Source organism: Xanthobacter aminoxidans (assembly GCF_023571765.1).
Taxonomy (GTDB): Bacteria; Pseudomonadota; Alphaproteobacteria; order Rhizobiales; family Xanthobacteraceae; genus Xanthobacter; species Xanthobacter aminoxidans.
Genome location: NZ_JAMJXC010000003.1, coordinates 283,075 through 393,967, shown reverse-complemented (window position 1 = coordinate 393,967; position 110,893 = coordinate 283,075). Strand labels below are relative to the sequence as shown.

Annotated in this window: 110 protein-coding genes; 50 read left to right on the top strand and 60 right to left on the bottom strand. The window is 68.4% G+C overall.

The window, feature by feature from the left end:
- Positions 1–98: 98 nt before the first annotated feature.
- Positions 99–1,130, bottom strand: a complete 1,032-nt coding sequence (gene fni / locus EJ105_RS07290; protein ID WP_250165784.1) for a type 2 isopentenyl-diphosphate Delta-isomerase — start codon at positions 1,128–1,130, stop codon at positions 99–101.
- Between the two features lie 225 nt (positions 1,131–1,355).
- Between fni and EJ105_RS07285 the strand changes: the two genes are divergently transcribed.
- From EJ105_RS07285 to EJ105_RS07250, 8 genes are all read left to right on the top strand, one after another.
- Entirely contained in the window at positions 1,356–2,405 is a 1,050-nt protein-coding gene (locus EJ105_RS07285) for a polyprenyl synthetase family protein (RefSeq protein WP_250165783.1), read from the top strand.
- The gene (locus EJ105_RS07280; protein ID WP_250165782.1) at positions 2,402–3,376 is read left to right on the top strand and encodes an ABC transporter ATP-binding protein; all 975 of its coding nucleotides are present in this window, start codon (positions 2,402–2,404) and stop codon (positions 3,374–3,376) included. The genes EJ105_RS07285 and EJ105_RS07280 overlap by 4 nt, the downstream gene beginning before the upstream one ends.
- A complete protein-coding gene (locus tag EJ105_RS07275) occupies positions 3,373–4,563 on the top strand; it encodes an ABC transporter permease (protein WP_250165781.1) in 1,191 nt (396 codons plus the stop codon). Before EJ105_RS07280 ends, EJ105_RS07275 begins: the two co-directional genes overlap by 4 nt.
- Before the next feature lie 94 nt (positions 4,564–4,657).
- On the top strand, positions 4,658–5,389 hold the full coding sequence (locus EJ105_RS07270; protein ID WP_250165780.1) for a heme ABC transporter permease: 732 nt from the start codon (positions 4,658–4,660) through the stop codon (positions 5,387–5,389).
- Between the two features lie 10 nt (positions 5,390–5,399).
- Positions 5,400–5,570 carry a heme exporter protein CcmD gene (gene ccmD, locus EJ105_RS07265; RefSeq protein ID WP_024278895.1) on the top strand — a complete coding sequence of 57 codons (171 nt, stop codon included), beginning with the start codon at positions 5,400–5,402 and terminating at the stop codon, positions 5,568–5,570.
- Complete coding sequence (locus EJ105_RS07260) at positions 5,567–6,163, top strand: DsbE family thiol:disulfide interchange protein (protein WP_250165779.1); 597 nt, start codon at positions 5,567–5,569, stop codon at positions 6,161–6,163. The genes ccmD and EJ105_RS07260 overlap by 4 nt, the downstream gene beginning before the upstream one ends.
- A gap of 33 nt (positions 6,164–6,196) precedes the next feature.
- Positions 6,197–7,015 carry a HesA/MoeB/ThiF family protein gene (locus tag EJ105_RS07255; protein ID WP_250165778.1) on the top strand — a complete coding sequence of 273 codons (819 nt, stop codon included), beginning with the start codon at positions 6,197–6,199 and terminating at the stop codon, positions 7,013–7,015.
- Positions 7,016–7,018: 3 nt separating this feature from the next.
- Positions 7,019–7,966 (top strand): glycosyltransferase domain-containing protein, encoded by a 948-nt coding sequence (locus tag EJ105_RS07250; RefSeq protein WP_250165777.1) that lies wholly within the window; start codon positions 7,019–7,021, stop codon positions 7,964–7,966.
- Positions 7,967–7,978: 12 nt separating this feature from the next.
- Here EJ105_RS07250 and EJ105_RS07245 read toward each other — a convergent pair whose 3' ends face one another.
- The gene (locus tag EJ105_RS07245; protein WP_024278891.1) at positions 7,979–8,980 is read right to left on the bottom strand and encodes a 2-hydroxyacid dehydrogenase; all 1,002 of its coding nucleotides are present in this window, start codon (positions 8,978–8,980) and stop codon (positions 7,979–7,981) included.
- A gap of 156 nt (positions 8,981–9,136) precedes the next feature.
- On the opposite strand from EJ105_RS07245, the gene EJ105_RS07240 reads away from it, so the two are divergent.
- On the top strand, positions 9,137–9,685 hold the full coding sequence (locus tag EJ105_RS07240) for an SH3 domain-containing protein (protein WP_024278890.1): 549 nt from the start codon (positions 9,137–9,139) through the stop codon (positions 9,683–9,685).
- A 31-nt stretch (positions 9,686–9,716) separates the two neighbouring features.
- On the opposite strand, the gene EJ105_RS07235 is transcribed toward EJ105_RS07240, so the two are convergent.
- Positions 9,717–10,037, bottom strand: a complete 321-nt coding sequence (locus EJ105_RS07235) for a 2Fe-2S iron-sulfur cluster-binding protein (RefSeq protein ID WP_024278889.1) — start codon at positions 10,035–10,037, stop codon at positions 9,717–9,719.
- Positions 10,038–10,420: 383 nt separating this feature from the next.
- On the opposite strand from EJ105_RS07235, the gene EJ105_RS07230 reads away from it, so the two are divergent.
- The 3 genes from EJ105_RS07230 to EJ105_RS07220 all read left to right on the top strand — a co-directional run bounded on the left by EJ105_RS07230 (position 10,421) and on the right by EJ105_RS07220 (position 16,509).
- Positions 10,421–14,776, top strand: a complete 4,356-nt coding sequence (locus EJ105_RS07230; protein WP_250165776.1) for an apolipoprotein A-IV repeat region-like domain-containing protein — start codon at positions 10,421–10,423, stop codon at positions 14,774–14,776.
- Positions 14,777–14,907: 131 nt separating this feature from the next.
- Positions 14,908–15,900 (top strand): P1 family peptidase, encoded by a 993-nt coding sequence (locus EJ105_RS07225; RefSeq protein WP_250165775.1) that lies wholly within the window; start codon positions 14,908–14,910, stop codon positions 15,898–15,900.
- Between the two features lie 84 nt (positions 15,901–15,984).
- A complete protein-coding gene (locus tag EJ105_RS07220; RefSeq protein WP_250165774.1) occupies positions 15,985–16,509 on the top strand; it encodes a hypothetical protein in 525 nt (174 codons plus the stop codon).
- Here the strand turns inward: EJ105_RS07220 and EJ105_RS07215 are convergent.
- Positions 16,497–18,017, bottom strand: a complete 1,521-nt coding sequence (locus tag EJ105_RS07215; RefSeq protein ID WP_250165773.1) for an FAD-dependent oxidoreductase — start codon at positions 18,015–18,017, stop codon at positions 16,497–16,499. The genes EJ105_RS07220 and EJ105_RS07215 overlap by 13 nt on opposite strands.
- Positions 18,018–18,207: 190 nt before the next feature.
- Between EJ105_RS07215 and EJ105_RS07210 the strand changes: the two genes are divergently transcribed.
- Both EJ105_RS07210 and EJ105_RS07205 read left to right on the top strand, forming a co-directional pair.
- Entirely contained in the window at positions 18,208–18,729 is a 522-nt protein-coding gene (locus EJ105_RS07210; RefSeq protein ID WP_024278884.1) for a SixA phosphatase family protein, read from the top strand.
- 2 nt (positions 18,730–18,731) lie between these two features.
- On the top strand, positions 18,732–20,198 hold the full coding sequence (locus tag EJ105_RS07205; protein ID WP_250165772.1) for a YcjX family GTP-binding protein: 1,467 nt from the start codon (positions 18,732–18,734) through the stop codon (positions 20,196–20,198).
- A 45-nt stretch (positions 20,199–20,243) separates the two neighbouring features.
- Here EJ105_RS07205 and EJ105_RS07200 read toward each other — a convergent pair whose 3' ends face one another.
- From EJ105_RS07200 to EJ105_RS07185, 4 genes are all read right to left on the bottom strand, one after another.
- The gene (locus tag EJ105_RS07200; protein WP_250165771.1) at positions 20,244–20,882 is read right to left on the bottom strand and encodes an ABC-type transport auxiliary lipoprotein family protein; all 639 of its coding nucleotides are present in this window, start codon (positions 20,880–20,882) and stop codon (positions 20,244–20,246) included.
- A gap of 7 nt (positions 20,883–20,889) precedes the next feature.
- On the bottom strand, positions 20,890–21,813 hold the full coding sequence (locus tag EJ105_RS07195; protein ID WP_029558655.1) for an MlaD family protein: 924 nt from the start codon (positions 21,811–21,813) through the stop codon (positions 20,890–20,892).
- 92 nt (positions 21,814–21,905) lie between these two features.
- Positions 21,906–22,712 (bottom strand): ABC transporter ATP-binding protein, encoded by an 807-nt coding sequence (locus EJ105_RS07190; RefSeq protein ID WP_024278880.1) that lies wholly within the window; start codon positions 22,710–22,712, stop codon positions 21,906–21,908.
- A 6-nt stretch (positions 22,713–22,718) separates the two neighbouring features.
- A complete protein-coding gene (locus tag EJ105_RS07185) occupies positions 22,719–23,846 on the bottom strand; it encodes an MlaE family lipid ABC transporter permease subunit (protein ID WP_024278879.1) in 1,128 nt (375 codons plus the stop codon).
- 297 nt (positions 23,847–24,143) lie between these two features.
- On the opposite strand from EJ105_RS07185, the gene dgcA reads away from it, so the two are divergent.
- The gene (gene dgcA / locus EJ105_RS07180) at positions 24,144–25,124 is read left to right on the top strand and encodes an N-acetyl-D-Glu racemase DgcA (protein WP_250165770.1); all 981 of its coding nucleotides are present in this window, start codon (positions 24,144–24,146) and stop codon (positions 25,122–25,124) included.
- Here the strand turns inward: dgcA and EJ105_RS07175 are convergent.
- The 4 genes from EJ105_RS07175 to EJ105_RS07160 are packed head-to-tail and all read right to left on the bottom strand — an operon-like array spanning position 25,076 to position 29,162.
- On the bottom strand, positions 25,076–26,278 hold the full coding sequence (locus tag EJ105_RS07175; RefSeq protein ID WP_250165769.1) for an MFS transporter: 1,203 nt from the start codon (positions 26,276–26,278) through the stop codon (positions 25,076–25,078). The two genes, dgcA and EJ105_RS07175, sit on opposite strands and share 49 nt — an antisense overlap.
- A 6-nt stretch (positions 26,279–26,284) precedes the next feature.
- Positions 26,285–27,286 (bottom strand): threonine ammonia-lyase, encoded by a 1,002-nt coding sequence (locus tag EJ105_RS07170; RefSeq protein ID WP_029558658.1) that lies wholly within the window; start codon positions 27,284–27,286, stop codon positions 26,285–26,287.
- Positions 27,283–28,350, bottom strand: coding sequence for a glycosyltransferase family 4 protein (locus tag EJ105_RS07165; protein WP_029558659.1), 1,068 nt, complete (start codon positions 28,348–28,350; stop codon positions 27,283–27,285). The genes EJ105_RS07170 and EJ105_RS07165 overlap by 4 nt, the downstream gene beginning before the upstream one ends.
- Positions 28,350–29,162 (bottom strand): UDP-2,3-diacylglucosamine diphosphatase, encoded by an 813-nt coding sequence (locus tag EJ105_RS07160; RefSeq protein ID WP_024278874.1) that lies wholly within the window; start codon positions 29,160–29,162, stop codon positions 28,350–28,352. Before EJ105_RS07160 ends, EJ105_RS07165 begins: the two co-directional genes overlap by 1 nt.
- Before the next feature lie 617 nt (positions 29,163–29,779).
- Between EJ105_RS07160 and EJ105_RS07155 the strand changes: the two genes are divergently transcribed.
- Positions 29,780–30,628 carry a fumarylacetoacetate hydrolase family protein gene (locus EJ105_RS07155; protein ID WP_250165768.1) on the top strand — a complete coding sequence of 283 codons (849 nt, stop codon included), beginning with the start codon at positions 29,780–29,782 and terminating at the stop codon, positions 30,626–30,628.
- 52 nt (positions 30,629–30,680) lie between these two features.
- Here EJ105_RS07155 and mgtA read toward each other — a convergent pair whose 3' ends face one another.
- The 4 genes from mgtA to EJ105_RS07135 all read right to left on the bottom strand — a co-directional run bounded on the left by mgtA (position 30,681) and on the right by EJ105_RS07135 (position 36,182).
- Complete coding sequence (mgtA, locus tag EJ105_RS07150; RefSeq protein ID WP_394041618.1) at positions 30,681–33,290, bottom strand: magnesium-translocating P-type ATPase; 2,610 nt, start codon at positions 33,288–33,290, stop codon at positions 30,681–30,683.
- Between the two features lie 110 nt (positions 33,291–33,400).
- Positions 33,401–34,522, bottom strand: coding sequence for a carboxylate-amine ligase (locus EJ105_RS07145; protein ID WP_250165767.1), 1,122 nt, complete (start codon positions 34,520–34,522; stop codon positions 33,401–33,403).
- Positions 34,523–34,773: 251 nt separating this feature from the next.
- A complete protein-coding gene (locus EJ105_RS07140) occupies positions 34,774–35,499 on the bottom strand; it encodes a 16S rRNA (uracil(1498)-N(3))-methyltransferase (RefSeq protein WP_250165766.1) in 726 nt (241 codons plus the stop codon).
- A 290-nt stretch (positions 35,500–35,789) separates the two neighbouring features.
- Positions 35,790–36,182 (bottom strand): c-type cytochrome, encoded by a 393-nt coding sequence (locus EJ105_RS07135; protein ID WP_024278867.1) that lies wholly within the window; start codon positions 36,180–36,182, stop codon positions 35,790–35,792.
- Positions 36,183–36,510: 328 nt separating this feature from the next.
- On the opposite strand from EJ105_RS07135, the gene EJ105_RS07130 reads away from it, so the two are divergent.
- The 5 genes from EJ105_RS07130 to EJ105_RS07110 are packed head-to-tail and all read left to right on the top strand — an operon-like array spanning position 36,511 to position 40,314.
- The gene (locus tag EJ105_RS07130; RefSeq protein WP_250165765.1) at positions 36,511–37,035 is read left to right on the top strand and encodes an amino acid kinase family protein; all 525 of its coding nucleotides are present in this window, start codon (positions 36,511–36,513) and stop codon (positions 37,033–37,035) included.
- A complete protein-coding gene (locus EJ105_RS07125) occupies positions 37,032–37,610 on the top strand; it encodes a flavoprotein (RefSeq protein ID WP_024278865.1) in 579 nt (192 codons plus the stop codon). The genes EJ105_RS07130 and EJ105_RS07125 overlap by 4 nt, the downstream gene beginning before the upstream one ends.
- A gap of 3 nt (positions 37,611–37,613) precedes the next feature.
- Complete coding sequence (locus tag EJ105_RS07120) at positions 37,614–39,032, top strand: DUF6513 domain-containing protein (RefSeq protein ID WP_250165764.1); 1,419 nt, start codon at positions 37,614–37,616, stop codon at positions 39,030–39,032.
- Positions 39,029–39,598: a DUF447 domain-containing protein gene (locus tag EJ105_RS07115; RefSeq protein WP_029558670.1), complete on the top strand. Its 570-nt coding sequence runs from the start codon at positions 39,029–39,031 to the stop codon at positions 39,596–39,598. Before EJ105_RS07120 ends, EJ105_RS07115 begins: the two co-directional genes overlap by 4 nt.
- On the top strand, positions 39,595–40,314 hold the full coding sequence (locus EJ105_RS07110) for a (5-formylfuran-3-yl)methyl phosphate synthase (protein WP_250165763.1): 720 nt from the start codon (positions 39,595–39,597) through the stop codon (positions 40,312–40,314). Before EJ105_RS07115 ends, EJ105_RS07110 begins: the two co-directional genes overlap by 4 nt.
- Before the next feature lie 6 nt (positions 40,315–40,320).
- On the opposite strand, the gene EJ105_RS07105 is transcribed toward EJ105_RS07110, so the two are convergent.
- Together EJ105_RS07105 and EJ105_RS07100 are read right to left on the bottom strand one after the other, a co-directional pair.
- Positions 40,321–41,379, bottom strand: coding sequence for an aminotransferase class III-fold pyridoxal phosphate-dependent enzyme (locus tag EJ105_RS07105; RefSeq protein ID WP_250165762.1), 1,059 nt, complete (start codon positions 41,377–41,379; stop codon positions 40,321–40,323).
- A gap of 42 nt (positions 41,380–41,421) precedes the next feature.
- The gene (locus EJ105_RS07100; RefSeq protein ID WP_250165761.1) at positions 41,422–41,802 is read right to left on the bottom strand and encodes a 4a-hydroxytetrahydrobiopterin dehydratase; all 381 of its coding nucleotides are present in this window, start codon (positions 41,800–41,802) and stop codon (positions 41,422–41,424) included.
- A gap of 148 nt (positions 41,803–41,950) precedes the next feature.
- Between EJ105_RS07100 and EJ105_RS07095 the strand changes: the two genes are divergently transcribed.
- Positions 41,951–42,457 carry a sterol desaturase family protein gene (locus tag EJ105_RS07095; RefSeq protein WP_169120087.1) on the top strand — a complete coding sequence of 169 codons (507 nt, stop codon included), beginning with the start codon at positions 41,951–41,953 and terminating at the stop codon, positions 42,455–42,457.
- A gap of 73 nt (positions 42,458–42,530) precedes the next feature.
- Here the strand turns inward: EJ105_RS07095 and clpA are convergent, their stop codons facing one another.
- From clpA to EJ105_RS07080, 3 genes are all read right to left on the bottom strand, one after another.
- Positions 42,531–44,981, bottom strand: coding sequence for an ATP-dependent Clp protease ATP-binding subunit ClpA (clpA, locus tag EJ105_RS07090; protein ID WP_250165760.1), 2,451 nt, complete (start codon positions 44,979–44,981; stop codon positions 42,531–42,533).
- A 246-nt stretch (positions 44,982–45,227) separates the two neighbouring features.
- Positions 45,228–45,581 (bottom strand): ATP-dependent Clp protease adapter ClpS, encoded by a 354-nt coding sequence (clpS, locus tag EJ105_RS07085; RefSeq protein WP_394041704.1) that lies wholly within the window; start codon positions 45,579–45,581, stop codon positions 45,228–45,230.
- Between the two features lie 470 nt (positions 45,582–46,051).
- Positions 46,052–46,384 carry a phasin family protein gene (locus tag EJ105_RS07080; protein ID WP_024278856.1) on the bottom strand — a complete coding sequence of 111 codons (333 nt, stop codon included), beginning with the start codon at positions 46,382–46,384 and terminating at the stop codon, positions 46,052–46,054.
- 294 nt (positions 46,385–46,678) lie between these two features.
- Here EJ105_RS07080 and EJ105_RS07075 point away from each other — a divergent pair, with 294 nt between their 5' ends.
- A complete protein-coding gene (locus EJ105_RS07075) occupies positions 46,679–48,712 on the top strand; it encodes a D-alanyl-D-alanine carboxypeptidase (protein WP_250165759.1) in 2,034 nt (677 codons plus the stop codon).
- Positions 48,713–48,727: 15 nt separating this feature from the next.
- Here the strand turns inward: EJ105_RS07075 and EJ105_RS07070 are convergent, their stop codons facing one another.
- Both EJ105_RS07070 and EJ105_RS07065 read right to left on the bottom strand, forming a co-directional pair.
- Complete coding sequence (locus tag EJ105_RS07070; RefSeq protein ID WP_250165758.1) at positions 48,728–49,447, bottom strand: DnaJ domain-containing protein; 720 nt, start codon at positions 49,445–49,447, stop codon at positions 48,728–48,730.
- A gap of 74 nt (positions 49,448–49,521) precedes the next feature.
- Complete coding sequence (locus EJ105_RS07065; protein WP_250165757.1) at positions 49,522–50,256, bottom strand: VWA domain-containing protein; 735 nt, start codon at positions 50,254–50,256, stop codon at positions 49,522–49,524.
- A 153-nt stretch (positions 50,257–50,409) separates the two neighbouring features.
- On the opposite strand from EJ105_RS07065, the gene panC reads away from it, so the two are divergent.
- A complete protein-coding gene (gene panC, locus EJ105_RS07060; protein ID WP_250165756.1) occupies positions 50,410–51,255 on the top strand; it encodes a pantoate--beta-alanine ligase in 846 nt (281 codons plus the stop codon).
- A gap of 16 nt (positions 51,256–51,271) precedes the next feature.
- Here panC and EJ105_RS07055 read toward each other — a convergent pair whose 3' ends face one another.
- Complete coding sequence (locus EJ105_RS07055) at positions 51,272–51,466, bottom strand: hypothetical protein (RefSeq protein WP_250165755.1); 195 nt, start codon at positions 51,464–51,466, stop codon at positions 51,272–51,274.
- A gap of 82 nt (positions 51,467–51,548) precedes the next feature.
- Positions 51,549–52,763 carry a cystathionine beta-lyase gene (metC, locus tag EJ105_RS07050; RefSeq protein WP_250165754.1) on the bottom strand — a complete coding sequence of 405 codons (1,215 nt, stop codon included), beginning with the start codon at positions 52,761–52,763 and terminating at the stop codon, positions 51,549–51,551.
- 178 nt (positions 52,764–52,941) lie between these two features.
- Here metC and EJ105_RS07045 point away from each other — a divergent pair, with 178 nt between their 5' ends.
- The 4 genes from EJ105_RS07045 (at position 52,942) to EJ105_RS07030 (ending at position 57,577) form a co-directional block, all read left to right on the top strand.
- A complete protein-coding gene (locus EJ105_RS07045) occupies positions 52,942–53,952 on the top strand; it encodes an amino acid ABC transporter substrate-binding protein (protein WP_024278849.1) in 1,011 nt (336 codons plus the stop codon).
- Positions 53,953–54,079: 127 nt separating this feature from the next.
- Positions 54,080–55,375 (top strand): amino acid ABC transporter permease, encoded by a 1,296-nt coding sequence (locus EJ105_RS07040; protein ID WP_029558682.1) that lies wholly within the window; start codon positions 54,080–54,082, stop codon positions 55,373–55,375.
- A gap of 1 nt (position 55,376) precedes the next feature.
- Complete coding sequence (locus EJ105_RS07035) at positions 55,377–56,786, top strand: amino acid ABC transporter permease (RefSeq protein WP_029558683.1); 1,410 nt, start codon at positions 55,377–55,379, stop codon at positions 56,784–56,786.
- A 74-nt stretch (positions 56,787–56,860) separates the two neighbouring features.
- On the top strand, positions 56,861–57,577 hold the full coding sequence (locus EJ105_RS07030) for an amino acid ABC transporter ATP-binding protein (RefSeq protein ID WP_155982441.1): 717 nt from the start codon (positions 56,861–56,863) through the stop codon (positions 57,575–57,577).
- A gap of 105 nt (positions 57,578–57,682) precedes the next feature.
- On the opposite strand, the gene EJ105_RS07025 is transcribed toward EJ105_RS07030, so the two are convergent.
- The 6 genes from EJ105_RS07025 to EJ105_RS07000 all read right to left on the bottom strand — a co-directional run bounded on the left by EJ105_RS07025 (position 57,683) and on the right by EJ105_RS07000 (position 62,339).
- On the bottom strand, positions 57,683–58,012 hold the full coding sequence (locus tag EJ105_RS07025) for a lipid-A-disaccharide synthase N-terminal domain-containing protein (protein ID WP_029558685.1): 330 nt from the start codon (positions 58,010–58,012) through the stop codon (positions 57,683–57,685).
- Positions 58,012–58,758 (bottom strand): glycosyltransferase, encoded by a 747-nt coding sequence (locus EJ105_RS07020; protein WP_250165753.1) that lies wholly within the window; start codon positions 58,756–58,758, stop codon positions 58,012–58,014. The genes EJ105_RS07025 and EJ105_RS07020 overlap by 1 nt, the downstream gene beginning before the upstream one ends.
- The gene (locus EJ105_RS27975) at positions 58,755–59,717 is read right to left on the bottom strand and encodes a phosphatase PAP2 family protein (protein WP_250165752.1); all 963 of its coding nucleotides are present in this window, start codon (positions 59,715–59,717) and stop codon (positions 58,755–58,757) included. Before EJ105_RS27975 ends, EJ105_RS07020 begins: the two co-directional genes overlap by 4 nt.
- Positions 59,714–61,447: an ArnT family glycosyltransferase gene (locus EJ105_RS07010; protein WP_250165751.1), complete on the bottom strand. Its 1,734-nt coding sequence runs from the start codon at positions 61,445–61,447 to the stop codon at positions 59,714–59,716. Before EJ105_RS07010 ends, EJ105_RS27975 begins: the two co-directional genes overlap by 4 nt.
- Before the next feature lie 194 nt (positions 61,448–61,641).
- A complete protein-coding gene (hemP, locus tag EJ105_RS07005) occupies positions 61,642–61,866 on the bottom strand; it encodes a hemin uptake protein HemP (protein ID WP_024278841.1) in 225 nt (74 codons plus the stop codon).
- Between the two features lie 236 nt (positions 61,867–62,102).
- Entirely contained in the window at positions 62,103–62,339 is a 237-nt protein-coding gene (locus EJ105_RS07000; protein WP_024278840.1) for an Lrp/AsnC ligand binding domain-containing protein, read from the bottom strand.
- Positions 62,340–62,463: 124 nt separating this feature from the next.
- Between EJ105_RS07000 and thiD the strand changes: the two genes are divergently transcribed.
- Together thiD and EJ105_RS06990 are read left to right on the top strand one after the other, a co-directional pair.
- Entirely contained in the window at positions 62,464–63,276 is an 813-nt protein-coding gene (gene thiD / locus EJ105_RS06995; protein WP_250165750.1) for a bifunctional hydroxymethylpyrimidine kinase/phosphomethylpyrimidine kinase, read from the top strand.
- 105 nt (positions 63,277–63,381) lie between these two features.
- Positions 63,382–63,996: a helix-turn-helix domain-containing protein gene (locus EJ105_RS06990; protein WP_250165749.1), complete on the top strand. Its 615-nt coding sequence runs from the start codon at positions 63,382–63,384 to the stop codon at positions 63,994–63,996.
- Between the two features lie 34 nt (positions 63,997–64,030).
- Here EJ105_RS06990 and EJ105_RS06985 read toward each other — a convergent pair whose 3' ends face one another.
- The 4 genes from EJ105_RS06985 to EJ105_RS06970 form a co-directional block, all read right to left on the bottom strand.
- Positions 64,031–65,188, bottom strand: a complete 1,158-nt coding sequence (locus EJ105_RS06985) for a hypothetical protein (protein WP_029558690.1) — start codon at positions 65,186–65,188, stop codon at positions 64,031–64,033.
- 104 nt (positions 65,189–65,292) lie between these two features.
- Positions 65,293–65,727 (bottom strand): DUF1489 family protein, encoded by a 435-nt coding sequence (locus tag EJ105_RS06980; RefSeq protein WP_250165748.1) that lies wholly within the window; start codon positions 65,725–65,727, stop codon positions 65,293–65,295.
- 10 nt (positions 65,728–65,737) lie between these two features.
- Positions 65,738–66,751: a hypothetical protein gene (locus EJ105_RS06975; protein WP_250165859.1), complete on the bottom strand. Its 1,014-nt coding sequence runs from the start codon at positions 66,749–66,751 to the stop codon at positions 65,738–65,740.
- A 218-nt stretch (positions 66,752–66,969) separates the two neighbouring features.
- Positions 66,970–67,107 (bottom strand): hypothetical protein, encoded by a 138-nt coding sequence (locus EJ105_RS06970; RefSeq protein ID WP_197023034.1) that lies wholly within the window; start codon positions 67,105–67,107, stop codon positions 66,970–66,972.
- A 220-nt stretch (positions 67,108–67,327) separates the two neighbouring features.
- On the opposite strand from EJ105_RS06970, the gene EJ105_RS06965 reads away from it, so the two are divergent.
- Positions 67,328–67,630 (top strand): DUF3253 domain-containing protein, encoded by a 303-nt coding sequence (locus EJ105_RS06965; RefSeq protein WP_250165747.1) that lies wholly within the window; start codon positions 67,328–67,330, stop codon positions 67,628–67,630.
- A 1-nt stretch (position 67,631) separates the two neighbouring features.
- Here the strand turns inward: EJ105_RS06965 and EJ105_RS06960 are convergent, their stop codons facing one another.
- The 11 genes from EJ105_RS06960 to EJ105_RS06910 form a co-directional block, all read right to left on the bottom strand.
- Positions 67,632–68,432, bottom strand: a complete 801-nt coding sequence (locus EJ105_RS06960; protein WP_250165746.1) for a YdcF family protein — start codon at positions 68,430–68,432, stop codon at positions 67,632–67,634.
- A gap of 31 nt (positions 68,433–68,463) precedes the next feature.
- Complete coding sequence (locus EJ105_RS06955) at positions 68,464–69,195, bottom strand: ABC transporter ATP-binding protein (protein WP_431192961.1); 732 nt, start codon at positions 69,193–69,195, stop codon at positions 68,464–68,466.
- A gap of 5 nt (positions 69,196–69,200) precedes the next feature.
- Positions 69,201–70,502 (bottom strand): lipoprotein-releasing ABC transporter permease subunit, encoded by a 1,302-nt coding sequence (locus EJ105_RS06950; protein ID WP_051679273.1) that lies wholly within the window; start codon positions 70,500–70,502, stop codon positions 69,201–69,203.
- Positions 70,499–71,821, bottom strand: coding sequence for a proline--tRNA ligase (gene proS, locus EJ105_RS06945; protein ID WP_250165744.1), 1,323 nt, complete (start codon positions 71,819–71,821; stop codon positions 70,499–70,501). The genes EJ105_RS06950 and proS overlap by 4 nt, the downstream gene beginning before the upstream one ends.
- Before the next feature lie 576 nt (positions 71,822–72,397).
- Positions 72,398–72,841 carry a VOC family protein gene (locus EJ105_RS06940; protein WP_250165743.1) on the bottom strand — a complete coding sequence of 148 codons (444 nt, stop codon included), beginning with the start codon at positions 72,839–72,841 and terminating at the stop codon, positions 72,398–72,400.
- 9 nt (positions 72,842–72,850) lie between these two features.
- Positions 72,851–73,225: an SUF system Fe-S cluster assembly protein gene (locus EJ105_RS06935; RefSeq protein ID WP_024278828.1), complete on the bottom strand. Its 375-nt coding sequence runs from the start codon at positions 73,223–73,225 to the stop codon at positions 72,851–72,853.
- Positions 73,222–74,469, bottom strand: coding sequence for a cysteine desulfurase (locus tag EJ105_RS06930; RefSeq protein ID WP_250165742.1), 1,248 nt, complete (start codon positions 74,467–74,469; stop codon positions 73,222–73,224). The genes EJ105_RS06935 and EJ105_RS06930 overlap by 4 nt, the downstream gene beginning before the upstream one ends.
- A gap of 131 nt (positions 74,470–74,600) precedes the next feature.
- Entirely contained in the window at positions 74,601–75,929 is a 1,329-nt protein-coding gene (gene sufD / locus EJ105_RS06925; protein WP_250165741.1) for a Fe-S cluster assembly protein SufD, read from the bottom strand.
- A gap of 11 nt (positions 75,930–75,940) precedes the next feature.
- Complete coding sequence (gene sufC / locus EJ105_RS06920) at positions 75,941–76,690, bottom strand: Fe-S cluster assembly ATPase SufC (protein ID WP_250165740.1); 750 nt, start codon at positions 76,688–76,690, stop codon at positions 75,941–75,943.
- A 93-nt stretch (positions 76,691–76,783) separates the two neighbouring features.
- The gene (gene sufB / locus EJ105_RS06915) at positions 76,784–78,256 is read right to left on the bottom strand and encodes a Fe-S cluster assembly protein SufB (RefSeq protein WP_250165739.1); all 1,473 of its coding nucleotides are present in this window, start codon (positions 78,254–78,256) and stop codon (positions 76,784–76,786) included.
- Between the two features lie 107 nt (positions 78,257–78,363).
- A complete protein-coding gene (locus EJ105_RS06910) occupies positions 78,364–79,536 on the bottom strand; it encodes a cysteine desulfurase family protein (protein WP_250165854.1) in 1,173 nt (390 codons plus the stop codon).
- Between the two features lie 387 nt (positions 79,537–79,923).
- On the opposite strand from EJ105_RS06910, the gene EJ105_RS06905 reads away from it, so the two are divergent.
- On the top strand, positions 79,924–80,586 hold the full coding sequence (locus EJ105_RS06905; protein ID WP_024278822.1) for an alpha/beta hydrolase: 663 nt from the start codon (positions 79,924–79,926) through the stop codon (positions 80,584–80,586).
- Between the two features lie 211 nt (positions 80,587–80,797).
- On the opposite strand, the gene EJ105_RS06900 is transcribed toward EJ105_RS06905, so the two are convergent.
- A complete protein-coding gene (locus tag EJ105_RS06900; protein WP_250165853.1) occupies positions 80,798–81,907 on the bottom strand; it encodes an anhydro-N-acetylmuramic acid kinase in 1,110 nt (369 codons plus the stop codon).
- Positions 81,908–82,009: 102 nt separating this feature from the next.
- On the opposite strand from EJ105_RS06900, the gene tyrS reads away from it, so the two are divergent.
- Both tyrS and rimO read left to right on the top strand, forming a co-directional pair.
- A complete protein-coding gene (tyrS, locus tag EJ105_RS06895) occupies positions 82,010–83,260 on the top strand; it encodes a tyrosine--tRNA ligase (protein ID WP_250165738.1) in 1,251 nt (416 codons plus the stop codon).
- 192 nt (positions 83,261–83,452) lie between these two features.
- The gene (gene rimO, locus EJ105_RS06890; protein WP_029558711.1) at positions 83,453–84,775 is read left to right on the top strand and encodes a 30S ribosomal protein S12 methylthiotransferase RimO; all 1,323 of its coding nucleotides are present in this window, start codon (positions 83,453–83,455) and stop codon (positions 84,773–84,775) included.
- Positions 84,776–84,982: 207 nt separating this feature from the next.
- On the opposite strand, the gene EJ105_RS06885 is transcribed toward rimO, so the two are convergent.
- Complete coding sequence (locus EJ105_RS06885) at positions 84,983–85,690, bottom strand: type 1 glutamine amidotransferase (protein ID WP_394041632.1); 708 nt, start codon at positions 85,688–85,690, stop codon at positions 84,983–84,985.
- Positions 85,691–86,068: 378 nt separating this feature from the next.
- Between EJ105_RS06885 and EJ105_RS06880 the strand changes: the two genes are divergently transcribed.
- Positions 86,069–86,626, top strand: a complete 558-nt coding sequence (locus EJ105_RS06880; RefSeq protein WP_029558713.1) for a manganese efflux pump MntP — start codon at positions 86,069–86,071, stop codon at positions 86,624–86,626.
- Positions 86,627–86,854: 228 nt separating this feature from the next.
- Entirely contained in the window at positions 86,855–87,472 is a 618-nt protein-coding gene (gene rpsD, locus EJ105_RS06875; protein ID WP_024278816.1) for a 30S ribosomal protein S4, read from the top strand.
- Positions 87,473–87,569: 97 nt separating this feature from the next.
- On the opposite strand, the gene EJ105_RS06870 is transcribed toward rpsD, so the two are convergent.
- Positions 87,570–87,893, bottom strand: coding sequence for a DUF1476 domain-containing protein (locus EJ105_RS06870; protein WP_029558714.1), 324 nt, complete (start codon positions 87,891–87,893; stop codon positions 87,570–87,572).
- 355 nt (positions 87,894–88,248) lie between these two features.
- Between EJ105_RS06870 and purC the strand changes: the two genes are divergently transcribed.
- From purC to EJ105_RS06830, 8 genes are all read left to right on the top strand, one after another.
- Positions 88,249–89,043, top strand: coding sequence for a phosphoribosylaminoimidazolesuccinocarboxamide synthase (gene purC / locus EJ105_RS06865; RefSeq protein WP_024278814.1), 795 nt, complete (start codon positions 88,249–88,251; stop codon positions 89,041–89,043).
- Positions 89,044–89,209: 166 nt separating this feature from the next.
- Entirely contained in the window at positions 89,210–89,452 is a 243-nt protein-coding gene (gene purS / locus EJ105_RS06860; RefSeq protein ID WP_024278813.1) for a phosphoribosylformylglycinamidine synthase subunit PurS, read from the top strand.
- A gap of 61 nt (positions 89,453–89,513) precedes the next feature.
- Positions 89,514–89,756, top strand: coding sequence for a hypothetical protein (locus EJ105_RS06855; RefSeq protein WP_250165736.1), 243 nt, complete (start codon positions 89,514–89,516; stop codon positions 89,754–89,756).
- Positions 89,757–89,762: 6 nt separating this feature from the next.
- A complete protein-coding gene (gene purQ, locus EJ105_RS06850) occupies positions 89,763–90,461 on the top strand; it encodes a phosphoribosylformylglycinamidine synthase subunit PurQ (protein WP_024278811.1) in 699 nt (232 codons plus the stop codon).
- Between the two features lie 37 nt (positions 90,462–90,498).
- A complete protein-coding gene (purL, locus tag EJ105_RS06845) occupies positions 90,499–92,706 on the top strand; it encodes a phosphoribosylformylglycinamidine synthase subunit PurL (RefSeq protein WP_029558716.1) in 2,208 nt (735 codons plus the stop codon).
- A 31-nt stretch (positions 92,707–92,737) separates the two neighbouring features.
- Entirely contained in the window at positions 92,738–92,974 is a 237-nt protein-coding gene (locus EJ105_RS06840; RefSeq protein ID WP_024278809.1) for a BolA family protein, read from the top strand.
- 168 nt (positions 92,975–93,142) lie between these two features.
- Positions 93,143–93,481 carry a Grx4 family monothiol glutaredoxin gene (gene grxD, locus EJ105_RS06835; protein ID WP_024278808.1) on the top strand — a complete coding sequence of 113 codons (339 nt, stop codon included), beginning with the start codon at positions 93,143–93,145 and terminating at the stop codon, positions 93,479–93,481.
- Between the two features lie 43 nt (positions 93,482–93,524).
- Positions 93,525–93,839: a hypothetical protein gene (locus tag EJ105_RS06830; protein WP_250165735.1), complete on the top strand. Its 315-nt coding sequence runs from the start codon at positions 93,525–93,527 to the stop codon at positions 93,837–93,839.
- Between the two features lie 58 nt (positions 93,840–93,897).
- On the opposite strand, the gene folD is transcribed toward EJ105_RS06830, so the two are convergent.
- The 6 genes from folD to EJ105_RS06800 form a co-directional block, all read right to left on the bottom strand.
- Entirely contained in the window at positions 93,898–94,770 is an 873-nt protein-coding gene (folD, locus tag EJ105_RS06825; RefSeq protein WP_250165852.1) for a bifunctional methylenetetrahydrofolate dehydrogenase/methenyltetrahydrofolate cyclohydrolase FolD, read from the bottom strand.
- 202 nt (positions 94,771–94,972) lie between these two features.
- Complete coding sequence (locus EJ105_RS27970; protein WP_250165734.1) at positions 94,973–97,180, bottom strand: putative bifunctional diguanylate cyclase/phosphodiesterase; 2,208 nt, start codon at positions 97,178–97,180, stop codon at positions 94,973–94,975.
- Between the two features lie 357 nt (positions 97,181–97,537).
- Entirely contained in the window at positions 97,538–97,885 is a 348-nt protein-coding gene (locus EJ105_RS06815) for an STAS domain-containing protein (protein WP_250165733.1), read from the bottom strand.
- A gap of 142 nt (positions 97,886–98,027) precedes the next feature.
- Positions 98,028–99,098: a hypothetical protein gene (locus EJ105_RS06810; protein ID WP_250165732.1), complete on the bottom strand. Its 1,071-nt coding sequence runs from the start codon at positions 99,096–99,098 to the stop codon at positions 98,028–98,030.
- A 152-nt stretch (positions 99,099–99,250) separates the two neighbouring features.
- Positions 99,251–99,508: an FmdB family zinc ribbon protein gene (locus tag EJ105_RS06805; RefSeq protein ID WP_394008596.1), complete on the bottom strand. Its 258-nt coding sequence runs from the start codon at positions 99,506–99,508 to the stop codon at positions 99,251–99,253.
- Positions 99,509–99,650: 142 nt separating this feature from the next.
- Positions 99,651–100,469 carry an indole-3-glycerol phosphate synthase TrpC gene (locus EJ105_RS06800; protein WP_250165731.1) on the bottom strand — a complete coding sequence of 273 codons (819 nt, stop codon included), beginning with the start codon at positions 100,467–100,469 and terminating at the stop codon, positions 99,651–99,653.
- 231 nt (positions 100,470–100,700) lie between these two features.
- Between EJ105_RS06800 and EJ105_RS06795 the strand changes: the two genes are divergently transcribed.
- The 3 genes from EJ105_RS06795 to EJ105_RS06785 all read left to right on the top strand — a co-directional run bounded on the left by EJ105_RS06795 (position 100,701) and on the right by EJ105_RS06785 (position 102,200).
- Positions 100,701–101,033: a monooxygenase system ferredoxin subunit gene (locus EJ105_RS06795; RefSeq protein WP_024278800.1), complete on the top strand. Its 333-nt coding sequence runs from the start codon at positions 100,701–100,703 to the stop codon at positions 101,031–101,033.
- Between the two features lie 84 nt (positions 101,034–101,117).
- Positions 101,118–101,825 carry an SDR family NAD(P)-dependent oxidoreductase gene (locus tag EJ105_RS06790; RefSeq protein WP_250165730.1) on the top strand — a complete coding sequence of 236 codons (708 nt, stop codon included), beginning with the start codon at positions 101,118–101,120 and terminating at the stop codon, positions 101,823–101,825.
- 87 nt (positions 101,826–101,912) lie between these two features.
- Complete coding sequence (locus tag EJ105_RS06785; protein WP_250165729.1) at positions 101,913–102,200, top strand: helix-turn-helix domain-containing protein; 288 nt, start codon at positions 101,913–101,915, stop codon at positions 102,198–102,200.
- A 334-nt stretch (positions 102,201–102,534) separates the two neighbouring features.
- Here the strand turns inward: EJ105_RS06785 and EJ105_RS06780 are convergent, their stop codons facing one another.
- The 3 genes from EJ105_RS06780 to EJ105_RS06770 all read right to left on the bottom strand — a co-directional run bounded on the left by EJ105_RS06780 (position 102,535) and on the right by EJ105_RS06770 (position 104,773).
- Positions 102,535–103,200 carry an O-methyltransferase gene (locus tag EJ105_RS06780; RefSeq protein ID WP_250165728.1) on the bottom strand — a complete coding sequence of 222 codons (666 nt, stop codon included), beginning with the start codon at positions 103,198–103,200 and terminating at the stop codon, positions 102,535–102,537.
- A gap of 74 nt (positions 103,201–103,274) precedes the next feature.
- Positions 103,275–103,706, bottom strand: coding sequence for a DUF6163 family protein (locus EJ105_RS06775; RefSeq protein WP_024278796.1), 432 nt, complete (start codon positions 103,704–103,706; stop codon positions 103,275–103,277).
- Positions 103,703–104,773 (bottom strand): enoyl-CoA hydratase/isomerase family protein, encoded by a 1,071-nt coding sequence (locus EJ105_RS06770; protein WP_250165727.1) that lies wholly within the window; start codon positions 104,771–104,773, stop codon positions 103,703–103,705. Before EJ105_RS06770 ends, EJ105_RS06775 begins: the two co-directional genes overlap by 4 nt.
- 242 nt (positions 104,774–105,015) lie before the next feature.
- On the opposite strand from EJ105_RS06770, the gene hemB reads away from it, so the two are divergent.
- From hemB to EJ105_RS06755, 3 genes are all read left to right on the top strand, one after another.
- Positions 105,016–106,062: a porphobilinogen synthase gene (gene hemB, locus EJ105_RS06765; protein WP_250165726.1), complete on the top strand. Its 1,047-nt coding sequence runs from the start codon at positions 105,016–105,018 to the stop codon at positions 106,060–106,062.
- Between the two features lie 22 nt (positions 106,063–106,084).
- Positions 106,085–107,353 carry a threonine ammonia-lyase gene (locus tag EJ105_RS06760; RefSeq protein WP_250165725.1) on the top strand — a complete coding sequence of 423 codons (1,269 nt, stop codon included), beginning with the start codon at positions 106,085–106,087 and terminating at the stop codon, positions 107,351–107,353.
- Positions 107,354–107,506: 153 nt separating this feature from the next.
- On the top strand, positions 107,507–107,764 hold the full coding sequence (locus EJ105_RS06755) for a DUF3892 domain-containing protein (RefSeq protein ID WP_250165851.1): 258 nt from the start codon (positions 107,507–107,509) through the stop codon (positions 107,762–107,764).
- 291 nt (positions 107,765–108,055) lie between these two features.
- Here the strand turns inward: EJ105_RS06755 and purB are convergent, their stop codons facing one another.
- Complete coding sequence (gene purB, locus EJ105_RS06750) at positions 108,056–109,363, bottom strand: adenylosuccinate lyase (protein WP_029558729.1); 1,308 nt, start codon at positions 109,361–109,363, stop codon at positions 108,056–108,058.
- Positions 109,364–109,437: 74 nt separating this feature from the next.
- A complete protein-coding gene (locus tag EJ105_RS06745; protein WP_250165724.1) occupies positions 109,438–110,406 on the bottom strand; it encodes a hypothetical protein in 969 nt (322 codons plus the stop codon).
- Between the last annotated feature and the right edge of the window lie 487 nt (positions 110,407–110,893).

Genomic DNA, 110,893 nt, shown 5'->3' with positions numbered 1-110,893 from the left:
GGGGCAAGCCTTCGGCGGCCGGGTAAACGGCGCCATGGGTCCTCCGGCGGCGCCATGGGTCCTCCGGTCGAGCCGGAGGACGACGCAGAACGGTCGCTTCAGCGCGCCTCGACCAGCGGCACCGCCCGCAGGTCCGCGAGGCTGCCAGCCCCCGCCGCGAAAGCCGCGATACGCAACTGCTCCGCGAGCAGCTCGAAATGGGCGACGACCGCCTCGGTGGAGGTGACGGCCGCCTTCAGCGTCGCCGCCGCCTGCCCGACAAGATCGGCGCCGAGGCGGATGGCCTTGGCGGCGTCCACCCCGTCGCGGATGCCGCCGGACGCGATGATCGGCACATCCGGCAGCGCCGCGCGCACCTCGACCACCGCATCGGCGGTGGGAATGCCCCAGCCGGCGAAGGCGGCGGCCAGAGCCTGCGTGCGGCCATTCCCGCGGGCGCCTTCCACCAGCGCCCAATTGGTGCCGCCGGCCCCCGCGACATCGAGCGCGGCCACCCCGCACTTCACCAGCCGGCGCGCGACTGGGGCGGACAGGCCGAAGCCCACTTCCTTCACCACGACCGGCACATGGAGATAGGTGCAGAGGCCGGCGATGGCGTGGAGCACGCCGCGCCAGTCGCGGTCGCCGCCTTCCTGAATGGCTTCCTGCAAGGGATTGAGATGGATGACGAGCGCATCCGCGCCGATCATGTCCACCGCGCGGCGGGCATGGTCGCGGCCACCGGCGGCGAGGAGTTGCGCGGCGCCGAGGTTGGCGAGCAGCAGCACATCCGGCGCCCGCTTGCGCAGTTCGCCGCCGAGTCCTGCGGCCGCGCCGGTCTCCACCGCGATGCGCTGCGAGCCGACGCCGAGGGCGATGCCCAGCGCCTGCGCCGCCTCGGCCAGATGCGCGTTGATGGCCTCGGAGCGCGCCGGCCCGCCGGTCATGGCGGAGATGAGGAGCGGCGCCTTCAGCCGGCGGCCGAGCAGGCTGGTGGAGAGGTCCACCGCATCGAGGCTCAATTCCGGCAGCGCGCAGTGGACGAAGCGCCAGCGGTCGAATCCCGCATCCACGCGGGACGCCACGCGATCGCCGGAGAGAACGATGTCGATATGGTCTTCCTTGCGGCGACCGGCTGCGTTCTCGTCCATGCCTCTCCCGGCGTTCCCTGGATCCGTGCCTTCTGGCGTCGCGCATTCCGCGCCGCGGCGCTGGCGCCACACGCCGGCAAAATGTGCGACGCGGCGGAACGCACGCACTGGCATCATTGTGTAAGCGGTGATCTAAAGTCATTCAAGGCAACGTATGTGCCTGTTGCAGGGGGATGGTCGCCCAAGGTGGCCAAGAGCGCGGCCAAGAACAGAGTGAGGGGGCGTATGGGGCAGAAGGGCGGACGAGACCGGCGGACCGATGCTTCGGCGACGGCCTCGCGGGAAGCGCTGTCGGCGGCTGCCGGCAGTGTCGTGCTCGCCGCGGCGGCGCCGGACATGGAGGCCGCGCACGCCCACGATACCGCCCTGCCGGACTTCCCGCCCCGCTCCCGCGACCTCTCCTATCTGCGCGCGGTGGTGGACCGCCGGCTCGGGCTTCTGGTGCCGCCGGCCGCGTCCCATCCGGCCGTGCTGCACGCCGCCATGCGGCACATCCTGCTGGCGCCGGGCAAGCGGCTGCGTCCGCTGCTCACCATGGCGGCGGCCATGCAGCTCGACGCCTCCGAGCATGCGGTGCTGGATTTCGGCTGCGCGCTGGAGATGATCCACGCGTCGTCCCTCATCATCGACGACCTGCCGTGCATGGACGACGCCATGGTGCGCCGGGCCCAGCCGACCACCCATGTCCAGTATGGCGAGGATGTCGCCGTGCTGGCGGCGGTGGCGCTCCTGTCCCGCGCCCTCGGCGTCGCCGGCGCGGCGGCGGGGACGAGCGATCATGTGCGGCTCGACGCCGTGTGCATCCTGTCCAAGGCGGTGGGCTCCCTCGGCCTGTGCGGCGGCCAGTATGACGATTTGCGCCCCAGCCCCGGCCGCTCCCTCGCCGCCACCGAGGACGTGAACCGCCGCAAGACCGGCGTCCTGTTCTCCGCCGCGGTGGAAATCGCCGGCCGCGCCGCAGCGGCGGACGAGGCGCAGGCTGGCCACCTCCGGGCGCTCGCCGGCCATGTGGGCAGCGCCTACCAGATCCTCGACGACATCCTCGACAATGCGGGCTCGGCGGCGACGCTGGGCAAGGATGTGGGCAAGGACGCCAACAAGGCGACGGTCATTGCCTCCCTCGGCGCGCCGCGTGCGCGCAAGCTGTTGTCGGAGCACTTGGCGGGGGCGCTCGCAGCCTCTAAAGAACTGGGGCCCAACAAGGAGGGCCAGCAGCCCCTGCGAGACTTCATGACCGCTGCCTTCGGTGAACTGATGGGGCCGCTGGCGCCGTGAGCGCCGCCGCCCACCATTACGACGACCCGAAAGACGAAAGCCCGGCACCTCCCCTCGCCATTCTCGGCCTCACCGCAGGCTATGGCGCGCGCACTGTGCTGGCTGGCGTGGACCTCGTGCTGCGCGCAGGAACGGTCACGGCCCTCGTCGGCCCCAACGGCGCCGGCAAGAGCACCTTGGTCCGCGCCATCTGCGGGCGCATCCCGCCGCGCACCGGCGTGATCCGCATCTGCGGCATCCCCGCCGCCGAGAGCGAGGCCCGCGCCCGCATCGGCCTCGCCCCGCAGGACATCGCCCTCTACCGCGCACTCACCATCGCCGAGAATCTCGCCGTCTTCGCCCGTCTCGCCGGCGTCCGGCGCACGGACGTTGCCGCCTGCGTCGCGCGGGTGATGGCGCGCACCGGCATCGAGGAGCGCGCCCACGAGCGCATCGACCGGCTCTCCGGCGGCTGGCAGCGCCGCGCCAATGTGGCGGCCGCCCTCGTCGGCAATCCGCGCCTGCTGGTGCTGGACGAGCCGACCGTGGGCGTCGACGCCCCCGCCCGCGCCGACCTCGCCGCGCTGGTGCAGCGGCTGGCGGCAGACGGGCTCGGCGTTCTCGTCATCACCCACGATTTCGCCTTCGCCGAGGAGGTGGCCGAGCGCGTCGCCATCCTCTCCGAGGGGCGGATCGCGCTGGAAGGGCGGCTCGCCGCCCTCATCGCCGCGCGCTTCCCCAACCAGCGGCGCGCCGCCGTCACCTTCGCCACGCCCCCCTCGCCGAACGGGCGGCAGGTGCTGGCCCTGCGCGGGCTGACCGGCGATGACGGCGGCACCTCCTTCAGCGGCGTCGTCTCCGATACGCCGGAAGGCGCGGGCGGGCTCATCGCCGCGCTCAAGGTGGCCGGGCTCGTGCCGCGCACCATCGCCTTCGAGGCGGCGGGCCTCGATGCGCTCTATGCCGACGTGACCGGGAGCGGCCATCCATGATCGGCGCCATCGTCCGGGCCATGGCGCTGACCCTGATGCGCGACCGCGGTGCGCTGATGATGACGTTCGTGCTGCCGCCGGTGCTGTTCATCCTGTTCGCGGCGGTGTTCGCCGGCACGGGAGGCGAAACCTCGGTCATCAAGATCGCGGCGGCGCGCGCCACCGACGCGCCATCGGCCACGGCCTTTCTCACCGCGCTCGGCCACGCCGGCGACAACGATCTCGTCCTCGTCACGCCCGAGGAGGTCCGCGCCCGGGTGGCGGACGGCCGCGCCGATGTGGGGCTGGTGGTTCGGGGCGACGTGGCCGCCGCCACCGACAAGCCGCCGCTGCTCGTCATCACCGATCCCGCCCGCAATGTGGCCGCGGCCTTGCTCTCGGCGCGCATCCAGCGGGTGTTCACGGACGATCTCCCCGGCCTCGCCATCCGCCGCGTGGCGGCGCAGATCCAGGTGCTGGTGGGCGCCTTCTCCGAAGACCAGACGTCACGGCTGGAGCAATCCATCGCCCGCGCGCCGGAGCTGGTGGCAGGCGGCGGCGCCGAGCTGATGGAGCGGCAGCCGCTCACCCGCCGGCGGTCCGAGCCGGGCGTAAGCTATTACGCCGGGGCCATCGCCATGCTGTTCCTGTTGTTCTCGGCGGTGCAGGGCGCCGGGAGCCTCGTGGACGAACGCCGCTCCGGCGTGTTCGACCGCATCGTCATGAGCCGCGGCGGCGTGCTGGCACTGGTGGGGGGCAAGCTCGCCTTCCTGATTCTCCAGGGGCTTGCGCTTTCGGCGGTGCTCTTCACGGTGGCGCAGATCGTCTATGGCGTGAACGTGTTCGTGAATTTCTGGACCTTCGCGGCCGTGGCCGTCGCCGCCTCGGCCGCTGCCGCCGGCGTCGCCTTGCCGCTCGCGGCGGTCTCCCGCACGCGCCAGCAGGCGCAGACGCTCTCCACCTTCGCGGTTCTGCTGCTCTCGGCCGTGGGCGGCAGCATGGTGCCGCGCTTCCTCATGCCCGAATGGCTCCAGCATGCGGGGATTCTCACCCCGACGGCCTGGGGCATCGAGGCGTTTCAGGGGGCGCTCTGGCGCGGCGAGGGCATGGCGACGCTGGCGCCCTCCCTCCTGATCCTCCTCGGCTGGGCCGCTGCCGGCGCCGCCGCCACCCTCTGGTTCATCCGGCGGCAAGTCCGGCTCGCCTGAAATTGCGGCTGGCCTGAAGTCTCGCCCCTGCGACACGAAATCCTGAACACCGTCTGCGCTTCCATCCGGCGCCCGCGCACACTAGAACGCCTTCATGGCGATCCTCGACCTTGCCAATCCGGTCCGCTTCCTCAGCCTGTCCGCGCGCATCCTGCCCTGGATCGCCGCCGCGGCGGTGGTGACGCTCGCAATCGGCTTTTATCTCGCCTTCCAGGCGCCGCCCGACTACCAGCAGGGCGAGACGGTGCGGATCATGTACATCCACGTGCCCTTCGCGTGGCTGGGCCTGTTCGGCTACTCCATGATGGCCGCCTCCTCCATCGGCATCCTGGTCTGGCGGCACCCTTTGGCCGATGTGGCGCACAAGGCCGCCGGGCCCGTGGGGGCCACCTTCACCGCTTTGTGCCTCATCACCGGCGCCCTGTGGGGCCGGCCCATGTGGGGCACCTATTGGGTGTGGGATGCCCGGCTGACCTCCATGCTGGTGCTGCTGCTGCTCTATCTCGGCCTGATGGCGCTGCGCGCGGCCATCGACGACCCCAACCGCGCCGGCCGCGCCGCAGCCGTGCTCACGCTGGTGGGCTTCATCAACGTGCCCATCGTGAAGTTCTCCGTGGACTGGTGGAACACCCTGCACCAGCCGGCATCGGTGTTCCGCATGGGCGGCTCGACCATCGATTCCAGTCTGCTGTGGCCGCTGCTCATCTGCGCCATCGGCTTCACCCTGGTGTTCATCGCTTTGCACATGCTCGGCATGCGCACGGAAATCCTCCGCCGCCGCGTGCAGGCGCTGGAAGCCCGCGCGGCCGCGGAAGCCATGGCCTGAGCCCCCGCGCATGACCCATACCGTCTTCATCGCCGCATCCTACGGCGTCTCCCTCCTCGGCCTCGGGCTGCTCGCCCTCTGGCTCGTGCTCGACTATCGCAGCCAGCGGCGCACCCTGTCGGAGCTGGAAGCGCGCGGCGTCGGCCGCCGCAGGGCCAATCGATCGGGAGAGGCGGAATGAGCGATCCCGTCATCACCCCCGCCCGCCCGCGCCGCCGCCTGTGGTTGGTGGCGCTGCCGCTGGTGGTGTTCCTGGCGCTGGCCGGCCTGTTCTTCTCGCGGCTGGAGACCGGCGGCGATCCCTCGCGCATTCCCTCCGCGCTGGTGGGCAAGAAGGCGCCGGTCGTCTCCCTGCCGCCGCTGGAAGGCCTGAAGGGGCCGGACGCCGCGCCCCTGCCCGGCATCGACCTTGCCGCGCTGGGCGGCAAGCCGGCGCTGGTGAACGTGTGGGCCTCCTGGTGCGGCCCCTGCCGCGAGGAGCATCCCATCCTGATGCAGCTCGGCAAGGACCCGCGCTTCAGCCTCGTCGGCATCAACTACAAGGACGCGCCGGACAATGCCCGCCGCTTCCTCGGCCAGTTCGGCCTGCCCTACAAGGCGGTGGGGGTCGACCCCAAGGGGCGCGCGGCCATAGAATGGGGCGTCTACGGCGTGCCGGAGACCTTCGTGGTGTCGAAGGACGGCACCATCGTCCACAAGTTCGTGGGGCCGCTGACCCCCGAGGCGGTGAGCAATACGCTCCTGCCGATGATGGCACGCCTCTCCGGCGGCTGAGGCATCAGCCGAGGCGTCGCCCGAGGATTAGAGATGGCCTTCTCTCCCGAAGAGATCGAGCGCTACGCCCGCCACATCGTGCTGCACGACGTGGGCGGACCGGGCCAGCAGAAGCTGAAGGCCGCGACCGTGCTGGTGATCGGCGCCGGGGGCCTCGGCGCGCCGGTGCTGCTCTATCTGGCGGCGGCCGGGGTCGGTCGGCTGATCCTGGTGGAGGACGATGTCGTCTCCCTGTCCAATCTCCAGCGGCAGGTGATCCACCGCACGCAGGACATCGACCGGCTGAAGACCGACAGCGCCCGCGACGCGGTGGCGGCCCTCAACCCCCATGTGGAGCTGGTGACGCATCCGGTGCGGATCGACGCCGGCAACGCGCTGGACCTCATCTCCCAGGCCGATCTGGTGGTGGATGGGTCGGACAATTTCTCCACCCGCTATCTGGTTTCGGATGCCTGCGTGCTGGCGAAGAAGCCGCTGGTGACGGCGGCTTTGGGTGCCTTCGACGCCACCATCACCACCATCCGCGCCCATGAGAGCGGGCCGGACGGGACCCCCAACCCCACCTATCGCTGCCTCTTCCCCGAGCCGCCGCCGGCCGGCACCGTGCCCGCCTGCGCCGAGGCCGGGGTGCTGGGCGCGCTGGCCGGGGTCGCCGGATCGCTCGCGGCCCTGGAGGCGCTCCGCGCCATCGTCGGCTTCGGTGATCCGCTGGTGGGGCGCCTGCTGATGATCGACGCGCGCTCCATGCGCTTCGAGACGCTGAGCTATGGCTGGGACCCCGAGAATCCCCTCACCGGCGAGGGCGCGCGCATCACCGACCTCTCCGCGCACAAGCGCAGCGCGGCGGCCTGAGGCATGGCGGAGGGCTCTGGTCGCGCGTGCGTCTATACCTGCCTGATCGGCGGCTACGAAGCGCTGAACGAGCAGCCCATGGCGGCGGCCTCAGGCCTCGACTTCCTCTGCTTCACCGATGATCCGACCCTCACCAGCGCCTCGTGGCAGCTGGTGCCCTACGTCCCGGCCTTCCCGCTCGACCCGGTGCGCAGCCAGCGCATCGTCAAGCTCTCCCCGCACGATCTGCTGCCGGGCTACGACGTCTCGCTCTACATCGACAACAGCGTCATCCTGACGGCGCCGCCGGAAGAGGTGATCGCGCGCTACCTGACCGATGGGGTGGCTGCGGCCATGCCGGGGCACAGCTTCCGCGCCAGCGTCCGCGACGAGTTCATGGAGGTCCTGCGCATGGGCCTCGACGATGGCGGGCGGGTGCTGGAGCAGCTCAACCATTACGTGATGACAGACCCGGCAGGGCTGGAAGCCGTGCCCTTCTGGTCCGCCATCCTCCTGCGGCGCCACCACGACCCTGCGGTCGTCGCCGCCATGCGCCTGTGGCTCGCGCAGGTGCTGCGCTACTCCCGCCGGGACCAGCTCTCCGGCACCTACGCGCTTGGGCGGTCGGGGCTGGAAGTGGCGCGATTCGAGGTGGACAACCTGGGGTCATGGTTCCACCGCTGGCCGGTGACGGAGGCGCGCGACCGCGGCGCCTTCCCCTTCTCGCCAACCCATAGTCAGATACCAGCCGCTCTGCTGGCCGACGACTGGCGGCGCGACCGTGCGGCGCTGGAGGCGCGGATCGCGGCTCTGGAGCAGGCGCAATCCGATGCGTCGGCCAAGGTCGGGACTGAATGCGCCCCGAACCCGCCGATACCCGCACCGAATGGCCCCCGAACGTCACCGACATCGGGGCCTGTCAGTAGGCTCGCGCGTCTCGTGAGCCGTCTTTCCGGCCGCAGCCGGAGCTGAGGCGTTTCCGCCTCAGAGCATCGCCGGCAGCACGCGATCCGGCGGACGGTGGCCGTCCATGAAGGTCTTGATGTTGACGATGACCTTCTCGCCCATGTCCACGCGGCCCTCGAGGGTCGCCGAGCCAAGGTGCGGAAGAAGCACGACTTTTCCCTGCCGGGCGAGGCGCACCAGCTTGGGGTTCACCGCCGGCTCGTGCTCGAACACGTCGAGCCCCGCACCGGCGATCTCGCCGGCTTCCAGCAGGCGGGTCAAGGCGTTCTCGTCGATCACCTCGCCGCGCGCCGTGTTCACCACATAAGCGTCTGGCTTCAACAGCTTGAGACGACGGGCGGAGAGCAGGTGGTAGGTGGCGGGGGTGTGCGGGCAGTTCACGGACACGATGTCCATGCGCGCCAGCATCTGGTCGAGGCTGTCCCAATAGGTGGCGTCGAGCATTTCCTCGATGCCGGAATTGAGGCGGCGGCGGTTATGGTAATGAATCTGCAGGCCAAATGCCTTGGCGCGCCGCGCCACCGCCTGGCCGATGCGGCCCATGCCGATGATGCCGAGGCGCTTGCCCCAGATCCGCCGACCGAGCATCCAGGTGGGCGACCAGCCGGTCCACTCTTCCTTGTCCGCGATCATCGCCTGAGCGCCTTCGGCGAGGCGCCGCGGCACGGAGAGGATCAGCGCCATGGTCATGTCCGCGGTGTCCTCGGTGAGGACGCCGGGCGTGTTGGTGACGGTGATGCCCCGGTTGAGCGCGCTGGCAACGTCGATGTGGTCGACGCCGTTGGAGAAAGAGGCGATCAGCCGCAGGTTTTCCCCAGCCTGTGAAAGCACCGACGTATCGATGCGGTCGGTCAGAGTCGGCACGAGCACGTCCGCGGTCTTGACCGCCTCCACCAGCGCGGCCTGATCCATGGGCACGTCGTCGATGTTCAGTCTGGCATCGAAAAGCTCGCGCATCCGCGTCTCGACCGAGTCGGGCAGCTTGCGCGTGACAACGACGAGGGGCTTGCGACGCACCATCGTTACTCCCCATTCCCCATTTCTTAACGGTTCTGGTCCCGTCTATCAGACAGCCGGGGAAACACAAGGCGCGCCGGGACGCAGGGCCTTGACGTGCCCGCCACGTCGGCGCACCCCTCCGGTCGGTTAGGTGCGATGCGAAAGGACGATCCCATCATGCCCGCAAAGCGAACTCATCTGAAGCGAAGCCTCGACAGCCGGTCGGTGAAAGCCCTGGCCCTTGCGGCGGCGATGATGGTGGGAACGGCTGCGGGTGCAGTCGCCGCCGAGCCCGGCACCTCCGGCCTACCGGTTCCCCGCTTCGTCTCGCTCAAGGCCGACAAGGTGAACGTCCGCAACGGACCGAACCGGGACCAGGACGTGGCGTGGGTGTTCAACCGCGCCGGCCTGCCGGTGGAGGTGACCGCCGAATATGAGACGTGGCGCCGCATCCGCGATGCCGATGGCGCGGAGGGATGGGTGTACCACTCCATGCTGTCGCTGCGGCGGACCGCCCTCGTTGCCCCCTGGCTGAAGGGCGAGACCGTGCCCCTGCGCGGCTCGGCCGATGCCGATGCCAAGGTCGTGGCCAAGCTCGAGCCGAGCGTGCTCGGCGTGGTGAAGACCTGCGACGGCAAGTTCTGCCGCATCACCGGCGACGGCTTCGACGGCTATGTGCAGCAGAACCAGCTGTTCGGCGTCTATCCCGGCGAGAAGGTGGACTGAGGGGAGCCTCGCTCCCCTCGCCTCCCGGATTTCAGCCCTGGGTCTCGGGCGTGTGCAGCACCAGCCCGTCCAGCGCCGCCGTCAGCTTGATCTGGCAGGAGAGGCGTGAGGTCGGGCGAAGGTCGGTTGCAAAATCGAGCATCCCCTCCTCCATCTCGGAGGGCTGGCCGACCTTGTCCATCCAGGCTTCATCCACATAGACGTGGCAGGTGGCGCAGGCACAGGCGCCGCCGCATTCCGCGACGATGCCGGGAACGCCATTGCGCACCGCCGTCTCCATGGCGGTAGCACCTTCCGGTCCATCCACCTTGTGGACCGCGCCCGTGTGTTCGATAAAGGTAATGGCAACCATAGATTGTCGCTTCCCGGCTTCCGCCGCGCAGGCGGCGGTGGCTTGATCGGACGGCTCGCGCACCCCGGCCTAATGGCCGCGGCGGGGCCGCTTTCCGGCCACTGGCTATAGCGGCTTGCCTCGCGCCGCACCAGCGTGGGCGCCGATTGTCGCGGCTCCCGCCCGTGCGAACCGAATGGCCAAGCCCAAGCCAAGCCGCTCGATATTAACGATATCTTCATTAATGCGGCCGGGGCGGTTCAAACGGAGCCGCGGCCTGTCTAGGATAAGAAACGGTAAACCATCTTCGTCCGGCATGGCCGGATGACGGGGGCGTGTACGGGTATCGGAGCCTTGGGCGGCATCACGCCGGGGCACCGAAAGCGGGCAGAGGCGACAGCGAGATGAAGAACCCGAAGAAGATCCAGGACCCGACCGAGGCGGCTCTGTCGGCCATCCAGGAGGCTCTGACGCTCGAGCTCGACAATGCCGAGGCCAATGCGGCTGCGGCCAAGGGGGGCGAGGCGCCCCTGCCGCCTGATCGCGGAACCCCGCTGGATCGACCGCCCGCACCCGAGCGTGTTCTCTCCGGTCCCGGACCGCAGCGTGAAGGCCGCCCCATCAACCGCCGGCCGCGTCCCCCCGAGGGTGGCGAAGTTCGCGTCGACGGCGGCCGCCGCGAGGGCGCCCCCCGCCCCCGCAGCGAAGCCGAGCGCCGCGCCGCCAACGACGACCGCCAGCCCATCGGCCAGCTTCTCGGCCAGTTGCAGAAGAAGGCGCCGGTCGTGCCCTTCTACTGGGCGACCGGCGCCTCGCTCGTGTGGATCGTCATCGGCATCATCTTCGCCTACACCGTCCATCATAGCCTGATGGCAAGCTCGAACGGGCTCCAGTCGCTCGGCGACTCCCCGGCCCTGCTCGGCATCTTCGCCGGCATCCTCATTCCCCCGCTCGCCTTCTTCGGCATGGCCAGCATCGTGCGCCGGTCCTTGGAACTGCAGGGCATCGCCCGCTCCATGACCGAGGTCGCCCTGCGCCTCGCCCAGCCGGAATCCATTGCCACGGAAAGCGTTGTCACCGTCGGTCAGGCGGTGCGCCGCGAGGTCGCCGCCATGGGCGACGGCATGGACCGCGCCGTCGCCCGTGCCGGTGAGCTGGAATCCATGGTGCGCGCCGAGGTCGCCACCCTGGAGCGCGCCTATGAGGAGAACGAGACGCGCATCCGCACGCTGATCGACGACCTTCAGGCCGAACGCCACAACATCCAGATCGAGACCGAGCGCCTGCGCGAGGGCATCATCGCCGCAGAGACCGTGCTCTCCAGCGAGGTGAAGGACGTCGCCTCGCGCATCCACACCACCATGATGGAAGCGAGCGAGCAGGTCACCGAGATCCTCGGCCAGAAGGGCGAGCACATCACCGCCGCCCTCGCACGCGTCGGCGACAGCATGATCGACAGCCTCACCGCCAAGGGCGGCGAGCTGATCGATCGCCTCCAGCTCACCGGCTCCGACATCCGGCAGGATCTGTCCGAATCCGGCGACCTGCTGGTGGAGACCCTGCGGTCGCGCACCGACGACCTCGCCTCCAACCTGCTCGCCACCACCACCGACGTGTCGCAGCTGGTCGAGCGCTGGGGCGACGAGGTGAACAACAACATCGACCGCCTCAAGCAGGGCATCACGGACACGCTGGCCGAAAACGTCGGCCGCTTCGCCGACGACATCGACGTGCGCGTGGCCGAGGTGAACTCCGCCTTCCGCGCCACCAGCGAGAGCGCGGTGGTGGAATTCTCCACCCGCGGCGGCGAACTCGTCCGCAAGCTCGAGGAGACCGGCGAGCGTGTCGCCGAGACGCTGGCCGTGCGCGGCACCGATCTCGCCGACCGCATCGAAGCCACCGGCAACCGCATCTACGAGGCCGTCGCGGTGCGCGGCGAGGATCTCCAGCAGCGCCTGTCCGAGACCGGCGAGCGCATCACCTCCTCGCTCGACCGCTCCAGCAACCAGGTGGTCACGGCGCTCGTGGACAAGGGCAACGAGGTCACCGCGTCCCTGAACGGTGCCGGCGAGGACATGACCGAGCGCCTGTCGCGTGTCGCCACCGAGGTCACGCAGGCCATCGGCGCCCGCGGCTCCAAGGTGACGGAACAGTTCCGCGAGACCGCCGACATCTTGGTGGCGACCATCGGCACCAAGAGCGACGCCATCAAGGAGATGCTCACCGCCCGCCTCAAGGCCATGGAGGAGACCATCACCGTGCGCGGCGCCGAGCTCGCCGACCGCATGCAGCTTGATGCCGCCCACCTTGCCCGTGCCATGCAGGACGGTGTGAAGAACTTCGACACCACGGTGAAGGTGCACGCCCCCGAACTGGTGGACCAGATCACCCACCGGGTGGCGCTGGTGAACGAGAACCTGCGCCTCGCCACCTCCACGCTGGACGAGCGCCTGTCCGCCACCACAGACACGGTGGCGACCATCATGGACCAGCGCTTCTCGCGCATCGAGCAGACGCTGGACCAGCGTGCCCAGAGCCTGACCGAGACGCTCGCGACCCGCACGGTCAACTTTGCGCGCACCATCGCCGAAGGCACGAAGAACGCCACCGAGTCCCTCGACAAGTCGGTGGAGACGCTGGAGAACTTCTTCGCCACCCGCTCCAAGGCGCTGGGCGAGGTGCTCACCGACCGTGCCGATGCGGTGAACCGCAACATCGGCGTGCGGGCGCAGGAGATCGCCTCCGTGCTCGACGGCCGCGTCCATCGCATCGAGGAGCTGGTGCTCGGCCGCCTCGATGGCGTCGCCACGTCGCTGGAAGTGCGGGGCACCGCCATCGCCGACGCCCTTGTCGGCCGCATCGAGACCGTCTCCGGCTCGCTGCGTGCCGAGGCGAGCGAAGTGGAGCGCTCGCTCACCACGCTGTCGAGCAACGTCAGCCGCACCCTCACCGAGCATTCGGAGAAGGTGGCGGACAGCCTCGGCACCCGCCTGACCGAGATCGCCCATCTCATCGACGACAAGAACGGCACCTTCCTGTCCGCGCTGGAGCGCACCAGCCAGCGCGCCGTGTCGGAGATCACCGCCACCAACAGCGCCCTGCGCACGGACGTGGGCGTCATCATCGAGCGCCTCGACGACGCCAACTCCACCTTCCAGGGTGCCCTCACCCAGGCGGTGTCCCACCTCGACGCATTCGCGGGCACCTTCGCCCGCCAGGTGGAGAGCTTCGGCGGCGCCGTCTCGGGCATCGCCCTGAGCGCCGACGCCACTGCCGAGCGCTTCCAGTCCCAGATCGGCTCGCTCAAGGAAGTCTCGACCACTGCGCTGGCCCAGATGTCCTCCCTGTCCGAGCGGCTCGAACAGAACCGCCGTCTCATGGACGAGGCGACCCAGACGCTCGCCTCCACCCACGACCAGGTGGACAGCACCCTCGCTGCGCGTCGCGAAGCGATGGAGCAGCTCGCCCGCTCCCTCGCCCAGCGGGTCGGTGACGTGGAGAGCCGCCTTGCCGCTTTCCACACCATGCTCGACGAGACCTATTCGGCCTCCCAGAAGCAGGCCAGCGAGATCGCCAGCGTCATCGCGGCGGCCACATCCGGCTCCACGGAGGCGGTCGCGCAGCAGCTCGCGCTGGTCCGCACGGCTGCCGACGCCGAGCGCGAGCGTTCCGCCGCAGCCCTGCGCGAGACCTACGAGGTGGCGCTCAACGACGTGCACACCCTCTTCGGCGAGACGGGCAACCGCTTCACCGCCGTCGCCACCGATCTCAAGCGGGTGGCCGAGGATGTGCAGCAGGCCATCACCCTCGCCCGCGAGGAGATGAAGCGCGGCATCCTCGAACTGCCCGCCGAGACCGAGGCGAGCGCCGCCACCATGCGCCGCGCGGTCGCCGAGCAGATCAAGGCCCTGGCCGAGCTCAACGAGATCGTCGCCCGGCAGGGTCAGGCCCTCGATGTGGTGGAAGCGTCCGCCCGCGCCGCGCAGCAGGAGACGGCCCGCGCCTCCCGCGAGGCATCGCGTGAGGCCCTCTCCGCCCTGCGCAGCCGCCCCGAGCGCGACCCCCGCGCCGAAAGCCCCCGCTCGGACCTCCAGCGCTCCGAGCCGGCCCGCGCCGAGACGAGCCGCCAGGATACTGGCCGGCAGGAGTTGACCCGCGCGGACATCAGCCGCAGCGAGACCGGCCGTTCCGAGCCGGCCCGCAGCGAAGGCGCAAGCCTGCTCCAGTCGGAGCTGCGCCGTGCCCCGGCCAACCGCCGCGCTGAACCAGCCGAGCGTCCCGCTACCCGGCCTGCCGCCCGCACCGAGACCAACGGCGAGGAGCGCGACAGCTGGCTGACCGAGCTTCTCGCCCGCGCCTCCGGCGAGCTCAATGAAGACACTCCGCGCTCCCGCCCGGCGGCCCCCGCCCCCGTGGCGGCCCCGGAGAGCCTCGACGACCTCTCCGCCGACATCGCCCGGATGGTGGATCATCAGGCGGCCGTGGAGATGTGGGACCGCCACAATAACGGCGAGAGCCATGTCTTCTCCCGCCGGCTCTACACCCTGCAGGGCCAGCAGACCTTCGACGCCCTGAAGCGCCGCTACCGCGCCGATGCCGGCTTCCGCGAGACCGTCGATCGCTACGTCGCCGAATTCGAGCGGCTCATCGATCAGGTGTCGGGCGACGATCGCGGCAGCACGCTGGCGCGCACCTACCTCACCTCCGACACGGGCAAGGTCTACACCATGCTCGCCCACGCCTCCGGGCGCCTCGACTGAGGCAGGACGGATCGGGTCTCGTCGACGAGGCTGGACGCAACAAGGACCGCGCCGGGCCAAAGCCCCCGGCGCGGTCTTTCCATTTTCGGGGCTTGCTTGCAGGGCCGGGGATGCCGGCAGGGAAGAGCGAGATGCGCAACCTCATCACCGACGTGCCCGGCCTGCTGGTCGGTAACGCCACCGAACCGCACATCGGCACGGGCGCCACCGTCATCCTCGCGGAGGAACCGGCGGTGGCGGCGGTGGACGTGCGCGGCGGGGGGCCGGGCACGCGGGAGACTGATCTGCTCGACCCGGCAGCGACGGTGGAGCGCGTCGATGCCATCACCCTTTCCGGCGGCTCGGCCTTCGGACTTGATGCGGCCTCCGGCGTCATGGCGGGGCTCGCGGCGCGGGGGCGGGGCTTTGCGGTGGGCACCGCGCGCGTGCCCATCGTGCCCGGCGCCATCCTGTTCGACCTGCTCAATGGCGGGGACAAGGGCTGGGAGGGCCATCCGCCCTATCTGCAGCTCGGCCGCGATGCGCTGGACGCGGCAGACGTGGATTTCCACCTCGGCTCGGTGGGGGCCGGCACGGGCTGTACCACGGCGACCGTGAAGGGCGGGCTCGGTTCGGCCTCGGCCATGACCGCGACCGGCCATGTGGTCGGCGCCATCGTCGCGGTCAACGCCGCCGGAAGCCCGCTGTTCGGCGACGGCCCGCATTTCCGGGCTGGCCACTATGAGCGGGGCGGCGAGTTCGGCGGGCTCGGCGCGCCGACGCATGTTCCGGATGAGGCGAGCGATCCCCGGCTCAAGGGCGGCGTCTCGCGTTTCGCCACCACCATCGCCGTCGTTGCGACCGATGCAATCTTGACCACGGTGCAGGCGCGCCGGCTTGCCATCATGGCGCAGAACGGCCTCGCACTCTCGCTCTTTCCCGTCCACACGCCGCTCGACGGCGACGTGGTGTTCGCCATGGCGACCGGCCGCAAGCATCTGGCGGCGCCGCTGCCGGACCTCGCCCGGCTCGGCGCCCTCGCCTCCATCGTGCTGGCGCGCGCGGTGTCACGCGCGGTCTATGAGGCGCGCCGCCTGCCCTTCCCGGACTGCCAGAAGAGCTGGCACGATCATTTCGGACGCTGACGCCGTTCGTCCGACGTCGGGCCGGCGTTAGCCGGATGCACGGCGCGCGGGATCGGCTATAAGCCCGGGGATCCGAGGATCCCCATGACCGCACCCTCCACGCCCCAAGTCCCCCTCCGCAGCCCCACCCCCGGCAAGCCCGAAGGCGCGCCGCGCCTCGGCGGGGCACTGGCCTTCCTGTTCTGGTGCGCCTGCGGCATCGCCGCATTGCCGCTGGCCGGGCTGTTCACGCTGATCTCTGCACTGGGCCTCACCGGCGCGCGCTCCGCCTTGTTCGATTCCTTCGCGGGTGCGGGCGTGGCGCAGCAGGTGCTGCGGCTGGGGCTGATGCCGCAGGTGGTCTTGTTCTGCTGGGCAGTGGCCATGGTGGTGCTCACCGTGGCCCGCGCGCGCATCGCGCTTCTCGTGCTGCCGTGGGTGCTGGTGCTCTGGCTGGCGACGACAGGCTACAGCCAGTTCGCCATTCGCGACGCCATTGCTCCGGACGGCGCCGATCTCGGCGCGTTCGCGGCGCTGATGCCAGGGCTCCTCGCGCAGGCGGCGGGCGTCGCAGCCTTCTTCGGCTATTTCAGGGAAGGCACGCGACCGCAGAGCTTCTACCGCCGCTGAGGCGGCGCCTCGTCTTCCAGCTCGCCGTGCGGCTCCACCGGCAGCCGCCTGCGCCGGCGGCCGTTTTCGGACGCAGCGCGGGTGGCAAGGCCAGATGCCCAGCCCGAGGCGGCATGGAGCGCGGCCCGCGCCGCATGGCGGGAGGCCGACGCCGCCGAAGCGACGCTCCGCCGGGCCAGCGCACCGGCCGTCGACGGTGCCGGAAGGGGGGCGGGAAGGTCCGGCTCCTGCGCCGGCGCGAGGGCTGGCGCGCCCTTCTCCATATGCAGGCGCGCGGCGAGGCGCACGTGCCAGAAGGCCGCAAAACGCGCCACCCGTCCGGTCCATCCCGAAAGGCCACCCGTGGCGAAGGGCTGGAGCAAGGCGATCCTGTCATCCCGCTCGGCGATCGCGCCCACGATCATGCGCGCAGCGAGGAAATCGAGCCCCAGCGACCCGGCACCGGGCGCAAGCGCGTACCAGACGCCGCGCTCGCCCTCATACAGCATCGGCATCCCGCCAGGATCGGGCAGGCTTCGCGCCCGCGCACCTTCCACCAGCCCGCTGCCGACCGGATAGACCTCGGCCGCGTGTCGGCGGAGCACGCGCGCCGCACCGACGCGCGTCATCACCGGCAGGGCCGACTGGGCGGCGAGCGCCAGCCGGTCGCCGTCCAGATGATATGCGAGCCCGGTGAGGCCAAACTCCTCGACGACGCCGGCATAAGGCACGTTGCTGCCCGGCAGCCGGAAGCCGCCCGAAACCCACGGCGCCCGTGGCAACCGGGCGACGCCCGAGCCGAGGCGGGCAAACGCCGCCGGTCCGCACACGGCGACCTGAAAGGCGCGGACCCGCTGGTTCGCCATATCGAGATACTTGCGGACGCCCTTCAGATCGACCGAAAGCGCGCCCTCCACATTGACGAAACGCACGCCGGCCGCCCGGGCCGTGTCTTCCAGCGCCGCGACGAGGGAAGCGGTGCGCACGCGTTCGGCCGGCACGACACCAAGGCCGGCGGCAAAGGTTTCCGTGCCGAGCAGCGCCGCCAGATCGTCCGCGCCGACGAAGACGGTGGTATCGGGCGCCAGTTCCTGGCGCAGCTCGTGCTCGCGATAAAGGTCTTCCGCCGCATGGGCGCGCGCCACGGTGAGCCGCCCGCGCGGGCCGATTTCGACGCCGAGACGCTCGGCGAGGGCCAGCCCCGCCTCCGCCGCCTGGGCGGAGAGAATGAGCAGTTCCTGAGCATCGTCGCGGCCGACCCGGCTGGAAAGCTCGAGGGTCGAGAGCGGAAAGCCGGGCGCCACGACGCTGTCGAGCGGCCAGGAGGGCACGGCCGCCGAAGGGCCGGCCATGGCCAGCAACACCACGTCGCGCCCGCGCCGGGCGAGATTCGCCGCCAGAACGAGGCCGGCGACATCGCCGCCGACCACGCAGACGTCGCAGTCGATGATCCGCTTGGGGCCCGCGGCGGAGCGCTCGGGCACCATCGCATCGTGCGCGGGGGGCCTGGGCGCAGACGTCTGGCTCATGAATTGGTCCAATAAGAGATGGGCAATGCTGACGCCGCCAGCTTGAGAAAGCGTTTATTTGCGGCGCTCTAATGGCGTTTGGCCGGCTATTGCGCCGGGGGGGCGTGACGCTGCGGCGCGGCAGCGGTCATTGCGCTGCACAGCCCGCGTGCGTCATAAGGAGCCGCAATTCGTTGATCGGTTAGTAACCATGCGCCGTCTCATTTTGCTGCGCCACGCGAAGTCGGACTGGCCGGACGGCATCGCCGACCCGGAACGGCCCCTTGCAGCCCGTGGCCGGAACGCGGCGCCCCGCATCGGTGCCTATATCGCGCAGGAACACCTGCTGGCCGATCGCATCCTGGTGTCGCCCGCCCGTCGGACGCGCGAGACGTGGGATCTTGTGGCCGCCCGCCTGCCGCCGCCGAAAGTGGTGGCGAGCGAGCCCCGCGTCTACGACGCGTCCGCCGCCCGCCTCATGACTGTGCTGCGCGAACAGCCCAAGGACGCCCACAGCGTGATGCTGGTGGGCCACAATCCCGGCCTCGAAGACCTGGCCGAGCTGCTTGTGGCTTCGGGTCCGGCGCCCCATCTTGCCAGCATGGCAGAGAAATTCCCGACCGGCGGCCTCGCCGTCATCGACCTTCCCGTGGACGAGTGGAGCGCGACCGCGCCCGGCATCGGCCGCCTCGACCGTTTCGTCACCCCCCGCGATCTCGGCGGAAACGACTGACGATGGCGTTCTTCACGGACGCCGTGGACGATGCGCGCATCGCGCTTCAGGCCCTGGCGGATCGGGTGGAGGGCATCGCCCATCCCACCCTGCGCCTCGGCGTGACCGGCCTGTCCCGGGCGGGAAAGACCATCTTCACCACGGCCCTCATCCACGCCCTCACCAAGGGCGCGCGGATGCCCGTCTTCGAGCCGTACCAGTCCGGCCGCATCGCCCGGGCGGAGCTTCAGCCCCAGCCGGACGACGCGGTGCCGCGCTTTGCCTATGAGGGCCATCTGGAGATGCTGGGGGCGGAGCGGCGCTGGCCGTCCTCCACCACCCGCGTCAGCGAGCTTCGCCTCGCCATCCGCTATGCCACCCGGCGCGGCAGCCTTAAGACGCTGACCCTCGACATCGTGGACTATCCCGGCGAGTGGCTGCTGGATCTGCCGCTGTTGAACATGTCCTACGCCGACTTTGCCCGGCAGAGCCTCGCCCTCGCGCGGGCGCAGGCCCGGGCGGAGGTGGCCGCGCCCTTCCTCGCAGCGGTGGCCGACGCCCCCGCAAGCGGGCCAGCCGACGAGGCGCGGGCGCGGGAGGTGGCGGCGCGGTTCACCACATATCTCGCCGCCTGTCGCAGCGAGCGGCTGGCCATGAGCCTGCTGCCGCCCGGCCGTTTCCTCATGCCCGGCGACCTCGAGGGATCGCCGGCCCTCACCTTCGCCCCGCTGGAGGTGGAGGACGCGCCCTCTCGCGCCGATACGCTGGGCGGGATGATGGAGCGGCGTTTCGAGGCCTACAAGCACGCCGTGGTGCGGCCGTTCTTCCGCAATCACTTCGCCCGGCTCGACCGGCAGATCGTGCTGGTGGATACGCTCTCGGCGCTGAATGCCGGGCCCGCCGCCCTCGCCGACCTGGAGCGGGCGCTGGACGGCATCCTCGCCGCCTTCCGCACCGGGCGGAACAGTCTGGTGAGCACCCTTTTCCGCCCCCGCATCGAAAAGGTGCTGTTCGCCGCCACCAAGGCGGACCACCTGCATCGGGCGAGCCATGACCGGCTGGAAGCGGTTCTGGGCCGCCTCGTGGAGCGTGCGCGCGAGCGGGCGCAGGACCGTGGCGCTACTCTCGATGTGGTGGCGCTCGCCGCCATCCGCGCCACCCGCGAGGCCCGTGTGCGGCGCGGTGGTCACGAGCTGGATGCCATCGTCGGCACGCCCGAGGCGGGTCAGGACGCCGGCGGCCACGTGTTCGATGGCGAGGAGGAGGTGGCGGTGTTTCCGGGCGAGCTGCCGGCGGACCCGGATGCCCTGTTCGATCCGTCCGGTGCAGGTTTCCGGGGCCTCGCCTCATCCATGGCAGGCGACGGGCAGGACGACGTGGATTTCCGCTTCCTGCGCTTCCGCCCGCCTGCGGGCATCGGCGACGCCCCCATCCCGCACATCCGGCTCGATCGGGCGCTTCAGTTCCTGCTGGCCGACCGGCTCGTCTGAACCAGCGGCCGGTTCAGACGCCTTCGGTTCAGACACGCCTTCCGTTCAGAACTTGGTCGAAGCCCAGCGCACCATCTGCACCAGCACCTGCTCCTGCGCCTGATCAAGGGCGGCGGTGGCGGCGGGACCGGCGGACGAAGCGGCCGGCACGGCGGCGCGGAACACCTGCGCCGCCAAGATGCGCCCGCTCTGCGTTCCGATGAGCTTGGCCGAAATCTCCACCACGGCCACCGGCCCCTGATCGGTAATGCGCAGCGCGAAGGTGCGGATGTCCGTCACCAGCGTGTAGTCGGCATTCACGCCGTCGCCGGGACGGGCGACGCGGCGCAGCTTGCTGGCATTCTCGAACGCCTGGATGGTGCGGGCGTGCAGCAGCGCAGGGAGATTGTCGCTCCACTGGGCATCGGCGAGATAGGCGACCTGCCCCGCTCCGGGCTCCACCATGATCTTGTCGGTGTTGAGCACGGCAAGCGCCGTCGGCGCCACCACCACGAGCTGCCCGTTGCCGCTGCCGCCGGCCGTGAAGCCGCCGGGCGCCGAGAGGTTGTAGGTGGGAGTCGGGGTCGAACCACAGGCGGCGAGAGAGAGCGCGGCACCGACGAACAGGGACGCGGCAGGCAGGCGACGCCCCAGAGAAGCGGCCCGGGTCAGCACAGCGGTACGGGAGACGGGAACGTCGCTCATGATCGGCTCATCGCCCGTATTTCGGAATGGAGTTGCCGCCGCCCAGGATGAATTGCTGAGGGTTGCGCTCGATGCCCTTGAGCACGCGGTCGATCTCGCCAAGGGTGCGGCGTCCGTCGGTGGCCAGCGCCTCGAACTGCTTCAGGCCGGGCCCGGTGAAGCGGCTGATCTCGGTGGTGAGGAGCGCCGTCCGCTGATCGAGATTGTCCGCCAGCTTGCGCACGGACGTGGCAGCCTCGGTGGCCTGGTTGAGCAGGCCGTTCTTGTCCTCAGTGGCAGCCTGGAGACTGGAAACCACCTTGTCCACTCGCTCCGCCACACCGTTAAGCTGCTTCACCAGCGCGTTCGACTGCTCGATCACGCTCGTCACATCGTCCGACTTGGAGGCGACCGCCTGGGCGAAGGTGTCGATGTTGTGGATGATGTTCTTGATCTCGTCAGGATTGATCGCGTCGAGAAGAACCTCGATCTTCTTCGCGGCTCCCTGCGCGGTATTGATCAGGCCCGACATGCCGGCCCCGCCATCGGATGCGATGCGGGGATAACCGTTCGGGCCCGGCGGCAGCGGGGGAGCGCCCGGTTTTCCGCCGCGGATCGACACCGCGATGATGCCGGTGAGCCCCTGGGATTCCAGGCCCGCGCGGGCGTCGGAGAGCACCGGCACCTTGTTGTCGATGCCGATCTGGACCAGAACCTGCCCCGGCTGCCCCGGCACGAGGCCGAGGCTCGTCACCTGGCCGACCGGAATGCCGTTGAACAGCACCGAGTTGCCCTGGCGCAGGCCGGCGACCGAGCCGTCGAAGACGATCTCATAGACCTTGCGGGCCGTGGAATCGTGCGGTCCGGCGAACCAGTACACGAAGCCAAACGCGGCCGCGATGACGGCGAGCGTGAAGGCTCCGATGATGGTGTAGTTGGCCCGTGTTTCCATGCCTCATCCCGGTTCCGTTGCAGCCTGCCCCGCTTTACCGGCCCGCTCCTTGTCCTGGCGCACCCAAAGGCGCGCAATTGCCTCGATCGCGCCTAACGGCGCGCGCTCTGAACAGCCCGTGCCCGCGTGCCGTGGAAATAGGCCCGCAGCCATGGGTGCTGTTCCGCCATCATGTCCTCGATCGTCCCCGCCGCGATCACCTTGCCGTCAGCGAGCGCCGCGATCCGGTCGCACACCGTGTGCAGGCTGTCGAGATCGTGCGTTACCATGAAAACCGTAAGCCCCAAAGTCTGTTGCAGCGTCCGGATCAGCTCGTCGAAGTCGCCCGCGCCAATCGGATCAAGGCCCGATGTAGGCTCGTCGAGAAAGAGGATTTCAGGGTCGAGCGCCAGCGAACGGGCAAGTGCCGCGCGTTTTATCATGCCGCCGGAAAGCTCGGAGGGTAACTTTTCGGCCACATCGCATTTCAGGCCGACCATCTCGATCTTGGTGAAGGCAATCTCGTCCAGAAGCCGTTGGGACAGCTTGAGATTTTCCCGAAGCGGGAACTGGATATTCTGCTTCACCGTGAGCGAGGAGAACAGCGCGCCCTGCTGGAACAAGACGCCCCAGCGGCGCTCCAGCGCCGAGCGCTCGCGCTCGGAGAGGTCGTCGAGATTCTGCCCGAATACCTCAACCGTGCCCGAGGTCTTCGGCACGAGGCCGAGGATGGTGCGCGTCAGCACCGACTTGCCGCCGCCCGACGTGCCGACGAAACCGAGGATCTCGCCGCGGTAGACGTCGAGATTGAGGTGGTTCAGCACCACCCGGTCGCCGAATCCCACGACGATGTCGTGGACCCGGATGATGGCTTCCCGGCCGCTGGTCTGGAGTGTGGAGGGAGAGGTCTGCGCGTCCATGGCCGCTCACATGTCGATCGCGGCGAAGAACATGGCGAACACACCGTCCATGACGATCACGAGGAAGATGGCCTTCACCACCGAGGCGGTGGTGTGCTCGCCGAGGGATTCGGCGCTGCCGCCCACCCTCAGGCCTTCCATGCAGGCGACAAGGCCGATGGTCGCGGCCATGAAGGGCGCCTTGTACATGCCGACCTTGAACTGATCGAGGTCGATGGCAAGCTTCAGCCGATCGAGGAACACGTCGGGCGTGATGCCGCCATAGCCCCAGGACACCAGTCCGGCGCCGAAAATGGCGGACATGGAGCCGATGAAAGTGAGCAGCGGCAGGGCGATGACGAGGGCCAGGATGCGCGGCACCACCAGCACCTCGATGGGATCGAATCCCATCACGCGCAACGCGTCGATCTCCTCGCGCATGCGCATGGAGCCGAGTTCCGCCGTATAGGCGCTGCCCGAGCGGCCGGCGATCATGATGGAGACGATGAGCACGCCCAGTTCGCGCAGCACCAGCACGCCGACCATGTCCACGACATAGATGTCGGCGCCGAACCGGCGGAAATTGAAGATGCCCTGCTGCGCCAGGATGCAGCCGATGAGGAAGGTGATGAGCAGGATGATGGGGACGGCGCGGAAGCCCACCCGGTCGACCTGGTTCACCATGGAGGTGAAGCGGAAGCTGCGCGGGCGCGCCACCACCCGCAGCAAGGCGGCCACAGTGGCACCGACGAAGTTCAGAAGTGAAAGCGCGTCCTTGGCGGCATTGACGACCTCGTGGCCGAAGCGCTCCAGAATGCCTTCGTGCCGGCGCTTGGGCGGCACCGGCTCGTGCCCCATGCGGGCGAGTTCGTCCAGGAGCACCCTGTAGCGCGGCGCCAGCCCGACGACCTTGGGCTCGATGCCTGCGCCCACCCACGAGCGGCGTAGCCGCTCCAGCAGCAGGGCGCCGAAGGTATCCATGCGCTCGACCGAGGCGAGATCAATCTCGACGTCCTTGGGCTTGGCATAGGAATGGGCGGTATCGTTGACCGCCTGTTCCAGCTCGTCGGCATATTCAGACGTCCACGCACCGCGGCCGGCCACGGTCAGGCGGTCGTCCTGGCTGTGCACGGAAATCAACGAGGCGTGCGGCAACGCGGCGTCTCCAAAGGCGACCGGCGCGACACGCCGGATGGTCTCAACCCCAGAACAGACTTCGGACCTTACCGTCCGCAGCCCTACCACGACACCTGCCGCGGTCAAACCGTCGCCCCGCTTGAATCCGGCAGCAGCCCAGGCTCCTGCCGAACACGCTCCCGCCCCGCAAGGCAAGAACGCAATCTAGCCATACAGATGAGCGGAGGCGGCGTCGAGATCAGCCAGGACACACCTCGCCACCATCGTCACCTGCCCCGCGATGGGCGGCGCGGAATCGGCTATTAAGCTTAACCCATGGCCGAACTGTCTCTCAGCGTCGAGCGCTTTCCCATCGCCGGCACCTTCACCATCGCCCGTGGCTCCAAGACGGAGGCCGTGGTGGTGGAAGTGCGCCTCACCGTAGGCGGCATCACCGGTCGCGGTGAGTGCGTGCCCTATGCCCGCTACGGCGAGACCGTGGAAGGCGTGGTCGCGGCCATCGAGCAGCTCAGGGCGGACCTTGCCGCCGGCCTCAGCCGGGAAATGCTGCAGCACCACCTGCCCGCCGGCGCCGCCCGCAATGCCATAGACTGCGCCCTGTGGGATCTGGAGGCGAAATCCTCCGGCCTCGGCTGCGCTGAACTGGCCGGCCTGCCGCCCCTGCGGCCGGTGGTCACGGCCTATACCCTGAGCCTCGATACGCCAGAGGCCATGGCCCGCGCGGCGGCCGCCGCCTCAGACCGCCCGTTGCTCAAGCTGAAGCTCGGCGCCCCCGGCGACCGCGAGCGCCTCGCCGCCGTGCGCGAGGCGGCGCCGGACAAGCGGCTCATCGTCGATGCCAACGAGGGCTGGAAGGCCGCCGATTTGCCCACCTTGTTCGATGTCTGCGCTGCCGTCGGCGTCGAACTCATCGAGCAGCCGCTGCCGGCCGACAACGACCGCCGCCTCGCCCGGATCGACCGGCCGGTGCCGGTCTGCGCCGACGAGAGCGTCCACGACCGGGCCGGGCTCGCGGATCTGCGCACGCGCTACGACGCCATCAACGTGAAGCTCGACAAGGCGGGCGGCCTCACCGAGGCGCTGGCATTGGCGGAGGCGGCGCACGGGCTCGGCTTCTCAGTCATGGTGGGGTGCATGCTGGCATCATCGCTGGCCATGGCCCCTGCCCTTCTGGTGGCCCAGGGGGCGAAGTGGGTGGACCTCGACGGGCCGCTGCTGCTCGCCCGCGACCGCATCCCCGGGCTTCACTACGAGGGCGCTGTCGTCTCCCCGCCCGAGCCCCTGCTCTGGGGCTGAAGCCGCGCGGCGGCGAGGGCCACGCCCGCCCCCGCCAGACCCAACGCGCAGCCCGCCAGAAAGGCCATGGGTCCGAACACGGCCCAGAGCGGCCCGGCTGCCACGTTCGCGGCGGACGACATGAGGCTCGAGGTCCAGGCGGCAGTGGTCTGCCCCGTACCGGAACGATGCTCGCTCACACCGCGGGTCACAAGATCGACCATGGCGAGATAGGTCGCCGCGAAGGTCAGGGCATGCAGCAACTGCAGCGGCAGCAGCACGGCGAGGGGCGGATCGCTCGCCATCACCGCGAAGCGCACCACGGCCGCCGCGCCGCCGATGGCGATCATTCCATAGGCGCCGAAGCGGCCCAGCAGTGGCCGACCGAAGCGGAACAGCACCATCTCGGCCGCGACACCCACCGCCCACAGGACACCGATGACCGTCAGCGAAATGCCCTCCGACCGCCAGTGGACGGTGGCGAAGAGGTAGAGCACCGCATGGCTCGCCTGCACCAACCCGGCCGCGACGATACCGGCGAGAAAGCCGAGCCGCGCCCGCCGGCCCGTGAGCGGAGACGGCATGGGCTCGGCCCGCGGCAGTTCCGGCAAGGCGAAGGTCGCGAGTACATAGGACACATGGCCGGCGACCATGAGCAGAACGACCGAATCCGCGCCCAGCGCGCCGACGATCACGCCGCCGGCGAGATTGGCCGCGAGGAAGCTCGCCGAGCCCCACTGCCGCGCGCGGCCATACTCCGCCCGTCCCGCCCGGGCGAGGCGCGAGGTGTAGGAATCCAGCAGCGAGAAGCCGGGGAACCACGCCGCCGACATGGCGCCGAGGATCAGGAGGATCGCCGGGAGGCTGGAGGTGAAGGCCAGAAGCACCATGGCCGCGACCGTGACCATTCCCAAGAGGGTGAGCAGCGCCCTCGGCCGTCCCAGCCGGTCCGAGAGCAGGCCAAGGAGGGGTGTCGCGGCAAGCCGGCTGAGCATGGGCACGGCCAGAACGAGACCCATGGCCTCCGGTCCCAGTCCCCGCGCCTGCAACCAGAGCGGCAGATAGGGCTGGAAGATGCCGAGCGCGATGAAGAAGGTGCCGTAGGCCGCCCCGAGCCGCAGCGCGAGCGCGCGCGGCGGCAGATGGCCCTGCCCGTTCTCCCCGGCCTCGTCCACGATGCGTCAGGCGGCGGCGAGGCAGCGGGTGAAGGTTTCCGCGTCCACATTGCCACCGGAGAGCACGATGACAGCCGTGCCGCCGGAGACGTTGAGCCGCCCCTCCAGCAGACTCGCCAGAGCCACGGCGCCGCCCGGCTCCACCACGAGCTTGAGTTCGCGGAAGGCGTATTCCACCGCCCGCGCCACCTCGGCGTCGGTCACGGACGCCGCCTCGCCGACGATGCGGCGGGTGATTTCGAAAGTGATGGCGCCGGGGGTGGGCGCCAGCAGCGCGTCGCAGAAGGAGCCGTCGGGCTGGGCATTGCGCTCGCGTACGCCGGAGCGGAAGGAACGGGCGTGGTCGTCGAAACCCGCCGGCTCGCACACCACCACCCGCGCCTGTGGCGCAACCCGCTTCACGGCGAGCGCGATGCCGGCCACGAGGCCCCCGCCGGAGGCATTGGCCGCCACGAGGTCCGGCACGCGGCCGAGGGCGGCGAGGTCCTGCACGATCTCAAGGCCCACCGTGCCCTGCCCGGCGATGATGTGGGGATCGTCATAGGGCGGCACCATGATGGCGCCGCGCTCCGCTGCAATGGCGCGGGCGATGGCGTCGCGGTCCTCGGTGCGGCGGTCGTAGCCCACCACTTCCGCGCCGAGCGCGCGGGTGCGGTCGCGCTTCAGGGCAGGCGCGTCGTGGGGCATGACGATGACGGCCGGCATGCCGAGGATCTTCGCCGCGGCGGCAACGCCCTGGGCATGGTTCCCGGACGAGCAGGCGACGACGCCGGCAGCGCGCGCCTCTTCGGGGATCTGCACCATGCGGTTGAAGGCACCGCGAAACTTGAAGGAACCGGTGCGCTGCAACGTCTCCGGCTTCAGGAATACGTCGGCGCCCATCCGCTCGCTCAGCACAGGCGAGAACACCAGCGGGGTGCGCACGGCGAAACCGAGCAGCCGCGCGGCAGCGGCATCGACATCTTCGGCGGTGGGAAGCGGGGCGGGCTGAATCTGGGAGGCGCTCATGCGCCGGAAGCTACCCGACGCCGCCGCCGAAGGCGATAGCGCCGCGCGATGGGTCCGATGTCATGCGCGATCAGCACGTTGTCGAGGAACTGCCGGGCACTCTCCCGCCACGTATAGCGCAGCGCGAAGCGGCGGGCGGCGGCGGGCGACAGCTCCAGCGCCTTGAGGCAGGCGGTGCGCAGATCCTCGTCCAGGATGCCCACCTGCTCCGTCGCATCGGCCAGCACGTCGGTCGGGCCGGTGACGGGATAGGCCGCGACGGGAAGGCCGCTCGCCAGCGCTTCCAGGAGCACGATGCCGAAGGTGTCGGTGCGGCTCGGGAAGCAGAAGACGTCGCAGGCGGAATAGACCTGCGCCAGGTCCTCGCCTTCCTTCGAGCCCAGGAAGTGCACGGCGGGGAAGCGCTCCTTCAGGCTGGCGAGGGCCGGGCCGTTGCCCACCACCACCTTGGAGCCGGGCAGATCGAGATTGAGGAACGCCTCGATGTTCTTCTCAACCGCCACGCGGCCGACGAACAGATAGACCGGGCGCGGCAGGTTCAGCGTCGCCTCGGGGCGCGGACGGAACAGGTCCGCATCCACGCCGCGCGACCAGCGCATCAACCGCTTGAAGCCGCGCGCCTCGAGATCCCGCTCCAGCGTGGCGGTGGAGACCATGACGCCGCCGCCGGCATTGTGGAAGGAGCGCAGCCACGCATAGGTCAGCCGCTCCGGCACCGGCGCGCGGGCGGCGAGGTATTCCGGGAATTTCGTGTGGTAGGAGGTTGTGAAGGTGCGGCGCGAGGCGATGCAGGCCCGGCGCACCAGGATGCCGATGGGCCCTTCGGTCGCGATATGCACGAAGTCCGGCTGCAGCGCCTCGATGCGCCGCATGATCATGCGGGGCGTGGCGAGGGCGAGCCTGATCTCGTTGTAGGTGGGCAGCGGGACGGTGCGGAAGCCCTGCGGGGTCAGGAACTGCATGTCCGCCCCGAGGTTCTCGGCCTCGCGGGCGGTATGCTCCAGGGATCGCACCACGCCATTGATCTGGGGATGCCACGCATCGGTGGCCACGAGAACCCGCATCAGGCCGCCGCGCGCGCCCCCTCGACGACCTCGCCCTCCTGGGCCGGCGCATTCTTTTCCAGCTTGCGCGTCCAGGAAATGATCTCGAGGCGGCCGTCCTCATGCTCGGCAACGGCGGTGCAGCTCTCCACCCAGTCGCCGCAATTGACGTAGCGGACGCCAAACTGGTCGTGGATGGTGGCGTGATGGATGTGGCCGCAGATCACACCATCGACCTGATGGCGCTTGGCCTCCTCGGCCACCGCCTCCTCGAACTTGCCGATATAGTTGACCGCGTTCTTCACCTTGAGCTTGGCCCACTGGCTCAGCGACCAGTAGGTGAGGCCGAGGCGGCGGCGGATCTTGTTGAGGTAGGTATTGATGCCGAGGGCGGCGGTGTAGGCCCAGTCGCCCAGGAAGGCGAGCCACTTGGCGTGGCGCACGACCAGATCGAACACGTCGCCGTGGATCACCAGGTAGCGCTTGCCGTCGGCCGCCTCGTGGATGGCGGTCTCCACCACCTCGATCCCGCCGAAGTGGGTGCCGTAATAATCACGCAGGAACTCATCGTGGTTGCCCGGCAGGTAGAGCATGCGCGCGCCCTTGCGGCCCTTGCGCAGCAGCTTCTGCACCACGTCGTTGTGCTTTTGCGGCCAGTACCAGTTGGCCTTCAGCCGCCAGCCGTCGACGATGTCGCCGACGAGATAGACGGTATCGGCTTCATTGTACTTGAGGAAATCGAGGAGCAGTTCGGCCTGGCAGCCCTTGGTGCCGAGATGCACGTCGGAGATGAAGAGGGCGCGATAGCGGCGCGTTTCAGGACTGTCGCTCACGCCCGATACCTCCACCTTCCGCGGCCCACCGGTGCGACCGTAACAGCCAGCCCCGGCTAAGGCGCCATCGTGGCACCGGTAAGGCGCCCCGCTCAAGTTCGCCGGCAGGCTGGCCCATTGACCTTCCCGAGGGGCCGGCGCGCTTGCTTTCGACGCTTCGGACTTAGCCGGAGTCGTGTATCCCTTTTATGACGTCCGCCCGCGAAAAGGAAGGCCACCTGCCCAATCCTGCGACTTGCACAGATTAGATGCAGATCATTGCTGCCTCGGGAAGGCGGCTAATAGTCGAGGGTCGAATCGTCCAAGTCATTCCCTCCCGCGCCCGGTCGGGCGACCTGTCAAATCGCAACATCTCATCTCTGCCGGCGGGCGCGCGCGACCAGCGCTCACCGTCGAGGAGCGAATCCCGGGGCGCGGCATATTCGCCCCGCTCCTTTCGTCGCATGCGGCGTGCGTCGCATCGGGGCGCGCCACCTCGGCTCCTGCCGACGAAAATTATCCGTTCCACCATTGACCTTGGCCGAAGACCGCGCCAGCGTGCCCCCGCCTTGGACGGAGCTGATCCTGCACCGCCCACACCAGAACAACGCCATACAATTCCACCAGGAGCTCCCCCGATGAAGCTGGTCCGCTTCGGCGATTTTGGACGAGAGAAGCCGGGTCTAATCGATTCAGACGGCAAGGTTCGCGACCTGTCCGGCGTCATCGCGGATCTCAATGGCGAGACGCTCGCGCCCGAGAGCCTGAAGAAGATCGCCGCCCTTGACCCCGCGTCCCTGCCGCTCGCGCCGGAAGGCGCCCGCCTCGGCGCCTGCGTCGCCCGTCCGGGCAATTTCGTCGCGGTGGGCCTGAATTTCGCGGACCACGCCGCCGAGACCAACAATCCCATTCCCGAGGAGCCGGTGCTTTTCAACAAGGCGCCGAACTGCATCGTCGGCCCCAACGACAACGTGATGATCCCCAAGGGCTCGCTGAAGCTCGACTGGGAGGTGGAGTTCGCCTTCGTCATGGGCAAGCGCGCCCGCTATGTCGAGGAGAAGGACGCCCTCGACTACGTGGCCGGCTACTGCATCTGCAATGACGTCTCCGAGCGCCATTTCCAGATCGAGCGCTCCGGCCAGTGGATGAAGGGCAAGGGCTGCGAGACCTTCGGCCCGCTCGGCCCCTGGCTCGTCACCACCGACGAGATCCCCGACACCTCCACCCTCGCCATGTGGCTGGAAGTGAACGGCGAGCGCGTCCAGAACGGCTCCATGAAGACCATGATCTTCCGCATCCCGTTCCTGGTGCACTACATCAGCCAGTTCATGGTGCTGGATGCCGGCGACGTCATCACCACCGGCACCCCGCCCGGCGTCGGCCTCGGCTTCAAGCCGCCGCGCTTCCTGAAGGCCGGCGACGTGATGCGCGTCGGCATCGAGGGCCTCGGCGAACAGCTGCAGACCGTGGTTCCGTTCAAGCTCTGAACGAAAGCACCGTTTGATGTCATCCCGGCCGCCGCCCCTCGCGGCGGCCGTTTCATATCCGGTGCCCGAGCGTCCCCGTGATGGCATAGCGCTTCACCCTCTGCGCGCAGGCGAGATAGACGAGGGTGATGCCGGCGACGGCGGCGAGGGTGGTTGCCGGAAGCGGCACGAAGCCGAACCAGCCGCCGATCCCACTCAGAGGCACAACGAAGGCGACGGCCAGGGCGCCCAGCGCGGAGATGATCAGCGTCCGGTCCGGCGGCGTTTCGCCGAGCGGCAGGCGGGTGCGGATGAGGAAGACCACCAGCACTTGCGTGGCGATGGATTCCAGGAACCACGCCGTGCGGAACGCCTCCACCCCGGCGCCGAGCACCAGCAGCAGCACGCCGAAGGTGAGGAAATCGAACAGCGAGGAGAGCGGCCCCATCACCGCCGCGAACCGCACCAGCCCCTTCATGTCCCACTGCTGCGGCGTGGCGAGGTCCGCCTCATCCACGGCATCGAAGGGGATGCCGACCTCGGAAAGGTCGTAGAGCAGGTTGTTGAGCAGGATCTGCGTGGCGAGCAGCGGCAGGAACGGCAGGAACAGGCTGGCCGCCGCCATGGACAGCATGTTGCCGAAATTGGAGCTGGCGCCCATCCGCACATATTTCAGGATGTTGGCGAAGGTCCGCCGCCCCTCCTCCACGCCGTCGGCCACCACGTCGAGGTCGGGCGCGAGAAGGATCATGTCGGCGGCGGCGCGGGCCACGCCCGTCGCTCCATCCACCGACAGGCCGACATCTGCGAGTTTCAGGCCAGGCGCGTCGTTCACCCCGTCGCCGAGGAAGCCGACGGTCTCGCCATCGGCCATCAAGGCCCGCACCACCCGCACCTTCTGGTTGGGTGTCATGCGGCCGAAGACGTTCACGCTGCGCACGCGCACCCGCAGGGCGTCGTCGGACAGGTGCGCCACTTCGGCGCCGGAGAGCATGTCCGCGGCATCGATGCCGAGTTCCCCGGCGACGCGGGCGACTACCGTGGGGTCATCCCCCGACAGCACCTTCACCCTGACCCCTGCCCCCCTCAACCGGGCCAGCGCATGGGCGGCGGTGGGCTTGGGCGGGTCCTCGAACAGGCAGAAGCCTTCCAGCACGAGACCGGATTCGTCCTCCGGCTCCAGACTGCCGGTGCGGGCCATGCCGTCCGGCGTGCCGGCGCGCGTGGCGATGGCGATCGCGCGCAGGCCCTGCTCCGCGTGCCGCTTGAGCTGGGTCGCGATGGCGGCACGGGCCTCAGCATCCAGTTCGACGATTGCGTCTCCAACCCGGCGGCTGGTGCACACGTCCATCACCGCTTCCGGCGCGCCCTTGCAGACGAGGAGGCGCTCGCCGGCGCCGTCCCCTGCCCGCTCCGCCAGCACCGAACCACGTCGGCGCTCGTAGCCGAAGCCGAGGCGGGAGGGGGCCGACCAGCCGTCCGCCGCATCGGGCGCGGCGGCGGCAAGGGCCGTGTCCATCCAGCTGCGATCGCCCGCCAGCTCCGCGCACAGCGCTGCGAGTTCGGCTGGCCGATGCGTCGCCTGCCCGCTTGCGTCCTCGCTGCCGGCGAGGACGATCTCGGCGGAGGTGAGCGTACCGGTCTTGTCCGTGCAGAGCACCGTCATGGCGCCGAGGTCGTGGATGGCGGTGAGGCGCTTCACGATCACCTTGCGCTGCGCCATGCGCACGGCCCCGCGTGAGAGGGTGACGGTGGTGATCATGGGCAGCAGCTCGGGCGTGAGGCCCACCGCGAGCGCCACCGCGAACATGAGCGATTCCAGCAGCGGCCGCCCCAGCACGAGGTTCACCGCCAGCACCGCCACCGACAAGACGCCAGCGGCGCGGGCGATGACGAAGCCGAGGGCCCGCAGGTCCCGCTGGAAAGGCGACAATGCGGAATCTTCGGCGAGCAGGGCAGCAGCGGCGCCGAACAGGGTCGAGCGGCCGGTGGCGACCGCGAGCGCCACCGCCTCGCCGCTCTGCGCCACTGCGCCACGGAACAGCGCGTTCGTCGCCTCCGCCGCCACCGTGGACGAGACGGCGCCGGGTCGCTTCTCCACCGCATAGGGCTCGCCCGTGAGCGCCGCCTCGTTCGCGGCGAAGCCATCGGAGGAGAGGATCACCGCATCCGCCGGGATGATGTCGCCGGTACGCACGCGGAACACGTCGCCGGGCACGATCCGGTCGGTGGGGAGCGTGCAGAAAACGCCATCGCGGCACACCTCGGCCGTCAGCGCGACCTGCTCGCGCAGGGCCGCCGCGGCCTTGGAGGCTCGCGCCTCCTGCACCGTGTCGAGACCGATGGATGCGACGATGACGAGGATGATGATGGCCGCGCTCGCCGCATCTCCCGTCGCGGCGGAGACGCCGGCGGCCACGAGCAGCATGAGGATCAGCGGTTCCAGCAGGCGGCGCAGCAGGGCGCGGATCGGTCCGCTCCGGCTCGGCGGCTTGTCGAGGTTGGGGCCGAAGCGATCAAGCCGCTCGGCCGCCTCGGCGGAGGACAGTCCGGTGGTGCCGCAGGTGAGGCGCAGGCAGAGGGCGTCCGGCGCCTCTGTCCAGAAGGGCGCCGTCCCCACATCGACAGGAGCGCTCCCGACGGCGGAGGCCTTGTCCTGCGAACCCTGTCCGGCGATCTCCACGGGCGGCCTCCGGCGCTGTTCGAGCCGCCCGGAGCCTAGATCACATTTGCGGCCGGCGGGTACCGGCCTCGATCAAGAAACGGCGGCGAAGGCGACCTTCCGCAGCGGTCTCATTGCATCGTGGTCGTGGCCAGCCAGCTTTTCACCGCGCCGAGGGCCTCGGTGCGGTTGCCGGTGCGATGCTGGGCCTCCTGGAAGACGGCGAGCTGAACGTCGGCGCTGGTGCCCTCCTCGGCAATGGTGCGCACACGCATGAGAGCCTCGAGACAGCCCAGCGCTTCCGCGTCCGAGGCCACGAGGTTGACGAGCCCATCCACCGCGTCCCGCACCGCCACGGAGCGGCGCTGGGCAAGATCCACGAACGAGCCATGCACGCCGTAGCGCTGGGCGCGCCACTTGTTCTCGTCGGCAATGGCCCGGTCCACCGGACCCACATCGCGGTTGTGGTGGGGATTGCGCACGAGGAAGCGCACCAGCGAGCGGTAGAGGGCGGCGATGGCCACCGTGTCCGTCGAGCGGGTGCAGCTGTCCGGCGCGCGCAGTTCCAGGGTCGGCAACTGGCGCGAGGGGCGGATGGCCCACCACACATAGCTCGAATCGGTGATGGCCCGGGCCGCGACCATGGCTTCCACATAGCGATCATAGGCGGCGCTGTTCTCGAACATCTCCGGCAGGCCGGTGCGCGGCAGCTCGTCATAGGCGGCGAGCCGGTAGCCCATGAGCCCGGTCTGCTTGGCGCCCCAGAAGGGCGAGGAGGTGGAGAGAGCGATGAAGTGCGGGATGTAGGGGACGATGCGGCGCATCACGTCCACCCGCTCGTCCGGGTCGGGCAGTTCCACATGCACGTGCAGGCCGCACACCATGTTGCGCTCGCCCAGCATCTTGAGGTCGTTCATGACCCCGTCGTAGCGGTTCGCCCGCGTGGCGCGCACACCGTCCCAGGTGGCGGTGGGGTGGGTACCGGATGCGATGACGGCGAGGCCGTGCTCGCCCGCGACCTGTGAGACGGCGTGGCGTAGTCCGCGGATTTCATCCAGCGCGCTGCCGATGCCGGTGACCGGGCGGGTCGCGATCTCCAGCTGCGACTGGAGCATCTCCACCGAGACGGCGTCGCCCAGCCGGTCCTTCAGCTCGTCGAAAAAACCTGCCGGCATGCGCTTTTGCACCGCCTTCGTCTGGGCGTCGACGACGAAGAACTCCTCTTCGATTCCGAAGCTGTAATCGTTCGACACGGAGCCCTCCACAGAACCTGGCGTCACGGCGAGCCAGTAACGCCCGCCCTATTGCGAAGTTCCGGGGAGACTGACGCGAAATCAGTCCAAATTTGGGCACTGATTCACGCGCTAGAATGCACGTTAAGGTTCAATGTCTTCCCGCAATGCACGCGAGATGGACAAAATCCAAAGTAGTTCGCGAACGAATCGCAAGAACTATTTTATGTCCACCGATGGAACAAAAGCCCCCTATGGGCGTTTCAACCGCCTCACCGGCGCGCCGCATTCACCAGCGCAAGGGCGGCGACGGCTGCCGTATCGGCGCGCAGGATGCGCGGACCGAGACTGAGGGTGAGGCCTCTCGGGGCGATACGCATACGCTCCTCGGGGCTGAATCCCCCCTCCGGGCCGATCAGGACGCTCACCGGTCCCGGCCGGGCCTGCTTCAGCGCGGCAATGGGGTCTTCGTCGGCCGAGGCCTCATCGCAGAACACCAGAAGGCGGTCCTCGGCGAGGGACGCAAGCCAGCTGTCGAGCGGGCGCGGCTCCTCCACATGGGGCAGGCTGAGGATGCCGCACTGTTCGGCGGCCTCGATTGCGTTGGCGGTCATGCGCTCGACATTGACGCGGGAGACCTGGGTGTAGCGGGTGATGACCGGGCTGAGAATGCCCGCGCCCATCTCCACCGCCTTCTGAACCATATAATCGAGCCGCGCATGCTTCAGCGGCGCGAACGCATATTCCAGCGTCGGCGCGGGCGGCTGGGCGCGGGTCTCGCGCAGAACCTCGAGGCGCACCTCGCGCTTGCCGCCGGCGATCCGTGTCGCCCGCCATTCGCCATCCCGGCCGTTGAACAGGAGGATGTCCTCGCCGACCCCAAGGCGGATGACGTTGGCCACGTAGTGCGCCGCCTCGCGCTCCAGCACGATCTCGGCGCCCTCGGCCAGATCGGCGGCGACGTGCAGGCGTTGGGCGTGGAAATCGTGCTCGGGCATGGCGGCTCCTCTCGCCGGAGGGACACCACGCATCGGCGCGCGTTGCAAGCTTGCGGTTCCGACCCCCGGAAACGAAAACAGGCGGAGACCCGAAGGGCCCCGCCTGTCTCACCCCCCGAACGCCCCTCGGGAGACAACGCCCTGACCGGCGCTCAGGTATTATCCACAAGAGCAGCCTTTGGTTGCATCCCCCGAATGGAGGATGCGAGGGACGCAGATACCGTGTCAGACGCGGCAAGGCGTCGCCGGGAGCCCCTCAAGGCTCGGTGTCGACGCCTCCCTGTCAGAGCTTACTTGGAGCCGTCGGGCTTGAACTGGGCGAGGAAGGCGATGAGGTCCTTGCGCTCGTCCTCGTTCTTGACGCCGGCGAAGGCCATCTTGCCCTTGGGCACGAGGTGTTTGGGATTCTCGATGTAGTCGTTGAGGGTCGCCTCGTCCCACACCTTGCCGGCGGCGGCGCCGTCCTTGATGTCCTGGGAATAGGCATAGCCCTCGAAGTGCGCCCACTTGGCGCCGACGATGCCGTTCAGCGGCGGGCCGACCTTCACCTTGGCGTCGGGGCCGATGGCATGGCAGGCCATGCACTTCTTGAATACGGTCTCGCCCTTGGCGACGTCGGGGTCGGCATAGGCCGAACCGGTGGCGGCGGCGAGGACAAGGGCAGAAGCCAGAACAAGACGCATTGAGCTATATCCTCTCTGTCGGCCGGGCCCCGGCTGTGCATGGCGGTGGTGTTCGCACCTGCAGTTTCGCGGAAGCCAGCTTGGATGCTTTACCGGGCAGACGCCTCCACCTAGGACACGACATATACCCCCGGCGGAGGGGTCGGGTTCCTTAGCATGTTTCCAACCCGGCCTTCGATGCGACCTTGAGACCACCCGGAACGACGGCTTGAGCGTGACCCTTGTTGTCAAAATTGGTGGAAGCCTGACACGGGGCGCGCCGCCCCGGCTTCTGCTCGAACGCCTCTCGGGCCGGAAGGGACTGGTGCTCGTGCCGGGGGGTGGAGCCTTGGCCGATCAGGTTCGCGTGATTCAGCCGCAGATGGGGCTTTCCGATGGGGCAGCCCACCGCATGGCGATCCTCGCCATGGAGCAGATGGCCCACGCGTTCCTCGACATGGCCCCGGGCCTGCGCCCCGCGCGGACGCCGGCCGAGCTGACGTCCGCCGCCGCGACCGGCGCCGCCCTGTGGCTTCCCGCCACCATGACCCTCGACGCGCCGGACATCCCCCAGGGCTGGGACGTGACATCCGACAGCCTCGCCTTGTGGCTCGCCGCACAGCTTCCGGCCCCACGGCTGGTGCTGGTGAAGGCGCCGGGCGTGACGATCCCCCAGACCGGCGACCGCGCGAGCGATATTGCGGCCTGGACTGCGGCCGGTCTGGTGGATGCGGCTTTTGCGACCATGGCACGGGGATATTCTGGCGATATTGTCCTCGTCCCCGCCGACGACGGGGCGCTGATGGAGCAGGCGCTCGAACCGCTTGCACCGCAGAGCATCGAGGAAACGAGAGAAGGCCCGCGCCGATCATGAGCGAGACCCGTTCCAGCAAGAAGCCGCCCCGCTGGGCCTGGGCCCTCACCGGCTCCGGGCACTATTTCACCGAGAGCATCGAGATCATCCGCGAGCTTCAGGACGTGGACCTGTTCATCTCCGACGCGGCGGACGAAGTGCTGCGCATGTACAAGCAGGACAAGGAGCCCCTGCCGGCCCAGACGCAGGTGTTCCGCGACAATTCGGCCTCCTCCGCCTCCGTCGGGCGATTCTATCACGGCGAGTATCACACCCTCGTCGTCTCCCCCGCCTCCTCCAACACGGTGGCGAAGGCGGTGCACGGTATCTCGGATACGCTCGTCACCAATTGCTTCGCCCAGGCCGGCAAGTGCCGGGTGGCCTGCATCGTGTTCGCCTGCGACAGCCAGCCGGAGATGATCACCATGGCGCCGGAAGGCCCGGTGCCGGTTTATCCGCGCCGCATCGATCTGGAGAATACCGCGAAGCTCAAGACCTTCGAGGCGACCGTGGTGGCCGAGACGCTGGAGGAACTGCGCCTCGCCGTCGCCCGTCGCCGGGCCGAGCTTGCCACCCTCTATCCCGTCCCGGCCTGAGCCATGGCCAAGCGCGTCGCCCTCGTCACCGGCTCGCTGGCAGAGCCGCGCATCCGCCGCATCGCGGAGGAGCTTGCGGACGGCACGCTCGATCCGGTGGTGGTGAACATCGGGGTGAAGGTCGCGGCGCTGATGACGGCGGAGATTGTGGAGCGCCGCCTCAAGCTGCCCGAGGGCACGGACAAGGTGCTGATGCCCGGCCGCTTCCGGGGCGACTTGGATCGCCTCGCCGCCCGCTTCGGCCTGCCGTTCGAGCGCGGCCCGGAGGAGGCGGCGGACCTGCCCAGCTATTTCGGCCGCGGCAAGGGTCGCAATGTGCCCCTCGACCGCCACGATGTGACGCTGTTCGCCGAGATCGTGGACGCCACCCGCCTCACCATCCCGCAATTGCTGGACCGTGCCCGCTTCCTGAGGGGCGAGGGCGCGGACGTGATCGACCTCGGCGCGTTGCCCGACAATCCGTTTCCACATCTGGAAGAAGCCATCGCCGCCCTCAAGGGCGAGGGCTTCAAGGTGAGTGTGGACAGCTTCGACCCGGAAGAGCTGCGCCGGGGCACCCGCGCGGGGGCGGACTACCTGCTCAGCCTCAACGAAACCAACCTCGCCATCGCCGATGAAGGCGCGGCCGTGCCGGTGTTGGTGCCGGCGCAGGCGGGCGACCTTGCCTCGCTCCTGCGCGCCATCGAGGCGTGCGAGGCCGCGGGGCGCCCCTTCCTCGCCGATCCCATCCTCGATCCCATCCATCTCGGCTTCACCGCATCGCTCGTGCGCTATGCGGAGTTGCGGCGGCTGAAGCCGGACATCCCCATCCTGATGGGCATCGGCAATGTCACCGAGCTGACGGACGCCGACACCACCGGCATGAACGCGCTGCTGATGGGCATCATCTCCGAGCTGCGCCTCAATGCCGTCCTGGCGGTGCAGGTGAGCCCCCATTGCCGTACGGCGGTGCGCGAGTTCGACCGGGCGCGCCGGGAATATTACGCCGCGCGCGAGGCCGGCGCCCTGCCGCAGGGCTTCGGCGGCGGGCTGATGGCCCTGCGCGACCGGCACCCCTGGTCCACCAGCCCCGAGGAAGTGGAGCGGCTGGCATCCACGGTGGCCGACCGCAATTTCCGCATCGAGGTGACGGAACAGGGCATCCACGTCTACAACCGCGACGGCCACCATGTGGCGGCGGACCCCTTCGCCCTCTTCCCCCATCTCAAGGTGGAGGACGACGGCGCCCACGCATTCTATCTCGGCGTGGAGACGGCGCGGGCGGAGATCGCCCACCACCTCGGCAAGCGCTATGCGCAGGACGAACCCTTGAAATGGGGCGTCGCGGGCGAGACCGGCGGCAGCGCCGAGGAGGCCCATCGGTTGACATTCAAGGAAGCGGGCTCGACGCTTTCATCGAAGAAGAAAGGCGAAAGCGCGTGATCCGGGAGACCATCGTCACCACCGTCTCGGCCGCCGGGGAGGCGCATATCGCGCCCATGGGCGCGACCGTGGTGGAGGGCGGCTATCTGCTCCAGCCCTTCCGGCCCTCGCGCACGCTGGACAATCTGGCGGCGGCGAAGAGCTGCGTGGTGAACTTCTCGGACGATGCCCGCATCTTCGCCGGCTGCATCACCGGCCGGCACCGCTCCTGGCCTACCGTTCCCGCCACCCTTCTCAAGGGCGCCGCGCGCCTCGCCGACTGCCTCGCCCATGACGAGGTGGAGGTGGTGCGCATGGAGGACGACCCCACCCGGCCCCGCTTCTTCTGCCGCACCATCCACCGCGAGACCCATGCACCCTTCCTCGGGCTGAACCGCGCCGTCGCCGCTGTGCTGGAAGGCGCCATCCTCGTCTCGCGCCTGCACATGATGGACACGGACCGGGTGGACCGGGAGATGAACTATCTCTCCATCGCCATCGACAAGACCGCCGGCCCGGCCGAGCGTGAGGCGTGGGACTGGCTGTGCGAGACCATCGCCGACCACCGGGCGCGGGCGGCGTCATGACGGCGCACGTTCCGGCCCGGCCGGGCCTCCTTGCATCGGTGGCGACGCTGGATGAGATGCGCACGTCGCTGGCGGCGGGCGTCGATATCCTGGATCTCAAGAACCCGTCCGAGGGCGCGCTGGGCGCATGGGCGCCGGAAGCGCTGGTGGACGCCGTAGCCGTATGGCGCGCCGCTGGCGCACCGGGCAACCTCAGCGCCACGGTGGGCGACCACCCGCTGGACCCGGACGTGCTGCGCGCCGCCGCCGAGCGCACCTCCGCCACCGGCGTGCCCCTCGTGAAGATCGGATTTGCCCGCGGCGATGGCGTCGCCCTACCGCCCGTACTCGAAGCCCTTCGCCCCCTCGCCCGCGAGACCCGGCTGATCGCCGTCCTCTTCGCCGATCAGGCGCCGGACCTCGCTGCCGTGCCGCTGTTCGCCGCCGCTGGCTTTCATGGGGTGATGCTGGATACGGCGGACAAGTCGGCCGGCGGCCTGCTCGCCCACCTGCCGGTGGAAACCCTCGCCCGCTTCGTCGCGGCTGCCCGCGCTGAAGGGCTGCTGACCGGCCTCGCGGGTTCACTGAAGATAGCGGATATCGCTCCGCTGGCGGCGCTGCGGCCCCACTATCTCGGCTTCCGCGGTGCGCTCTGCGCCAAGGGGCGGACCAGTGCCCTCGATCCGGCGCGTCTGTCCGCCGTGCGCGATACGCTGGCGGGGCGCATCCTCGCCTGAGGCCGGTCAGGCGGGCGGGGTCGCCGCCGCCACCGCGTCGAGGATATCGCCCGCCGCTTCAATCTCCGCCTCGGTCACGGTCAGCGGCGGCAGCACGGCGAGCACATTGCCGAGCGGCCGGGCGAAAAGGCCCCGCTCGGCCAGAGCCTCGGTCAGCGAAGCGGCCGGCCCGGAGCAGACCAGCCCCTGAACGAGGCCGGTGCCAGTGGTGTCACTGAAAAGGTCCGGCCGGCGCCAGCGCAGGGTGGCGAGACGGTCCTCCAGCTTCCAGCCTATCTCCTGCACCCGCATCTCGAAGCCGGGCGCAAAAGCGGTCGCGAGGACCGGCAGCAGGCCGGCGGCTGCATCCTCACCCAGCAGCAGCAGGCCGGAGGGCAGGCTGCGGGCCAGACGGGCGCTGAGCACCAGTGCCGAGGCCCCCACCCCGTCTTCGGCCTCGCCCGGCAGCCCATCGATCACCATCACATCCGGCGCAACACCGCGCCATTCGTGGGCGAAGGCCATGCCCGTGCGTCCGAGGCCGGCGTCGGTCTCGTCGAACATCAGCACGACGCCATACTCATCCGCCGCCTGCCGTGCCGCCGCGAGGAGGAAGCCCGGCAGAAAGCGCAGGCCGGCGTCGATGGAGGCGGGCGCGAGCAGCAGCGCCGCCACGTTCGGCCCCATGGCGGCCTCGATGGCCGCTTCGTCCTCCGGGATGCGCCGCACACCCGCATCCTGCGCGAGCGCCGGGGGAAGCCGCGGGTCGTCGGAGACCACGATGATCTCCCGCCGCTTGGGCCGCCCCGCCGTGCGGTGGTGGAGACGGATGGTTTCGACCGCCCCACGCCACGCCGTCGCGCGATCGGCAAAGAAGCGGGCCACGTCGCCGAAGGAATGGTCCGTCAGGAGGGCGGCACATCTGGTGGATGCGGAAGCGCCCTCCCCTTCGCCCACCTCTCCTTTAACGATGCGCGCGGGATCGAAGCGGACGGCGCCCGAGAAATCGAGCACCGGCGCCGCAACGGCGGCTGCGTCGTCGGGCGGCGCTTCAATGCCGTCGGCGTCTGGGGCGGTTACCGACACGCTCTCCTCCATCCCCGGGATGAAGCAAGGAGCGCGCCGGGATCAGTCGTACTTGATGTAGGAAAAGCGCAGATCGTGCTGGGGCGTGCCCTCAAGCGGCGCATCCTCGCCGGCGCCGGGCTGCCACTGCACCACCTCCTCGATCTTCTTCGCGAGGGCGAGATCGCGCACGGTGATGCCCTTGGCGTCGTGGGACTGGAGCCGAACCTCCACCCATGCGTAGGAGGCGGTGAGGTCGGGATGATGCCACGCCGCCTCCGCCAGATGGCCGACGGTGTTGATGACCATCAGCGTGCCCTTCCAGCTGTTGGTCTTGTAGGTGCGCTTGATCCAGCCGTCCTCGTAGCGCCAATGGGGCAGCTCGGCGGCGAGGTGGGCCGCCACCTCTTCCGGCGTGAAGGTCTTCTTGCGATCAACGGTCATGGTCGGCTCCGCGGCAGGGCCCGGGCGCGCGCAGTTGATCTTGCCAGTTGATCTTGCACAGTGCGCCACGCGCCGGGTGATGCTGTATAAGGACGAGGCCCGCGGCAGCCCCGGGCATATCCCGTTCTGCCGCAGCGGATGGAGAACCATGTCGAACGCGCTCGCCTTCCTCGTCAACACGTCGATCGTGCTCCTCACCGTCGCCGCCATGGAAGGCGTGGCGTGGGCGGCGCATAAATATGTGATGCACGGCTGGGGCTGGGGCTGGCACAAGTCGCACCATGAGCCGCGCGAAGGCGTGTTCGAGCGCAACGACCTCTACGCCGTCGTGTTCGCCGGCATCGCCATCCTGCTCATCTATTTCTACCGCAATGGCGGCCCGCTGCTGTGGGTGGGCGTAGGAATGACCGTCTACGGCTTCCTGTATTTCTTCGTCCACGACGGCATCACGCACCAGCGCTGGCCGTTCCGCTACGTGCCGCGCAACGGCTATCTCAAGCGCCTCGTTCAGGCACACCGGCTGCATCATGCGGTGGAGGGCAAGGAGGGCTGCGTCTCCTTCGGCTTCATCTACGCGCCGCCGCCGGCCGCACTGAAGGCCAAGCTGAAGAAGCTGCACGGCGGCAGCCTCAAGAACAGCGAGGCGGCGGAATAGCCGCGCAATTCCTGATCCTGAAACGAAAAGAGGCGGCCCGAGAGCCGCCTCTTTCTTTTTGATCGGGAAGCCGTCAGGCCTTGACCAGCGGCAGCTTGGGCACCGGGCTGCCGGAGCGTCCCGGACCACCGGCCGGCCCGCCCTTCGGGCCCTTGCCCTTGGGGGTGGGCTTGGCCTTCGACTTGGCCGCCGGCTTGCGACGCTTGGCGGGGGCCGGGACGATTTTCTCCGGCTTGGGGGTGACGGGGCCTTCGGGGAATTCGAAGCCGAGCTTCGACTCCCTGCCTTCGCCCTCCACCACCACGCGCACGTGGCCGCCATTCTTGAGCGCGCCGAACAGCACGAGGTCCGCCAGCGGAGTCTTGATGAACTCCTGGATGACGCGGGCCATGGGCCGCGCGCCCATCTGCTCGTCGTAGCCGCGCTCCACCAGCCACGCGCCCGCCTCGTCGGAAAGCTCGATGGTGACGTTGCGGTCGGCGAGCTGGGCCTCCAGCTGGAGCACGAACTTCTCCACCACCTGGGTGATGACCTCGGGCGGCAGGTGGCCGAACGGGATCACCGCGTCGAGGCGGTTGCGGAACTCCGGCGCGAAGGTCCGGTTGATGGCCTCCGAATCGTCGCCCTCGCGCTTGCTGCGGGTGAAGCCGTAGGCAGCCTTGGCCAGATCCGCCGCACCCGCATTCGTGGTCATGATGAGAATCACGTTGCGGAAGTCGATCTGCTTACCGTTGTGGTCGGTCAGCTTCCCGTGGTCCATCACCTGCAGGAGGATGTTGAAGAGGTCCGGATGGGCCTTCTCGATCTCGTCCAGCAGCAGCACGCAGTGCGGGTTCTGGTCCACGCCATCCGTCAGCAGGCCGCCCTGGTCGAAGCCCACATAGCCGGGAGGCGCGCCGATGAGGCGGCTCACGGTGTGCCGCTCCATGTACTCCGACATGTCGAAGCGCAGGAGCTGCACGCCCAGGATAGAAGCGAGCTGCTTGGCCACTTCCGTCTTGCCGACGCCGGTGGGGCCGGAGAACAGGTAGCAGCCGATGGGCTTCTCCGGCTCGCGCAGGCCGGCACGGGCCAGCTTGATGGAGGCGGAGAGCGCCTCGATGGCCTTGTTCTGCCCATAGACCACTCGCTTGAGGGTCGTCTGCAGGTTGGCCAGCACCTCGGCATCGTCCTTGGAGACGGTCTTGGGCGGAATCCGCGCCATGGTGGCGATGGTCGCCTCGATCTCCTTCAGGCCGATGGTCTTCTTGCGCTTGGCCTCGGGCAGCAGCATCTGGGCCGCACCCGACTCGTCGATCACGTCGATCGCCTTGTCCGGCAGCTTGCGGTCGTGGATGTAGCGGGCCGACAGCTCCACCGCCGCCTTGATGGCGTCGTTGGTGTAGCGCAGCTTGTGGTAGTCCTCGAAGTAAGGCTTCAGCCCCTTCAGGATCTCGATGGCGTCCGGCACGGTGGGCTCGGCCACGTCGATCTTCTGGAAGCGGCGGACCAAGGCGCGGTCCTTCTCGAAATACTGGCGGTATTCCTTGTAGGTGGTCGAGCCCATGCAGCGCAGCGAGCCCGAGGCGAGCGCCGGCTTCAGCAGGTTGGACGCATCCATGGCGCCGCCCGAGGTCGCACCGGCACCGATGACCGTGTGGATCTCGTCGATGAACATGATCGCGTTGGGATAGGCCTCGATCTCCTTCACCACCTGCTTGAGGCGCTCCTCGAAGTCGCCGCGATAGCGGGTGCCGGCGAGCAGCGCGCCCATGTCGAGGGCGAAGACGGTGGCGGTGGCCAGCACCTCCGGCACCTCGCCGTCGTTGATGCGCTTGGCGAGACCCTCGGCGATGGCGGTCTTGCCGACGCCCGGATCGCCCACGAACAGCGGGTTGTTCTTCTGCCGGCGGCAGAGCACCTGGATGGTGCGGGTGATCTCGCTGTCGCGGCCGATGAGGGGATCGATCTTGCCCTCATGCGCCTTCTTGTTGAGGTTGATGCAGTAGGCGTCGAGCGCGTCGGCCTTCTTCTGCTTATCGTCGCCGGACTTGGTCTCGGTCTCCTCCTCGGCGCCGCGCACGGGCCGGCTCTCGGACATGCCGGAGCGCTTGGCGATGCCGTGGGAGATGTAGTTGACCGCGTCGTACCGCGTCATGTCCTGCTCCTGCAGGAAATAGGCGGCATGGCTCTCGCGCTCGGCGAAGATGGCGACGAGCACGTTGGCCCCCGTCACCTCCTCGCGGCCCGAGGACTGGACGTGGATGACCGCACGCTGGATGACGCGCTGGAAACCTGCCGTGGGCTTGGAATCGTCGGAGCCGGACTGGACGAGATTTTCCAGCTCGGTGTCGACATATTCTATGAGATTGCGACGGAGCTTCTCCATGTCGACGTTGCAGGCGCGCATAACGGCGGCCGCATCCTGATCATCGACGAGCGAGAGAAGCAGGTGCTCGAGAGTCGCGTATTCGTGGTGGCGTTCGTTCGCGAGGGCCAGAGCGCGATGGAGCGACTGTTCGAGGCTGCGTGAGAATGTAGGCATCGACACCTCTTTCGCGCGTCGCACCGGACTTTCGGAATCTTCCCCCAGATCCGGAGCACGTGCACCATTCACACAAACTTCGTACTGGATGCCGCAGTGCGCAAGTCCCTCGGCGAAAGGAAAGCGCGCGGGCCCGCCGCCGAATTCCGCTTGACGACGGCACAACGCCCCGCCGGCCCGAACTTCCGCCCGGGTCGGGGCACGATCACTTTTTCTGCGGGAAGTCTGAACGCCGCCTGTTGCGGCTCACTTCTTTTCCATCACGCACTGAAGCGGGTGCTGATGCTTGCGGGCGAAATCCATCACCTGAGTCACCTTGGTCTCGGCGACCTCGTAGGTGAAAACGCCGCATTCGCCGACGCCGTGGTGGTGGACGTGGAGCATGATACGGTTCGCCTCGTCCCGGTTCTTGCTGAAGAACCGCTCGAGCACGTGCACCACGAACTCCATGGGCGTGTAGTCGTCGTTGAGCAGCAGCACGCGATAAAGGCTCGGCCGCTTGGTCTGGGGCTTGGTGCGGGTGATGACGGCCGTGCCCGGTCCGTCGCCCTTGCGCGGCGGCTCGCCCGCCATGGCGCGCGGCAGCATGCGCGCAGACATCACGCGGGCCGACTGGGCGCCAGCCGGATGAGACGGATGGAAAGCGTGCTTCATGATCCTCGCGCCCTGTCGCGATCCCCGGCGGCAAGCCGGAGCCTCGGCGCAGCCGCTGACGGCTGGCAATCATAGAAAAATCGATGCGTCCGCGCCAGTACCGCAGTGCGCAAGGAGGACACCAAGCGCATGCGACCGTATGGACGTTCGGTCGGCTTCTATGTCGGGAGCAATGCTGACGAGCGCAAGGTCAGGTGCGCATATCCCGCGTGCGGCGCATTGATGCGCGGTCAGGGAGCCGGCGCGACCGGATCGTCACAGATGGGGGCGCCGGGGCGCGACGCGATACGAGCCCCCGGCGCGGAACCGGGAGGCCATCCCTGACGGGCCGGCCTCGCGGGATCATCCAGCCCCCGGCACGCAGTGCTGCGCGCCGGACGGGGCGAGCCTCAGGCCGCAAGCCCGAGGAATTTGCCTCAGCGGCCGAACTTGCCGAAGGAGGTCTCGAAGGGCTTGTAGCTCTCCTTCGCCAGCTCCGTGTAGAGCTCGCCGAGCTTGGTCGCCTGGGCGACGGCGCCCTCGTAGGCGGTCTTGAGGTAGGACTGCTGGATCTCGATGGCCTGCTCGAGGGTCTTGGCACCGAGCAGCTTCTCGAGGGCAGCGGTGCCCTGCTCGAAGGAAGCCTTGGTGTAATCGGCGATTTCCACCGCGATCGCCTGCGCGCTCTTGGAAAGCGTGCCGAAGCTCTTCATCGCGGCTTCGACATTGTCCTTGCTGAGCTTCTGGAGCTCTTCAGCGCCCTGAACCATTGGATGTCCCCTTTCGCGCCAGCAAACGCGCCGGCCTAGCGTCGAGTGGATTATGCCTCCGCTCAGTTGTGGATATTATGCACTGCACAATGAAAGTCAAGCGATATGGTGCACCGCACAATATGGCAGAGGCGCCCGGTTTACGCCTTGGTAACTCCGCGTTTTTAGGGTCAGGCACTGGTCGCTTCCCTGGACCTCCGGTGCGACGCACAAGCCTCTCACAAGGCTTCCCTGTCACATCGGTCTTCCGGAAAAGGGGCGGCGTCTGCGACCAGCGACACGGGACAAAAGTACATGCGTTACGCTCGCGGCGGTCTGCCACATTGCTCGAAAGCCCTTGCCCTTGCGGTGCTTGCGGCCTTCTCCCTGACGGCAACGGTGGCCGACGCGAAGCCGCGCAAGAAGACGCAGGTGGAGCGCAGCGCGAAGTCGTCCTCCAAGTCCGCGTCGAAGTCCGCATCCAAGTCGAAGCCGTCCTCCAATACCAAGACCGCTGCCGCTGCGGACCCGGACGGTGGTCGCTGGCGCTACGGCTCCGCCGCCATCATCGTGGACGGGAATACCGGCAAGGTGCTGTACGAAGAAAATTCGGACGCCCTGCGACATCCTGCCTCAGTCACCAAGATCATGACGCTTTACCTCCTGTTCGAGCAGCTGGAGGCCGGAAACCTTCGCCTTGACAGTAAGTTGGAGGTATCCGCGAAGGCGGCGTCGCAGCAGCCCTCCAAGCTCGGCATGAAGCCCGGCCAGACCATTGAAGTGGAAGACGCCATCAAGGCGATTGTCACCCGCTCGGCCAACGACGTGGCGGTGGTGATCGCGGAAAATCTCGCTGGCTCCGAGTCCGCCTTCGCCGAGGCGATGACCGAGAAGGCCCACGCCCTCGGCATGAGCCGCACGGTCTATCGCAATGCCTCCGGCCTGCCGAACGTGAACCAGGTGACGACAGCCCGCGACCTGTCCATCCTCGGCCGCGCCATCCAGGAGCGCTTCCCCAAGCAATACAAGTACTTCGCCACCCGTACCTTCTATTATCGCGGGCAGGCCATCGGCAATCACAACCGCCTGCTCGGCCGGATCGACGGCGTGGACGGCATCAAGACCGGCTACACCAATGCCTCGGGCTACAATCTCGTCACCTCGGTGAAGCGGGACGGCCGCTATCTCGTCGGTGTCGTGCTCGGCGGCTCCAGCGGCGGTTCGCGCGATGCGCGGATGACCAGCCTCATCAGCCAGAACCTGCCCACCGCCTATGCCGGCGGCCGGATCGCGCCGAAGATCACCGAAGTGGCCGACAACGCCTTCTCCATCAGCAAGCCCGGCACCTTCAACGCGCCCATGCCCATCGTCGCCGCCCGCGACGACGTCCAGCCCCATGCGGTGGCGCCGCTGCCGAAGCCGGCCGTAGTCGAGGCCAACGCCGAGCCGACCACCACCGCCTCCATCCCCGCCAAGCCCGCCGCGCGCACGGCCAATCAGACCGTCGCCGCAGCAGCGCCTTCGGCTCCCCTGCCCCAGGTGAAGCCCGGCTCGGCCGAGCCGATCAAGCCGGTGGCCGTGAAGACCGTCGCCATCCAGAAGCCCATCGCCGCCAACGTGGCTGCGGCGCCTGCCGCCGCCCCCGCCCCGGTCCAGGTGGCCTCCAACACCCAGTTCACCTCCGCTCCCTCGGGCGTCCTCGGCTATCTCGGCCCCTCCCGCCTTGCCCAGTCGCCGGCCGCCGCCGCCGCGACCGCCGCGGCCGAGGGCCGGGCCCATGCCAAGCCGCAGCAGGTCGCCGTGCGCACCGATGTGCCCGCTCCGGCCACCCCGCCGTCGGGCAAGGACAATTCACGGCTCGGCGCGCATGACGCAGCCGCCGAGCAGGCGATGCGCGCCGCGCGCATCGCCGCCATGGAGCCGGACGATCCCTATGCCCGCGCCCTGCGCGCCGCCCGTGAAGGCGTGGTGGACAACCGCGCCAACCCGCAGGCGGTCCAGGCGGCAAAGCCGGTGCGCACGGCCTCCCTCGCCCCGGTGGCCGAGCCCCAGCCCGCGCCTGCCGCAGCCCCCTCCCAGCGCAGCCACGTGCCGGCTTCCGCCAAGACCGGCTGGAGCATCCAGATCGGCGCGTTCGATGCCGAGCGTGCGGCCCGCACCAAGCTCGATGCCGCCCGCACGCGGGTGAAGTCGGCGCTGGCCGGCGCGGACCCCTACACCGAGAAGGTGACCAAGGGTTCGACCGAACTCTACCGCGCCCGCTTTGCCGGGTTCGATGAGAAGTCGGCCAAGGAAGCTTGTCGTTTACTCAAGCGTAACGATTTCGACTGCATGCCTATCAGGAATTGAAGTTCTGACAGAGAATCAGCGATGCTTGCGCAAGATCACGTCCTTCGCTCGGTTGATCCTCGCCGCGAGATAATCGGAGCCCCCATGATCGGGGTGGAGCTTCTTCATGAGGGAGCGGTGCGCCGCGCGGACAGCTTCCGCGCTCGCGCCCGGCTGAAGGCCAAGGATCTGATAGGCCTCCTCCTCGGGCATCGCAGCGTCCAGGCCACCGCCTCCGCCCATATCCCCCGCACCCGCGTTTCCCTGTGCGTTCTCACGCCAGGCGGGCGCCCGGCGGTCGAGATAAGCTTCGAGTAAGGCGAGCGACTGCGCATCGCACTGCGGGCGCAGCGCCACCAGGGAGGGGATGTCCAGCTCCTCCAGACGTCGCCCGGCATGGACCCCGGCAAGCACCGTTCCCCGCATGTCTCCGGTGGAATGGTCCAGTTCCATCTCGATCATCGCGGTGCGCACGCCCGAGGTTTTCGGTGCGCTCCGCCGTTTGAATAGCCCGCCGAGATAACCGCCGATCCCCTGCGGATCGAGCCGCCCCAGGAGGGCGATGCCCACCGCCCCGAGCGGAATCGCAATGCCGATCCGCCCTGTCACCAGAGCGCCTGCGGCCCCGAGAAGGGCGGCATAGGCCAGCGTCCGCATCATGGCGGCGATGAGGGCCTTCGGATCGGCTTTGGTCCAGACCGAAAGGCCATACAGGCCGATCAGCAACAGCAACGCACCGGCGACAAGGCTAATCACGCGGAACTCCGGATCGGGTCGCCGCGCCCCTGCGCCGGCGGGATGGTTTCGAAAGACGGGCGAAACGCCACCGGTCAGCGGCCCATGGCGGCGATGAGGCGCCGGGCGCCGTCGTCGCGGCGGGACGTCAGCGCCATCTGGCCGCCGGCCGCATAGGCGGCGACCGCCGCGAGCAATTGGCGAAGCTCGCCGGGGGCCGAGGGATCGAACCGACACCACGCGCCGCCTGTGACCTGCGCGAGGCCGCGGAAGACGTCTTCCACCCGCGCATCGTAGCCTTCCTGGAACATGAACAGCTTCACGCCGCGCAGGGCGAGCTGCCCCGCGGCCTCCTTCAGCTCCGCCGGGTCTTCCTCCACCGCGTCGCCGACAAAGACCGCGGCGCGCAGCCCCGAGCGCTCGGCTTCCTTGCCGAGATGGCCGAGGATGCGGTTGATCTGGGTGAGGCCGCCCATGCAGGAGATGCGCCGCATCAGCCCGCCCAGCGTCGCGGCATCGCGCACGAAGGGGGAGGCGCGGCACTCGTCCTGTCCGCGGTAGTAGACGATCTGCATGTCGAGCCCGCCATAGGCGGCGGCAGAGGCGAACATGTCCGCCTGGATGTCGCACGCGAGCGTCCAAGTGGGCTGGCGCGAACCGGTGGCATCGAGCGCGAAGGACAGCCGACCGCGGCCATCCGCGGGTCGGGCCGGCGGCATGCTGCGGGCCGCGGCCAGGAACGCCTCCACCTCGGCCGAACCGGAAACCGGAACCGATCCGGCGGCTTTGGTTTCCGCCAGTTTCCCCTTGCTGTCGTCGCGCGTGGCCATGCGTTCCTCTCTGTTCCCACACATAAGCCGCATCGAACGGCGCACCAAGGCCCTCACCCGACCATCCGCACGGCGGCAATGGCTTGAAGCGGACCGGCCCAGGGCCTATCTGCACCCCCCAGCGGCCGGGCGCCGTATCGAGGGGATGGGACGATGGCGACTTTGCCGAGGGTTGTGGGCCGGGTGCGCGAACTGAGGTCGGCGGTGGCCGGCTTCCGGGCCGAGGGCTCCAAGGTGGCGCTGGTGCCAACCATGGGCGCGCTGCATGTGGGTCACATGGCGCTCGCCGAGAAGGCGCGGGAACGCGCCGGCCGCACAGTCGTGTCGATCTTCGTCAATCCGGCCCAGTTCGCTCCGCACGAGGATTTCGACAAATATCCCCGCGCGCTGGAGGCGGACCTCACCAAGCTCGCTGAAGTCGGCGTCGATCTCGTCTATGCGCCCACATCGACCGAGATGTATCCGGCGGGCTTTGCGACCCGCATCAGCGTGGGCGGCCCCTCCGAAGGGCTGGAGACGGATTTCCGGCCCCACTTCTTCGGCGGCGTGGCAACCGTGGTGGGCAAGCTCTTCATCCAGTGCGCGCCCGACTACGCCATGTTCGGTGAGAAGGACTACCAGCAGCTCAAGGTGGTGACGCGACTGTCGAGGGATCTCGATCTCGGCGTCGAGGTGGTGCCGGTGCCGACCATCCGCGAGGAGGATGGCCTCGCCCTCTCCTCCCGGAACGCCTATCTCGACGAGGAGCAGCGCAAGATCGCCCCGGTGATCTATGCCGCGCTCACACGCGCCGCCGAGCAGATTCGCGCGGGAACGGAGCCGCAGGCGGCGGTGGATACTGCCTCCGGCATGATCTCCGCGCTCGGCCTCAAGGTGGACTATTTAGCGGCCCGCAACGCCGAGACCCTGGCGCCGCTCAAGGACGCCAAGGAGCCCATCCGCCTGCTCGCCGCCGCCTGGCTCGGCCAGACCCGGCTGATCGACAATATCCCGGTGTGACGCCCATGGGGGCGGTCTACACCGCGCCCATGTAGCTTGCCGCAAAGCCGATCACCACCAGCGCGAGGCCGACGGACAGGACCATGAGCATGCGTCCGGATGTGACGCCCTGCCTGGCCTTGGCAGCCGTCTTCACCGGCGCCCCGTCCAGCGTGCGCCCATCGGTGCGGTGGAATTCCACGTCCTCGCGGGCTTCCTTCGGATCTTGCATGGCGTTCTCCTGACGGTGTTGTGTTCCGTAAGGAGAACGCTTCCCGGCGCCATGGGTTTCCCCGTGGCGCCGGCGAAGGCTTCTAGCGTGCAGCCGCCTCGCGCATCCGGGCGAAGGCCTGGTCCAGGTCGGCCTTGAGGTCGGCGGTATCCTCGAGCCCGATGTGCACGCGCACCGCCGGCCCTTCCACCTCCCACCGCGTCGCGGTGCGGTAGTCCTTGCAGTCGAAGGGGATGGCGAGGCTCTCGTAGCCGCCCCAGGAATAGCCCATCCCGAACAGCGTCAGCGCATCGAAGAAGGCCGCAACCGCCTTCTCGGGCACCGGCTTCAGGATGAGGCTGAACAGGCCGCTGGCGCCGCAGAAGTCCCGCTTCCAGATGGCATGGCCGGGATCGGACGGCAGCGCGGGATGCAGCACGCGCGAGACTTCCGGCCGCGCGGCCAGCCACTCGGCCATCTCCAGCCCCGCCTTCTGGTGGTGGGCGAGCCGCACCGCCAGTGTGCGCAGGCCGCGGGCGGCGAGCGCGATGTCGTCGGGACCAACCGTCATGCCCAGCGCGCTGTAGGTGGAGCGCACCTTGCCGAGGGCGGAGCCGATGGCGGAGATGGTGCCGATGCTCACATCCGCGTGGCCGCAGATATATTTGGTGCCGGACTGGATGGAGATATCCACGCCGAAGGCATGGGGCTTGAAGAAGACCGGCGTCGCCCAGGTGTTGTCGATGAGGGTGGTGATTCCGCGCGCCTTCGCCACCGCGACGATGGCCGGCACATCCTGCATCTCGAAGCTCTGGGAGCCGGGCGACTCCAGGAAGATGGCCTTGGTGTTCGGCCGGATCAGCGCCGCGATGCCCGCGCCGATCAGCGGATCGTAATAGGTGGTCTCGACGCCGAGGCGGGCGAAGAGCCCGTCGCAGAAATTGCGGGTCGGCCGGTAGACACTGTCCACCACGAGCACGTGATCGCCGCTGCCGGCGACCGCGAGCAGCGCCGTCGTCACCGCCGACAGGCCGGACGGGGTGAGCACCACGCCGTCACCGCCTTCCAGCGCGGTGAGCGCCACCTGCAGGCTCTCGCTGGTGGGGTTGCCGTGGCGGCCGTAGGTGTAGCGCGCGCGATGGTGAATGAGGTCGTCGTAATTCGGGTAGAGCACGGTAGAGCCGCGCACCACCGGGGTGTTCACGAATCCGTCGAAGCGGCGGGGATCGCGGCCGGCATGGACGATCTTGGTGGCCGTGCCCCGCCCCTCGCCTGACGCTCCGTCTGCCCCGTGGTCATCCCTGCTTGCGTCCGACATGCGCATCTCCTGTGGTCACGGCAGCTTGCGACCGGCCGGCCGCTATTGACCGCTCCGCTGTGAGGGGTTGTGATGGGCGGGATAGACGGCCTTGATCCGTCCGTCGAGCCATCTCGTGCCGGATCGCGGCGGGAGGCGGCCGCGGCAGGGCTCGTCGTCGCGAAAAAAGGAACCTTCCGTGAAACGCATCCTCCTCGCAGCAGCAGGACTTCTGTCGCTGGCCGGTGCCGTGCAGGCCGCGACCCTCGACGACGTGAAGGCGAGAGGCGCCCTCAACTGCGGCGTGACGCAGGGCCTGCCCGGCTTCTCCAGCCCCAACGACAAGAATGAGTGGAGCGGGCTCGACGTGGACTTCTGCCGCGCCATCGCCGCCGGCATCTTCAACGATCCCACCAAGGTGAAGTTCACCCCCCTCTCCGCCAAGGACCGCTTCACGGCGTTGACCTCGGGCGCCATCGACGTGCTGTCGCGCAACACCACCTGGACCATGTCGCGCGACACCACCCTCGGCTTCAACTTCGCCGGCGTGATGTACTACGACGGCCAGGGCTTCCTCATCCGCAAGTCGGTGGGCCTGAAGTCCGCGAAGGAGCTGCAGGAAGCCTCCATCTGCGTGCAGACCGGCACGTCGAACGAGCTGAATGTGGGCGACTACTTCCGCGCCAACAACATGAAGTATCGCGAGGTCATCGCCTTCGCGACCCTCGACGAGACGGTGAAGGCCTATGAATCCGGCCGCTGCGACGTGTTCACCTCGGACAAGTCCCAGCTCGCCGCCGTGCGCCTCAAGCTCACCAACCCGGCCGACCACGTGCTGCTGCCCGAGACCATCTCCAAGGAGCCCCTCGGCCCGCTGGTGCGCCACGGCGACGACCAGTGGTTCGACCTCGTGAAGTGGACCTACTTCGCGCTGCTGAACTCGGAAGAGCTGGGTATCACCCAGAAGAACGTCGACGAGATGGTGAAGTCCGAGAATCCGGATATCAAGCGCCTGCTCGGCACCGACGGCAAGTATGGCGAGGGCATCGGCCTCACCCCCGACTGGGTGGTGCGCATCATCAAGGCGACCGGCAATTACGGCGAGATCTACGACCGCAATGTCGGCCCCGCCACCCCGCTCGGCATCGAGCGCGGCCTCAACAACCTCTGGACCAAGGGTGGCATCCAGTACGGCCCGCCGGTGCGCTGAGCGCATCCGGGGCCTGATGGCCCACGCCTTGCTTGAGAACTTGGCTTGAAGACGGGGCGGAGGACGCGGGCATCGTGCCCTCCGCCACCAAGAACACAGGCCAAAGGCCTGAGCTTTCGGGGGTTTCATGTCTGAAGTCAGCCCTGCCGCGCCGCCGCGGCCACGGGGCCGTCGCTGGTCCTGGACGGATCCCAAGCTGCGGTCCCAGGTGATCCAGATCACCGTCGCGGTCATTCTCCTCTGGTTGCTGTGGTCGTTCTATTCCAACGCCCAGTCCAACCTCTCCAGGCTCGGCATCGCCTCAGGCTTCGGCTTCCTCGACAATCGCGCCGGCTTCGCCATCAGCCAGTCGCTGGTCCCCTACAACGAATCCATGTCCTACGGCCGCGCCTTCCTGGTGGGCCTTCTCAACACGTTGCTGGTGGCCTTCCTTGGCATCATCCTCGCGACCCTCATCGGCTTCCTGATGGGTGTGGCCCGGCTGTCGAAGAACGTGGTCATCAAGGCGCTGGCCTCCGCCTATGTGGAGATCACGCGCAACCTGCCGCCGCTGTTCCAGATCATGTTCTGGTACCTTGCCGTGCTGGCCACCCTGCCGGGTCCGCGCCAAAGCTGGGGCTTCGGACTGCAACCGCTGCTGGGTGCCATCGGCTCGGGCCTGTCCTCCATCGGCCTCGGCTTCCTCGGCGGCCCGCTCTCGACCTATGCCGCCACCCTCGCCGCACCGGGCGTGTTCGTGAACAACCGTGGCCTCGTGGTGCCGCGCCCGATCTTCGAGGATGGCTCCATGGCCATCCTCTACGCCCTCATCGCCGCCTTGATCTTAAGCTTCCTGCTCGGCCGCTGGGCAAAGAAGCGGCGAGAGGCGACCGGGCATTTCTTCCCCGTCTTCTGGACCTCGCTCGGCCTCATCATCGTGCTGCCGCTCCTCGCTTCCGCGGCGATGGGCTTCCCGGTCGGCGTCGAGAAGCCGGAGCTGCGCGGCTTCAACTTCGTCGGCGGGCTGCGCGTCATCCCAGAATTCGTGTCGCTGCTGCTGGCGCTGTCCATCTATACCGGCGGCTTCATCGCCGAGATCGTGCGCTCGGGCATCCTCGCCGTGTCCAAGGGCCAGACCGAGGCGGCCCATTCGCTCGGCCTGCGCAACGGGCCGACGCTGCGCCTCGTCATCATCCCGCAGGCCATGCGGGTGATCGTGCCGCCTCTGACCAGCCAGTATCTCAACCTCACCAAGAACTCGTCGCTGGGCGTCGCGGTGGGCTATCCGGACCTGTTCGCCGTGTTCGCCGGCACCACGCTGAACCAGACCGGCCAGGCCATCGAGATCATCGCCATCATCATGGCGGTCTATCTCACCATCTCCATCGTCACCTCGACGATCATGGGCTGGTACAACAAGCGCGTCGCGCTGGTGGAGCGGTGACATGACGGACATCTCCGCCCCCCGCCCGTCCATCACCCCCGCGACGCCGTTCGTCTCGACGGCGTTCCACGAGCCGCAGCCGGCCCCGGTCGCGACCCGCGGCCCCATCCTGTGGGCCCGCCAGCATCTGTTCGGTTCGGTGCCGCAGGTGCTGCTCACCCTGTTCGGCATCTGGCTGCTCTATGTGACGGTGCCGCCGCTCATCAAATTCTTCCTCATCGATGCGGTGTGGACCGGCACGAACCGCGATGCCTGCCTCGCCGAGAAGCTCGGGCGGCCGGTGGGCGCCTGCTGGCCCTTCATCTGGGCCAAGCTCGACCAGCTGATCTACGGCTTCTACCCGGCCAGCGAGCGCTGGCGGGTGAATGTGGTCTACTGGCTCGGCGCCATCCTGCTGCTGCCGCTGCTGATCCAGAGCCTGCCCTACAAGAGGCTCAACGCGATTCTCTTCTTCGGCGTCTATCCGGTGGTGGCCTTCGTGCTGCTCACCGGCGGCAACCTCGATCTCCAGCGCTTCGTCCTCGGCTGGCTCGGTGTCGATTTCTCCACCATCGGCGGCGCGCAAGGCCTGCGGATCGGCTTCTGGATCGATTACGTCCTCTCCACCGTCCTACTGACGGCCATCGCCTACGGCATCTCCCGCTTCCTTGCGGGGCCGGAGGGCGGACGCTCGGCGGCGCAGACGACGCTCAGCGTGCTCGGCGTCCTTGCCGTGGTGCTGCTGGCGGTGGACATCGACACCGGCCTGCCGCAGGTCGAGACACGCCTGTGGGGCGGCCTGCTGGTAACGCTGGTGATCGCCGTCACCGGCATCACCGTGTCCCTGCCCTTCGGCATCCTCCTCGCCCTCGGCCGGCGCTCGCGCCTGCCGCTGGTGAAGTGGCTGTGCATCATCTTTATCGAGTTCTGGCGCGGCGTGCCGCTCATCACGGTGCTGTTCTTCGCCACCTACATGCTGCCGTTGTTCCTGCCCGGCCGCTTCACCATCGACGGACTGCTCAGGGCGCTGGTGGGCGTCGCCTTGTTCGCCTCGGCCTATATGGCGGAAGTGGTGCGCGGCGGCCTGCAGGCCATTCCCAAGGGCCAGTATGAGGGCGCCATGGCGGTGGGCCTGCGCTCGGGGCTGATGATGCGCCTCGTGGTCCTGCCGCAGGCGCTGAAGCTGGTGATCCCCGGCATCGTCAACAACTTCATCGGCCTGTTCAAGGATACGACGCTGGTGCTGATCGTCTCGATCTTCGACCTGCTCGGCTCCATGCGGGCGGCCTTCACCGACCCCAACTGGGCCTCGCCCACCACGCTGTTCACCGGTTTCGGCTTCGCCGGCATCATCTATTTCGTCTTCTGCTTCGGCATGTCCCGGTACTCGATGGCGCTGGAAAAGCGCCTCGACCGGGCGCACCGGCACTGAGAGGGGCAACACACGTGAGCGCAGATCCCATCATCGCCGCCGACGAGGCCACCGCCCCCAAGATCGCCGTCGAGATGACCGGCGTGAACAAATGGTACGGCGACTTCCACGTCCTCAGGGACGTGAACCTGACCGTGGAGCGGGGCGAACGCCTCGTCATCTGCGGCCCGTCCGGCTCGGGCAAGTCCACCCTCATCCGCTGCATCAACCGTCTGGAGGAGCACCAGAAGGGCCGCATCGTGGTGGATGGCATCGAGCTGACCGACGACCTCAAGCGCATCGACGAGGTGCGCCGCGAGGTGGGCATGTGCTTCCAGCACTTCAACCTGTTCCCGCACCTCACCATCCTCGAGAACTGCACGCTTGCCCCCATGTGGGTGCGCAAGATGCCGAAGAAGGAGGCCGAGGATCTGGCGATGCACTTCCTCGAGAAGGTGAAGATCCCGCACCAGGCGCACAAATATCCCGGCCAGCTCTCCGGCGGCCAGCAGCAGCGCGTGGCCATCGCCCGCGCGCTCTGCATGCGCCCGCGCATCATGCTGTTCGACGAGCCCACCTCCGCCCTCGACCCTGAAATGGTGAAGGAGGTGCTGGACACCATGGTCTCCCTCGCCCAGGACGGCATGACCATGCTGTGCGTCACCCATGAGATGGGCTTTGCCCGTCAGGTGGCGAACCGGGTGATCTTCATGGATGCCGGGCAGATCGTGGAGATGAACGAGCCCAACGCCTTCTTCTCCAACCCGCAGCACGAGCGCACCAAGCTCTTCCTCAGCCAGATCCTGCACTGAGGCAAAGGCACTTCCCGCGATATGCCGCGGCCCTCCGGCCACACCGGAGGGCCGGAGCTTCGGTCGGTTGCGATTTCGGTCGGTTGCGGCTTGGAAAGACGCGGCCTACGTCACCGCGCGGTTCGCCCGCCGCTCGCGCAGGGCGAACTGCAGGTTGCGGATGTAGATGAAGGTGGAGAGCGCCTGCCCGGCGATGAACACCGGGTCCTTGCGGTAGATGGCATAGACCAGCAGCAGCGAGCCGCCGCCAAGGGAAAAGGTCCAGAACGCAAAGGGGATGACCGAGCGCTGCGCCCGCTCGCTGGCGATCCACTGCACCACGAAGCGCATGGTGAACATGAACTGCGCCACGAGGCCCAGCGCCACCCACCAGTCGAACTGGTCGATGAACACCTCGGTCATGTAGCGACCGATCTGCGACAGATAATAGACCATCAGCCGCGCTCCACCACTTTCGGCGGGCGGCGACGGCGGACCAGCCAGAACACGCCGAACATGTCGATGATTCCGACCCCCAGGCGGTTCCAGAACCCGTACTTCGATACGCCGTGCCAGCGCTCGCGATCCACCACCTTCACGGTGAGGATCTCATGGCCGTCGCGCCGCACCAGCGCCGCCATGAAGCGATGCTGGCCGTCGAACATGGGCAGGCGCAGCTGCACCTCCCGTCGCACCACCTTGAGGCCGCAGCCGGTGTCGCGCGAACCGTCGTTGAGCAGAGAGCGACGGACCCGGTTGGCGAGGCGCGACTGGAAGCGCTTGAAGCCGGTGTCCTTGCGCCCCTGACGCTCGCCCTGCACCATGCCGATGCTTGGCCCGCCCGCGTCCATGACGCGGACCATCTCGGGCAGATAGGCGGGGTCGTTCTGGCCATCGCCGTCGAGCAGCAGGAGAAGGTCGCCCTTGGCCGCCCACGCGCCGGTCTCGACGCCGGCCGACTTCCCGCAGGCCTTCGCATGCACCACGATGCGCAGATAGGGCCGCGTCTGCTGCGCCAGCCGAAGATTGGCGAGGGTGGCGTCGGTGGAGCCGTCATCCACGAAGATCAGCTCGAACGGTTCGAACGACAGCGCCGTATCGATCTCTTCGATCAGCGGCAGCACGTTGTCCGCCTCGTCCTTGACGGCGATCACCACCGACAGCCGCGGGGCCGCAGGGGTTTCGGAAGAAAGGGAAGTCAAGGTCTCGCCTCTTGGGCTGGAACGGCTGTGCTCATGTCTTGCGGCGGCGGGAGGGATGCTCCAGCCCGCGCGGGATTGACGGGAGCGAGGAGCCGCGCGAGCCGTCGCGCGGACGGCCCCGCCATGGGCACGATCGCCCCGCCCGCGTCAACCGCGAAGACGACGCGGCGGGCAGCGAACAGCTTGACCGTCCACAAGGCCGCAGCGGTCCCCAGCACCGCGCCGGCCACCACGTCGCTCGGATAATGGGAGCTGAGCACGATACGGGTCGCGGCAATGGGAAAGGCCGCCACGAGGAGGATCGTCCGCGCCCGCGGGAACAAGGCGGCGAACGCAACCGCGGCCGCGAAGGTGGTGGTGGCATGGCCTGAGGGGAACGAGGCGAAGCTCGATTTCCAGATCATGACATCGAACGTCATCTCCGGGCTCGGCCCCTTGATGTGCATGGCGGCATGCGGGCGGGCCCGGCCGAGGCTGTGCTTGACGATGGCCACCAGCAGCCCCACCGGCGCAATGGCGAGGAACAGGAAGCCGAGGCGCGCGGCGACGCTGGCCGCGATACGCCGGGTCATCTCGTCACCCGCGTGGGTGAGCATCAACGCATAGGCGAGGCCGATGCCGAGCGGCCACAGCACCACCCCGCTGAAGCCGAGGTCGGTGACACGATCGCTCATGACGACGAGCCAGGACGGGGCCTTGAGCCTGAGGCCGAGGGTGAGCGGGTCGACCAGCAGCATCAGTGCGGCGACCACGCCGACCGTCAGCGCCGCGAGCGCCAGCGCCTCCCAGCGCCCGAGAAATCCAAGGCGCGGGCGCGGCACGCCGATGCGGCGCCCGCGCAGATAGGCGAGCCCGCGTCCGATGGAGATGACGAGCAGGCGGACGGCTTCTCCCACCCACCGCAACCCTGCGGCGAACGAACCGGACGGAGCCGCGCCGGTGCCGGCCTCCGGGCTCACGGGGCGGCCTCATCGGAGCGGAACACCGTGATGGAGGTGGATCGCCCGCCGTTGTAGGTGAAGCCGGAGATGGTCGCGACCGCGTGATACTTCAGGGCGAGCAGGCCCGCGTGCCGCTCGAAGGCGGGGGTAAAGCGCGCATCCATGAAGGCGAGGGCGCAGCCGCCCTTCTTCAGCAGCGCCGCCGCCTCGTTGGGCAGGACGTAGTTGATCTGCGTCCCCACCAGGAAGACGAGGCTCGGTTCCTGATAGGGGAAGGACGCGACCTTGGCGGCCGGGCAGCCCTGCTGCTTCACCACGGCGGCGAGGCGCTCGGAAATCCACAGCGCCCGCATCTGCGGCAGCATGGTCTGCCAGACGGCGAGATAGAGCACCATGGCGCCGGCCAGGGCAGTGAGGAACGCCCCCTCGATGCCGACCCGCGGGAACGCCCGCGCCGCCCACCACAGAAGCATGGCGCCCAGCAGCAGCAGCGGCCACGCAGCGAGGCCGAAGCCGCTGCCGAAATAGAGGTAGGCCCCGCCCAGCCCCAGCGCCACCGCAATGGCGAGCCCCGGCCAGATCCACACCAGCCCGGCCAGTCGCGAGCCCGCCTGAACCAGCCCGCCCCGCTCGACGACGAGGGCCGAGAGGATCGCCAGCGCCGGATAGACCGGCAGCACATAGTGCGGGAGCTTGGTGACGGCGATCTCGAACACCACCCAGCTGGGCACCAGCCAGCACAGCAGAAAGCGCTCCGCCTGCCCGCGCCGGTGGCGCCAGACATAGGGCGCCGCCATTGCGGCAACCACGATGGACGGCCAGAACGTGCCCCATGCGGCGAGGAAATAGGTGCCCGGCGGGCCCCAGTGGCCTTCCGCGCCTTCGGCCACCTTGCCCATCATGTCGACGCCGACGGCCAGCTGGTAGAAGGCGCCGTTGGTGAGGAGGTAGATGGCGACAAACCACGGCAGCACCAGCAACAGGCACCACAGCAGGCCCGCAAGGGGCTTCAGCGGCCGCAGGAAGGCGCCGGAGCGGTCCGCGATGGCGAGCGCGGCGATGGCGGGGCCGATGAACAGCGGAGCCACCGGCCCCTTCACGAGGATGCCGGCCGCAAGAGCGGTCCAGAAGATGAAGGCGAGGGTCCAGTCGGCCTGACGCGCCTCGGGCGGGCGGACATAGGCCCGCGCCAGCGCCCCGAAGCAGGCGAGGATGGTGAAGAGCAAAACCGCGTCGGTCTTGGCAAGCCGCGCTTCCACCCCCAGCAGCACGCATCCCGCCATCATGAGGGATGCGAACAGCGCGCCGCGTCGGGAGAGGAAGACGAGGGCCGTCCAGTAGGTGAGCAGCACCGCGCCGATGGCGGCGACCAGCGACGGCAGGCGGTAAAGCCAGATGGAGGTGCGGGCGGACGGACCGATCACCGCCTCGCCGGCTTTCACCGTCGCGGCTTGCAACCAGTAGATGCCGATCGGCTTCTTGTAGCGGACCTGGGTGTGGAAGCGGATATCAACGTAATTGCCGCTCTCCAGCATTTGCTTCGTCGCCTGGGCGAAGCGCGCCTCGTCGCGATCGACGGGCGGGAGGCTGAAGAAGCCCGGCAGAAACGTGATGAGGGCGACCACCACCAGCAGCAGCACGGCACGGCCATGACGCGCCGACGCCGTGTCGAGGATCCCCACGAGGCGCTGCGGCAGGTCAAGATCGAACGCCCGCCGGTCGTCGGATGCGGGCTGTGAGATGGCCATGCTTCGGTCTGGATCCGCTCGAATTGGGCGCGGACAATAGCAGAAACGCCCGTGCCGAAAAGGACCGGACGGTCGTGCGCGAAAGCCGCCTTCCGCCGGGGCGCCTCCTCATGAAGAGCAAACGCGGCGAAGGAATGGCACCGGCCAAGCTCAAGCGGACAGCAGCGTCAGATGAGATCGAAGCTTGGGCTGCGCTATTTGGTCAGGATTAGCTTGTTCTGCGCCGTGAGCCGCAACTGATACGTGTGCTCGCCGTGGGCGATCGTCACCAGCCGCCCGGCCGCGAACAGGTCCCGGCTGTCGAGCTGCGCGTCCACCATGGGGATGGTCCGGCAGGTTTCATCCGCAGGACGATAGGTCCACTCACCACCGGCCTTGTCGTTATCGAGATGAGCGCTCCCGTGTTCGTACCTGTTCATTTTGAATCGCTCCAGATCCGGGCGCGGGCCACGACCAATGCTGACGGTCGCGGCTCACTTTAGAAGCATTCAATACTTGAATACCACTGACTTATCCTTGAGTAATGCATGCGGCCTCCGCGATCAATCCCCGCGAAGCACGTGATGTACTGGACGCGCGGCTTCGCGCCCGCAGCTTCCGCTGCGTTCGTTCCGGCCGGCCCGATGATGGCTTGGGGACGGTGCGCGAGGGCGCGTCAGAAGGCCTTGAAGGTGATGATGGTGCGGGTGTCCTGGATACCCGGAATGGTCTGCACCTTCTGGTTCACGTAGTGGCCGATGTCGGTGCCGGGCTCCACATAGAACTTCACCAGCAGGTCGAACTCGCCGGCCGTGGAATAGATCTCGGAGGCGATCTCCGCATTGGCGAGGGCATCAGCCACCTCGTAGGACTTCCCGAGCTGGCATTTGATCTGGACGAAGAAGGGAACCACGGCGTGCTCCGCTGGCGGCGGGATCGGAAGGCCCTCGCGGGCCGCGCCAAGGTGGACAAATCCGCCGGGACTGGCAAGGGTGGCGGCTCGATCATCCCTGCCCCACCGGAGCCTCACCGCGTCCATGAGCCGGCCCATTCCCATCGCCCTCACCATCGCCGGCTCGGATTCCAGCGGCGGCGCCGGCATCCAGGCGGACCTGAAGACCTTTTCCGCGCTTGGCGTCTACGGCGCCAGCGTCATCACCGCGCTCACGGCGCAGAACACGACGGGCGTCAGCGCCATCCACGACGTGCCGGACGATTTCATCGCCGCGCAGATGGATGCCGTGTTTTCCGATCTCGCGGTGAAGGCGGTGAAGATCGGCATGCTGTCGCGCCCGGGCGCCATCCGCACGGTGGCGGAGGGGCTCAAGCGCCACAAGGCGCGGCCGGTGGTGCTCGATCCGGTCATGGTCGCGGCCTCGGGGGCGCGGCTCCTGAGCGACGATTCGCTGAACGACCTGCGCACCATCCTCATTCCCGCCGCCGATCTCATCACGCCGAACCTGCCGGAGGCCGGCGCGCTGCTCGGCCTTGAGGCCGCGCACACGGAAGAGGAGATGCAGCGCCAGGGCGCGGCCCTGCTGGCGCTCGGCGCCCGTGCCGTTCTCATGAAAGGCGGACACGGCGAGGGGCCGGAGAGCGTGGACCTCCTCGTCACGCCAGCCGGCACACAGCGCTTCACCGCCCCGCGCCATGCCACCCGGAACACCCACGGCACCGGCTGCACCCTTTCGTCCGCCATCGCCGCGGGGCTCGCTTCCGGGCTCGGACTGTCTGAGGCGGTGGAGAAGGCCAAGGCCTACATCACCGGCGCCATCGCCGCCGCCGACCGCCTCGACGTGGGTGCCGGCCAAGGCCCGGTGCATCACTTCTTCCAGCTCTGGCGCAACTAGAACGCGGAAAAACGCTCCTTTGCCTTACGTCCCCTTCCCTCCCGCGCGCCCGGACGGTAACGTCCGCTGAAGCGAACGCTCGTTCGGTTGAAAGGATATTGGGGCATGGCCGTCAGGGAACGCGGGGGCAGCTCTCTCGAAACCGGCGCGCAGGTGATTACCGGGCAGCTGGGCAAGACCATCCAGCGCCTGCGCAAGGCCTACAACCTCTCCTTGTCGGACCTTGCCGAGCAGTCCGGCGTGGCGAAGTCCATCATCAGCCAGATCGAGCGCAACGAGACCAATCCGACGCTGGCCACCGTGTGGCGCCTGTCGCAGGCGCTCGACATGTCGGTGGAGCGGGTGCTCGCCTCCTCCGACGATGCGCCCTTCGTGGAGAAGCTCTCCCGCGCCGACACGCCGATCCTGCTCTCCGAAGACGGGCTGGTGCGCCTGTCCATCATCGGCTGGATCAAGACGGTGGAGTGGCTCCAGTATTACGACATGGAGGCCGCACCCGGCGGGGAGCTCGATTCGGACGGGCACCAGCGCGGGTCCGTGGAATGCCTCACGGTCATATCCGGCACGCTGGAAGTGGACGTGGCGGGCCAGGTGGAGACGGTGAAGGAAGGCGAGACGGTGCGCTACCGCTGCGACCGCCGCCATGTCATCCGCAACCGAAGCGGCGCGCCTGCCCGCGCCTTCATGGTGTGCCTGCTCAAGGCCGCGGTTCTGGAGTGAATGGGGAGGGGCGCCCCCTCCCCTTCACCCAAGCTCACTCGTCGGTCAGCGGGCCGAGGATGAGCATCTCCAGCTTCACCCAGTTGGCGAGCTGCGCGTAGGTCAGCTTCTCGGCCTTGAGGTCCCAGGTGACTTCCGAGCGGGTGGGGCCGACGCACTTGTCCCGGCCGTTGTCGCCCTTCACCCTTTTGCAGGCGTCCTCGCTGTCGTTGTAAAAGACGCGGCCGTAGAGACCGGGCTTCGACTGGTCGGCGGACGAGAAGAAGGCGTCGGACTGCGCCTGCGCCGCGCTGGCATCGAAGAAAGACTGGTCGGTGTTCACCGCCTGCTCGTTCCAGCGCAGATTGTACTCGTAATAGCCGGTATAGGGCTTCTTCTTGCCCGCCTTGTCGGTGAAGTTGCCGTTCTCCTCCACATAGCGGATCGAGCCGGACACGCGGTCGGTGAACGACTTGTCGGCGACGGTGTAGGCGAAGGTCACGCCATTGGCGTCGGTCAGCCAGTTGCCCAGCTCGTAGTCGTAGTCGAGGTTGCCTGAGACGCGTACGTCCGGAAGGAAGGAGAAGGGGCCGGCCGCGAGCTGGGTGCGCTCGAAGCGCAGCGGATCGGGGTTCTTAACCTGGATCGAGACCACCTTGCCGTCGACCATGCGGGAATAGATCTTGTCCGCCTCCTTCTGCGCCCGGCGGAACTGCTCGGCCACTTCCCACCAGCGCGTCACGTTGCGACCCTGGATGGAGCCGCCGAAGGGCGAGGAGGTCTGGTTGCCCTTCACCACGTCGATGCGCAGCCGGCCGGCATCGGGGATGTAGCGGCCGTTGGCGTCGATCTGCAGGTCGCCGCGCAGGATCGCCACCTCCCGCGCCACCTGGGACGGGTTGGACGGATTGATGACGTCGAACTTCACGGAATAGACGAGGCTCTTGCCCGGCGTGCGCTGAACCGAGCCCTTCAGGATCATCAGGTCGGCCACCGAGAGGTCGCTGATCTCGTAGAGGTCGGTGCCGCTGGTGGAGCGCAGGGACCGGGAGTTGTAGTCCACCGTCATGGCGCCGGTGAGCTTCGCCTTGTCGGCGGGAATCTCCTTCAGCGCCTGGCTCTGCTGTGCCATCGCGGCGCCCGGCGCCGTCAGGCTGGCCGCGCACAGGCCGGCGGCACAGGCGAATATGGCCGGCGCGAAGCGGATGGTCATGTGGATCTCCCTCGATGGCACCGGGCGCGGGGCACCTGGCGTTTCGGGGCGGACCATGGCGAAGGCTTCCTGAACGGCAGATGACCGAACGTCATCAATTCCGTTCAGAGAAGGCCCAGATCGCGCAGCTCCCGGCTGAGGGCTTCGGGCAGATCGGCGGTGCCGGTGCTCGCGCCGAGATCGCGCGGCGCCTCCCGGTCGGAGAGGTAGCGCCAGCCCTGGAAGGGACGCGAGGGGCGCGGCTCCACGCGGATGACGGCGGGATCGAGCACGAGGCCGCAGCGGCGCACCCCGTCCGGATCGACCACGGTCCGCAGCTCGAGCAGGCGCTGGCGTGCCGCCACCTCGCCCTTGATGACCCAATAGAGCGAGCCGCCGTCGATCAGCTCGTCCTTGCGGCTGGGCACCATGCGGGTGACGTGGATCTGCTCGAACGGGACCCCGGCCCGCCGGGCTGTGTCGGCACGGTCGGCGATCCAGCCTTCGAGGTCGGCGATGGAGGTCGCGCCGACGCACAGCTTGATGAGGTGGAGCGCCATCGCGCCCGCGCTATTGGCCGTTCGGGGCGGCGGGTGCGCCCTCGCCGGCGGGTTCGGCTTCGGCGGGCGCCGCAGGCTGGGGACGCGGACGGGGTGCGGCGGGACGCGGGGCCGGATTGGCCGGGGGCGTCGCCTGCGCGGCCGGGGTGCGCGCCGGGCGGGCGGGCGGCAGCGGCGCGCTGGGAGGCGGCGCGATCACATCAGGATCTTCCGCCGCCGGGGCTGGCGCCGCCGCGGCCGGAGCGGGAACGCCCGGGGCACCGGGCTGGGCCGGGTGGGCCGGATCAGGCTGGGTCACCAGCATGCCGAAGGGGCCGGTGCGCGGCGGCGGTCCCCCGGTCATGCCGCGGTTGCGCGCGTTGCGCTCCCACACCGGGGTATATTTGTTGACGAGGCTGGCATAGCGCCCCTCGTTCATGTTGGCGATGATGTGCGTCGGATCGCCGAAGATCGCGGCCTGCGGACAATAGCTCACCGTGCAGCCGGAGAAATCCACCAGCGCGGAAGCGACGAGGCCGTAGGGATCCTGCTCCAGCGGCCGACGCCAAGCGATGATCCGCTCGGTCAGGTAGTCGGCCTTGCGGCGGCGCACGAATTCGAAGGCGTCCTCGACCAGCGCCATGCGCGCGCGGACCATGGCGCGGGCGGCGGCCACCGTGTCCGGCCGCTCGAACAACACCGCCTCGCATACCCCCGTCAGGGACGGATCGGCGCCGATGCAGCCGAGGGCCGCCGTCTGCGCGGCCGCGGAATCAAGGCCGGCGGCGCGGGATTCCAGCGAGCGCGCTTCCGAGATGGCGGCAGCCTGGATGATCTGCTTGACCATGGCGCTGCCCACCGACAGGCCACCCAGCAGGATGCCGATGAGCACGAGCAGGGTCAGCGGGTTTTCATTGGGCTCCGACCGCACGAACAGCACGAAGACGAACACCGCCCCGATGACCATGGCCGCGAGCACGACCCAGCCCGGCACATCGAAATTGCTGTTCAGAATGCTGAGCGTCCGGTTCATCCATTCCAGCATGGCGCCCTCCGCGACGCAGCCCTTGGGACGCGGGCGAACGCCTGCGTCCCTGTTCCGGTTCCCGCCCCCACGATACGCCTACGGCTGCCGGTCGGGGCGCGGATCATTGTCCGGTCCGCCGCACAAAGGCAACGCGGCGCACCGGCGCGCAATCCCCATGGTAAAGGAAAACCCGTTCCCCCGGCCGCGAAGACGCCCGGTGTTCTCGGCGGCTGCGTTCAGTGGGGCCGAAGCGCGGAGGCGTCGAAGCCTCCGTAGAGATAGATCACCGCGACGGCGACCAGAAAGACAGCAAGCGCAGTGCGCGCGACGCCCCAGCAGGAGCGGCGATGGGCATAACCTTGGCTGAGATCCATGATGGATAGCGGCTCTTTCGACGAGTCCCCGCGGCACGACGAGCGCCCCGCAACGCAACATTCATTAAGAATTTATGAACGCTCGGGCAAGCCCTGCGTCATGCTTCCTGCGAACGGCTCGCATGCGAGATCCGGGACTGCCGCAATCCACAGGCTGCCGGATCCGGGGGCGCCGGGTTTGCCCATGCGAAAATCCGCGCGGATGGGGTAGGACTTCCCCATGACCGAGAGCCGCCCCTCCGATTCGACCGCCAGCCCTTCCCCTCTGCCCGACGATGAGGCCGCCGCGGCGCTGCTCCTGCGTCTCGCGGGCGAGGCCGGGCCGGGCAAGAGCATCGGCCCCATGGATGCGGCGCTGGCGCTGATGCCGAAGGACGAATGGCAGCGGGCACTGCCGGTGGTGCGCCGCGTAGCCGTCCGCCTCGCGCTGGAGGGCCGGCTGATGATCTATCGCAAGGGCAAGGCGGTGGACCCGACCGATTTCCGCGGCGTCTACCGCATCGGCCTGCCGCGGGACGAATAGCTTACGGCGCCGGAAACAGCGCGCTGGTCTTGCCCGAGAGATAGTAGGCGACGAGGCCCACCCACTCCTTGATCGACACATCCGCCATGTCGAGCCCGCCCGCCGTGCGCGAGAAGGTCTCGTTGAGCTGGTTCGGGCCGGCGGTGCGGAAATCGACGGGATAGGGGATCACGTCGAAGCCCACCTTGCGGAAGCAGCCGACCGCACGCGGCATGTGGAACGCGCTCGTCACCAGCAGCCAGCGCTCGCCCGGCTTGGGCTTCAGCAATTCCTTGGCAAACTCCGCATTTTCCGCGGTGTTGCGGGATTTCACCTCGTATTCCACACGGTCCGGGGCGATGCCGAGGTCCGGCAGCGTCATCTGCATCATCCGCGCCTCCGAGGCGACGCCGTCGGAGAACAGCTGTCCGCTGCCGCCGATGAACGCGAGGCGCGCCTCCGGGTGCTTCCGCGCCAGGGCGCCGAAAGCAATGGCCCGCTCCCCGGCATTGGCGAAGGCGGGGACGCCGCGCGCCAGCCCCACCTCCGGCACCTCCGCCCCGCCCAGGAGGATCACGCCGGTGATCGGCTCATCGCCCCGGTAGATGGGAAAGCGCTCCTCCAGGGGGTTGAGGAGATAATTGGACACCGGCGAGAAGCCCAGCACCCCCCAGCCGACGATGGAAACAGCGAGAAGCCCCAGTCCCCACCGCCGCCCGCTGGCGAGCGCCAGCAAGAGGCCGAGGCCGCCAAGCAGCATCAGCAGGTTGGACGGCGCGACGAGGAACCAGAACATCTTGGAGGCGGCGAAAAACGAATCCATTCCACCCTCTGGGAGCGTCCCGTGGCGCCGGTCAGGCCAGCTCGACCACCTTGCCTTCGCGCAGGGTGACGCGCCGGTCCATGCGGGCGGCGAGGTCGAGATTGTGGGTGGCGATCAAGGCGGCCACCCCGGTGGCCCGCACCAGCTCCGACATGGCGCCGAACACGTGGTCGGACGTCTTGGGATCGAGATTGCCGGTGGGTTCGTCCGCCAGCAGCAGCCGTGGCGCGTTGGCGAGCGCGCGGGCGATGGCGACGCGCTGCTGCTCGCCGCCCGACAGCTCGGACGGGCGATGGGTGAGGCGGGCGCCGAGGCCGAGATAGGAGAGCAGCTCCTTGGCCCGCGTCTCCGATTCCTTCTTGGCGAGGCCGCGGATCATCTGCGGCATGGCCACGTTCTCCAGCGCCGTGAACTCGGGCAGGAGATGATGGAACTGGTAGACGAAGCCGATGGAGAGCCGGCGGATGCGCGTGCGCTCGGCATCCGGCAGGCGGGCGGTGGGCGCGCCGTCGATGAACACCTCTCCGGCGTCCGAATGCTCCAGCAGTCCGGCGATGTGAAGCAGGGTGGATTTGCCGGAGCCGGACGGCGCCACGAGGGCCACCGATTGCCCCTGGGCGATGCCGAGGTCGGCGCCGCGCAGGATTTCCAGCGCCCCCTGCCCCTGCGCATAGCGCCGCACGACGCCGGCCAAAGCCAGCGCGAACTGGGGACGGGAGCCGGTGCCGGGGCCGCGGCCGCGACCTTCGGGCGGGGTGGGCATGTCCATCACTCGTACCTCAGGGCTTCCACCGGATCGAGCCGGGCGGCCCGCCAGGACGGATAGAGCGTGGCCAGGAACGAGAGCGCCATTGCCATCAGAACCACGGAGGAGGTTTCGCCGAAATTCATCTGCGCCGGAAGGCGGGACAAATAATAGAGTTCGGGCGAGAACAGCTCCGTGGCGGTGAGCCAGGAGATGAACTGGCGGATGCTCTCGATGTTGAGGCACACGATCACGCCGAGCAGCAGGCCCGAAAGCGTCCCCACCACGCCGATGGAGGCGCCGGTGATGAAGAAGATGCGCATGATGGAGCCCTGCGTCGCGCCCATGGTGCGCAGGATGGCGATGTCGTGCCCCTTGTCCTTCACCAGCATGATGAGGCCGGAGACGATGTTGAGCGCCGCCACCAGCACGATCAGCGTGAGGATGAGGAACATCACGTTCCGCTCCACCTGCAGCGCGCCGAAGAAGGTGGCGTTCCGCACCCGCCAGTCCACGAGATAGACCGGCCGCTCCGCCGCGCTCTGGATGGCGGCGCGCAGTTCGCCCACGTCGTCGGGATTGTCGAGATAGACCTCGATGGCGTTCACGTCGCCGTTGCGGTTGAAATAGGCCTGCGCCTCCGGCAGTGGCATGAACACGAAGGCGCTGTCGTATTCCGACATGCCCACCTCGAACACCGCGGCGATCTTGTAGACCTTGATGCGGGGAGAGGTGCCCATGGGCGTCACCGCACCGCGCGGGGCGACGAGGGTGATGTTGTCGCCGGCACGCAGGGACAATTGGTCGGCGAGGCGCTTGCCGATGGCGATGCCCTGCCCCTGGTCAAAATTCTCCAGCGTGCCCTGGCGAATGTTGTGGGCGACCGAGGGCAGCCCGCGCAGGTCTTTCTCCGCCATGCCGCGCACCAGCACGCCCGAGGCGCCGAAGGGCGAGGACGCCAGCGCCTGCCCCTCCACCAGAGGCACCGCGATGCGGATGCCGTTGAGCGCGGCGATGCGCTGGGCCACGGCCTTGTAGTCGGTGAGCGGTGATTCCAGCGGCTGTACCAGCACGTGGCCGTTGAGGCCGAGGATCTTGCCCAGCAGCTCCTGCCGGAAGCCGTTCATCACCGCCATGACGATGATGAGCGTCGCCACCCCCAGCATGATGCCGAGGAAGGAGAAGCCGGCGATGACGGAGATGAAGCCCTCCTTGCGGCGGGCCCGGAGATAACGCAACGACAGCATCCACTCGAACGGGGCGAAGGGGCGCGTACCGGTGGTGTCCCCGCCTGCCCTCGCCGCCGCCGCATGGGTTGCCGTCATGCCTTCAGCCTCTCCACAATGTCGCTCGGGGCGATCAGCTCGCGCGAGCCGTCCACCCGGCGCTTCAGTTCCACCTTGCCCTCGGCGAGGCTCTTGGGCCCGACCAAGATCTGCCACGGCAGGCCGATGAGATCGGCGGTGGCGAACTTGGCGCCGGCGCGCTCCTCGGTGTCGTCGTACAGCACGTCGTAGCCGGCAGCGGTCAATTCCGCGTAAAGGGCGCCGCAGGCCGCCTCGGTCGCGCTGTCCCCGACCTTGAGGTTCAGGATGCCCACCTGGAAGGGCGCGACCGCGTCCGGCCAGATGATGCCGTTCTCATCGTGAGACGCCTCGATCATGGCCGCCACGAGGCGCGAGGGGCCGATGCCGTAGGAGCCCATGTGGATGGTGTGCTCCTTGCCGTCCGGACCCAGCACCTTGGCGCCGAAGGGCTCGGAATATTTGGTGCCGAAATAGAAGATGTGGCCCACCTCGATGCCGCGCGCGGCGAGGCGGCGGTCTTCCGGGATGGCCTCGAAGGCTGCCGTGTCATGCTTCTCGGAGGTCGCGGCATAAAGCTGCGTCCAGCGGTCGAACACGCCCTGGAGACCGGCGGGATCGTCGAAGTTCACATCGGCGGGGGGCGGCGCCATGTCGAGATAGTCGCCATGGCAGAACACCTCGCTCTCGCCGGTGGAGGCGAGGATGATGAACTCGTGGGAGAGGTTGCCGCCGATCGGTCCCGTGTCCGCCACCATCGGAATCGCTTTCAGCCCCATGCGGGCGAAGGTGCGCAGATAAGCGACGAACATCTTGTTGTAGGAATGGCGGGCGCCGGCCGCGTCGAGATCGAAGGAATAGGCGTCCTTCATCAGGAACTCGCGCGAGCGGTAGACGCCGAAGCGCGGGCGCACCTCGTCCCGGAACTTCCACTGGATGTGGTAGAGGTTGAGGGGCAGCGCCTTGTACGATTTCACATAGGCGCGGACGATCTCGGTGATCATCTCCTCGTTGGTGGGGCCGAACAGCATCTCGCGATCGTGCCGGTCGCGGATGCGCAGCATCTCCTTGCCGTAATCGTCATAGCGGCCGCTCTCGCGCCAGAGGTCCGCCGACTGGATGGTCGGCATCAGCATCTCGATGGCGCCGGCGCGATTCTGCTCCTCGCGGATGATGTTGCAGACCTTGTTCAGCACACGCAGGCCGAACGGCAGCCAGGCGTAGATGCCGGCCGATTCCTGCCGGATCATGCCGGCGCGCAGCATCAGCCGGTGCGAGACGATCTCCGCCTCCTTGGGCACCTCGCGCAGAATGGGAAGGAAATAGCGGGACAGTCGCATCGGGTGGCTCGGACTTTTCGTGCGGAGGGAAATCAGGCTGGCGGGAGTGAAAGCGGAAGGGCGGCCAAAACACAAGGGCAGTGGCGCGAATGCGGTGCCATGCAACCATATTGCGACGCAGCGAACGACTTATTGCGGCGCAAGGATGACAAACGACAGATTCTTGTTCTATTTTCCCCCCGCACAAGAAAGGGGACCGTCACCGGCCGGCCAGACGGCGGTGAATGCGGTTCAGGTCTCGGGAGGAGAGGTAAGAAAAAGCCGACCGACGGCCGCCTTTAATGGCGCATACGGAATCGGCATCACGGATTGGCCGCGCAGCCCCCAAAGCGGACTTAGATCTGCAGGCAGCGCTGGAGCCGTGGATTAAAAAAGGCGAGGCCCGCTCGGGGCCTCGCCTTTTTCTTTTGGGGCTTGGCGGTCGCACGACGAGACCCCCTCCGCATCACTGTTCGTCATCCCCCGCCTTGTGCGGGGTATCCACGGTTCGGCCGGGGCGGCTCTTTCCATGATGCACCGGACGAACGGCAAGGTGGATCGCCCGGACGAGCCGGGCGATGACGGCGAATCTGTGCGCTAATAATTCGCCCAGAGCCCCGGGCTCGCGATCTCGGCGAGGTTTCCGTCCGGATCGCGGAAATAGAGGCTCGTCGCGCCCTTCGGCCAATGCACCTCGCCCTCGATGGCGACGCCGTGCGCGGTGAGGTGGTCGCGCCAGCGTTCCATGTCGGCGGCTTCGGCGGAAAAGGCGAAGTGCAGCCGGCCGGCGCCATCGTGCGGGGGAATCGCGCCGCCGAAGGGCAGCGCGATGGCCGTGTCGGCCGATCCGCGCAGGAACAGCAGAAGCACGGTGCCGCCGACCGGATAGGCGGCGAAACGCGCATCGGCCAGCATGGGCACGAGGCCAAGCACGCCTTCGTAGAAGCCGCGCGCCCGGGCTAGGTCGTCAACATAGAGGCCGGTTTCCAGCACCCGGCCGAGGGGCGGCGCGGTGCGCGCGGTCCCCTGCCCGTCAGGCATGACGCGGGCTCACCACAAGTTGAGCGTGGCGCGGGCTTCCTCGGACATGCGGCCCTGGTCCCAAGGCGGATCGAAGGTGATGTCCACCTTCACGTCCGAGATGCCGGGCACGGCCGCGACGGCGCTCTCCACCATGCCGGGCAGTTCGGCGGCGGCAGGGCAGTTCGGCGTGGTGAGCGTCATCTCCACAGCAACGGTGCGGGCATCGGAGATATCGACCTTGTAGATCAGGCCAAGCTCGTAGATGTCCACCGGGATTTCGGGATCGTAGACCGTCTTGAGGGCGATCACGATGTCGTCGGTGAGCCGCGCAAGCTCCGCCTCCGGGATCGGAGACTGGATCTGCGGCTGGTTCGGCGCCTCGATCGACTTGGTATCGGTCATGCGAACAAATCCTGCGCCTTGACGAGGGCGTCAAAGAGACGGTCCACGTCGGCGCGCGTGTTGTAAAGAGCAAACGATGCGCGGCATGTCGCTGTCGCACCATATCGGGCCAAAAGCGGCTGTGCGCAATGGGTGCCGGCCCGTACCGCGACACCGTAGCGGTCGATGATGGTCGCCACGTCGTGGGGATGGGCGCCCTTCATCTCGAAGGAAATGATGGCGCCCTTGTCCGCCGCCGTGCCGATGATCCGCAGGGAATTCAACGCCCTCAAGCGGTCGTGGGCATAGGCCGAGAGATCGTGCTCGTGCGCGGCGATGCGCTCTCGGCCGATGGACTGGACATATTCCATTGCAGCGCCAAGGCCGATGGCCTGAACGATTGGAGGTGTTCCAGCCTCGAAACGGTGCGGAGGTACCCCGTATGTGACGGTCTCCTCCGTCACCTCGCGGATCATCTCGCCGCCGCCCTCATAGGGCGGCATCGCCTCCAGCAGTTCCTTCCTGCCGTAGAGCAGGCCGATGCCGGTGGGGGCATAGAGCTTGTGGCCGGTGACGGCGTAGAAATCGACATCGAGGTCGCGCACGTCCACCGGCATGTGGACGATGGCCTGGCAGCCATCCACCACCACCTTGGCGCCTACCGCATGGGCCGCCGCCGCGATCTCCTTGATGGGCGTCACCGTGCCCAGCACGTTGGACATGTGGGTGATGGCGACGATCTTGGTGCGCGGACCGAGCAGCGCCTTAAAGGCGTCGAGGTCGAAGGAGCCATCCTCCCGCACCGGCACCCACTTGATGACGGCGCCCCTGCGCTCGCGCAGGAAGTGCCACGGCACGATGTTGGAATGGTGCTCCATGATGGAGAGCACGATCTCGTCGCCCGCCTCGATGGACTGGCCGAGGGAGGAGGCCACCGTGTTGATGGCGCCGGTACCGGAGCGGGTGAAGATGATCTCGTCGATGCTGCCGGCGTTCAGGAAGGCGCGTGCCGTCTCGCGGGCATGCTCGAACGCCTCGGTGGCGGCATTGGCGAGATAGTGCAGGCCGCGATGGACGTTGGAATATTCCCGCTCATAGGCGGTCACCATGCGGTCGATGACCTGCCGCGGCTTCTGGGCGGAGGCGGCATTGTCGAGATAGGTGAGCGGATGGCCGTTCACCTCCAGCGACAGGGCCGGAAAATCCGCGCGTACCCGCTCCACGTCGAAGGAGCCATTGGCGACGGCGGGGTGGGGCTGGGTCATGGCAATGTCCTCAAGGAACGCTTCAACGCAGTGTTGCCGTCGCCCTCCGGCTCGACCGGAGGGCCCATCCCTCCGCTGGTGCCGGTGGCGACATGGATCCTCCGGTCAAGCCGGAGGATGACGGGTGCGGCCTACGCCGCCCGCTTCTCCAGCCACCCGCTGATCCGCTCGATCAGCAGGTCGCGCAGGTCCGCATTCTCCACATATTCCACCGCCTCGCCGAGGAAGGCCTGGATGAGGAGCATCTCGGCTTCCTTCTCCGGCAGGCCGCGCGAGCGCAGGTAGAACAGCATGGAGCGATCGAGCGCGCCGGCGGTGGCACCGTGGCCGCACTGGACATCGTCGGCGAAGATTTCCAGCTCCGGCTTGTTGTCCATCTCGGCGCGGTCGGAGAGGAGGAGCGACTGGCTCATCATCCGGCCGTCGGTCTTCTGGGCGGCGCGACGCACCACGATCTTGCCTTGGAACACGCCGTGGGCGTCATCGGCGAGCACGGTCTTGAACAGCTCGCGGCTCTCGCCCCCCGCCACCGCATGATCGATGACGAGGGTCGTGTCCGAATGCTGGCGGCCACGGGCGAGGGTCGCGCCGCGGATACCGGCATGGGCGCTGGTGCCCTCGAAGCGGCCATAGACGTTGTAGCGCGCCAGCGCCGAGCCCTGGGCGAGGGCGAACAGGTTCAGCTTCGCCTCGCGGCCCAGCTCCAGCATGAGGGTGCCGAAGTGGAAGGCGGCGTCGCCCTCCTCCTGGATGCGCACGAGGTTCACGACCGCACCGTCGCCCACCACCAGCTCCACCGCATGGTTGGACTGGTAGGCGACGCCATCACGCCCGGCGAAGGTCTCCACCAGCGTCACCTCGGCGCCTTCGCCCACCACAACGACGGTGCGGGTGAAGCCGGAGACGGCTTCGCTACCCGGAAAAGCGTGGGCGATGTGAACCGGCCGCGCGGCCTTCACCCCGGCATCGACGCGGAGCGCGACGCCCTCGCCGAGGAAGCCGGTGTTGAGGGCCAGCGGCCCGTCATAGCGGCTCGGCGAAAGGGCATTGATGCGATCGGCGAGCGGATCGCCGGCAGCGATGGCGGTGTCCAGCGGCAAGGCGGTGACGCCTTCCGACAGCGCCGCGAAGTCCGAGCCGGCGCGGGAGAGAACGCCGTTCACGAACAGGATGCGTCCGGCATTGGGCACGGCCGGCACGAATGGCGCAGCTTCCAGATCCTCCACCGTACCCGGCGCGGGGGCGCGATTGGGCACGTCGCGGATGGCGGCGCGCAGGTCGGTGTACTTCCACTCTTCCACACGGCGGCTGGGCAGGCCGTGGGAGAGGAAGGCATCGCGGGCGGCGCGGCGCAGCTCGGCGATACGCCCCTGCCCCGCCTCGGTGGCGATCGACGCCTCGAGCGCGGCGGCGATCGCCTCTTCCGCCGCCGTTCGGGCGGGTCGGACGTTGATGGTCATGGTGCCGTCCTTCACGCCGCGTCCTGCGCGTAGGCCGCGTAGCCCGACTCTTCCAGCTCCAGCGCCAGCTCCGGCCCGCCGGAGCGGACGATGCGGCCCTTGTGCATCACGTGCACCACATCCGGCACGATATGGTCGAGCAGGCGCTGATAATGGGTGATGACCAGCATGGAGCGCTTGGGGCTGCGCAGCGCATTCACGCCGTGAGACACCACCTTGAGCGCGTCGATGTCGAGGCCGGAATCGGTCTCATCCAGAATGCAGAGCTTGGGCTCCAGCAGGGTCATCTGGAGGATTTCGTTGCGCTTCTTCTCGCCGCCGGAGAAGCCGACATTGACGCCGCGCCGGAGCATGTCCTGCGAGATGCCGAGGTCCGGCGCCTTGGCGCGCACCAGCTTCAGGAAGTCGGGGGTGGAGATTTCCTCCTCGCCGCGCGCCTTGCGCTGGGCGTTCATGGCCGCCCGCAGGAAAGTCATGTTGGCAACGCCGGGGATTTCGATGGGATACTGGAAGGCGAGGAAGACACCCGCCGCCGCCCGCGCGCTGGCGTCGAGCGCGAGCAGGTCCGCGCCGTCGAAGCTCACGCTGCCGTCCGTCACCTCATAATCGGGCTTGCCGGAGAGGACGTAGGAGAGCGTGGACTTGCCGGAGCCGTTCGGCCCCATGATGGCATGCACCTCGCCATCCGGGATGGTGAGGTCGAGGCCCTTCAGAATCTCGTTCTCGCCGATGCGGGCGTGGAGATTGCGGATTTCGAGCATGGTCGGTCCTTGAAATGTCGATCCGCGCGGCTGCGCCCCGAAGGACGCGCTGCGCGAGAAGGGGATGGAGCCGGCGGCGCGCCGGCCGGTTCGTCAGCCCACCGAGCCTTCCAGGCTCACGGCGATCAGCTTCTGCGCCTCGACCGCAAACTCCATGGGCAGTTGCTGGAGCACGTCGCGCACGAAGCCGTTGACGATGAGCGCCACCGCCTCCTCCTGCGAAAGGCCGCGCTGGAGGCAGTAGAAGAGCTGGTCCTCGGAGATCTTGGAGGTGGTCGCCTCGTGCTCGAACTGGGCCGAGGCGTTCTTGGCCTCCATGTAGGGCACGGTGTGCGCCCCGCAGAGATCGCCGATGAGGAGCGAGTCACAGTTGGTGAAGTTTCGCGCGCCCGTCGCCTTGCGGTGGGCCGAGACGAGCCCGCGATAGGTGTTGTCCGAGTGCCCGGCGGCGATGCCCTTGGAGATGATCCGGCTCGACGTGTTCTTGCCGAGGTGGATCATCTTCGTCCCCGAATCCACCTGCTGGTGGCCGTTGGAGATGGCGATGGAATAGAACTCGCCCTGCGAGTTGTCGCCGCGCAGGATGCAGCTCGGGTACTTCCAGGTGATGGCCGAGCCGGTCTCCACCTGGGTCCAGGAGATCTTGGAATTGTCGCCCCGGCAGTCGCCGCGCTTGGTGACGAAATTGTAGATGCCGCCCTTGCCGTCCTTGTCGCCGGGATACCAGTTCTGGACGGTGGAATACTTGATCTCGGCATCCTTCAGCGCCACCAGCTCGACCACGGCGGCGTGCAGCTGGTTCTCGTCACGCTGGGGGGCGGTGCAGCCTTCCAGATAGCTCACATAGGCGCCTTCATCGGCGATGATGAGGGTGCGCTCGAACTGGCCGGTGTTGCGCTCGTTGATGCGGAAGTAGGTGGAAAGCTCCATGGGGCAGCGCACGCCCTTCGGCACATAGACGAAGGAGCCGTCCGAGAAGACCGCCGAATTGAGTGTGGCGTAGAAATTGTCCGACACGGGGACCACCGAGCCGAGATACTTCTTCACCAGCTCGGGATGCTCGCGGATGGCCTCCGAGATGGGCATGAAGATGACGCCCGCCTTGGCCAGCTCCTCCTTGAAGGTGGTGGCGACCGACACGCTGTCGAACACCGCGTCCACGGCCACCTTGGAGCCGCCCTCGCGCTGGATGCCGAGCAGCGCGTCGCGCTCGCGCAGGGGGATGCCGAGCTTCTCGTAGGTCTTGAGGATTTCCGGGTCGATCTCGTCGATGGACTTCGGCGCCGCCTTGGGGGCCGAGTAATAATAATAGTCCTGGAAATCGATTCTGGGGTAGCTCACCCGCGCCCAGGTGGGCTCTTCCATGGTGAGCCAGCGCCGGTAGGCGTCGAGCCGCCATTCCAGCATCCACTCGGGTTCGTTCTTCCGGGCGGAGATATAGCGAACGGTATCTTCCGACAGGCCCTTGGGGGCCTTCTCGCTCTCGATATCGGTGACGAAACCGTACTTGTACTGATCCACGTCGATCGCGCGGACGCGTTCGACGGTCTCCTGAACCGCAGGCATCTCTCTTCTCCTCTCCCACGCGGGGTCAAGGCCCGCGGGTCAAGTCCGTGTGCCGCGCATGATGCGCGGCGTAATTCCCCTAACCGCGCAAAGCGCGGCTTAATCCGCTATGCCGCGCGTGAAGCGCGGCTTCTCAGCTGCGGCACGGCCTTTTTCAAGGCTTCGACCGCGGCATCCACATCCTCGATGGTGCTCGACCAGCCGAGCGACAGGCGAATGGCGCCCGCCGCCTCGTCCTCGGGCAGTCCCATGGCGAGCAGCACCTGCGAGGCGCCGACCTTGCCGGACGAGCAGGCCGAGCCGGCACTGATGCTTACGTGGGCGAGGTCCAGCGCGATCACCAGTGTCTCGGCCCGAAGTCCGGCGAATGTGACCATGGTGGTGTTGGGCAGGCGATCGGCGCCCGCGCCCACGACCCTCGTACCGGGAACGCCCTCCAGCACCGCCCGTTCCAGACGGTCGCGCAGCACGGCAAGCCGCTCCGCCTCGGCGGAAAGCGCTGCCTTCACGGCATTTGCCGCCGCGCCGAAGCCGACGATGGCCGGCCCGTTCTCGGTGCCCGCGCGCCGGTTGCGCTCCTGCCCGCCGCCGGAGAGCAGCGGCGCGGTGCGATGGTCCGGCCCCGCCGCCACCAGCGCGCCAACGCCGGGGGGACCGCCGATCTTGTGGGCGGACAACGCAAGAAAGTCGGCGCCTAGCGCCGTCATGTCCAGCAGGATGCGCCCGGCGGCCTGAACCGCGTCGCAGAAGACAATGCCGTCCGCCTCATGCACCAGCCGCGCCGCCTCGGCCACGGGCTGGATCACGCCGGTCTCGTTGTTCGCCGCCATCACTGCCAGCATCGCGCGCCGGCCGGCGGCGCGATGGCGGGCCAGCGCCTCGGCCAGCGCGGCGAGATCGAGCCGCCCCTCGCCATCCACCGGCAGGATTTCCAAGGCGTCGGATGGGAAACGATGGCCCTTGAGCACGGCCGGGTGCTCGACGGCGCTTGCGAGCAGCACATCGCAGGGCTTGGCCCGTCCGGCGATCTCGACGGCGGGATGCAGCGCCAGCGCCGCCGCCTCGGTGGCGCCGGAGGTGAAGACTACGCCCCGGACGGGCGCTCCCGCCAGCGCCGCGACGGCCGCGCGGGCAGCCTCGATGCGGGCGCGCGCGGCGCGGCCTTCAGCATGGACGGAAGAGGCATTGCCACCCGCATCCAGCGCGGCGACCAGCGCGGCGCGGGCCTCGGGCCGAAGGGGGCTCGTGGCGTTATGATCGAGATAGGCGCGGCGAGGCACCGGCGGGCGGGAAGCGATGGTCGCCTCAACCGTGCCCGCGATGGTACCCATCTGCCGCGACGCGTCGCCCGCGCTCATCTCCGCCTCCCGGCCGCATGTGCCAAACGCACCCGCGACCCGTGCCAGGCTTGCAATTGCCGGCGATCTCCGTCATAGGTCAAACTTCACCCATTCTCACAACGCAGCGCCCCTAGGTTCGCGCAGCCGCCGGGAACAAATTAGAATTATTCTAAATAGATAGGTCTCGCGCGTCCGTTAGTCAAGCATTACCGTTCCGGCGTCAAGTCGACAGGGGTCATGCTGACGGGTTCCCGCGCCGGACCCGTCGTCCTATAGGACGGAACGGGCGCGCCGCGCGTCATTGCTACCCAGAGGTTGCAGACTTCCATGCCAGAAGTGATCTTCCCCGGCGAAAAGGGGCGCCTCGAAGGCCGCTACCAGCCCGCCAAGACCCGCAACGCGCCCATCGCCATCATTCTTCATCCGCACCCGCAGTTCGGCGGGACGATGAACAATCCGGTCGTGTACAATCTGTACTACCAGTTCGTGAACCGCGGCTTCTCGGTGCTGCGCTTCAACTTCCGGGGCGTGGGCCGCTCGCAGGGCTCGTTCGACCACGGCCAGGGCGAGCTTTCGGACGCCGCCGCCGCGCTCGACTGGGCGCAGTCGGTGAACCCGGATGCCCGCGCCTGCTGGATCGCCGGCTTCTCCTTCGGCGCGTGGATCGGCATGCAGCTGCTGATGCGCCGTCCCGAGGTGGAAGGCTTCATCTCCATCGCCGCGCCGGCGAACCTCTACGACTTCTCCTTCCTCGCCCCCTGCCCCTCTTCCGGCCTGTTCGTTCATGGCGACAAGGATGCGGTGGTGCCCACCTCTGCGGTGCAGACGCTGGTGGAGAAGCTGAAGACCCAGAAGGGCATCGTCATCGAGCAGCAGGTGGTGCCCGGCGCCAACCACTTCTTCGACGGCAAGACCGAGGATCTGATGGGCGTCGTCGGCACCTATCTCGACAAGCGCCTCCCCGGTACCCGCAAGGACAGCGCCGCCTGATTTCGGCTCGTTCCGCTTGAACGGCGCGCTTCGGCGCGCCGTTTTCGTTTGGGGGAGGGTCTGGAGCCAACCGTGCTCCCTCTCCCCTTGCGGGAGAGGGCTGGGGTGAGGGGTATCGCGCCTTTTGTCCGGCCTGTTGGTTGGCGAACCCCGACCAGCCCCCTCACCCCCAACCCCTCTCCCGCGAGGGGAGAGGGGAGGCACAGGCCCCTCACGGCCGGAACAGCACCCCGCCCGTCATCGGCGCCGCCACCCCGGTGGTGGTCGGAAACGTCAGCGGCAGGCCCCGCAGCGAGCGCGCGGCGAGATAGCCGAAGGCGTGGGCCTCCAGCGCATCGCCGGACCACCCCACTCGATCGGCCGTGCGGACCTCCGCCCCGAGACTCTCCGCCAACATGGCGAGCAAAGTCGGATTGCGCGCACCGCCCCCCGCGACGATCCATACCGCCGGAGGCCAGGGCAGGAACGGAACGATGGCCGCGACCGTCGCCGCCGTGAGCGCCGTCAGCGTCGCCGCGCCATCCTCCAGAGACAGACCCGCCAGCCCCATCCGCTCCGTGGCCGCCCGCCGAAAGGCGTTGCGATCCAGCGACTTGGGGGGCGGCAGTTGGAAGAAGGGGTCGGCCAGCACCGCCGCGACTCGCTCCTCGTCTACCCGTCCGGCGGCGGCCGCGCGGCCGTCTGCGTCGAAGGGAACGCCGGTGCGCTCCTTCAGGAAATCGTCGATCAGGGCATTGCCCGGCCCGGTGTCGCAGGCGATGGGCGGGGCATCCCCATCAATGACCGTGACATTGGCGACCCCGCCCACATTCAGCACCGCCACCGGCTGCGGCAAGGTGAGCCGCCGCACCAGTGCCTGATGGAACACCGGCACCAGCGGCGCCCCCTGCCCGCCCGCCGCCACATCCGCCGCGCGGAAATCCGCCACCACCGGGATGCCCAGCGCCGAGGCGAGGCGCTGCCCCTCGCCGACCTGGACGGTGAGGCGCGCATCGGGCCGGTGGATGACCGTCTGGCCGTGGAAGCCCACGAGGTCGATGTCGCCGGGGGTGAGCCGCAGCGGCTCCAGCAGCGCCCGCACGGCTTCGGCATGAAGATCGGTGATGCGGCGCTCGGCTTCCGCCAGCGCGCCGGGCCGGTCATCGCGATGGTTCACGCCGCGCGCATCTTCCATGGCGGTGACGAGGAGCGCGCGGGTTTTGGCGTCGATGGAGCGGGTGAGCGCGGAGCCGAGCCAGGCGACACTCTCGCCATCGGTCTCGATCAAGGCGGCATCGATGCCGTCCATGGAGGTGCCGCTCATCAGCCCGACGACACGCATATCCACCCCCTCGCCTCACGCACATGCATTCTTGCGCCGGACCTGATACACCACCGCTCCTTTCCGGCGCGTGAGCGCCCGCCTCAAGCCTCGATCTGTGTGATGACTTCTCCTTCCTTCCGCTCCGACTTCCTGCGCACGCTCTCCGAGCGCGGCTATATCCACCAGTGCTCGGACCTCGAGCGCCTCGATGCCAAGGCCGCGGAAGGGCCCATCACCGCCTATATCGGCTTCGACGCTACCGCATCGAGCCTGCATGCGGGGCACCTGCTCTCCATCATGATGCTGCGCACCCTCCAGCGCACCGGCCACCGGCCGATCGCGCTCATGGGCGGCGGCACCACCAAGATCGGCGACCCGTCCGGCAAGGACACACAGCGCCAGATGCTCACCGATGAGCAGATCAACGCCAACATCGCCTCTATCCGCAAGGTCTTCGCGCGCTTCCTCGATTTCGACGGGGGCGCCATCATGGAGAACAATGCGGGCTGGCTGGACGAGCTGAAATACATCCCCCTCCTGCGCGAGGTGGGGCCGCATTTCACCATCAACCGCATGCTGACCTTCGATTCGGTGAAGCTGCGCCTGGAGCGCGAGCAGCCGCTCACCTTCCTCGAATTCAACTACATGATCCTGCAGGCCTATGACTTCGTGGAGCTGAACCGGCGCCACGGCTGCATGCTGCAGATGGGCGGCTCCGACCAGTGGGGCAACATCGTCAACGGCATGGAGCTGGGCCGCCGCATGCACGGCGCCGACCTCTTCGCGCTGACGACCCCGCTGCTCACCACCTCCTCCGGCGCCAAGATGGGCAAGACCGCCGGCGGCGCCGTGTGGCTCGATGCCGACCTTCTGAGCCCCTACGAATACTGGCAGTACTGGCGCAATGCCGGCGATGCGGACGTGGAGCGGTTCCTCAAGCTCTTCACCGAGCTGCCGCTGGACGAAATCGCCCGCCTCGCCACGCTTCAAGGCCAGGAGATCAACATCGCCAAGGAGGTGCTCGCCACCGAGGCGACCGCGCTCCTGCACGGCCGCGAGGCCGCCGAGAAGGCCAAGGAGACCGCCCGCACCACCTTCGAGCAGGGCGCGCTGGCCGTGGACCTGCCGACCGTGGAGCTGCCGCGGGCGAAGCTGGAGGCGGGCCTTGCCGTCGCCAACGCCTTCGTGGAGGCCGGCCTCGTCGTCTCCACCAGCGAGGCGCGCCGCCAGATCAAGGGCGGTGGCTTGCGCGTGAACGACGCCGTTGTGACCGACGAGAAGGCGGTGATCGACCTTGCCGCGCTCACCCCCGAGGGCGTCGTGAAGCTCTCCATGGGCAAGAAGAAGCACGTGCTGCTGAAGCCGGTGTGAGGCGCTGGGTCGGCGTCCGGCCCCCTCCTCCCTCCTTCGGCCACAAAGGCCCGCCAAAGACCCGGCGTTGACGGCCCCGTCGCGCTGCCGTAAGCGCACGCCCTTCGCACAGCCACCTGTTTCAACGCATTTTCGTCACGCGAACCGGTACCCCCTTCGCTGGAAAATGCTTCAGAAAGAACCCGCCTCCCCATGGCCGAGCCCGCGCCGCGCATCTCCTTCGTCTCCCTCGGCTGCCCGAAGGCGCTGGTGGACAGTGAGCGCATCGTCACGCGCCTGCGCGCCGAGGGCTACGAGCTGACGAAGACCCATCAGGGCGCGGACCTCGTCATCGTCAACACCTGCGGCTTCCTGGACAGCGCCAAGGCCGAGAGCCTGTCCGCCATCGGCGAGGCGCTGGCGGAAAACGGCAAGGTCGTCGTCACCGGCTGCATGGGCGCCGAGCCGGAGCAGATCCGCGAGGTGCATCCCAGCGTCCTCGCCATCACCGGCCCGCAGCAGTACGAGAGCGTGCTCGCCGCGGTCCACGAGGCGGTGCCGCCGCAGCACGATCCCTTCCTCGATCTCGTGCCCGAGCAGGGCGTGAAGCTCACGCCCCGGCACTATGCCTATCTCAAGATCTCCGAAGGCTGCTCCAACCGCTGCACCTTCTGCATCATCCCCAAGCTGCGCGGCGACCTCGTCTCCCGCCCGGCCGCCGACGTGCTGCGCGAGGCCGAGAAGCTGGTGAAGGCGGGGGTGAAGGAACTGCTCGTCATCTCGCAAGACACCTCCGCCTATGGCGTGGACCTGCGCTATGCGCCGAGCCAGTGGGGCGACAAGGAAGTGGCGACCCGCTTCCTCGACCTCGCGTCCGCGCTGGGTGACCTCGGCGCCTGGGTGCGCCTGCATTATGTCTATCCCTACCCGCATGTGGATGCGGTGATGGAGCTGATGGCCGCCGGCAAGGTGCTGCCCTATCTCGACATTCCCTTCCAGCATGCGAGCCCCACCGTGCTGCGCCGTATGAAGCGACCGGCCTCGCAGGAAAAGACCCTCGCCCGCATCCAGGCGTGGCGGGCGGCGGTGCCGGACCTGACGCTCCGCTCCACCTTCATCGTCGGCTTCCCCGGCGAGACGGAGGCGGAGTTCGAGGAGCTTCTGGCCTTCATGGAAGAGGCCGAGATCGACCGCGCGGGCGCCTTCAAGTTCGAGCCCGTGCGCGGCGCCGATGCCAATGCCCTGCCCGATCCGGTGCCGGACGAGGTGAAGCAGGACCGCTACGACCGCTTCATGCGCACCCAGCAGAAGGTCTCGGCCCGCCGGCTGAAGAAGAAGGTCGGCACCCGCCAGCAGGTCATCATCGACTCCGTGTCGCCCGAAGGCGCCATCGGCCGCACCAAGGGCGATGCACCGGAGATCGACGGCACGGTGAAGGTCTTCTCCCGCCGCCCGCTGCGGGTGGGCGAGATCGCCACGGTGAAGATCGAGGCCGCCGGGCCTTACGACCTCACCGGCACGGCCGTGGGGTTCTGAGCGCAGCCTGCGCGCACACGGCGGCCAAGCCTCTCCCCCATACGCACGTCATCGCCCGGCTCGTCCGGGCGATCTACCCATTCGCTTGCGCGCTGCCCGAAGAACCGACCCGGCCCAACCGTGGATCGCCCGGACGAGCCGGGCGATGACGGTATTAAGCCGCGGTCTACCCTCTCCCGCGAGGGGGAGAGGGAGTGAGTTCGCCACTCACCACGTCGCCTTGAAGTTCCGGTAGAGCCGCTCCGCCGCTTGCGCGAAAACCGGCATCCGCTCCTTGGTCGCGGCCTCCAGCAGCGCCTGCCCTCCGGCTCCGGTGATGGCCTCCAGCGCGCAGCGGTATTCGGGAATCACGCCCCATTCGGGCACCGTCGCGTCGGTCAGCTCCACATGATACTGGATGCCGAACGCCCTTTCCCCCACCTGCAGCGCTTGAATGGCGCAATGCTCGTTCTCGGCGAGCACTACCCCGCCCGGCGGCAGGGCGAGCACGGCGGCGCCGTGCCACTGAAGGGTCGGGAAGGTGGGGGCGAGCCCCTTGAACAGGGGGGATTCGCGCCCGGCCGCCGTCAGCGACACTTCGGTGACGCCCACTTCCGGCCGAGGCATGAGGCCGACCTTGCCACCGAGCGCATCGGCGAGGAGCTGGTGGCCGAGGCAGACGCCGAGATAGGGCTTTCCGGTGGCCATCCAATCGCGGATCGCCGCCTTCTCGGCGACGAGCCAGGGCAGTTCCTCCTCCTGCCACACATCCATGGGGCCGCCGAACACCATCAGGGCGGCGTAGTCGTCGAAGGCCGGGATGGTCTCGCCCTCATCCAGCTCCACGGCATCCCATTGGACGCCATCGGCGCGCATGAAGTCGCGGAAGCGGCCGGGGTGCTCGCAGGCGACGTGCTGGAAGACCAGGACTTTCACGGACATTCTCCATGGACGACGCGGCTGTGGCGATGATCGCGCGTGCGGTGGCTGGTGCCCTGATAAGACCAGCCGCGCCACGGCCCGGCAACAGGTTTTCCCCCCCAGGCAAATCGCGATTGCGAGTTAGTTGCGCTAAAGAGTTCGGCCCGCGGGTTTACCGCGCTCCTGCGAAGCCGCTATCAGAGGCGCGATCGGGGAGTAGCCACCGCCTGGGAGATGCACCGGGGCGGGGTCGTGCCAACAGGCTTGCGCGAGAGTGCGCATGGCGCGGCCAGCCGAAGTTTTCGGCCCGGCGAGACCGTGACGCACCGGTTCGCGCGCGGACGGGCCGGATGCGCCAGGGTTCCCAAGCCTCCCCTTCCGCTGGATATATCCATGTCACCCGCCACGATCCTCGTGCTCGCCCTGAGCATGTCCGTCGATGCCTTCGCCGTCAGCGTCGGCCGCGGCGCCGCCATGGGACGCCCGCGATTCGCCGAGGCCCTGCGCACCGGCATGGTGTTCGGCCTCGTCGAGGCTGCCACGCCGGTGATCGGCTGGGCGGCCGGGCTTGCCGCCAGCAGCTATGTGGAGGCGGTGGATCACTGGATCGCCTTCGCATTGCTCGGCGGCGTCGGCCTGCACATGCTGGCCTCCGCCTTCTCCACGCGGGACGAGGCGGCGCCGCGCGGGCGCTCTCTGCCAGTGCTGCTGGCCACGGCCTTCGGCACCAGCATCGATGCCATGGCGGTGGGCGTCTCGCTCGCCTTCCTCGATGTGAACATCTGGATCACCGCCGCCGCCATCGGCCTCACCACCTTCATCATGTCGTCGGGCGGCATGCTGATCGGGCGCCTCGTGGGCGAGCGTCTCGGGCGGGTGGCGGAGGTGGTCGCGGGCCTCGCCCTGGTCGCCCTCGGCGCGACGATTCTCGTCGAGCACCTCTCCGCCTGAGGGCGAAAAGCGCCCCCGGCGTTGACTCGACACGCTTTCGCGACTAAGAACCCGCCACCTCGCGGGCCGGAAGTGGCCCGCTTGGCGTTTCACGCACCCGTGGCTTCGCAAGGCAGCGCGCCGGGCGAGCCTGTCGGCGAAACGGTCCGGAACCTCTTGGTTCCCAAGCCATTTCGCAGAGGAGGGGCGCGATCCAAACCCGAACGAACCAACAGGGATTCGCGTTACATGAGCAAGCGCATTGCGGCCAAGCACAAGATCGATCGCCGTATGGGCGAGAACATCTGGGGCCGCCCCAAGAGCCCGGTCAACCGTCGTGAGTACGGTCCCGGCCAGCACGGCCAGCGCCGCAAGGGCAAGCTGTCCGACTTCGGCGTGCAGCTGCGCGCCAAGCAGAAGCTGAAGGGCTATTACGGCTCCATCGGCGAGAAGCAGTTCCACAAGGTGTACGTCGAGGCCTCGCGCCTCAAGGGCGACACCGGCGCCAACCTCATCGGCCTGCTGGAGCGCCGCCTGGACGCGGTGGTCTATCGCGCCAAGTTCGTGCCCACCATCTTCGCCGCCCGCCAGTTCGTCTCCCACGGCCACGTGAAGGTGAACGGCAAGCGCGTGAACATCCCGTCCTACCTCGTCAAGGTGGATGACGTGATCGAGGTGAAGGAAGCCTCCCGCCAGCTCGCCATCGTGATCGAGGCGCAGCAGCTCGCCGAGCGTGACGTGCCCGACTACATCGAGCTCGACACCCACAAGCTCACCGCGCGCTTCGCCCGCATCCCGGAGCTGAACGAGGTGCCCTACCCGGTTCAGATGGAACCGAACCTCGTGGTCGAGTTCTACTCGCGCTGATCCGGCGCGGGACCCGAAAAAGAAAAGGCCGCCCAGTGGGCGGCCTTTTTGTTTGGCCCGCCGCGTCGCGGGACGCGGCGGGAGACCCTGTGAGGGCTCAGCTGCCGGACTTCACCTCAGCCGCGGCGGCGGCGAGGAACTCGTCCATGTTGCGGCGGATCTGGTGGTCGGAGACGTCCACCTGCTTGGCGTCGAAGTCGGCGCGCAGCTTGCGGAACACGTCCTCGTCACCGGCTTCCTGCAGGTCGGCCTCGACGACGGACTTGGCGTAGGCAAGAGCCTCCTCGCCGGCGAGACCGAGCTTCTCGGCGGCCCACAGGCCGAGCTTCTTGTTCCGGCGGGCGAGCGCCCGGAACCGCGTCTCCTCGTCGAGCGCGAAAGCCTTTTCGAAACCTTCCTCGCGCTTGTCGAACGTGGTCATGGCACCCCTCTTCCTGCGAATGGGCGGCCGGCGGCCGGCCTGATCTGTTTGCGCGGATATGGCTGATTTGGGTTGCCGCTGCACTCACGCAAGGGCAGCCATCGTCCGCACGCGCGCCTTGAATATCCCCCGCCTCATATTAGATCAACGGCAGTGAGGCGCCGTGCCCCCTCCCGGCCATGCGACCTGATGGCCGCCCGGCCTCTTCAAGGGGATGGCACAGGTGGGCGCATCGGGACGCGCGTTGTATCCAGCCGTCCAATCGGCTAGTGTCCGATCGGGCTTGGGATGTCCTTGAAACAGACATCCCCGGTCCAGCCGAGGAGCGTCACCCGAACGGAGCCTTGGCAAACCCATGGATTTCCTCAATCAGCGGTATATTCCCATGAGCCGCCGCCGCCGAATCTACGAAGGCAAGGCGAAAGTCCTCTATGAAGGACCCGAGCCCGGCACACTCATTCAGCACTTCAAGGACGATGCCACGGCCTTCAATGCGAAGAAGCACGATGTCATCGACGGCAAAGGTGTGCTGAACAACCGGATTTCGGAGTACATCTTCTCCCGGCTGAACGACATCGGGGTGCCGACCCACTTCATCCGGCGCTTGAACATGCGCGAGCAGCTCATCCGGGAAGTGGAGATCATCCCCCTCGAGATCGTGGTGCGCAACGTCGCCGCCGGCTCCATCTCGACCCGCCTCGGGATCGAGGAGGGCACCCAGCTGCCCCGCTCGATCATCGAGTTCTATTACAAGAACGACGCGCTCAACGACCCGATGGTGTCGGAAGAGCACATCACCGCGTTCGGCTGGGCCACGACCCAGGAAATCGACGACATCATCGCGCTCGCGATCCGCGTCAACGACTTCCTGTCCGGCCTCTTCCTCGGTGCCGGCATCCGCCTCATCGACTTCAAGATGGAATGCGGCCGCCTGTGGGAGAACGACATGATGCGGATCGTGGTCGCTGACGAGATCAGCCCCGATTCGTGCCGGCTCTGGGACATCAAGTCCAACGACAAGATGGACAAGGACCGCTTCCGCCGCGACATGGGCGGCCTCGTGGAGGCCTACACCGAGGTTGCGCGCCGGCTCGGAATCCTGATGGAGAACGATCCGACGCAGGGCAAGGGCCCCGTCCTCGTGAAGTGACATGTCAATTCGGGTGGGGGCGTTGTTTCCCATACCCGAAAAGTGCTAGGCGGGGGCCGGATCGGCCCCCGTTTTGCGTTGCCGGGCCCTGTGTGGGCCAGGCGGTGCCCGGCGGCGGGCAAGCAACAGCGCGGGCGCAAGCGCGTGCCATGAAGGCGAGGTTTCCATGAAGGCCCGAGTGATCGTCACCCTCAAGTCGGCGGTGCTCGACCCGCAGGGCAAGGCCATCGAAGGCGCGCTGCGGTCGCTGGGTGTGGCCGGCGTGCAGAGCGTGCGGCAGGGGAAGGTGTTCGACGTGGAGCTGGCCGGCAACGACCGCGCCGCCGCCGAGGGCGCCCTCAAGGAAGCCTGCGACAAGCTCCTCGCCAACACCGTGATCGAGACCTACAAGGTCGAATTCGCCGAGTGACGTGCGAAGGATGTTATAGTCTGGCGGCCGCTTCAGGGAGCAAGGCCGCCGAGAGGGCATGATGGCCGAGATCACCAACGAGCTTCTCATCGAGGTTCCGAAGTCGATCCCGCAGGGCGCGGCCCTCGGCGCGCGGGGGCTTGAGGCTCAGAAGGGGCTTGAGGCTCGCGAAGAGGTGATCGCCCGGCGCGATCCCCGACAGGCCTTCGGGCAGGACATGAACACCATATACGGCATGCACGCGGGCCGTGACGCGCGGCTCGCTCGCATCGAACGCAGGCTCGGCCTCGTCGGCATCCACTGAGAGATCATGAAACCAGCCGTCATCCTCTTCCCCGGCTCCAATCGTGAGCAGGACGCCGTGCGCGCGCTGCGGCTCGTCTCCGGCGCCAAGCCCCAGGTGGTCTGGCACGCCGAGCACGAGCTGCCCAAGGGCACCGACCTCGTGGTCCTGCCCGGTGGCTTCTCCTATGGCGACTACCTGCGTTGCGGCGCCATCGCCGCGCGGGCGAACATCATGGAGGCCGTGCGCGCCCATGCCGCCCGCGGCGGTCTGGTGCTCGGCATCTGCAACGGCTTCCAGATCCTGTGCGAGGCGGGGCTGCTGCCCGGCGTGCTGGTGCGCAACGCGCGCCTGCGCTTCGTCTGCCGCGAGGTGCTGCTGCGCGTGGAGCGGGCCGACACCCCCTTCACCAAGGCCTATCGCAAGGGCGAGCTGATCCGCATTCCGGTGGCCCACGGCGAAGGCAATTATACCGCCGACGAAGCCACCATCGCCCGCATCGAGGGCGAAGGCCGCGTCGCCTTCCGCTACGCCCGGCCCGACAGCCGGATCGACGAGACTGACGGCCCCAACGGCGCCATCAACGGGATCGCCGGCATCTATTCCGAGAAGTTCAACGTGCTCGGCATGATGCCCCACCCGGAAAACTACATCGAGCCGGAGATCGGCCCCACCGACGGACGCGGCCTCTTCGAGAGCCTCGCCGGCGCCCTCAAGGCGGCGTGAGCCGCGGCCTCAATTCGGATCGACGCCCGTGAACCTCATTCCCAACACCCCCCGCATCACACCGGAACTCGTCGCCGAGCACGGTCTGAAGCCGGAGGAGTACGATCACTTCGTGAAGCTGATCGGCCGTGAGCCGACCATCACGGAGCTCGGCATCGTCTCCGCCATGTGGAACGAGCACTGCTCGTACAAGTCCTCCAAGGTCTGGCTGCGCACCCTGCCCACCACCGGCAAGCGCGTCATCCAGGGGCCGGGCGAGAATGCCGGCGTGGTGGACATCGGCGACGGCCTCGCCGTCGTGTTCAAGATGGAGAGCCACAACCACCCCTCCTTCATCGAGCCCTATCAGGGCGCGGGGACGGGCGTGGGCGGCATCCTGCGCGACGTGTTCACCATGGGCGCGCGGCCCATCGCGGCGCTCAATGCCCTGCGTTTCGGCGACTGCCACAATCTGAAGACCCGCCGCCTGCTGGCCGGCGTGGTGGCCGGCATCGGCGGCTATGGCAATTCCTTCGGCGTGCCCACGGTGGGCGGCTCGGTGGGCTTCCACAAGCGCTACAACGGCAACATCCTCGTCAACGCCATGGCCGTCGGCCTCGCGAAGACGGACGAGATCTTCTACGCGGCGGCCACCGGCGTCGGCCGGGCCATCGTCTATCTCGGCTCCAAGACCGGCCGCGATGGCATCCACGGCGCCACCATGGCCTCGGCCGAGTTCGGCGCCGACGCCGAGGAGAAGCGCCCGACCGTGCAGGTGGGCGACCCCTTCGCCGAGAAGCTGCTGCTGGAAGCCTGCCTCGAGATCATGCAGGCGGGCTGCGTGGTGGCGATCCAGGACATGGGCGCCGCCGGCCTCACCTGCTCCGCCGTGGAGATGGGCGCCAAGGGCGACCTGGGCGTGGAGCTGAACCTCGACGCCGTGCCCTGCCGCGAAACCGGCATGACGGCCTACGAGATGATGCTGTCGGAGAGCCAGGAGCGCATGCTCATGGTGATCGCCGACGGCAAGGAAGCCGAGGCCGAGGCCATCTTCAAGAAATGGGGCCTCGACTTCGCCATCGTCGGCCACACCACCGACACCCTGCGCTTCGTGGTGAAGCACAAGGGCCTCGTGGAAGCCGACCTCCCCATCAAGGAGCTGGGCGACGAGGCGCCGGAATACCGCCGCCCGTATGAGGAGCCGGCCCCGCGCCCCGAGATCCTGCCTTCGGACGTGCGCACCACCGCCTCGGTGGCGGACGCGCTGGAGCGGCTCATCGCATCGCCGGACCTGTGCTCCAAGCGCTGGGTGTGGGAGCAGTACGACCACCTCATCCTTGGCAACACCGTGCAGCGCCCGGGCGGCGATGCCGCCGTGGTGCGCGTGAATGACGGGCCGAAGGCCCTCGCCATGACCACCGACGTGACGCCCCGCTATTGCGAGGCCGGCCCCTTCGAGGGCGGCAAGCAGGCGGTGGCCGAGGCGTGGCGCAACCTGACCGCCGTGGGCGCCACCCCCATCGCCGTCACCGACAATCTGAACTTCGGCAATCCCGAGAAGCCGGAGATCATGGGCCAGTTCGTGGCCTGCGTGAAAGGCATCGGCGCGGCCTGCGAGGCGCTGGACTTCCCGGTCGTCTCCGGCAACGTCAGCCTCTACAACGAGACCAACGGCAAGGCGATCCTGCCCACCCCGACCATCGGCGGCGTCGGCCTGATCGAGGATCTCGACCAGACCATGACCTTGAACTTCAAGGCGGCGGGCGAGCCGGTGCTGCTCATCGGCAAGACCAAGGGCTGGCTGGGCGCCTCCGCTTTCCTCGCCACCGTGTGCGAGCGCGAGGAAGGGGCCCCGCCCCCAGTCGATCTCATCGCCGAGAAGCGCAACGGCGACTTCGTGCGCAACCTCATCCGCGATGGCGTCGCCACCGCCGTGCATGACGTCTCCGACGGCGGCCTGCTGGTCGCGCTGGCCGAAATGGCCATGGCCAGCGGCATCGGCGTCTCGCTGGAAGATGCGCCGGATGGCATGGACCCCTATGCGTGGTGGTTCGGCGAGGATCAGGCGCGCTACGTGGTCACTGTCGCGTCCGGCCAGGGCGCCGAGGTGATCCACAAGGCGGAGATGGCCGGCGTGCCGATCATGAAGATCGGCAAGACCGGCGGCGACCGCTTGATCGTTCCGGACGACCGCTCGATAGTCGTGGAATCGCTGAAGGATCGGCACGAGACGTGGCTGCCCATCTATATGGGCGCCTCGTCCTGACGCTTTCGTGCACAGCAAGGACGTTTCGACCATGCCCATGAATGCACGCGACATCGAGCAGCTCATCAAGGATGCGCTGCCCGACGCGACCGTGGTGATCGAGGATCTGGCCGGGGATGGCGACCACTACGCCGCCCGCATCGTCTCGGCCTCGTTCCGCGGCAAGAGCCGGGTGCAGCAGCACCAGATGGTCTATGCCGCCCTCAAGGGGAACATGGGCGGCGTGCTGCACGCGCTCGCCCTGCAGACCTCCGCGCCCGCCGAATAGGCGGGCCTCCTCCCCTCCCCGCGCCTCGCGTGCGCCGCACCATTGCGGCGTCCCAACACGCGCCTGTGCAAGCGTGTCGCCCCCGGTGCCCTTGCGCTTTGGGCCGCTTGGGCCGATCTTTATGGGCGGAAGGCCGCTGTTCTGGCCGCAGACATTGGATTTGAGACCATGGGCATTCGTGACGATATCGACGCCATCGTGAAGTCCGGCGATGTGGTGCTGTTCATGAAGGGCACGCCGCAGTTCCCGCAGTGCGGCTTCTCCGGCCAGGTGGTGCAGATTCTCGACCACGTGGGCGTCCCCTTCAAGGGCGTGAACGTGCTTGAGAACGACATGATCCGCCAGGGCATCAAGGACTACGCCAACTGGCCGACCATTCCCCAGCTCTACATCAAGGGCGAGTTCGTGGGCGGCTGCGACATCGTCCGCGAGATGTTCCAGTCGGGCGAGCTGATCCCCCTGCTGGAAGAGAAGGGCGTCGCCATCCGCGACCGCGCCATCGGCTGATTCTGGCCGCGTGAGCGCACCGCCATCGGCACCTGAGGCGGCCGTGCCGCCCACCCCATCCCCGCCGCCGCAAGCGGCGGGCTGGGGGCTCAAGGTCGCCATGGCCTTCGGACTGCTGGCGGATGCCGGCGTGGTCATCCTGCTCATCGCCATTTCCGGCTTCGTCTTCGGCGGTCCGGAAGGTGCGCGCGGCGAGTTCCACGCCGTGATGGGATGGGCCGGCGCGGTGGCGACCTTCGTCGTTCCGCCTGCGCTCGGTCTCTGGTTCTGGCGGCGCGGCCGGCCCGATGTGGGCGTTGCGCTCGCATGGCTTCCGCCGCTCGCGGCACTCGCCGCCCTGGCCTTCGGGCTGCTCTAAATCACCTTGCCCGGCCAAAAGCCGGCGGCACGACGCCGCCGGCTTTTGTTTGTGACGCTCAGGCGAGGCCCTTCTGCCGCTTGGCCGCCGTCAGCGTGTTCTGCAGCAGGCAGGCGATGGTCATGGGTCCGACACCGCCCGGAACCGGGGTGATGAGGCCGGCGATGCCCTGCGCTTCCGCATAGGCCACGTCGCCCACGAGGCGGGTCTTGCCGTCGTCCTTCGGCACCCGGTTGATGCCCACGTCGATCACTGTGGCGCCGGGCTTGATCCAGTCGCCCCGCACCATTTCCGGCCGGCCCACCGCCGCCACCAGGATGTCCGCCGTGCGGCATTCCCCCGGCAGGTCGCGGGTGCGGGAATGGGCGACGGTGACGGTGCAGTCTTCCTTCAGCAGCAGCTGCGCCGCCGGCTTGCCGACGATGTTCGAGCGGCCGACCACCACCGCCTTGAGCCCGGCGAGGCTGCCGAGGTGGTGCTTGAGCAGCATGATGCAGCCGAGTGGCGTGCAGGGCACTAGCGCGTCGAGGCCCACCGCGAGGCGGCCGGCATTCACCACATGGAAGCCGTCCACGTCCTTGGCGGGATCGATGGCGGCGATGACCTTGTTGGCGTCGATCTGCGCCGGCAGCGGCAGCTGGACGAGGATGCCATGCACGGCAGGATCGGCGTTCAGCTTCGCCACCAGAGCGAGAACGTCCGCCTCAGGGGTGTCGGCGGCGAGCTTGTACTCGAAGGAGGCCATGCCGGCCTCGGCCGTCTGGGCCGCCTTGTTGCGCACATAGACCTGGCTGGCGGGGTCCTCGCCCACCAGAACCACGGCGAGGCCGGGGGTGAGGCCGGCGCTGGCCTTGAGGCCGGCAACCTCCTCGGCGATGCGGGCGCGCAGGCCGGCCGCGAAGGCCTTGCCGTCGATGGGTTTGGTCTCGATCACGAAGCACCCCCAGAAATCATCGGGAGCCCGGCGCTGGGCGGCGCGGCTCCGCTCGCTGTTCGGCAATTCCCCGTCCTTGTCGGCAGGCGGGGCGGCTGAGGCAAGAGCAAAAGCATGCCGGAACGCCGCAGCTGTGGTGCTTACAGCGCGCATATGTTTCTTGTAAAGAAAATTGTCTTATCTGTCGGAAAGACCCGACCTACCCCGCGCCGCCCGCCTTGGCCCGCAACATCCCGTCCGGCAGCGCCTCATCCTGCCGGCGCAGCATGTCGATGGCGGCGGCAATGGGCAGCGGCGGGGCGAACAGGTAGCCTTGCGCGGTCGGCATCCCGATCTCGCGCAGGAAGCGCAGCTGCTCCCGCGTCTCCACCCCTTCCGCCGTCACGTTGATGCGCAGCGACTGGGCGAGCTTGAGCTTGTGCTCGATCACCGCCGCCACGTCCGGATCGCTGCAGGCCTTCAGCATGAAGGAGCGGTCGATCTTGATGCGGGTGACGGGAAAACGGCTGACATGGTGCAGGGAGGCATAGCCGGTGCCGTAATCGTCGAGCGCGACGCCGACCCCCTGCTCCCGCAGCGCCTCGAACGTGCGGCTCAGCTCCGCCGAGCTGTTGAGCACGATGGTTTCCGGCACCTCGATCTCCAGCCGTGCGGGATCGAAGCCCGTCTCCTTGAGGATGGCGCCGATCTGCTGGGCAAAGTCCGCCGACCGCATGGTGGAGGGCGCGATGTTGACCGAGATGGACATGCCCGGCAGCGCCGCGGCCTCCATGCAGGCGCGGCGCAGGCCATACAGGTCGAGCCCGCCGATGATGTGCATCTCCTCGGCCATGGCGATGAACTGGGCCGGCAACAGGCGGCCGAGCTTGGGGTGGTCCCACCGCAGCAGAGTCTCGAAGCCGACCACGCGCCCGCTCGCCACGTCCACCTGCGGCTGGTAGGTGATGACCAGCTCGCCCCGCTCCAGCGCACCGCCGAGGGCCGTCTCGATCTCGCGGCGGGCGTTGCGCTCGCTCTCGAGCTGGGTCTCGAAGCGGCAGAGGGTATCGCCGCCGCTGTCCTTCGCCCGATAGAGGGCGATGTCCGCCCGGCGCATGAGATCGCTGGCCGTGGCGGCATCCTGTGGCGCCTCGGCGACGCCGATGGAGGCGGAGACGCGCAGTTCGCCCGCCCCGTCCGGCACCGGAGGCCTCAGCGCCGCCTGAAGGCGATCGAGCAGCGCGTCGATCTCGCCCGCGTTCGCGGCCGGAAAGAACGCGACGAACTCATCCCCGCCGAACCGCCCCACCACGCCGCGATCGCCGATGGTCAGGGCAACGCGGGTCGCGACCGCCTTCAGCAGCAGGTCGCCCGCGCCGTGGCCGGCCGTGTCGTTGATGAGCTTGAAGTCGTCGAGGTCGATGAACAGCAGCACCAGCCGCGCATCGGGAGCGCGGCCGGCAAGGGCGGATTCCAGCGCCTCGATGAAATAGCCGCGGTTGAAGAGGCCGGTGAGGTAGTCGCGGGAGGCCATCTCGCGGGCCTGCGCCTCGCTCGCGGCCAGCGCCGCGGCGACCCGCAGCGCGCGGAACATCATGACGAGGAAGGTTACGGAGAGCAGCGTGGTGAGCACCGCGAGCGCCGGCAGGGCATTGCGCAGCAGGCTCCGGCCGGGCTGCGCGCCACGCCAGGCCAGTTCCGCCTCGGTGCCGTCGAAGAGATTGGGGACCGCCGTGCCGACGCGGTCGGGATGGTTGGTGGCGGTACGGCCGGTGCGCAGCTGCACGTCGTGCAGATGGGCGGGCGCGGCGAGGCTTTGCAGCAGTGAATCGTCCAGCAGGTCCACCGTCACCGCCGCCAGCGGCTGCGGGGCCTTGATGTCGTCCGCACGCTCCGAGAAGGGGCGCACCACGAGGATGCCCGCGCCGTCCTTGCTGGCGACGAGGCCCGCGCGGCCAGCGCGGCCCTCCGCCAGCGCCCGCGTGATGGCCGGGCGGATCCACGCAAAGGCCTTCTGCTCCCCCGTCTTCCCGTTCTCGGACGAATAGAGCAGGTTCCCCTTGGCATCGATGATGTAGACGAACTCCAGCCCGAACCCGTCGTTCAGCCGCCGCCCGAAGCGCTCGTGCAGGCGCGCGATGTCGCCGCTGGCGAGCTGGCCGAGCACCTGCCGCTCGTCCTCCGAGGTCGACATGGCCTGCTGGATGAGTTCCTCGTGGGCGTGGAGCGCGGCGAGCAGCGCCAGCCGCTCGCGCATCCCCGCCTTCTCGTCCTGCTTCATGCCCGCATAGACGAAGACGCCCACGAGCCCAGCCACCAGGAGCGCGAGCGCGCCGAGCCCGGCCAGGAGCGAACGGTGGACGTGACGGCCGGACGGGCGAGAAATGGCGATGCCTCCCTGGAACGCGGTCCAGAAACGTTGCTCCACCGCAGAGCCGCAGATGGCGCCGCTCGGCAGAAAATGCGGCGGTGTCTGCCGGATTTATCTCTATGTCCGATAGATTTGCACCTTGCGCAAGGTCGTTTCGACCTTCTCCAATCTGCGCAGCCGACCGGCGAGCGAGCAACCATCAGGGCTCAACCAGGGGGACGTCATTCCGTTGCGGCGCCACGAATACTGGCGCCCCCCAGCCGGCGGGACGGTCATGCCCCTCAGGCATTCACCTTGCGGTGCAGCACCTTGCACTGCACGCACCGGGCACGGGCGGCACAAAGCAAGGCCGCCCGGCTGATGATGTCTCAGCCGGGCGGCGAAGTATTCCCCAAGGTTAAGCCCCGGCGGCGCTCAGCCGGCCGCGGGCACCAGGAAGCGGTCGGCATCAGCGCGGGTGGCGACGATCTCGGTGAGTTCGTTGACACCTGTCGTGAGAAGCACGCGCTCCACCTGCGGATCGCAGTTGAACAGCACCAGCGTGCCGCCGCGCTTGTGCAGCGACTTGGCGTTGGCGAGGATCAGCCGGATGCCGATGGAGGCGAGGAAGGTCACGCCCGCCATGTCCACCAGGGCCACATGAGCGTGGCTCACCAGGGCGCTGAAGGTGTTCTCGATTTCCGCGGCGCCGGCGATGTCCATGCGGCCGGCGAGGGAAACGAGGATCTGCCCGGAATCGAGCGGAGTGGAGTCGAGTTTCATGGCGGTCCGCCGTGGTTCGCTGGGCCGTGCACCCGGAACCAATGCGGTTCCGGGTTATCCGGCTCCTCTTCCCACCCTGTCTTTACAGTTTTGTGACAGCGACCCGGACCGGCTTCCCGCCCCGGCGGCGGCTGCCGCGCGGTCAGCCGAGGGCGGCAAGGCGGGCGTCCAGCGCCTCCCCTTCGGGCAGGTCCGACACCGCTTCCACGGCAAGGCCACCCGCCGCGAGATGGCGCACCATGAGGAAGAAGCGGTCGGCGCGGCCTTCGCTCCTGGCGAGCGTGTCCACCCAAAGCTTGTCGAACGTATCGAGCACCGGCGCCAGCGGCTCCACGGGAAGCTGCTGGCCGGAATAGCGCGGGAACTTGTTGGTCAGCTTCTTCCAGTCGTCCTTCAATCCGTCGCGCAGCACGGGATCGGCCGTGAGGCGCGCATCGCGGCCGCCGCGCTCGTAGCTGGCGCGGGTTTCCATCAACGACAGCAGCAGCGCATTCGCCCGGCTCCGCAGCAGCGGCCGGAGCCGCTCCACGAACAGGCGGCGCAACCAGCCCACGTATTCGGCATCGGCGAGGCCGATCTCATGGATCACCACACCCGGTACCGGACCGAACCGCTCCGCAGCGGCTGTGAAGCGCTCCGCCGGCCAGTCCGCGGCGGGGCGGGACGTGAGCAGAAGGACCACGCCCCCCGGCAGCGCCGCAGCGCCCGGCAGGAGGGAGAGGGTGAGGTCGTCCGCCTCCTCGATCCCGTCGATGCACACGACGAGACGCTTCGCCCCCTGCCCCGCCGCCACGACGGCGAGGGCGGCGAGCCAGCCGGCAAACGCCTCCGGGCTTTCCGATGCGCCCGAAGCCTCGGGCGCGGGCACGCCGTGCTCGGCCTCGAAGGCGGCCTTCAGGGCCTCCACGAGCGCGGCGGTGCTCGCCGGCGCCGTGAGGCCGGCCGCGATGGCGCGGGCACCGCTGGAGATGGCGCTGTCGATCCCCTCCGGGCTGCCGTCCTTGCCCATCCGGCGCGCGATGATGCCGCGCACGAACTGGGTCTTCCCGGCGCCGCCCGGCATGCGGAGCCAGTAGACGCCACGATCGCAGCTCACGAGGAAGGAACGGAACGGCGTCCGCAGATGGGCCGGCGAGACGTAATCGCCGTCGCTATCGAGGGCGAGCACGAATGGCGTTGCGGCGAACTTCTGGGCGGAAGGCTGATGGGTCATAGGGGGCACCCGGGGCGAGAGCATGGACCGCCTTGCGGCCGCCCTCGATCCCGGCGGGTTTCGGCCAACGATCCAGATGGAGAAGCCTGAAGCATTTACCGTGCCCCGGCCGCCTCTTCGGGATCGCCTGCCCGACCTTCCGACCTCCGGCGTCAGCGCTTGGGGCCACCGCTGCCGAAATTGCTGGTGTGGCCTTCCTTCGTCGCTTGCGCGCGCCACGCCTTGGCCACCGCCTTCAGCTTCTGGTCGGGCGCGATGCGCGACACCATCTGCTCCGCGCGGGTGCTGCCGCACGAGGGGCAGACGGGCGTGTCGGACGACGAGATGAGGAGTTCGAACTCCTTGTCGCAATCGGGACAATGGAAATTGTAGAGCGGCACGCCGAGCCTCCTGTCCTGTTCCGGGGGCACGTCCGCGCGTCCGGCGCAAGTCCTTGAAAGACCACGCGCAAGCCGCTGCCGACATGCTGCGGCGCCGCGCTGCCGCCGTCGCCCGGAGCGCGCGCCGGTCTCTCCCAAGCAGGAAGCGGGCCAGATGAGGGGGAGGCGTCCGTCAGCCCACGGTCTCGATGCCGAGCACCTTTTCCAGCACTCCGGCGGGGTCTTCGTCCCCCATCAGGGCGGTGCCCATGAGGAGTGCCTTGGCGCCGGCCGCCCCCAGCCGCGCGCGATCCTCGGCGGTACCGAGGCCACCTTCTGCCACCACGAACGCCTTCTCCGGCGGAATGAGCGGCAGCAGCGCCTCGCAGGTGCCGGGCACGAGTTCGAAGGTGTGGATGTTGCGGTTGGTGACGCAGATGAAATCCGCCCCCGCCGCCAGCGCCGTCTCCACGTCCTGCGGGGTATGCACCTGAACCAGCACGTCAAGAGCGATGGAGGATGCGCGCTCGCGATAGGCGGCAAGATCCGGCCCGAGCAGCGCCGCCGACAGCACCACCGCATCCGCCCCGGCGAGGCGCGCCTCCAGGATCTGGTAGACGTCGTAGATGATGTCCTGCGCGAGGATGGTGAGGTCCACCGCGCCGCGCACGGTGGCGAGGTCCGAATAGGAGCCGCGGAAGGACTGCCGCTCCACCGCCACCGAGAGGGCCGCCGCGCCCACCGCCTCGAAATCCTCGGCCAGCGCCTTGTAGGGCACCATGGTCTTCAGCGCCGGCTCGAACGGCGAGCCGCCCTTCAATTCACAGACGATGCCGGGCTTGCCGGTGGCCCGGAAGGCGGCGGCCAGCGCGCCATGGAAGCCGCGCGTCATGGGCATCTCGCCCACCTTGCCCTGGATCTGACCCAGCGAGCGGCGGGCCTTGGCCTTGGCGAGCTGATCGCGGCGCTGGAGGAGGAACGGCTTCAGCCGGCTGTTTTCGGGCAGGATCATGAAAGAACGTCCAGAGGCAAAGGTGAAAGGCAAAGGGGCAGGCGAAACGAGACAGGCACGCGAACGGAGCAAAACGCTCCCGATGAATAAGCACCTACAGCTTCACAGATTTCGCGCGCTTTGGCCATGCCGCTTTCGCACCGCGGCAGAGGCGGCCGCGCGGTTGGCTCTTTCCTCTTGCAGCGCAACGCGCGATGATCCGCCCATTCATAGCCGATCGAGTTTTTGAAGATGTTCACGCGCGTCTGCAAAGCGGAAACCGTTGCCGAAGGCGGCATGCGGCTGGTGATCGCCGACAGCCACCTCATCGTCCTCGCCTGGCCAGACAATGGGGAGATCCGCGCCTTCCAGGGCGTCTGTCCCCATTCGAACACGCCGCTCAACGAGGCCGAGTTCGACGGCACTGTCCTCACCTGCCCGCTCCATCACTGGACCTGGGACCTGAATTCCGGCGCCCCCGTCGAGCCGCAGGAAAGCGCGCTCGCGGAATATCCGGTGAAGGTGGAAGATGGCGTCGTCTACATCGACACGGAAGGCATAGAGCCCCTGTTCGCCGCGCCCTGAGAGCGCCGCAGCCCGCCCCAATAATCAGTCGAGGCGCCGCGCCGGGTGCATTGCCGGGGTGCGGCCGAAGCCGGAGTTCGACCCGTGACAGATGAGACCGCCGCCCAGACCGCCATCATCGTCGGCGCAGGCAAGGGGCTGTCCGCCTCCCTCGCCCGCCGGCTCGCCCGCGAGGGCTTCCGCATCGCCCTCGTGGCGCGCGACGTGGAGAAGCTCGCGCCCCTCATCGCCGAGACCGGCGCCCGCGCCTGGGCGGCCGATGCCCAGGATGCGGCCGCCATCGAAGGCGTGTTCGCCGAGGTGGACAAGGCCTTCGGGCCGCCAGACCTCGTCGTGTTCAACGCCGCCATGCGCTATCGCGGCCCGGTGGAAGTGCTGGACCCGGCCGACGTGATGGACGCCTATTCCGTCGGCGCCTTCGCCGGCTTCCTCACCGCGCAGGCGGCGGCACGGCGGATGCTGGCGCGGGGCAAGGGCTCGCTCTTCTTCACCGGCGCCACCGCCAGCGTGAAGGCCATGCCCCATTCGGTGCCCTTCTCCATGGCCAAGTTCGCCTTGCGCGCGCTGGCCCAGGGCCTCGCCCGGGAACTCGGGCCGCGCGGCATCCATGTGGCCCACTTCATCCTCGACGGCGGCATCGCCTCGTCCTGGGCGACGGCGGGGGAGCCGGGGCCGGCGGACAAGTGGCTCGATCCCGACGCCATCGCCGAGACCTATCTTGCCGTCCACCGCCAGCACCGCTCGGCCTGGACCTGCGAGCTGGACATGCGGCCCTGGGTGGAGAAGTTCTGAGGCGCCCGCGTTAAGCCTGCCGCCGCCTGTGCATTGTGGCGGGCGGGGCGGCATGCCATCTTCCGGTCCCAACGACGGGAGGATTTCGTGCCGCATTCCATGGTCAACGGCCGCCAGATCAAGGCCGGCCGCGCCCTGCTCGGCTGGTCGCGCAAGGATCTGGCCGAGCGCACCGGCGTGACCGCCGACACCGTGAAAGTGGTGGAGCAGGATGCCGTCACGCTGGAAGCCCTCTCCTCCACGCGCACCCGCCTGTGCGCCACGCTGGAGGCCGAAGGCATCGCCTTCCTGAACGGCGGCAGCATGGGCGTGCAGATCGTCCCCAGGGACGAAGGCATCCGCACCCAGGACCTCAACGCCTCCAACGACGACTGACGAGCCCCATGATCCTGCACAAATTCGCCGCCCGCCACTGGATCATCGTGGCGATCATCCTCGTCATCGCAACGCTGGCGTATCTCGGCAGCTGGTCCTGACCGGCTGATCGGAGGCGCGGAACGGCGTCGCTACAATCACCATTGTCATGGCCGGGCTTGTCCCGGCCATCCACGTGGCAAGGCCGGGCACATCTCCTGCGAGCATCTCGCCATCGGCACGACGTGGATGCCCGGCACAAGGCCGGGCATGACGGTGTTAAGGCGGAGAGAGAGGCGCCTTCGCCCGTCGCTCCTGTCCGATGCCCCAGCCCTCCTGGACCGGCCCCCGCCCCTCACTCCACCAGCAGCAGCGCAAACCCGTCGTAGCCCTTGGCGCCGACGGTCTGCACCGCCGTGGCGGTGAGGCGCGGCTCTGCGCCCGCGATCTCGTAGGTGCGGCGGATGCCGATGACCGAGGCGTCCGTGCTGTCCCCATCCAGCACCCGCCCGGCGCGCACCACGTTGTCGCAGACGATCAGCGTGCCCGGCCGCGACAGGCGCAGCGCCCAGTCGAGATAGGCGGGATTGCTCGGCTTGTCGGCGTCGATGAAGATGAGGTCGAACGGCCCCGCCCCTTCCGCCTCCAGCACCGGCAGCGTCTCGATGGCCGGGGCGACCCGCAGGTCGATGCGGTCAGACAGTCCCGCGCGGGCGAAATTGGCCCGGGCGACCTCGGCATGGTGGGCGTCCGCCTCCAGCGTCACCACCGTGCCGCCCTCAGGCAACGCGCGGGCGAGGAAGAGCGTGCTGTAGCCCCCCAGCGTGCCGATTTCGAGGATGCGTTTCGCACCCATCATGCGGGCGAAGATGTGGAGCATCTGCCCCTGCGCCGCCGAGACGCTGATGGCCGGAAGGCCGGCGGCCTCCGAAGCCGCCTGCACGGCGTCGAGCACCGGGTCCGCCGGCAGCAGCTTCTCGACGATGAAGCCATCCATCTCGGTCCAGAGCGCTTCGTCCATTCCCGCCTCCGTCACAGCATTTGCCGGCGCAAGGAATACCGTTTGCGCGAAGGAAATGCGTCAGGTCCGGACGCTCAGTCCTGGTCGCTCTCCCGCGCGGCGCGGATGGAGAGAACGGCATAGGCCACCACCAGCGCCAGCTCCACCAGCGTGAACAGCATCAGCCGTGTCATGCCCGCCGGCGCCCAGATGCCGAGCACCACCTGCGTCAGCGTCGCCAGAAGCCAGAGCACGATCGCCCAGCCGGCGCGCAGCCACAGGCCGACGCCGGCGATGGGATCGATGATCGCCGCCCAGATCACCGCCGCCTGGGCGGCCATGGGCATGGCCTCGAACCGGCTCGCCGGCCCGTCGCCGATGCCGAGGATCACCGCCCAGTGGATGATGCCTTCCAGCAGCAGGAAGGCCGCGACCCCGCGCAGGAACAGGAACAGCCGCCGCCGCCAGGGCGAGAGATTTTCCCATTGGGCGCGGGCGCTGGCGTCGATGGGATCGTAATGACTCATGTGCCGGGGGCCAGAAGTTCCAGTTCGTCGAGTATGGGATCGAAATGCGCCGCGATGACGGCCGGGTCCACCTCCGCGAGGGTCGCCGGCTGCCATTGGGGCGCGTTGTCGCGATCGACGAGCACCGCGCGCACCCCTTCGTAGAAATCATGCCCCGCCGCGACGCGGCTCACCACCCGGAATTCCAGCTTCAGACAGTCCCCAAGGTCGAGCGCCGGCCCGCGCCGCATCTGCTCCATGGTGATGGAGAGGCTGGTGGGCGACTTGCCGGCGATGTCGGTGAGGAGCGTGGTGGCGAAGGCTGCATGGGGTCCCTCGCCTTCCGCCGCCGCCTGCAGCGCGCCGAGGATGCCGGCGAGATGGCCCCGCCCGAAGGCGTCGGCGATGAAGTCCGCGCGGTCGGCGAAGGCGCCAGGGCCGGGCTCGATGCGGTGATCGGCGATGATGCGCTCCACGTCGCCGCCCGCGCACAGGGCCTCTTCCAGCGCCGGGAAGGCGGCGCTCGGCACCACGTCGGTCGCGAGGCCGCAGGCGAAGGCCTCGGCGGCGCGGATGCGCGTGCCGGTCAGCGCCAGGAACACACCGAAGGCGCCGGGCAGGCGCGGCAGCACATGTGTGCCGCCCACATCCGGGAACAGGCCGATGTTCACCTCCGGCATGGCGAACAGATACTTGTCGCCCGCCACGCGGTGCGCGCCATGGGCCGAGAGGCCGAAGCCGCCGCCCATGCAGATGCCGTCGATGAGCGCTACGTAGGGCTTGGGGAAGCTGCCGATATAGTCGTTAAGGACATATTCCTCGCGCCAGAAGGCGAGCGATTCGGCGGTGTTGCCAGCGCGGCCGAGGTCATAGAGCGTGCGCACGTCGCCGCCGGCGCAGAAGGCCTTCTCGCCCGCCGCCTTGATGACCACGCGGGTGACGGCCGGGTCCTGCGCCCATTGCCGCAGGCGCGGCAGAATCTCGCGCACCATGGAGAGGTTCAGCGCATTGAGCGCCTTCGGACGGTTGAGGGTGATGACACCGGCTTCGCCCTTCACCTCGAGCAGGACTTCAGGCTCCGTGGTCATTCCATCCCTCCCTTGCCGCCGCTGAGCGGCGAACGCCCGCCGGCAGGGTTAGACGCGGCCGGAGGGAGCGTCAACGCGAGCCGGCGCACCGTGGTTGTGCGCGGGCGCACCTTGGGCCGTGCGGCGGCGCACACGCTGAACTTGCCGTGACCCTCTGCCGCGCGCCACTCGCGGGCGGCAGGCCGGGGGTCTATAAGGTCCGCTCGGTGCCCGTTCGCGGGCGAACGAAGAACGAGCGCATCATGCCCCTCACCCAGCCCCGCCTGCATGCCGTTTCCGAAGCCGAGGCCACCGCCAGCCGGCTCGGCCTCGTCCACCGCCCCCGGCGGAACCGGAAGACGGACTGGGCGCGCCGGCTGGTGCGCGAGGCGACGCTGACGGTCGACGATTTGATCTGGCCGATCTTCGTCATGAACGGCCAGGCCACCCGCACCGCCATTCCCTCCATGCCCGGCGTCGAGCGCCTGACGGTGGACGAGGCGGTGCGCGCGGCCGAGATGGCGGCGAAGCTGAAGATCCCGGCCCTCGCCATCTTCCCCTATATCGACCCCTCCCGCCGCGACCCCACCGGCAGCGAGGCGCTGAACGACAACAACCTCGTCTGCCAGACGCTCCGCGCCATCAAGGCCGAGATCCCCAACCTCGGCCTCATCACCGACGTGGCCCTCGACCCCTTCACCAGCCATGGCCATGACGGCCTGCTGGAGGATGGCCGCATTCTTAATGACGAGACGGTGGAACTCCTCGTCCGTCAGGCGCTGGTGCAGGCCGAAGCCGGGGCGGACGTCATCGCCCCCTCCGACATGATGGACGGCCGCGTCGGCGCCATCCGCGCCGGGCTCGACGCCAACGGCTTCGAGGACGTACAGATCATGTCCTATGCGGCGAAGTACGCCTCCGCCTTCTACGGCCCGTTCCGCGACGCCATCGGCACCGCCAAGACCCTCTCGGGCGACAAGCGCACCTACCAGATGGACCCCGGCAACGGGCTGGAAGCCATCCGCGAGGCGGCCCTCGACGTGGAGGAAGGCGCGGACATGCTGATGGTGAAGCCCGGCCTGCCCTATCTCGACATCGTGTGGCGTCTGAAGGAGACCTTCGGCCTGCCGACCTTCGCCTATCAGGTGTCCGGCGAGTACGCGATGATCGAGGGCGCCATCCGCAACGGCTGGGTGGACGGCGACCGCATCGTCCCGGAGAGCCTGCTCGCTTTCAAGCGCGCCGGCGCCGATGGCATCCTCACCTATTTCGCGCCGCGCGTGGCGCAGGCTCTGGCCGAACGGGGCTGAGGCCCCTCGCGGGAGAAGACTTATGACCGTGCCCGCGACGGCGCTGGAAATCGACCGGGAAAAGGATCTGCCCGTCACGCTGGCGGACGTGGAGGGCGCGTGGCCGCTGGTCCGCGCCTCCGTGCTGCGCACGCCGACCCTGCGTGCCCCGCGCCTTTCCGCCTTCACCGGTGCCGAAGTCTATGTGAAGTACGAGAACCTTCAGGCCACCGCCTCCTTCAAGGAACGCGGCGCGCTGGTGAAGCTCTCGCGCCTCACGCCGGACGAGGCGCGGCGCGGCGCCGTGGCCATGTCGGCCGGCAACCACGCGCAGGCGGTGGCCTATCACGGCACGCGGCTCGGCATCTCCACCCTCATCGTGATGCCGGAGACGACGCCGCAGGTGAAGGTGGCCGCCACCGAGGCCTTCGGCGCCGAGGTGGTGCTGTTCGGCGAGACGGTGGCCGACGCCTATGAGGAGGCCGAGCGCATCTCCAAGGCGCAGGGCCGCGTCTTCGTCCATCCCTATGACGATGTGGACGTGATCGCCGGCCAGGGCTCGGTGGCGCTGGAGATGATCGAGGACGGGCCGGCCTTCGACGCCGTGCTCGTGCCCATCGGCGGCGGCGGCCTCATCGCCGGCATGGCCGTGGCCTTCGCCGGCCGCTCTCCCACCACGCAGGTGGTGGGCGTCGAGACCCAGCTCTATCCCGCCATGTGGACCGCCATGACCGGCGAGGCCCGCCCCTGCGGCGGCCCGACGCTGGCCGAAGGCATCGCCGTGCGCAATGTGGGCGAGATCACCGCGCAGATCGTGCGGCGCCTCGTGCCCCATGTGGTGCTGGTGGACGAAACCGCGCTGGAGCGGGCGGTGAACGCCTTCCTCATGCACCAGAAGACGCTGGCCGAAGGCGCCGGCGCGGCGGGCCTCGCCGCCCTCATCGCCGAGCCGGAGCGGTTCCGGGGCAAGACGGTGGGGCTGGTCGTCTCCGGCGGCAACATCGACCCGCGCATGATCGCCGGCATCCTGCTGCGCGAACTGGAGCGGGAAGAGCGCATCGTCTCCTTCCGCCTCACCATCCTCGACCGGCCGGGCATGCTGGGGCGCATCGCCACTTTGCTCGGCAAGCTCGGCGCCAACATCCTGGAAGTGCACCACCGCCGCACCTTCCTCGACGTCCCCGCCAAGGGCACCCGCCTCGACCTCACGGTGGAGACGCGCGACCAGGCACACGCGGAGCTGATCCAGAAGGCGCTGGAGGGTGAGGGGCTGCCGGTGCAAAGGCTGGGGGCCGGCGGGGCGGACTGGTAGGGGGGGACAAAGTCGGGGCGGCGCTGCGGTGCAGCAACGACATCAAACACCACCCGAATCCACCCAAAAGATGCATCTTGACTATTAAACAATCATAAGTTGCAATCCTGACTCTCGAGGAATGAGATTGTCAGGGAGGGTAAGTTGGCCGACGTGCAAGTGACCTGCATCAACAAGCAGCCACGCAACAACACTCACGAGGGCATAACCCACCTCGGAAATTCGAAGGGAAAATGGACACGCCAACAGGTCATCGACTGGATTGAATCAAAGTCCAATACGTTTTTCACGCTGGTCAACGGCAACCGCGGAGATATCGGCGTCGTCGATGGCCCGAACGGAAAATATCTGCGAACCTACGCCGACGGAAAGTGGAACGACAATCTTCTGTCGTTGCCCGAATGCCCCTGACTGAGTGAGCAGGTCTGACCTCATTTGACGCCCGTCGGCTGACCTTGCCCCTTCGTCCCCTCCTCAATGGCAAGACAGCGACGAGGCAATCGCTCACGCTCGGATCGGCCTTGAGCCAACTCGCCCGGACATATCCGTCGTCATGCCCGGGCTTGTCCCGGGCATCCACGTCGGGCCGACGGCACGGCGCTAGCAAGGTGTCCCCGGCCGATCCACGTGGATGGCCGGGACAAGCCCGGCCATGACGGCAGCTCTTTTATCGGGACGCCGGATCGAACCGGCAAGCGCACCTCACGCCCGGCCGAACACCCGCTTGAAGATGTTGTCCACGTTCTTGAAGTGGTAGCCGAGGTCGAACTTCTCGTTGATGTCCTCCTCGGACAGGTACTTGCGCACGTCCGCGTCTTCCAGGAGGAAGGTGCGGAAGTCGCCCTCGCCGCGCCAGACGCGCATGGCGTTGCGCTGCACGAGGCGGTAGCTGTCCTCGCGGCTGGCGCCCTTCTGGGTGAGGGCGAGGAGTACGCGCTGGGAGTGGATGAGGCCGCCCAGCTTGTCCATGTTCTTCTGCATGTTGTCGGTGTGGACGACGAGCTTGTCCATCACGCCGGTGAGGCGCGACAAAGCGAAGTCCAGCGTCACGGTGGAATCGGGGCCGATCATGCGCTCGACGGAGGAGTGGGAGATGTCCCGCTCGTGCCACAGGGCCACATTCTCCAGCGCCGGGGTCACATAGGCGCGCACCATGCGGGCGAGGCCGGTGAGGTTCTCGGTGAGCACCGGGTTGCGCTTGTGGGGCATGGCCGAGGAGCCCTTCTGCTCGGGGGAGAAATACTCCTCCGCCTCCAGCACCTCGGTGCGCTGGAGATGCCGAACCTCGGTGGCGAGCCGCTCCACTGAGGAGGCGACCACGCCGAGCACGGCGAAGAACATGGCGTGCCGGTCGCGCGGGATGACCTGGGTGGAGACGGTCTCCACCTTCAGCCCCATCTTTTCCGCCACATGGGCCTCAACCGCCGGATCAATATGGGCGAAGGTGCCCACCGCGCCGGAGATGGCGCAGGTGGCGATCTCTTCCCGCGCTGCCACGAGACGGGCGCGCGAGCGCTGGAACTCGGCCGCGGCGATGGCGAGCTTCACGCCGAAGGTGGTCGGCTCGGCATGGATGCCGTGGGAGCGGCCCACCGTGGGGGTCAGCTTGAACTCGAACGCCCGGCGCTCCAGCACCGCAAGGAGCTTGTCCACGTCGGCGATGAGCAGGTCAGCGGCGCGGGCGAGCTGCACGGCGAGGCAGGTGTCCAGCACGTCGGACGAGGTCATGCCCTGGTGGACGAAGCGCGCTTCCGGCCCCACGAACTCGGCGAGGTGGGTGAGGAAGGCGATGACGTCGTGCTTCACCTCGCGCTCGATGGCGTCGATGCGCTCCACGTCGAACTCGGCCTTGCCGCCCAGCTCCCAGATCTTGGCCGCGGCCTCCTTCGGGACGATGCCAAGCTCGGCCATGGCGTCGGCGGCATGGGCCTCGATCTCGAACCAGATGCGGAAGCGGGCCTCGGGGGACCAGATGGAGGCCATTTCCGGCCGGCTGTAACGCGGGATCATGGGGCGGTGCTCGTCAAAATGTCAGGCAGGCGGCTCGTCTAGCAGATGAAGGCGGCGGGGGGTAGCGGTGCGGGTCACGCCTTGCGACGGCCGGCGGCGCTGACCCGCCGCGCCAGCGGCAGCATCACCACCGGCAGGAGGTAGATGGGGAATTGCGCTGCCGCAACGTAAAGCCAAGTCTCGTGCGGCAGCACCGCGCCGGTGGCGGCGATCACCACCGCCATGTTGCGATGGCCGCCGCAGAAGCCGAGCATCATCGCATCCCCCGGATCGACGGCGCGGAAGACGAGCGCCGTCGCGCCGAACCCCAGCAGCGAGACGAAGAAGGCCAGCGCCACCAGCCCCGCCATGAAGCCGGGCTGGTCGAGGAAGGCGTATGTCACCCCGTCCATCAGCCCCACGGCAAGGAGGCCGAGCAGCACCACGTTCAGCCCGTCGAGATGGGCGGAGACGGCCTCCACACGCCTCAGGCCCATGAGCCGGCGGATGACGAGGCCCGCCCCCATGGTGCCGCCCACCACCGCCGCGAGCCGCAGCGCCAGCGCCAGCGGATCGAGCGCCAGCGCGCCGCCGGAGAAGTGGAACACCAGCCCCGGCGCGGTGAGTGGCGTCAGCGCCATGCCGCCCAGCATGGTCACGAGCACCAGCCGGGCATCGAGGCCGAGCAGCGCCGCAAAGGCGGGGGCCGACATGATGGGCGGGGCCGAGGCCTGCATGATGAGGGCGAGGACGATGGCGTTGGGCTCGCCCAGAAGCCGCGTCGCCAGCCCCATCGCCAGCGGCAGCACCAGCATGACCCAGGCGCAGGCCAGCACTGCGATGCCTGCACGACGCGCGGTGAAGGCCCCGGCCATGGAGGTGCGCACGAAGGCCAGAACCAGCAGCGCGAGGATGGTGGGCACCACCAGCGGCTTCGCCAGCGCCGCGAACGGCGGCACGGCAAGGCCGATGAAAACGCTCACCGCCACTGCCGGCGCGCTCCGCCGGCCGAGCCAGGCCAGAAGGCGCGCAAGTGCGACCGCGGGCAGGAGGCCGGGGTTCATGGGACGGTTCTTGCGGGGGAAAACGGCATCGCGCGGGACACACGCCGTTCTAGCCCCAGCCGGTACTCAAGGGAACCCTTCCCGGCCGCTGAGCGAAGGTGCGGTGCACCGAATGGAGTGCATGTGCCTCCCACACGAACCGGCCAAGCCCCCTCTCCCCTTGCGGGAGAGGGCTGGGGTGAGGGGTGTCTCTCCCTCCGATCTGTCACCGGGATTGCGGCACCGGCCCCCTCACCCCCAACCCCTCTCCCGCAAGGGGAGAGGGGAGGACGAGCGCCCCCCCGCCGCCCGGACGCACGGAGCGCAGCCGGAGCGCCGATCCGAGGCTGAGCGCAAGAGTTCCCGCGTAGCCGTCATCGCCCGGACCAGCCGGGCGATGACAAGCGGATATGATTGCGCTCGGCCCCGGATCAGCGCTCCGGCTCACGCCGTCGCTTGTCCGGGGAACGGAGTGCTGAAGGTCCGGGGGCCGCAGCCCCACGGAAAC

What these genes read in the sequence shown, in the direction of transcription:
- purS (WP_024278813.1), top strand. Translation starts at nt 89,210, where the DNA reads ATGAAGGCCCGAGTGATCGTCACCCTCAAGTCGGCGGTGCTCGACCCG.
- EJ105_RS07190 (WP_024278880.1), bottom strand. Translation starts at nt 22,712, where the DNA reads ATGGACGCGCAGACCTCTCCCTCCACACTCCAGACCAGCGGCCGGGAA.
- EJ105_RS07165 (WP_029558659.1), bottom strand. Translation starts at nt 28,350, where the DNA reads ATGCGGGTTCTCGTGGCCACCGATGCGTGGCATCCCCAGATCAATGGC.
- EJ105_RS06970 (WP_197023034.1), bottom strand. Translation starts at nt 67,107, where the DNA reads ATGGATCTCAGCCAAGGTTATGCCCATCGCCGCTCCTGCTGGGGCGTC.
- EJ105_RS06745 (WP_250165724.1), bottom strand. Translation starts at nt 110,406, where the DNA reads ATGAACCCCGGCCTCCTGCCCGCGGTCGCACTTGCGCGCCTTCTGGCC.
- EJ105_RS06950 (WP_051679273.1), bottom strand. Translation starts at nt 70,502, where the DNA reads ATGACGGCAACCCATGCGGCGGCGGCGAGGGCAGGCGGGGACACCACC.
- dgcA (WP_250165770.1), top strand. Translation starts at nt 24,144, where the DNA reads ATGGCCGAACTGTCTCTCAGCGTCGAGCGCTTTCCCATCGCCGGCACC.
- hemB (WP_250165726.1), top strand. Translation starts at nt 105,016, where the DNA reads ATGCCCCTCACCCAGCCCCGCCTGCATGCCGTTTCCGAAGCCGAGGCC.
- rpsD (WP_024278816.1), top strand. Translation starts at nt 86,855, where the DNA reads ATGAGCAAGCGCATTGCGGCCAAGCACAAGATCGATCGCCGTATGGGC.
- sufB (WP_250165739.1), bottom strand. Translation starts at nt 78,256, where the DNA reads ATGCCTGCGGTTCAGGAGACCGTCGAACGCGTCCGCGCGATCGACGTG.
- EJ105_RS07275 (WP_250165781.1), top strand. Translation starts at nt 3,373, where the DNA reads ATGATCGGCGCCATCGTCCGGGCCATGGCGCTGACCCTGATGCGCGAC.
- EJ105_RS07135 (WP_024278867.1), bottom strand. Translation starts at nt 36,182, where the DNA reads ATGCGTCTTGTTCTGGCTTCTGCCCTTGTCCTCGCCGCCGCCACCGGT.
- sufD (WP_250165741.1), bottom strand. Translation starts at nt 75,929, where the DNA reads ATGACCATCAACGTCCGACCCGCCCGAACGGCGGCGGAAGAGGCGATC.
- EJ105_RS06870 (WP_029558714.1), bottom strand. Translation starts at nt 87,893, where the DNA reads ATGACCACGTTCGACAAGCGCGAGGAAGGTTTCGAAAAGGCTTTCGCG.
- EJ105_RS07040 (WP_029558682.1), top strand. Translation starts at nt 54,080, where the DNA reads ATGTCTGAAGTCAGCCCTGCCGCGCCGCCGCGGCCACGGGGCCGTCGC.
- EJ105_RS07140 (WP_250165766.1), bottom strand. Translation starts at nt 35,499, where the DNA reads ATGCCCGAGCACGATTTCCACGCCCAACGCCTGCACGTCGCCGCCGAT.
- EJ105_RS06985 (WP_029558690.1), bottom strand. Translation starts at nt 65,188, where the DNA reads ATGACCATCCGCTTCGCGCCGGCCATATTCGCCTGTGCCGCCGGCCTG.
- grxD (WP_024278808.1), top strand. Translation starts at nt 93,143, where the DNA reads ATGGGCATTCGTGACGATATCGACGCCATCGTGAAGTCCGGCGATGTG.
- EJ105_RS06760 (WP_250165725.1), top strand. Translation starts at nt 106,085, where the DNA reads ATGACCGTGCCCGCGACGGCGCTGGAAATCGACCGGGAAAAGGATCTG.
- EJ105_RS06930 (WP_250165742.1), bottom strand. Translation starts at nt 74,469, where the DNA reads ATGACCCAGCCCCACCCCGCCGTCGCCAATGGCTCCTTCGACGTGGAG.
- EJ105_RS06855 (WP_250165736.1), top strand. Translation starts at nt 89,514, where the DNA reads ATGGCCGAGATCACCAACGAGCTTCTCATCGAGGTTCCGAAGTCGATC.
- EJ105_RS07125 (WP_024278865.1), top strand. Translation starts at nt 37,032, where the DNA reads ATGAGCGAGACCCGTTCCAGCAAGAAGCCGCCCCGCTGGGCCTGGGCC.
- EJ105_RS07110 (WP_250165763.1), top strand. Translation starts at nt 39,595, where the DNA reads ATGACGGCGCACGTTCCGGCCCGGCCGGGCCTCCTTGCATCGGTGGCG.
- EJ105_RS07240 (WP_024278890.1), top strand. Translation starts at nt 9,137, where the DNA reads ATGCCCGCAAAGCGAACTCATCTGAAGCGAAGCCTCGACAGCCGGTCG.
- purQ (WP_024278811.1), top strand. Translation starts at nt 89,763, where the DNA reads ATGAAACCAGCCGTCATCCTCTTCCCCGGCTCCAATCGTGAGCAGGAC.
- EJ105_RS07170 (WP_029558658.1), bottom strand. Translation starts at nt 27,286, where the DNA reads ATGAGCGCCTCCCAGATTCAGCCCGCCCCGCTTCCCACCGCCGAAGAT.
- EJ105_RS06810 (WP_250165732.1), bottom strand. Translation starts at nt 99,098, where the DNA reads ATGACCCATCAGCCTTCCGCCCAGAAGTTCGCCGCAACGCCATTCGTG.
- proS (WP_250165744.1), bottom strand. Translation starts at nt 71,821, where the DNA reads ATGCGACTGTCCCGCTATTTCCTTCCCATTCTGCGCGAGGTGCCCAAG.
- ccmD (WP_024278895.1), top strand. Translation starts at nt 5,400, where the DNA reads ATGACCCATACCGTCTTCATCGCCGCATCCTACGGCGTCTCCCTCCTC.
- EJ105_RS06935 (WP_024278828.1), bottom strand. Translation starts at nt 73,225, where the DNA reads ATGACCGATACCAAGTCGATCGAGGCGCCGAACCAGCCGCAGATCCAG.
- EJ105_RS07255 (WP_250165778.1), top strand. Translation starts at nt 6,197, where the DNA reads ATGGCCTTCTCTCCCGAAGAGATCGAGCGCTACGCCCGCCACATCGTG.
- EJ105_RS07210 (WP_024278884.1), top strand. Translation starts at nt 18,208, where the DNA reads ATGCGCCGTCTCATTTTGCTGCGCCACGCGAAGTCGGACTGGCCGGAC.
- sufC (WP_250165740.1), bottom strand. Translation starts at nt 76,690, where the DNA reads ATGCTCGAAATCCGCAATCTCCACGCCCGCATCGGCGAGAACGAGATT.
- EJ105_RS06770 (WP_250165727.1), bottom strand. Translation starts at nt 104,773, where the DNA reads ATGACCACGGAGCCTGAAGTCCTGCTCGAGGTGAAGGGCGAAGCCGGT.
- EJ105_RS06975 (WP_250165859.1), bottom strand. Translation starts at nt 66,751, where the DNA reads ATGCTGGAATGGATGAACCGGACGCTCAGCATTCTGAACAGCAATTTC.
- EJ105_RS06800 (WP_250165731.1), bottom strand. Translation starts at nt 100,469, where the DNA reads ATGATCCTGCCCGAAAACAGCCGGCTGAAGCCGTTCCTCCTCCAGCGC.
- EJ105_RS07220 (WP_250165774.1), top strand. Translation starts at nt 15,985, where the DNA reads ATGACCGCACCCTCCACGCCCCAAGTCCCCCTCCGCAGCCCCACCCCC.
- EJ105_RS06980 (WP_250165748.1), bottom strand. Translation starts at nt 65,727, where the DNA reads ATGGCGCTCCACCTCATCAAGCTGTGCGTCGGCGCGACCTCCATCGCC.
- metC (WP_250165754.1), bottom strand. Translation starts at nt 52,763, where the DNA reads ATGTCGGACGCAAGCAGGGATGACCACGGGGCAGACGGAGCGTCAGGC.
- EJ105_RS07230 (WP_250165776.1), top strand. Translation starts at nt 10,421, where the DNA reads ATGAAGAACCCGAAGAAGATCCAGGACCCGACCGAGGCGGCTCTGTCG.
- EJ105_RS07205 (WP_250165772.1), top strand. Translation starts at nt 18,732, where the DNA reads ATGGCGTTCTTCACGGACGCCGTGGACGATGCGCGCATCGCGCTTCAG.
- EJ105_RS07245 (WP_024278891.1), bottom strand. Translation starts at nt 8,980, where the DNA reads ATGGTGCGTCGCAAGCCCCTCGTCGTTGTCACGCGCAAGCTGCCCGAC.
- EJ105_RS07260 (WP_250165779.1), top strand. Translation starts at nt 5,567, where the DNA reads ATGAGCGATCCCGTCATCACCCCCGCCCGCCCGCGCCGCCGCCTGTGG.
- EJ105_RS07100 (WP_250165761.1), bottom strand. Translation starts at nt 41,802, where the DNA reads ATGACCGTTGATCGCAAGAAGACCTTCACGCCGGAAGAGGTGGCGGCC.
- EJ105_RS06905 (WP_024278822.1), top strand. Translation starts at nt 79,924, where the DNA reads ATGCCAGAAGTGATCTTCCCCGGCGAAAAGGGGCGCCTCGAAGGCCGC.
- EJ105_RS07270 (WP_250165780.1), top strand. Translation starts at nt 4,658, where the DNA reads ATGGCGATCCTCGACCTTGCCAATCCGGTCCGCTTCCTCAGCCTGTCC.
- EJ105_RS07200 (WP_250165771.1), bottom strand. Translation starts at nt 20,882, where the DNA reads ATGAGCGACGTTCCCGTCTCCCGTACCGCTGTGCTGACCCGGGCCGCT.
- EJ105_RS07025 (WP_029558685.1), bottom strand. Translation starts at nt 58,012, where the DNA reads ATGGTCTATTATCTGTCGCAGATCGGTCGCTACATGACCGAGGTGTTC.
- EJ105_RS06940 (WP_250165743.1), bottom strand. Translation starts at nt 72,841, where the DNA reads ATGCCTGACGGGCAGGGGACCGCGCGCACCGCGCCGCCCCTCGGCCGG.
- EJ105_RS06900 (WP_250165853.1), bottom strand. Translation starts at nt 81,907, where the DNA reads ATGCGTGTCGTCGGGCTGATGAGCGGCACCTCCATGGACGGCATCGAT.
- hemP (WP_024278841.1), bottom strand. Translation starts at nt 61,866, where the DNA reads ATGAACAGGTACGAACACGGGAGCGCTCATCTCGATAACGACAAGGCC.
- EJ105_RS07120 (WP_250165764.1), top strand. Translation starts at nt 37,614, where the DNA reads ATGGCCAAGCGCGTCGCCCTCGTCACCGGCTCGCTGGCAGAGCCGCGC.
- EJ105_RS07215 (WP_250165773.1), bottom strand. Translation starts at nt 18,017, where the DNA reads ATGAGCCAGACGTCTGCGCCCAGGCCCCCCGCGCACGATGCGATGGTG.
- EJ105_RS06955 (WP_431192961.1), bottom strand. Translation starts at nt 69,195, where the DNA reads ATGCCCACCCCGCCCGAAGGTCGCGGCCGCGGCCCCGGCACCGGCTCC.
- EJ105_RS06780 (WP_250165728.1), bottom strand. Translation starts at nt 103,200, where the DNA reads ATGGACGAAGCGCTCTGGACCGAGATGGATGGCTTCATCGTCGAGAAG.
- EJ105_RS07010 (WP_250165751.1), bottom strand. Translation starts at nt 61,447, where the DNA reads ATGGCCATCTCACAGCCCGCATCCGACGACCGGCGGGCGTTCGATCTT.
- EJ105_RS07250 (WP_250165777.1), top strand. Translation starts at nt 7,019, where the DNA reads ATGGCGGAGGGCTCTGGTCGCGCGTGCGTCTATACCTGCCTGATCGGC.
- thiD (WP_250165750.1), top strand. Translation starts at nt 62,464, where the DNA reads ATGAGCCGGCCCATTCCCATCGCCCTCACCATCGCCGGCTCGGATTCC.
- EJ105_RS07235 (WP_024278889.1), bottom strand. Translation starts at nt 10,037, where the DNA reads ATGGTTGCCATTACCTTTATCGAACACACGGGCGCGGTCCACAAGGTG.
- EJ105_RS07285 (WP_250165783.1), top strand. Translation starts at nt 1,356, where the DNA reads ATGGGGCAGAAGGGCGGACGAGACCGGCGGACCGATGCTTCGGCGACG.
- panC (WP_250165756.1), top strand. Translation starts at nt 50,410, where the DNA reads ATGGCGACTTTGCCGAGGGTTGTGGGCCGGGTGCGCGAACTGAGGTCG.
- EJ105_RS07080 (WP_024278856.1), bottom strand. Translation starts at nt 46,384, where the DNA reads ATGGTTCAGGGCGCTGAAGAGCTCCAGAAGCTCAGCAAGGACAATGTC.
- clpS (WP_394041704.1), bottom strand. Translation starts at nt 45,581, where the DNA reads ATGTCTGCGCGCATGCTGCCGCGCGCCATGGCGGGCGAGCCGCCGCGC.
- EJ105_RS07055 (WP_250165755.1), bottom strand. Translation starts at nt 51,466, where the DNA reads ATGCAAGATCCGAAGGAAGCCCGCGAGGACGTGGAATTCCACCGCACC.
- EJ105_RS06815 (WP_250165733.1), bottom strand. Translation starts at nt 97,885, where the DNA reads ATGAAACTCGACTCCACTCCGCTCGATTCCGGGCAGATCCTCGTTTCC.
- purC (WP_024278814.1), top strand. Translation starts at nt 88,249, where the DNA reads ATGGATTTCCTCAATCAGCGGTATATTCCCATGAGCCGCCGCCGCCGA.
- EJ105_RS07035 (WP_029558683.1), top strand. Translation starts at nt 55,377, where the DNA reads ATGACGGACATCTCCGCCCCCCGCCCGTCCATCACCCCCGCGACGCCG.
- EJ105_RS07075 (WP_250165759.1), top strand. Translation starts at nt 46,679, where the DNA reads ATGCGTTACGCTCGCGGCGGTCTGCCACATTGCTCGAAAGCCCTTGCC.
- EJ105_RS06775 (WP_024278796.1), bottom strand. Translation starts at nt 103,706, where the DNA reads ATGAGTCATTACGATCCCATCGACGCCAGCGCCCGCGCCCAATGGGAA.
- EJ105_RS07195 (WP_029558655.1), bottom strand. Translation starts at nt 21,813, where the DNA reads ATGGAAACACGGGCCAACTACACCATCATCGGAGCCTTCACGCTCGCC.
- fni (WP_250165784.1), bottom strand. Translation starts at nt 1,130, where the DNA reads ATGGACGAGAACGCAGCCGGTCGCCGCAAGGAAGACCATATCGACATC.
- EJ105_RS07065 (WP_250165757.1), bottom strand. Translation starts at nt 50,256, where the DNA reads ATGGCCACGCGCGACGACAGCAAGGGGAAACTGGCGGAAACCAAAGCC.
- EJ105_RS07095 (WP_169120087.1), top strand. Translation starts at nt 41,951, where the DNA reads ATGTCGAACGCGCTCGCCTTCCTCGTCAACACGTCGATCGTGCTCCTC.
- EJ105_RS06960 (WP_250165746.1), bottom strand. Translation starts at nt 68,432, where the DNA reads ATGGATTCGTTTTTCGCCGCCTCCAAGATGTTCTGGTTCCTCGTCGCG.
- EJ105_RS07225 (WP_250165775.1), top strand. Translation starts at nt 14,908, where the DNA reads ATGCGCAACCTCATCACCGACGTGCCCGGCCTGCTGGTCGGTAACGCC.
- EJ105_RS06795 (WP_024278800.1), top strand. Translation starts at nt 100,701, where the DNA reads ATGTTCACGCGCGTCTGCAAAGCGGAAACCGTTGCCGAAGGCGGCATG.
- EJ105_RS07030 (WP_155982441.1), top strand. Translation starts at nt 56,861, where the DNA reads ATGACCGGCGTGAACAAATGGTACGGCGACTTCCACGTCCTCAGGGAC.
- EJ105_RS06990 (WP_250165749.1), top strand. Translation starts at nt 63,382, where the DNA reads ATGGCCGTCAGGGAACGCGGGGGCAGCTCTCTCGAAACCGGCGCGCAG.
- EJ105_RS07155 (WP_250165768.1), top strand. Translation starts at nt 29,780, where the DNA reads ATGAAGCTGGTCCGCTTCGGCGATTTTGGACGAGAGAAGCCGGGTCTA.
- EJ105_RS06840 (WP_024278809.1), top strand. Translation starts at nt 92,738, where the DNA reads ATGCCCATGAATGCACGCGACATCGAGCAGCTCATCAAGGATGCGCTG.
- EJ105_RS06880 (WP_029558713.1), top strand. Translation starts at nt 86,069, where the DNA reads ATGTCACCCGCCACGATCCTCGTGCTCGCCCTGAGCATGTCCGTCGAT.
- purB (WP_029558729.1), bottom strand. Translation starts at nt 109,363, where the DNA reads ATGATCCCGCGTTACAGCCGGCCGGAAATGGCCTCCATCTGGTCCCCC.
- tyrS (WP_250165738.1), top strand. Translation starts at nt 82,010, where the DNA reads ATGACTTCTCCTTCCTTCCGCTCCGACTTCCTGCGCACGCTCTCCGAG.
- EJ105_RS06965 (WP_250165747.1), top strand. Translation starts at nt 67,328, where the DNA reads ATGACCGAGAGCCGCCCCTCCGATTCGACCGCCAGCCCTTCCCCTCTG.
- clpA (WP_250165760.1), bottom strand. Translation starts at nt 44,981, where the DNA reads ATGCCTACATTCTCACGCAGCCTCGAACAGTCGCTCCATCGCGCTCTG.
- rimO (WP_029558711.1), top strand. Translation starts at nt 83,453, where the DNA reads ATGGCCGAGCCCGCGCCGCGCATCTCCTTCGTCTCCCTCGGCTGCCCG.